The sequence below is a fragment of the Streptomyces sp. NPDC001549 genome (assembly GCF_042894025.1).
In the GTDB taxonomy this organism is placed as follows: domain Bacteria; phylum Actinomycetota; class Actinomycetes; order Streptomycetales; family Streptomycetaceae; genus Streptomyces; species Streptomyces kutzneri.
Genome location: NZ_JBIAVJ010000018.1, coordinates 115,344 through 203,737 on the forward strand (window position 1 = coordinate 115,344; position 88,394 = coordinate 203,737).

At 71.4% G+C, this 88,394-nt stretch carries 79 protein-coding genes, 7 pseudogenes and 1 riboswitch (1 of these 87 only partly in view); of the genes and pseudogenes, 47 read left to right on the forward strand and 39 right to left on the reverse strand.

The genetic code is table 11. The features are described from left to right. From ACFY04_RS26890 to ACFY04_RS26905, 4 genes are all read right to left on the reverse strand, one after another. A protein-coding gene (locus ACFY04_RS26890; protein ID WP_389120363.1) for an ATP-binding protein crosses the window boundary here: on the reverse strand, positions 1-1,555 show its 5' portion. Its footprint begins 62 nt before the window's first position; only the first 1,555 of its 1,617 coding nucleotides appear in the window; the start codon lies at positions 1,553-1,555; the stop codon falls past the left edge of the window. Positions 1,556-1,627: 72 nt separating this feature from the next. Further along, positions 1,628-2,122 carry a cupin domain-containing protein gene (locus ACFY04_RS26895; protein ID WP_389120366.1) on the reverse strand — a complete coding sequence of 165 codons (495 nt, stop codon included), beginning with the start codon at positions 2,120-2,122 and terminating at the stop codon, positions 1,628-1,630. Between the two features lie 57 nt (positions 2,123-2,179). Next, positions 2,180-2,602, reverse strand: a complete 423-nt coding sequence (locus ACFY04_RS26900) for a DUF4267 domain-containing protein (protein ID WP_389120368.1) — start codon at positions 2,600-2,602, stop codon at positions 2,180-2,182. Between the two features lie 48 nt (positions 2,603-2,650). Next, entirely contained in the window at positions 2,651-3,283 is a 633-nt protein-coding gene (locus tag ACFY04_RS26905) for a hemerythrin domain-containing protein (protein WP_389120369.1), read from the reverse strand. A gap of 193 nt (positions 3,284-3,476) precedes the next feature. Here ACFY04_RS26905 and ACFY04_RS26910 point away from each other — a divergent pair, with 193 nt between their 5' ends. Next, on the forward strand, positions 3,477-6,857 hold the full coding sequence (locus ACFY04_RS26910; RefSeq protein ID WP_389120371.1) for a BTAD domain-containing putative transcriptional regulator: 3,381 nt from the start codon (positions 3,477-3,479) through the stop codon (positions 6,855-6,857). 34 nt (positions 6,858-6,891) lie between these two features. Here ACFY04_RS26910 and ACFY04_RS26915 read toward each other — a convergent pair whose 3' ends face one another. Next, positions 6,892-8,127, reverse strand: coding sequence for a citrate/2-methylcitrate synthase (locus ACFY04_RS26915; RefSeq protein ID WP_389120374.1), 1,236 nt, complete (start codon positions 8,125-8,127; stop codon positions 6,892-6,894). An 80-nt stretch (positions 8,128-8,207) separates the two neighbouring features. Here ACFY04_RS26915 and ACFY04_RS26920 point away from each other — a divergent pair, with 80 nt between their 5' ends. Beyond that, positions 8,208-9,359 (forward strand): citrate synthase, encoded by a 1,152-nt coding sequence (locus ACFY04_RS26920; RefSeq protein ID WP_314248671.1) that lies wholly within the window; start codon positions 8,208-8,210, stop codon positions 9,357-9,359. A gap of 24 nt (positions 9,360-9,383) precedes the next feature. Further along, positions 9,384-10,481, forward strand: a complete 1,098-nt coding sequence (locus tag ACFY04_RS26925; RefSeq protein ID WP_389120375.1) for a CobW family GTP-binding protein — start codon at positions 9,384-9,386, stop codon at positions 10,479-10,481. A gap of 120 nt (positions 10,482-10,601) precedes the next feature. Here the strand turns inward: ACFY04_RS26925 and ACFY04_RS26930 are convergent, their stop codons facing one another. Beyond that, positions 10,602-12,680 carry a restriction endonuclease gene (locus tag ACFY04_RS26930; RefSeq protein WP_389120376.1) on the reverse strand — a complete coding sequence of 693 codons (2,079 nt, stop codon included), beginning with the start codon at positions 12,678-12,680 and terminating at the stop codon, positions 10,602-10,604. A 99-nt stretch (positions 12,681-12,779) separates the two neighbouring features. Next, entirely contained in the window at positions 12,780-15,236 is a 2,457-nt protein-coding gene (locus tag ACFY04_RS26935) for a DNA topoisomerase (ATP-hydrolyzing) subunit A (RefSeq protein ID WP_389120378.1), read from the reverse strand. Between the two features lie 266 nt (positions 15,237-15,502). Between ACFY04_RS26935 and ACFY04_RS26940 the strand changes: the two genes are divergently transcribed. The 4 genes from ACFY04_RS26940 (at position 15,503) to ACFY04_RS26955 (ending at position 20,309) form a co-directional block, all read left to right on the forward strand. Next, complete coding sequence (locus ACFY04_RS26940; RefSeq protein WP_389120380.1) at positions 15,503-16,864, forward strand: M16 family metallopeptidase; 1,362 nt, start codon at positions 15,503-15,505, stop codon at positions 16,862-16,864. Between the two features lie 20 nt (positions 16,865-16,884). After that, a complete protein-coding gene (locus ACFY04_RS26945; RefSeq protein ID WP_314248763.1) occupies positions 16,885-18,252 on the forward strand; it encodes a pitrilysin family protein in 1,368 nt (455 codons plus the stop codon). Between the two features lie 217 nt (positions 18,253-18,469). After that, positions 18,470-18,629: riboswitch (cyclic di-AMP (ydaO/yuaA leader) on the forward strand. 12 nt (positions 18,630-18,641) lie between these two features. Then, a complete protein-coding gene (locus ACFY04_RS26950) occupies positions 18,642-19,445 on the forward strand; it encodes a M23 family metallopeptidase (protein WP_389120382.1) in 804 nt (267 codons plus the stop codon). A gap of 186 nt (positions 19,446-19,631) precedes the next feature. Beyond that, positions 19,632-20,309 carry a GntR family transcriptional regulator gene (locus ACFY04_RS26955; protein WP_389120384.1) on the forward strand — a complete coding sequence of 226 codons (678 nt, stop codon included), beginning with the start codon at positions 19,632-19,634 and terminating at the stop codon, positions 20,307-20,309. A gap of 306 nt (positions 20,310-20,615) precedes the next feature. On the opposite strand, the gene ACFY04_RS26960 is transcribed toward ACFY04_RS26955, so the two are convergent. Next, positions 20,616-20,897, reverse strand: a complete 282-nt coding sequence (locus ACFY04_RS26960) for an HPr family phosphocarrier protein (RefSeq protein WP_030012489.1) — start codon at positions 20,895-20,897, stop codon at positions 20,616-20,618. 183 nt (positions 20,898-21,080) lie between these two features. On the opposite strand from ACFY04_RS26960, the gene ACFY04_RS26965 reads away from it, so the two are divergent. From ACFY04_RS26965 to ACFY04_RS26995, 7 genes and pseudogenes are all read left to right on the forward strand, one after another. Further along, entirely contained in the window at positions 21,081-23,870 is a 2,790-nt protein-coding gene (locus ACFY04_RS26965) for a GNAT family N-acetyltransferase (protein ID WP_389120386.1), read from the forward strand. A 50-nt stretch (positions 23,871-23,920) separates the two neighbouring features. Further along, positions 23,921-24,520 carry a DUF5998 family protein gene (locus tag ACFY04_RS26970; protein WP_030026988.1) on the forward strand — a complete coding sequence of 200 codons (600 nt, stop codon included), beginning with the start codon at positions 23,921-23,923 and terminating at the stop codon, positions 24,518-24,520. Continuing rightward, a complete protein-coding gene (locus ACFY04_RS26975) occupies positions 24,520-25,722 on the forward strand; it encodes an alkaline phosphatase family protein (RefSeq protein WP_389120388.1) in 1,203 nt (400 codons plus the stop codon). The genes ACFY04_RS26970 and ACFY04_RS26975 overlap by 1 nt, the downstream gene beginning before the upstream one ends. 69 nt (positions 25,723-25,791) lie before the next feature. Beyond that, positions 25,792-26,442 carry a thymidine kinase gene (locus tag ACFY04_RS26980; RefSeq protein WP_389120390.1) on the forward strand — a complete coding sequence of 217 codons (651 nt, stop codon included), beginning with the start codon at positions 25,792-25,794 and terminating at the stop codon, positions 26,440-26,442. Between the two features lie 164 nt (positions 26,443-26,606). After that, positions 26,607-27,437 carry a hypothetical protein gene (locus ACFY04_RS26985; protein WP_389120392.1) on the forward strand — a complete coding sequence of 277 codons (831 nt, stop codon included), beginning with the start codon at positions 26,607-26,609 and terminating at the stop codon, positions 27,435-27,437. Further along, positions 27,434-27,649, forward strand: a pseudogene (locus ACFY04_RS26990) (SixA phosphatase family protein); the annotation flags it as partial. The gene ACFY04_RS26985 and the pseudogene ACFY04_RS26990, both read left to right, overlap by 4 nt. A gap of 71 nt (positions 27,650-27,720) precedes the next feature. Continuing rightward, positions 27,721-28,623, forward strand: coding sequence for a helix-turn-helix domain-containing protein (locus ACFY04_RS26995; protein ID WP_389120395.1), 903 nt, complete (start codon positions 27,721-27,723; stop codon positions 28,621-28,623). 217 nt (positions 28,624-28,840) lie between these two features. Here the strand turns inward: ACFY04_RS26995 and ACFY04_RS27000 are convergent, their stop codons facing one another. Continuing rightward, positions 28,841-29,041 (reverse strand): hypothetical protein, encoded by a 201-nt coding sequence (locus ACFY04_RS27000; protein ID WP_389120398.1) that lies wholly within the window; start codon positions 29,039-29,041, stop codon positions 28,841-28,843. Positions 29,042-29,327: 286 nt separating this feature from the next. On the opposite strand from ACFY04_RS27000, the gene ACFY04_RS27005 reads away from it, so the two are divergent. Continuing rightward, positions 29,328-29,525 (forward strand): hypothetical protein, encoded by a 198-nt coding sequence (locus ACFY04_RS27005; RefSeq protein WP_389120400.1) that lies wholly within the window; start codon positions 29,328-29,330, stop codon positions 29,523-29,525. Positions 29,526-29,737: 212 nt separating this feature from the next. Here ACFY04_RS27005 and ACFY04_RS27010 read toward each other — a convergent pair whose 3' ends face one another. The 3 genes from ACFY04_RS27010 to ACFY04_RS27020 all read right to left on the reverse strand — a co-directional run bounded on the left by ACFY04_RS27010 (position 29,738) and on the right by ACFY04_RS27020 (position 33,147). Continuing rightward, positions 29,738-30,958, reverse strand: a complete 1,221-nt coding sequence (locus tag ACFY04_RS27010; protein WP_389120403.1) for an HTTM domain-containing protein — start codon at positions 30,956-30,958, stop codon at positions 29,738-29,740. Continuing rightward, a complete protein-coding gene (locus tag ACFY04_RS27015; protein WP_389120405.1) occupies positions 30,948-31,559 on the reverse strand; it encodes a DUF5819 family protein in 612 nt (203 codons plus the stop codon). Before ACFY04_RS27015 ends, ACFY04_RS27010 begins: the two co-directional genes overlap by 11 nt. A gap of 238 nt (positions 31,560-31,797) precedes the next feature. After that, positions 31,798-33,147 carry an ice-binding family protein gene (locus ACFY04_RS27020; RefSeq protein WP_389120408.1) on the reverse strand — a complete coding sequence of 450 codons (1,350 nt, stop codon included), beginning with the start codon at positions 33,145-33,147 and terminating at the stop codon, positions 31,798-31,800. A 637-nt stretch (positions 33,148-33,784) separates the two neighbouring features. Here ACFY04_RS27020 and ACFY04_RS27025 point away from each other — a divergent pair. The 7 genes and pseudogenes from ACFY04_RS27025 to ACFY04_RS27055 all read left to right on the forward strand — a co-directional run. After that, positions 33,785-34,141, forward strand: coding sequence for a PRC-barrel domain-containing protein (locus ACFY04_RS27025; RefSeq protein WP_389120411.1), 357 nt, complete (start codon positions 33,785-33,787; stop codon positions 34,139-34,141). Positions 34,142-34,169: 28 nt separating this feature from the next. Continuing rightward, positions 34,170-34,343: a hypothetical protein gene (locus ACFY04_RS27030; protein WP_389120414.1), complete on the forward strand. Its 174-nt coding sequence runs from the start codon at positions 34,170-34,172 to the stop codon at positions 34,341-34,343. Between the two features lie 243 nt (positions 34,344-34,586). After that, the gene (locus ACFY04_RS27035) at positions 34,587-34,895 is read left to right on the forward strand and encodes a hypothetical protein (RefSeq protein ID WP_389120417.1); all 309 of its coding nucleotides are present in this window, start codon (positions 34,587-34,589) and stop codon (positions 34,893-34,895) included. A 73-nt stretch (positions 34,896-34,968) separates the two neighbouring features. Then, positions 34,969-35,121: a hypothetical protein gene (locus tag ACFY04_RS27040; RefSeq protein ID WP_389120419.1), complete on the forward strand. Its 153-nt coding sequence runs from the start codon at positions 34,969-34,971 to the stop codon at positions 35,119-35,121. A gap of 119 nt (positions 35,122-35,240) precedes the next feature. Beyond that, positions 35,241-36,722: a UDP-N-acetylmuramoyl-L-alanyl-D-glutamate--2,6-diaminopimelate ligase gene (locus ACFY04_RS27045; RefSeq protein WP_389120422.1), complete on the forward strand. Its 1,482-nt coding sequence runs from the start codon at positions 35,241-35,243 to the stop codon at positions 36,720-36,722. Between the two features lie 141 nt (positions 36,723-36,863). Further along, positions 36,864-37,565: pseudogene (locus ACFY04_RS27050) on the forward strand (M20/M25/M40 family metallo-hydrolase); the annotation flags it as partial. An 8-nt stretch (positions 37,566-37,573) separates the two neighbouring features. Next, positions 37,574-37,936, forward strand: a pseudogene (locus ACFY04_RS27055) (M20/M25/M40 family metallo-hydrolase); the annotation flags it as partial. 9 nt (positions 37,937-37,945) lie between these two features. Here ACFY04_RS27055 and ACFY04_RS27060 read toward each other — a convergent pair. Together ACFY04_RS27060 and ACFY04_RS27065 are read right to left on the reverse strand one after the other, a co-directional pair. After that, positions 37,946-38,221: a DUF3817 domain-containing protein gene (locus tag ACFY04_RS27060; RefSeq protein ID WP_389120424.1), complete on the reverse strand. Its 276-nt coding sequence runs from the start codon at positions 38,219-38,221 to the stop codon at positions 37,946-37,948. Position 38,222: 1 nt separating this feature from the next. Further along, positions 38,223-38,702: a hypothetical protein gene (locus tag ACFY04_RS27065; RefSeq protein ID WP_389120426.1), complete on the reverse strand. Its 480-nt coding sequence runs from the start codon at positions 38,700-38,702 to the stop codon at positions 38,223-38,225. A gap of 242 nt (positions 38,703-38,944) precedes the next feature. Between ACFY04_RS27065 and ACFY04_RS27070 the strand changes: the two genes are divergently transcribed. Next, positions 38,945-39,898, forward strand: coding sequence for a GlxA family transcriptional regulator (locus ACFY04_RS27070; protein ID WP_389120428.1), 954 nt, complete (start codon positions 38,945-38,947; stop codon positions 39,896-39,898). A gap of 112 nt (positions 39,899-40,010) precedes the next feature. On the opposite strand, the gene ACFY04_RS27075 is transcribed toward ACFY04_RS27070, so the two are convergent. The 7 genes from ACFY04_RS27075 to ACFY04_RS27105 are packed head-to-tail and all read right to left on the reverse strand — an operon-like array spanning position 40,011 to position 46,073. Further along, positions 40,011-40,247 carry a hypothetical protein gene (locus ACFY04_RS27075; RefSeq protein ID WP_389120430.1) on the reverse strand — a complete coding sequence of 79 codons (237 nt, stop codon included), beginning with the start codon at positions 40,245-40,247 and terminating at the stop codon, positions 40,011-40,013. A 13-nt stretch (positions 40,248-40,260) separates the two neighbouring features. After that, positions 40,261-41,295: a pyridoxal-phosphate dependent enzyme gene (locus tag ACFY04_RS27080; protein ID WP_389120433.1), complete on the reverse strand. Its 1,035-nt coding sequence runs from the start codon at positions 41,293-41,295 to the stop codon at positions 40,261-40,263. Then, positions 41,216-42,241: a GHMP kinase gene (locus ACFY04_RS27085; protein WP_389120435.1), complete on the reverse strand. Its 1,026-nt coding sequence runs from the start codon at positions 42,239-42,241 to the stop codon at positions 41,216-41,218. Before ACFY04_RS27085 ends, ACFY04_RS27080 begins: the two co-directional genes overlap by 80 nt. After that, complete coding sequence (locus tag ACFY04_RS27090) at positions 42,238-43,095, reverse strand: Rossmann-like domain-containing protein (RefSeq protein WP_389120438.1); 858 nt, start codon at positions 43,093-43,095, stop codon at positions 42,238-42,240. Before ACFY04_RS27090 ends, ACFY04_RS27085 begins: the two co-directional genes overlap by 4 nt. Beyond that, complete coding sequence (locus ACFY04_RS27095) at positions 43,092-43,934, reverse strand: ABC transporter ATP-binding protein (RefSeq protein WP_389120440.1); 843 nt, start codon at positions 43,932-43,934, stop codon at positions 43,092-43,094. Before ACFY04_RS27095 ends, ACFY04_RS27090 begins: the two co-directional genes overlap by 4 nt. Then, on the reverse strand, positions 43,931-45,055 hold the full coding sequence (locus tag ACFY04_RS27100; RefSeq protein ID WP_389120443.1) for a FecCD family ABC transporter permease: 1,125 nt from the start codon (positions 45,053-45,055) through the stop codon (positions 43,931-43,933). Before ACFY04_RS27100 ends, ACFY04_RS27095 begins: the two co-directional genes overlap by 4 nt. After that, entirely contained in the window at positions 45,045-46,073 is a 1,029-nt protein-coding gene (locus tag ACFY04_RS27105) for an ABC transporter substrate-binding protein (protein WP_389120446.1), read from the reverse strand. Before ACFY04_RS27105 ends, ACFY04_RS27100 begins: the two co-directional genes overlap by 11 nt. Before the next feature lie 160 nt (positions 46,074-46,233). Between ACFY04_RS27105 and ACFY04_RS27110 the strand changes: the two genes are divergently transcribed. After that, positions 46,234-47,493, forward strand: a complete 1,260-nt coding sequence (locus ACFY04_RS27110) for an MFS transporter (protein ID WP_389120449.1) — start codon at positions 46,234-46,236, stop codon at positions 47,491-47,493. Between the two features lie 39 nt (positions 47,494-47,532). Here the strand turns inward: ACFY04_RS27110 and ACFY04_RS27115 are convergent. After that, positions 47,533-47,779: pseudogene (locus tag ACFY04_RS27115) on the reverse strand (transposase); the annotation flags it as partial. A gap of 74 nt (positions 47,780-47,853) precedes the next feature. Between ACFY04_RS27115 and ACFY04_RS27120 the strand changes: the two are divergent. Next, positions 47,854-48,591 (forward strand): dienelactone hydrolase family protein, encoded by a 738-nt coding sequence (locus tag ACFY04_RS27120; protein ID WP_389120452.1) that lies wholly within the window; start codon positions 47,854-47,856, stop codon positions 48,589-48,591. A gap of 867 nt (positions 48,592-49,458) precedes the next feature. Beyond that, positions 49,459-49,881: a hypothetical protein gene (locus ACFY04_RS27125; protein WP_389120455.1), complete on the forward strand. Its 423-nt coding sequence runs from the start codon at positions 49,459-49,461 to the stop codon at positions 49,879-49,881. Between the two features lie 224 nt (positions 49,882-50,105). Here the strand turns inward: ACFY04_RS27125 and ACFY04_RS27130 are convergent, their stop codons facing one another. After that, positions 50,106-50,405 (reverse strand): RRQRL motif-containing zinc-binding protein, encoded by a 300-nt coding sequence (locus ACFY04_RS27130; protein ID WP_389120458.1) that lies wholly within the window; start codon positions 50,403-50,405, stop codon positions 50,106-50,108. A 258-nt stretch (positions 50,406-50,663) separates the two neighbouring features. On the opposite strand from ACFY04_RS27130, the gene ACFY04_RS27135 reads away from it, so the two are divergent. Then, complete coding sequence (locus ACFY04_RS27135; protein WP_389120461.1) at positions 50,664-50,819, forward strand: hypothetical protein; 156 nt, start codon at positions 50,664-50,666, stop codon at positions 50,817-50,819. 398 nt (positions 50,820-51,217) lie between these two features. Here the strand turns inward: ACFY04_RS27135 and ACFY04_RS27140 are convergent, their stop codons facing one another. Beyond that, entirely contained in the window at positions 51,218-52,003 is a 786-nt protein-coding gene (locus tag ACFY04_RS27140) for a VOC family protein (RefSeq protein WP_389120464.1), read from the reverse strand. Between the two features lie 176 nt (positions 52,004-52,179). Between ACFY04_RS27140 and ACFY04_RS27145 the strand changes: the two genes are divergently transcribed. Next, a complete protein-coding gene (locus ACFY04_RS27145; RefSeq protein WP_389120467.1) occupies positions 52,180-53,025 on the forward strand; it encodes a sulfurtransferase in 846 nt (281 codons plus the stop codon). Between the two features lie 71 nt (positions 53,026-53,096). Here the strand turns inward: ACFY04_RS27145 and sepH are convergent, their stop codons facing one another. After that, a complete protein-coding gene (gene sepH / locus ACFY04_RS27150) occupies positions 53,097-54,119 on the reverse strand; it encodes a septation protein SepH (RefSeq protein ID WP_389120469.1) in 1,023 nt (340 codons plus the stop codon). A gap of 521 nt (positions 54,120-54,640) precedes the next feature. On the opposite strand from sepH, the gene ACFY04_RS27155 reads away from it, so the two are divergent. Further along, a complete protein-coding gene (locus ACFY04_RS27155; RefSeq protein ID WP_389120471.1) occupies positions 54,641-55,468 on the forward strand; it encodes a hypothetical protein in 828 nt (275 codons plus the stop codon). Positions 55,469-55,475: 7 nt separating this feature from the next. Here the strand turns inward: ACFY04_RS27155 and ACFY04_RS27160 are convergent, their stop codons facing one another. Together ACFY04_RS27160 and ACFY04_RS27165 are read right to left on the reverse strand one after the other, a co-directional pair. Continuing rightward, positions 55,476-56,807 (reverse strand): D-arabinono-1,4-lactone oxidase, encoded by a 1,332-nt coding sequence (locus ACFY04_RS27160; protein WP_389120474.1) that lies wholly within the window; start codon positions 56,805-56,807, stop codon positions 55,476-55,478. Beyond that, entirely contained in the window at positions 56,755-58,011 is a 1,257-nt protein-coding gene (locus ACFY04_RS27165; RefSeq protein ID WP_389120476.1) for an MFS transporter, read from the reverse strand. The genes ACFY04_RS27160 and ACFY04_RS27165 overlap by 53 nt, the downstream gene beginning before the upstream one ends. Positions 58,012-58,185: 174 nt before the next feature. Here ACFY04_RS27165 and ACFY04_RS27170 point away from each other — a divergent pair, with 174 nt between their 5' ends. Both ACFY04_RS27170 and ACFY04_RS27175 read left to right on the forward strand, forming a co-directional pair. Continuing rightward, complete coding sequence (locus ACFY04_RS27170) at positions 58,186-59,340, forward strand: ferrochelatase (protein WP_389120478.1); 1,155 nt, start codon at positions 58,186-58,188, stop codon at positions 59,338-59,340. 14 nt (positions 59,341-59,354) lie between these two features. Continuing rightward, on the forward strand, positions 59,355-60,155 hold the full coding sequence (locus ACFY04_RS27175) for an inositol monophosphatase family protein (RefSeq protein ID WP_389120527.1): 801 nt from the start codon (positions 59,355-59,357) through the stop codon (positions 60,153-60,155). A 129-nt stretch (positions 60,156-60,284) separates the two neighbouring features. On the opposite strand, the gene ACFY04_RS27180 is transcribed toward ACFY04_RS27175, so the two are convergent. Next, on the reverse strand, positions 60,285-60,464 hold the full coding sequence (locus tag ACFY04_RS27180; protein ID WP_389120480.1) for a hypothetical protein: 180 nt from the start codon (positions 60,462-60,464) through the stop codon (positions 60,285-60,287). Positions 60,465-60,709: 245 nt separating this feature from the next. Between ACFY04_RS27180 and ACFY04_RS27185 the strand changes: the two genes are divergently transcribed. From ACFY04_RS27185 to ACFY04_RS27200, 4 genes are all read left to right on the forward strand, one after another. After that, positions 60,710-61,363 carry a response regulator transcription factor gene (locus ACFY04_RS27185; protein ID WP_030008767.1) on the forward strand — a complete coding sequence of 218 codons (654 nt, stop codon included), beginning with the start codon at positions 60,710-60,712 and terminating at the stop codon, positions 61,361-61,363. 5 nt (positions 61,364-61,368) lie between these two features. Further along, positions 61,369-62,616, forward strand: coding sequence for a HAMP domain-containing sensor histidine kinase (locus tag ACFY04_RS27190; protein ID WP_314248759.1), 1,248 nt, complete (start codon positions 61,369-61,371; stop codon positions 62,614-62,616). A gap of 381 nt (positions 62,617-62,997) precedes the next feature. Continuing rightward, positions 62,998-63,294, forward strand: coding sequence for a DUF4193 domain-containing protein (locus tag ACFY04_RS27195; RefSeq protein WP_030008769.1), 297 nt, complete (start codon positions 62,998-63,000; stop codon positions 63,292-63,294). A 12-nt stretch (positions 63,295-63,306) separates the two neighbouring features. Continuing rightward, positions 63,307-64,239, forward strand: coding sequence for a hypothetical protein (locus ACFY04_RS27200; protein WP_389120482.1), 933 nt, complete (start codon positions 63,307-63,309; stop codon positions 64,237-64,239). A gap of 53 nt (positions 64,240-64,292) precedes the next feature. On the opposite strand, the gene ACFY04_RS27205 is transcribed toward ACFY04_RS27200, so the two are convergent. Further along, a complete protein-coding gene (locus tag ACFY04_RS27205) occupies positions 64,293-64,757 on the reverse strand; it encodes a DUF3093 domain-containing protein (protein WP_389120484.1) in 465 nt (154 codons plus the stop codon). A gap of 58 nt (positions 64,758-64,815) precedes the next feature. Here ACFY04_RS27205 and ACFY04_RS27210 point away from each other — a divergent pair, with 58 nt between their 5' ends. The 7 genes from ACFY04_RS27210 to ACFY04_RS27240 all read left to right on the forward strand — a co-directional run bounded on the left by ACFY04_RS27210 (position 64,816) and on the right by ACFY04_RS27240 (position 71,439). Further along, positions 64,816-65,400 (forward strand): PaaI family thioesterase, encoded by a 585-nt coding sequence (locus ACFY04_RS27210; RefSeq protein ID WP_030008772.1) that lies wholly within the window; start codon positions 64,816-64,818, stop codon positions 65,398-65,400. Further along, entirely contained in the window at positions 65,400-65,945 is a 546-nt protein-coding gene (dut, locus tag ACFY04_RS27215) for a dUTP diphosphatase (RefSeq protein ID WP_189972789.1), read from the forward strand. The genes ACFY04_RS27210 and dut overlap by 1 nt, the downstream gene beginning before the upstream one ends. Before the next feature lies 1 nt (position 65,946). Beyond that, a complete protein-coding gene (locus ACFY04_RS27220; RefSeq protein WP_301365783.1) occupies positions 65,947-66,723 on the forward strand; it encodes a DUF3710 domain-containing protein in 777 nt (258 codons plus the stop codon). Positions 66,724-66,919: 196 nt separating this feature from the next. After that, positions 66,920-69,568: a DUF4118 domain-containing protein gene (locus ACFY04_RS27225; protein ID WP_389120488.1), complete on the forward strand. Its 2,649-nt coding sequence runs from the start codon at positions 66,920-66,922 to the stop codon at positions 69,566-69,568. Next, positions 69,565-70,251, forward strand: a complete 687-nt coding sequence (locus ACFY04_RS27230; RefSeq protein ID WP_266605846.1) for a response regulator — start codon at positions 69,565-69,567, stop codon at positions 70,249-70,251. The genes ACFY04_RS27225 and ACFY04_RS27230 overlap by 4 nt, the downstream gene beginning before the upstream one ends. Positions 70,252-70,275: 24 nt before the next feature. After that, positions 70,276-70,695: an OB-fold nucleic acid binding domain-containing protein gene (locus ACFY04_RS27235; protein ID WP_094744607.1), complete on the forward strand. Its 420-nt coding sequence runs from the start codon at positions 70,276-70,278 to the stop codon at positions 70,693-70,695. A gap of 3 nt (positions 70,696-70,698) precedes the next feature. Beyond that, on the forward strand, positions 70,699-71,439 hold the full coding sequence (locus ACFY04_RS27240; protein ID WP_389120490.1) for a DUF3159 domain-containing protein: 741 nt from the start codon (positions 70,699-70,701) through the stop codon (positions 71,437-71,439). A gap of 560 nt (positions 71,440-71,999) precedes the next feature. On the opposite strand, the gene ACFY04_RS27245 is transcribed toward ACFY04_RS27240, so the two are convergent. Then, complete coding sequence (locus tag ACFY04_RS27245; RefSeq protein WP_189739014.1) at positions 72,000-72,662, reverse strand: TrkA family potassium uptake protein; 663 nt, start codon at positions 72,660-72,662, stop codon at positions 72,000-72,002. Continuing rightward, entirely contained in the window at positions 72,659-73,327 is a 669-nt protein-coding gene (locus ACFY04_RS27250; protein ID WP_030016272.1) for a TrkA family potassium uptake protein, read from the reverse strand. The genes ACFY04_RS27245 and ACFY04_RS27250 overlap by 4 nt, the downstream gene beginning before the upstream one ends. Before the next feature lie 219 nt (positions 73,328-73,546). Here ACFY04_RS27250 and ACFY04_RS27255 point away from each other — a divergent pair, with 219 nt between their 5' ends. Both ACFY04_RS27255 and ACFY04_RS27260 read left to right on the forward strand, forming a co-directional pair. Next, positions 73,547-75,610, forward strand: a complete 2,064-nt coding sequence (locus ACFY04_RS27255) for an APC family permease (protein WP_389120492.1) — start codon at positions 73,547-73,549, stop codon at positions 75,608-75,610. A gap of 94 nt (positions 75,611-75,704) precedes the next feature. Continuing rightward, the gene (locus tag ACFY04_RS27260; protein ID WP_389120493.1) at positions 75,705-77,042 is read left to right on the forward strand and encodes a class I SAM-dependent RNA methyltransferase; all 1,338 of its coding nucleotides are present in this window, start codon (positions 75,705-75,707) and stop codon (positions 77,040-77,042) included. 259 nt (positions 77,043-77,301) lie between these two features. Here ACFY04_RS27260 and ACFY04_RS27265 read toward each other — a convergent pair whose 3' ends face one another. Further along, positions 77,302-78,477 carry a hypothetical protein gene (locus ACFY04_RS27265; RefSeq protein WP_389120496.1) on the reverse strand — a complete coding sequence of 392 codons (1,176 nt, stop codon included), beginning with the start codon at positions 78,475-78,477 and terminating at the stop codon, positions 77,302-77,304. A gap of 745 nt (positions 78,478-79,222) precedes the next feature. On the opposite strand from ACFY04_RS27265, the gene ACFY04_RS27270 reads away from it, so the two are divergent. Further along, a complete protein-coding gene (locus ACFY04_RS27270) occupies positions 79,223-79,840 on the forward strand; it encodes a hypothetical protein (protein ID WP_389120499.1) in 618 nt (205 codons plus the stop codon). Positions 79,841-79,859: 19 nt separating this feature from the next. Here ACFY04_RS27270 and ACFY04_RS27275 read toward each other — a convergent pair whose 3' ends face one another. The 3 genes and pseudogenes from ACFY04_RS27275 to ACFY04_RS27285 form a co-directional block, all read right to left on the reverse strand. Continuing rightward, on the reverse strand, positions 79,860-81,017 hold the full coding sequence (locus ACFY04_RS27275; protein WP_389120502.1) for a hypothetical protein: 1,158 nt from the start codon (positions 81,015-81,017) through the stop codon (positions 79,860-79,862). Positions 81,018-81,020: 3 nt separating this feature from the next. Then, a complete protein-coding gene (locus tag ACFY04_RS27280; protein WP_389120504.1) occupies positions 81,021-82,133 on the reverse strand; it encodes an ImmA/IrrE family metallo-endopeptidase in 1,113 nt (370 codons plus the stop codon). 383 nt (positions 82,134-82,516) lie between these two features. Beyond that, a pseudogene (locus ACFY04_RS27285) lies at positions 82,517-82,756 on the reverse strand (thioredoxin family protein); the annotation flags it as partial. A 136-nt stretch (positions 82,757-82,892) separates the two neighbouring features. On the opposite strand from ACFY04_RS27285, the pseudogene ACFY04_RS27290 reads away from it, so the two are divergent. Continuing rightward, positions 82,893-83,237 (forward strand): annotated as a pseudogene (locus ACFY04_RS27290) (transporter); the annotation flags it as partial. 781 nt (positions 83,238-84,018) lie between these two features. On the opposite strand, the gene ACFY04_RS27295 reads toward ACFY04_RS27290, so the two are convergent. The 3 genes from ACFY04_RS27295 to ACFY04_RS27305 form a co-directional block, all read right to left on the reverse strand. Continuing rightward, a complete protein-coding gene (locus tag ACFY04_RS27295) occupies positions 84,019-84,537 on the reverse strand; it encodes a hypothetical protein (RefSeq protein ID WP_389120507.1) in 519 nt (172 codons plus the stop codon). A gap of 693 nt (positions 84,538-85,230) precedes the next feature. Beyond that, positions 85,231-85,770 carry an AAA family ATPase gene (locus tag ACFY04_RS27300; RefSeq protein ID WP_389120509.1) on the reverse strand — a complete coding sequence of 180 codons (540 nt, stop codon included), beginning with the start codon at positions 85,768-85,770 and terminating at the stop codon, positions 85,231-85,233. 343 nt (positions 85,771-86,113) lie between these two features. Continuing rightward, positions 86,114-86,623, reverse strand: a complete 510-nt coding sequence (locus ACFY04_RS27305; protein ID WP_389120511.1) for a transposase — start codon at positions 86,621-86,623, stop codon at positions 86,114-86,116. Positions 86,624-87,135: 512 nt separating this feature from the next. On the opposite strand from ACFY04_RS27305, the pseudogene ACFY04_RS27310 reads away from it, so the two are divergent. Next, a pseudogene (locus ACFY04_RS27310) lies at positions 87,136-87,627 on the forward strand (NB-ARC domain-containing protein); the annotation flags it as partial. A gap of 604 nt (positions 87,628-88,231) precedes the next feature. Here the strand turns inward: ACFY04_RS27310 and ACFY04_RS27315 are convergent. Continuing rightward, positions 88,232-88,285, reverse strand: coding sequence for a hypothetical protein (locus ACFY04_RS27315; RefSeq protein ID WP_389120529.1), 54 nt, complete (start codon positions 88,283-88,285; stop codon positions 88,232-88,234). Positions 88,286-88,394: the final 109 nt, after the last annotated feature.

An 88,394-nucleotide genomic window follows, 5' to 3' on the forward strand; every position in this document is an offset into this window, starting at 1 on the left:
CCCGGGCGCTGCCGCCCTGCCGCTCCGCGAGGCGGCGTACGAGGGCGAGGCCCAGCCCGCGCTCGCGGTGGGCCTTGGGCTGCTTGGTCGACCAGCCCTCCGTGAAGATCTCCTCACGGCGCGCGGCGGGCACCCCGGGGCCGCTGTCGCGCACCCGCAGCACGGCGGTGCGGCCCTCTGCGCGCAGCTCCACCTCGACCAGCGGCGCCGCTGAACCCGCGGCGGCGTCCAGGGCGTTGTCCACGAGGTTGCCGAGGATCGTGACGAGGCCGCCCGGGTCCACCAGGCGGTCGGGGAGGAGGGTGGAGCCGGCCAGACGCAGGGGGACGCCGCGCTCGGCGGCGACGGTCGCCTTGCCCACCAGCAGGGCGGCCAGAAGCGGGTCCTGGACCTTCTCGGTGACCTGTTCGGCCGTCGTGCGGTGCACGCCGGCGACCTCGGTCACGAACTCCACCGCCTCCTCGTGCAGGCCCAGCTCCAGCAGGCCGAGGAGGGTGTGGAGGCGGTTGGCGTGCTCGTGGTCCTGGGCGCGCAGGGCGTCGATCAGGCCCCGGGTGGAGTCGAGCTCGCGGCCCAGGTGCTCCAGCTCGGTGCGGTCGCGCAGGGTGGCGACGGCGCCGCCGTCCTCGGTGGGCATGCGGTTGGCCACCAGCACCCGGGGCCCCTGGACGGTGAGCAGGTCCCGGCCGGTGACACGGCCCGACAGGACGTCCGCGGTGCGGCCCGCACCCAGTACGTCCTCCAGCGGGCGCCCCGCGCAGCCGTCGGTGGCGTCCGGGGCGAGGCCCAGCAGGCGGGCGGCCTCGTCGTTGACCAGCCGGATCCTGCCGTCGGGGGCCAGGGCGATCACGCCCTCGCGGATGGAGTGCAGCATGGCCTCGCGCTCGGCGAGCAGGCCGGCGATGTCGGAGAAGGCCAGATCGCGGGTCTGCCGCTGGATCCGGCGGGAGAGCAGGTAGGCGGCGAGGGCACCAGCCGCCAGGGCGCCGCCCGCGTAGGCGAGCAGACCGGGGATCGCGCCGAGCAGCCGGTCACGGACGCTGTCGTAGGCGATGCCGACCGAGACGGCGCCGATGATCTCGCCGTCGGCCGCGAGGAGCGGGACCTTGCCACGGGCGGAGCGGCCCAGGGTGCCCTCGTCGATCTCCATGACCTCGCGCCCCGCAAGGGCATCGCTCGGGTCGGTGGAGACGGGCAGCCCGATCCGGTCGGCGCTAGGGTGCGAGCGGCGGATGCCGTCCAGGTCGAGCACGACCACGTACTCGGCTCCGGTGGCCCGGCGGATCCGCTCGGCCGAGGACTGCACGGGGCTGTCGGCCGAGGCCCCGGAGTCCAGGACCCCGGCGGCCAGCGCGGGGTCGGCCGCGGCGCTCTGTGCGATGGCCAGGGCGCGCCGCATGGCCTGGTCGTCGAGCTGGGCGCTCAGCGGCGCCAGGAACAGTCCGGTGGCCAGCACGGCGACCCCGGCGGCGATGGCCAGCTGGGTCAGCAGGATCTGGGAGACGGCCCGTCTGGGCAGCCCGAGGCGCCGAGCGCTCATGAGGGGGAACCGCATGGGCAGCAACGGTAGGTCGGCACCGGCACAAGCGGAATGCTTACGCCCGGCTTGTCGGGTACCCCACTCCCGTCATGCCCGGACCGTGTTCCACACCTCACTGCGGGTGAAGCAGGTGTCGTAGAGCTCCTGGACGTCCAGCAGGGACTCCGGCGGCACCTTCCCGTAGGCGATCCGTTCCAGGTGGCGGAAGTACTCGAACCGTTCGATGCCCGGCGTGATGACGATGAGGATGTCGGCGTTCTCACCGGGCGCGGCGGCGAATGCGTGATCGAGACCGGGCGGCACGATGACGAGGTCGCCGCGTTCCGCGGTCACCACCTGCTCGCCCGACAGGAGCTGCGCGGTGCCGTCGAGCAGGTAGAAGAGCTCGGCGGACCGGGAATGGTGGTGGGGCGCGGCCCCGTCGGCACCGTCCAGCAGGCTCACCCGCTGTGCCGACAGGGCGCCGCCGGTGGAACCGCTGTCGGCGAGGAGCCTGATGGTGGTCGGGGCGGCACCGATCGTCTCGGCCTCGGCCGAGCGCACGATCACCGATTCGTCGAAGGAAGGCACGATCAGGGACATGTCGTCTTCTCCTGGGGGATGGGGGATGGGAGCCGGTGAGCGCGGGCGGGCGGATGGTCAGGCCCGGGCCGGCTCGGTGGCGGCGCGGGCGGCAGCGGCCGGCCGCTCGCGCAGCAGGAGGCCCGCGGTCAGGGCGACGGCGAGGGCCGTGGCCCCGTGGACCCCGTAGGCCTGCCCCGCGGGTCCGTCGTTGGCGAGGACGATCACCATGTCGCCGGCGGGGACGAAGGTGATCGCCGCCATCGCCCAGCCGAGCGCCCGGCGCTGCCCCGTGAGCAGGAGCGCGAGGACGACCAGACCGGTCGCGACATCGCGTACGCCCTTGACGGCCAGGAAGGCGGCGCCGTCGTGCCGCGGCCAGGTCGGCAGCCCGAAGCCGGCGGCGGTGGCCTGCGGTGCGAACAGGTAGCTGAGCCCGACGTACAGGATGAACGCGCCGCCGGTGGCGGCCAGGGCGGTGGTGAGGCGCTTGAGGGACATGGGAGTCCTCCCGAAGGGGGGTGAGAGGGCAGGCGGAGGGGAGGGGGATCAGCGCGGGGCTGCGGCGCGGCGGACGGTGCGCATCCGGCGGACGTAGGCGGGACGCCCGACGGTGTGCCACAGCAGGCGCCCGGCGAGGGGCAGCGCGGCGAGCACCGCCGCGCGCTCGGCCCGGTCGGCGTCCTCCAGGACCATCCCGAGGAAGAACAGCAGCTTGGGCTTGGGCGTGCCGGCCGGGAAGTGCTCGCCCAGCCGGTCCCACTCGTGCGCGGACAGGTGGCGGGCGGCGAGCGGCAGGAGCGATTCCTCCTCGTCGTCCAGGTGCTCCAGCAGCACGGTCCGGTGCTCGGCGAGGACCGACACGAGCGTGTCGCGATCCGCCTCCCCGGCCCGGCTCTCCCAAGCGGGCAGGGCCTCCCCGGCGGCCGCGAGACTCGCAGCCACCCGCTCGTGCTGGGCCTCCATGCGCAGTACGAGATCGGCTTCGAGGTCGACCCGGGCCATCAGCGGCGGCCACAGGTACGCGTCCTCGCCGTGGTGGTGGCCTGTCAGGCCGAGCCGGTAGTCGCGGAAGTGGTCCCCGAGGACCTGTGCCCGCGCCGTGTCGCCGGGGGCCACCGCGGCGATCAGCTCGACCAGCAGGCGCGCCTCGCGGCGCAGGCCGCGGTGGATGACCACCATCTCGTGGGTGTTCGGCCGTGCCGTGCTCCGGTCCGATCGCGGAGCTCGTGCCGTCCGTGGCTGCGTCGTCTTCATGGAAAGAGACTCGACGCCGGTACATGGAGGGTTCTTGGAAGGTACTTGGAAGGTTCCGTGACGTCATTCGGCCTTGTGCGGGCCGGAGTTGACCGAGGCGGCGTAGGTTGGCGGAGTCATGGTCCACATCCGCGTACTCGGCTCCTTCGCGGCCGAGCGGGACGGCGAGGCGATCCCGCTCGGCGGCCACCGCCAGCGCTCCGTACTGGCCCTGCTCGTATCGGCGCGCGGCCGGGTCGTGTCCGTCGACCGGATGATCGAGGAACTCTGGCAGGCGGCACCGCCCGCCCGGGCCGTTGCCTCGCTCCAGGCCTACGTCTCCAACCTGCGCCGCCTCCTCGAACCGGGCCGGGCCCCGCGCACCCCCGCCCGGCTGCTGGTGAGCGCGCCGCCCGGGTACGCCCTGCGGCTTCCCGAGGACGCCGTCGACGCCTGGCGCTTCGAGCGGCTGCTCGGCCGGGCCCGCGAAGCCCTGCCCAACGAGCCGGACACCGCCGGAGCCCTGCTCCGCGAGGCGCTCGCGCTGTGGCAGGGGCCGGCGTACGCGGAGACGGCCGACGAGCCGTGGACCCACGCCGAGATCATGCGGCTCGGCGAGCTGCGGCTGGCCGCCCGCGAACTCGGCATCGCCGCCGGGCTGCGGGGCGGCGCCGACATCGCAGGGGCGGTCGCCGAGGCCGCGTCACTGACCCGGGACGAGCCGCTGCGGGAGGAGGCCTGGCGGCTGCACGCCCTCGCGCTGTGGGCGGCCGGCCGGCAGGCCGACGCGCTCTCGGCACTGCGCCGGGCCAGGACGGTACTCGCCGACGAGGTGGGACTGGATCCCGGTGCCGCCCTGGTCGAGCTGGAGAAGGCGGTCCTGGCCCAGGACGACCGGGTGCTGCGCGAGGCCACGCGGCCACCGGAGCCCGTGGTGCCCGCGCCGCCCGAGCGGCCTGCGGCGCCCGAGCCGTCCGTGGCGCCGGGCCCAGCGGCACGACTGGTGCAGCCCGCCGCGCCGGCCGCCACCGGGGCCGAGCCGTTCGTCGGGCGCGAGGAGGAACTGGAGCGGCTGACAGCGGCGGCGCACCGGGCCCGCGCGGCCGGCCCCGGCGTCGCGCTGGTCACCGGCGAGGCCGGGCTGGGCAAGACGGCGCTGCTGCACGCCCTGGGCGACCGGCTCCGCGCCGAGGGCTGGCTCGTCGCCTTCGGGCGCACCACCGACGCCGAGGGCGCCCCACCCGCCTGGGCCTGGGTCGAAGCACTGCGCGCCGTCGCGGCGGCCGCCCCGCCCGAGCCCGCGGCGGCTTCCGCGCTGGCGCCCCTCCTGGCCGAGGGCGCTCCCGCCACCGGCCGTGCGGCCGTCGGCGAGGATGTCGCCGCCGGGCGGTTCCGGCTGCACCGCGCCGTCGGCCGGTGGCTGGCGGAGGCCGCGCGCGGGCGGCCCGTCGCCGTCGTCCTGGACGACCTGCACTGGGCCGACGCCGAGACGCTGGCCCTGCTGTCGGGTGCGGCGGAACTCCCCCCGGGCACCGCGCTGCTCGTCGTGGGCGCGTACCGGCCGGAGGACACGGAGGGCCGGCTCGGCGACACCCTGGCCGGACTGGCACGGCGTTCACCGGCCCGGATCGCGCTGCGCGGCCTCACCGAGGAGGCCGTGGCCGAGGTGGTCCGTGCCGTGGGCGGCCCACAGGTCGACGCGGAGGTCATGACCGCGCTGGCCGAACGTACGGGAGGGAACCCCTTCTACGTCCGGGAGAGCGCCAGGCTGCTGGGCAGCGAGGGCTCGCTCGTGGCACTGTCCGAGGTGCCCGAGGGCGTACGGGACGTGCTGCGCCGCCGGCTCGGACGCCTCCCCGAGGCGGTGGTGGCCGTACTGCGCCTGGCCGCGGTGGCCGGACGGGAGTCCGGCGTCGAGGTCCTGATCGGGGCGGCGGACACCGGCGAGGACGGCGTACTGGGCGCGCTGGAGGCCGGTCTGCTCGCCGGGCTGCTGGTCGAACCCGAGCCCGGGCGGGTCCGGTTCGCCCACGCACTGGTACGCGACACCCTGCTGGCGGACCTCAGCCGGCTGCGCTCCTCGCGGATGCACGGCCGGATCGCGGCCTGCCTGGAGCGGCTCGCTCCGGACGACGTCTCCGCGCTGGCCCACCACCACGTACGCGCGGCTTCCTCGGCGACGGCGGCGAAGGCGGTCGGGTACTGCCTGCGGGCCGCAGCGCTCGCCGAGAGCCGTTTCGCCCACGACGCGGCCGCCGCACTGCTCGCCGAGGCGGTGGAGTGCTTCGAGCGGATTCCCGCCGCATCCGGCGGCGACCGGGACGCCGAGCGCGCCGAGCTGCTGGGCCGGCTGGTACGGGCCCAGGTGCGGGCGGGGGCGGTCATGGCGGCCCGCACGACCCGGCGTACCGCGATCGACCGTGCGGTCGGCGCCGGCCGGGACGACCTCCTGATCGCGGCGTTCACGGCATGGACCGAGCCGACCCCGTGGCAGACGCGGCCCTATGGCGTGGTCGACGGACCGGTGGTGGAGCTGCTGGAGCGCCTGCTGGCGCGGCCCGGTCACGAACCCGCCGTACGGTGCGGGCTGCTGGGCGCGTACGCCGCCGAGCTGTCCGACGCCAAGGTGGCGGGCGTACGGGCGGCGGCGCGCGAGGCGCTCGCCCTCGCGGAGGGCACCGGTGACCCCGTGCTGCGGGCGGGGGCGCTCGCAGCGCTGGTCAAGGAACTCGACGCCGACCTGGAATGGCCCGAACGCGCCGCGCTGGGCGGGGAACTCGAACGGATCGGCGCCGCGCACGAGCTGCCGGGCCACCAGTGGTACGGGATGTTCATCCGCTCCACGGCGCTGGCCGCCGAGGGCGATGTGGCCGGTGCCCGTCGGCTCGCGGAACGGTGGACACGGTTCGCGCAGACCTACCGGATGTCCGGGCCAGTCGCTGTCGGCGAGACCGTCGAGGCGACCTGGGCCCATGTCGAGGGGCGGTTCGAGGAGGCGGAGCACCTCTACCGGCAGGCGGCCGCGCGGATGGCCCGGCAGGGATCCCCCCACGCGAACGGGATCCTGGCGGTCGCGATCGCGACGCTGAGGGTGAGCCAGGGGCGGCTCGCGGAGTCGCTGCCGCGGCTGCGGCGGGTGTACGCGGCCTTCGGCCCGCCGGCCGGGGACCTGCTCGCGGTCGCGCTGGCCGCCGCGGGCGAGGAGCGGGAGGCACGCGAGGTCCTCGACCGGGCGGGGCCGCTGCGGACGGACTACTTCTTCAAGGTCTTCGCGACCTTCCGGGCGATGACCCTGGTCATGCTCGGGGAGCGGGCGGGCGCCGAGGAGCTGTACGCGGCCCTGCTGCCGTACCGCGGTGCCCCGCCGCCCTCGTCCGGGTTCACCGTGGCGGTCCGCCCGGTCGCCCGCACCCTGGGCGACCTGGCCGTGCTGCTGGGCCGCGAGGACAAGGCCGCCGGCCACTTCGCGCGCGCGACGGCCATCGCCGAGCGGTGGCACAGCCCGTGGGGGGCCGCCTGAGGTCCGGGGCCGGAGCCCGGGCGGGCCCGAGCCGTCACGGCATCGGCTGGGGCGGGCGGGGGCCGTGGTACTGCCCGCTCGGCCGCATCCGCAGCGGCCGCTCCTGGTACTCCTCCAGGGCGTGCGCGATCCAGCCCGCCGTACGGGCCACCGCGAAGACCGTCTCCCCGGCCTCAGGCGGCATCCCGCACGACACCGTCAGCACGGCCAGCGCCAGGTCGACATTGGCGTGCAGCCCGCCCTGCCGGGCCATCACCGTGGCCACCTCGCGCGCCGCGCCCAGCGCCGGACCGGCCTGCTCCAGCCCTTCCAGCCGGGCGAAGAGCGCTCGCGCGCGCGGGTCCTCGCCCCGGTACAGCCGGTGGCCGAGCCCGGGGACCCGGCGTCCCGCCCGCAGGTACTCAGCCACCACCGGCGCGGCACCGCCCTGTTCCAGCACCTCCACCAGCATCCGGTGCGCGAGGCGTCCGGCCGCGCCGTGCAGCGGGCCCTCCAGGGCGCCGAGCCCGGCGGACACCGCCGCGTACGGATGGGCGCGCGCGGAGGCGGCCACCCGTACGGCCAGGGTCGAGGCGGCCAGGTCGTGGTCGACCAGCAGGGCCAGCGCGAGGTCCAGCACGGCCAGCGCGTCCGGGTCCGGCTCCCGCGCCGTCAGCCGCGACCACAACTGCCGGGCGATCCGGCCGTCCCCGGCCCACCGGGCCGGGCCCGCCGCGGGCAGCGCGCCGACCAGCGTGGGGATCAGGGCGCGCGCGGAGCCGAGCACCGCCTCCTCGGACAGGTCGAAGCGCAGCGGATCCGCCACCGCGGCGGCGGCGACCGCCACCCGCAACCGGTCGATGGGGCCGCCGTGTTCCGGCAGCGCGGCCACCGCCCGCCGGGCCGCCTCCAGGGCTTGCGGGGGCGCGGTGAACCGGGCCCCGGGCGTGAGGGTACCCGTCCAGAGCCACTCGGCGACCTCCTCGTAGCGGTACCGGGAAGCCAGCTCCACGGCGTCCACGCCGCGGAAGCAGTACCGGTCGGGCTCGATGAGGGTGAGCGCCGTACGGACGGAGAGTTCCCCGGTGGGGGCCGCCGCCTCGCGCCGGCTCCGCCGGGCCAGCGCCTCCACCTCGGCGGCGTCGAAGCTGCTGCCCCGCCCGGCGGGATCGCGGCGGCTGGTGAGCTGGCCCCGGCTGACGTACGCGTACACCGTCGCCGGTTTCACCCCGAGTGCGCGGGCCGCCTCCTGCGTGCTGAGCCTGCGGCCGCTGTCCGTCTGGTCGCTCATGACGAACACCCTACAGATGGACAGTATTGTTGATTCAATCAATATTGACAGCGATTGAATCCATCATGGATGGTCGATCCATGAACACCACCTTGGAAGTACCCCGCGGCCTCGCGGGAGTCGTGGTCACCGAAACCGGGCTGGGCGACGTCCGGGGCCGGGAGGGCTTCTACCACTACCGCCAGTACTCGGCCGTCGAGCTCGCCGCCACCCGCAGCTTCGAAGACGTGTGGCATCTGATGTTCCGCGGCACGCTCCCGGCCGACGCCGCCGGGCGCGCCGCGTTCGCGGCCGAGATCGCACCCCTGCGCCGACTGCCCGGGGAGGTCCGGGACGCCCTGCCGGCCCTGGCCCGGGCCACCCGGCTCTCCGGCCCCCTGGCCGGGCTGCGCACCGCGCTCTCGCTGCTCGGCGCCTGTGCCGGCTTCCGCCCGGTCTACGACCTCGACCCCGGCCGCCGGGCCGCCGACGCGCTGGCCGCCTGCGCCGCCGTACCGACCCTGCTGACCGCCCTGCACCGGCTGGGGCAGGGCCTGGAGCCGGTGGAGCCGCGCGAGGACCTCCCGTACGCCGCCAACTACCTCTACATGCTGACCGGCCGGGAACCCGACCCGGTCCGGGCCCGCGCGGTCGAGCGGTACCTGATATCCACCGTCGACCACGGCTTCAACGCCTCGACGTTCACCGCCCGGGTGATCGCCTCCACCGGCGCCGATGTCGCCGCCTGCCTGACCGGGGCGATCGGTGCGCTCTCCGGCCCCCTGCACGGCGGCGCGCCCAGCCGGGCCCTGGACACCCTCGACGCCATCGGGACCGTGGACCGGATCGGGCCGTGGATCCGCGAGCGGGTCCTGGCGGGCGACCGGATCATGGGCTTCGGCCATCCCGTCTACCGCACCGAGGACCCCCGTTCCCGCATGCTGCGCGAGATCGCCCTCCAGTTCGGCGGTCCCCTCGTGGACTTCGCCGTCGAGGTCGAGCGCCAGGTCGAGGAGATCCTCGCCGAACTGAAGCCCGGCCGGGAACTGCACACCAACGTGGAGTTCTACGCGGGCGTGGTCATGGAACTCTGCGGGCTCCCGCGCGAGATGTTCACACCGACGTTCTGCGCGGCCCGTGTGGTCGGCTGGAGCGCGAACATCCTCGAACAGGCCACCGACTCGAAGATCATCCGTCCGGCCGCCCGGTACACCGGCCCCACCCCGCCCCACCCGGTGCCGACCCTGCACTGACGGAGCCTCGCTACGATCGACCGGGTGAACAGCAGGCAGCCCATCCCCGTCGTCGTCCTCGCCGGTTTCCTCGGATCCGGCAAGACCACCGTGCTGAACCACCTCCTCGCCAGTCGCGGGGGCACCCGCATCGGGGTCGTCGTCAACGACTTCGGATCGATCGAGGTCGACGCGATGTCGGTGGCCGGACAGGTCGGGGACTCCATGGTCTCCCTCGGCGGCGGCTGCCTGTGCTGCGCCGTCGACGGCAGCGAACTCGACGCGTACCTGGAGAAGCTCTCCGCCCCCGTCCACCGGATCGACGTGATCGTCATCGAGGCGAGCGGACTGGCCGAGCCCCAGGAGATGATCCGGATGCTCATGGCCAGCGAGAACCCGGCCATCCGGTACGGCGGCATGGTGGAGGTCGTGGACGCCGCCGAATTCGACGCCACCCGGACCAGACACCCGGAGACCGACCGCCACCTCGCCGTCGCGGACCTCGTGGTCCTCAACAAGACCGACCGGGTGGACGAGGCCGAGCGGGCCCGGATCGAGGAGGAGCTCGCCGTACTCTGCGCCCCGGGCACCCCGGTCATGGCCACCGACCACGGGCGGATCGACCCGGAACTGCTCTTCGACCGCAGGCCCTGGACCGAGACCCGCGGGCAGCTCTCCTTCGAGGACCTCCTCGCGGAGGCCGGCGGCCACGACCACGGCCACGACCGCTGCGGTCACGCGCACGCCGCGTACGAGAGCACGGAGTTCACCTCCGAGCAGGCCCTGTCCCCCCGCCGGTTCATCGACTTCCTCGACCGGCGTCCGGCCGGGCTCTACCGGATCAAGGGCTTCGTCCACTTCGGCGTACCCGGGCACGAGGAGCGCTACGAGGTCCACGCGGTCGGCCGCTTCCTCCGCTTCGCCCCGGGACCCTGGGGGCGGGGCGAAGCGCGCGTCAGCCGGCTCGTCCTGATCGGCTCCGGCACCGACGGGCCGGGTCTGCTGCGCGAGCTGGAGGCCTGCCGCGAACCGGCCCCGCACGAGGCGCCCCCCGAGAGCATGTGGGGCGTACTGCGGTACGTGGCCCGGCCCGCGGAGCCCGGGGCGCAGGCCGAGTCCGGGATCGAGCCGAACGAGGACTGAGGGAGCCGACTCCCTGACGTCGGGCCGGGGTGGGCCGTCGATCCGGCGGGCGTGGCTCCGCCCCCGGCCAGGTTCGGGCTGCCACCCGCGACGCCCCCCCCGTGAGGACCGGTCACAGCACTAGGCGACCTCGACCCCGAACTCGCCCAGCAGGTCCTCCAGGCCGCCTCGGTAGCCCTTGCCGCCGATCACGAAGTCCCAGTCGCCGTTGGAGCGGTGCCGGAACGAGCCGAGGACCAGGGCGGTCTCGCCGGCGCGCCCGTCGGAGACGTCCAGCCGGCCCAGTTCCTCGCCGCCCGCGGACAGCAGCCGGATGTGGGCGTCGGTGAACCCGGCGAGGTCGGCGTGGGGATCGACCTCCGGGTCGATCGCGGCCACGAGGACCAGCCGGTCGGCCTGCGACGGCAGGGCGTCGAAGGAGACCTCCAGCGCCGCCTTGTCGGGCGCCGCGTGCTCGCGGGCCCGTACCGAACCGTCCGGGGTCCGCGGGTTGTTGAAGAAGACGAAGTGCTCCTCGCTCAGCACCCGGTTGCCCGTGCAGACGAGCGCGCACACGTCGAGGGCGACCGCACCCGACCAGGACATGCCGAGCACGTTGTGGTCGGCCGGGGGAGCCGGCTCCGGCGCGGGCGTCCGCCGCGCGGGCGCCGCGGTGCTGCCGCCGCCGAGTCGGCCGCGAAGGCCGTACTGGTGGAGCAGCTCGACCAGGTCCGCCCCGGGAACCAACTCCAGCGGCTTGCCGTTGGCAAAGGTGTACGACCCCGGTCCGAAGGACGCGGTGGTGACCAGCACCCCCTTGTTCGCCCCCTTGTCCTGGACCGTGCCGTACAGATCACGTACGGCCGTCGGCGGCACCGTGTTCCGGTAGCGCTTGACCTGCACCACGATCCGCCCGCCCCGGATCGGCGCCGGGTCCACCGCTTCCACGTCCACCCCGCCGTCGCCCGACCGCTGCGTCGTCACCGCCTCCATGCCCATCGCCCGGAACAGCTCGGCGACCAGGTTCTCGAAGGCGATCGGGTCCATCACGAAGAGATCCGGCTCGTCCTCGTCCGCGTCGCCCGTGTGCCCGCCGTGGCTGACGACACCCCCGCCGACCTCGTCGGGCCGGCGCCCGGGGCGTACCGCCGTCAGCTGGTCGGGCCGGGCCGACAGCAGCCCGCCCAGCCCCGAGACCAGACAGTCCACCGCACTGACCTGCTCCAGCCGCAGCCCGGCGAAGGCGTCGCGCACCGCCGGTACCGTGGCGAGCACGAACCGCGCCTCCTGGCCCGTCACCGGATCGTGGCAGTCCACGAAGCCGTTGACCACGACAGAGTCCAGTACGCCGAACTCGTCCGCCGCGTACAGCTCGCGCACCACCAGCAGCACGCACTGGGCCAGCAGGTCCCGGTACAGCGCCCGTCGTTCCGTGACCGGGCGGGGCTTCACCTTGTCCTGGTCCGTGCTCGGCAGGTACTGCACCGCCCGGGCCTCCGGTACCACCGCGTACCCGGGCAGCTCCCAGTCCAGTACCAGCTGGCGCGCGGCCGGATCGTACGCGGCCGTCACCTGCCTCGGCAGTGCCTCGGGCCAGGCCGTCGAGGTGTAGAGAGCGGCCGAGAAGTACTCCACCGCCGCCTCGGCGTCACCCGCGCGCAGTGCGTCGGCCAGCTCGGTGAGTCCGCCGTTGTGCGCCCGCATCCCGGCGAGCTGCTCCGCCGCCCACCGGTCGTACTGCTGCCGGTACGCGGCCAGTTGCCGCTGGCGCTGCGCCTCCGCGGCGTTCGCGGCCTGCCAGGCCTGGGTGTAGCGGGCGTGCGCCTCCCGCTCCGCCTGCGCCCTGTGGTTCGAGCCGAGCGTCCAGCCGCTGCTCTGCCGCTGGAAATCCTCGATGCGGGGCATCGGCACCGGATGCGCCAGGGCCCCGGGGTCGAAGGGCTGCAGCCGGTCGGGCCGGGCCAGGGCGGATATCCGGAACGCCGGTGCCCGGCAGCCCGCGACCAACAGGCCCCTGAGGGCTTCGACCTCGGCGTCGAGCTGCGCGGTACGCCGCAGGGCCTCGGCCTCGCGGTACTGCCGGTGGCTCCGGTTCGCGTCCCGTTCGTGGGCCCGCTGCCGGCGCTCGGCCTCGCGCTGCTGGACCAGCTGCGTCTGTTGCTGCCGGCGCTGGGCCTCCGCCCAGTTCCCGATCAGTCCGCTGCCCGCTCGACGGCTCATCAGCTGCGTTCTCCCCCCACCGCGTCCACGGGGAAAACACTAGTCGGCATTCGGGTGGTACGTCCCCCCGGTCGTACCACCCGAATGCCTTCCCGCGACCTACAGCGCGGCTCCCGCAAGCGCCGCGACCGCCGACGGCAGTGCCGCCCCCGAGCCGTCCCGGCGCGGGTCCACGGCCGGCAGCTCGGCCGGAGTGCCGTTCGCCGCCGCCGCGCGGACGGGGGAACCGCCCGCCCAGGCCAGGACCAGTACGTCCTCGCCCTTCAGGAACCGCTGGCAGCGCACGCCACCGGTGGCCCGGCCCTTGCGCGGGTACTGGTCGAAGGGGGTCAGCTTCCCGGACAGCACCGAGCCGTCCAGGGTGCCGTGCGAGCCGGCCACCGTGAAGACCACGGCGTCCCGCGCCGGGTCCACGGCCGAGAAGTGGATCACCTTGGCGTTGTCGGCGAGCTTGATGCCCGCCATACCGCCCGCCGGGCGGCCCTGCGGGCGGACCGTGCCCGCCGGGTAGCGCAGCAGCTGGGCGTCGTCGGTGATGAAGACCAGGTCCTCCTCACCCGTGCGCAGCTCGACCGCGCCGACGATCCGGTCGCCCTCCTTGAGGGTGATGACCTCCAGCTCGTCCTTGTTCGCCGGGTAGTCCGGCACGACGCGCTTGACCACGCCCTGCTCGGTGCCCAGAGCGAGGCCCTGCGAGGACTCGTCCAGCGAGGTCAGGCAGATCACCTTCTCGTCCGCCTCCAGCCCGGAGAGGAACTCCGAGACCGGGGCGCCGCCCGCCAGGTTCGGCGCGGCGTGCGTGTCCGGCAGCTGCGGCAGGTCGATCACCGACAGCCGCAGCAGCCGCCCGTACGAGGTGACCGCGCCGACATCGGCCCGGGCGGTCGCCGCGACCTGCGAGACGATCAGGTCGTGTTTGGCGCGGGCGCCGCCCTCCTCCTCCGGCAGCGCCTCGCCGTTCGCCGTACGCGCCAGCAGGCCCGTCGAGGACAGCAGCACCCGGCACGGGTCGTCCGCGACCTCCAGCGGAACGGCCGCCACCGCGGTGCCGGCGGACTCCAGCAGCACCGTACGGCGCTCCGTGCCGAACTTCTTCGCGACCGCCGCCAGTTCCGCGGAGACCAGCTTGCGCAGCTCGCTGTCCGACTCCAGGATCCCGGTCAGCTCGTCGATCTCGCCCGTCAGCCGGTCGCGCTCGGACTCCAGCTCGATCCGGTCGAACCGGGTGAGCCGGCGCAGCGGGGTGTCCAGGATGTACTGGGTCTGGATCTCGCTCAGCGAGAACCGCTCCATCAGCCGGGACTTGGCCTGCGCGGAGTTGTCGCTGTCCCGGATGAGCCGGATGACCTCGTCGATGTCGAGGAGCGCCACCAGCAGGCCCTCGACCAGGTGCAGCCGGTCGCGGCGCTTGGTGCGGCGGAACTCGCTGCGCCGCCGGACGACCTCGAAGCGGTGGTCGAGATAGACCTCCAGCAGCTCCTTGAGGCCCAGCGTCAGGGGCTGCCCGTCCACCAGCGCCACATTGTTGATGCCGAAGGACTCCTCCATCGGCGTCAGCTTGTAGAGCTGCTCCAGCACGGCCTCCGGGTGGAAGCCGTTCTTGATCTCGATGACCAGGCGCAGGCCGTGCGAGCGGTCGGTGAGGTCCTTGACGTCGGCGATGCCCTGGAGCTTCTTCGAGCCGACCAGGTCCTTGATCTTCGCGATGACCTTCTCGGGGCCGACCGTGAAGGGAAGTTCGGTGACGACCAGGCCCTTGCGGCGCGCCGTCACGTCCTCCACGGCCACCGTCGCGCGGATCTTGAAGGTGCCGCGGCCGTTCTCGTAGGCGTCCTTGATGCCCGAGAGCCCCACGATCCGGCCGCCCGTGGGCAGGTCGGGACCCGGTACGAAGCGCATCAGCGCCTCCAGGTCCGCCTGGGGGTACCGGATCAGGTGGCGGGCGGCGGCGATGACCTCGCCGAGGTTGTGCGGGGGCATGTTGGTGGCCATGCCGACCGCGATCCCGGACGCACCGTTGACCAGCAGGTTCGGGTAGGCGGCGGGCAGGGCGACCGGCTCCCGCTCCTGGCCGTCGTAGTTGGCGGTGAAGTCGACGGTGTCCTCGTCGATCGACTCCGTCATCAGCGACGTGGCGTCGGCCATCTTGCATTCGGTGTAACGCATCGCGGCCGGCGGGTCGTCGTTGCCGAGCGAGCCGAAGTTGCCGTGGCCGTCGACCAGCGGCAGCCGCATGGAGAAGGGCTGGGCCATGCGCACGAGGGCGTCGTAGATCGACGCGTCACCGTGCGGGTGGAGCTTGCCCATGACCTCGCCGACGACACGGGCGCACTTCACGTAGCCGCGGTCGGGGCGCAGGCCCATCTCGTTCATCTGGTACACGATGCGCCGGTGCACCGGCTTCATGCCGTCCCGGGCGTCGGGCAGGGCACGGGAGTAGATCACCGAGTACGCGTACTCGAGGAAGGAGCCCTGCATTTCGTCGACGACGTCGATGTCGAGGATCTTCTCCTCGAAATCCTCCGGCGGCGGGGTCTTCGTGCTGCGGCGGGCCATCGCTGCGCGGCTCCTTAACCAAAATGGGGTGTGCTGGGTGTCTGGCGGGGTGTCTGGCTGGGTCTGGCGGTCTTGTGGTGTCCGGCGAGGGTACGACGCGGACCATTGTGGCCCGGCGCACCGACAACGCCGACTCCGACCCCGGGGGTCCCCCCGGACGGAGTGCGGGGGAGTGACCCGGGAACTTATCCGGCGGTCGGCGCGCTTGCATACAGTGGCAGGTCGATAAGAAATCTCTGCATCGCGATCGAAGGGACCACATGCCCATGGGTCACACGGCCACAGCCCAGGCCGGCTCCGGCGGCCTGACAGCGACCGAGCACCGGCTGGCCAACGGCCTGCGCGTGGTGCTCTCCGAGGACCACCTGACCCCGGTCGCCGCGGTCTGCCTCTGGTACGACGTAGGCTCGCGCCACGAAGTCAAGGGACGCACCGGCCTGGCTCACCTCTTCGAGCACCTGATGTTCCAGGGGTCGGCGAGCGTTCCCGGCAACGGGCACTTCGAACTGGTCCAGGGCGCCGGCGGTTCCCTCAACGGGACCACCAGCTTCGAGCGCACCAACTACTTCGAGACGATGCCGACCCACCAGCTGGAGCTCGCGCTCTGGCTGGAAGCGGACCGGATGGGGTCTCTGCTGGCCGCCCTGGATGACGAGTCCATGGAGAACCAGCGCGACGTCGTCAAGAACGAGCGCCGCCAGCGGTACGACAACGTTCCGTACGGTACGGCCTTCGAGCGGCTCACCGCCCTGGCCTACCCCGAGGGCCACCCGTACCACCACACCCCGATCGGCTCCATGGCCGACCTGGACGCCGCCTCCCTGGAGGACGCGCGCACCTTCTTCCGTACGTACTACGCGCCCAACAACGCGGTGCTCTCGGTCGTCGGGGACATCGACCCCGAGCGGACGCTCGCCTGGGTCGAGAAGTACTTCGGCACCATCCCCGCGCACGACGGCAAGCAGCCGCCCCGCGACGGCTCGCTGCCCGACATCATCGGGGAGCAGCTGCGCGAGGAGATCGTCGAGGAGGTCCCGGCGCGTGCGCTGATGGCCGCCTACCGGCTGCCGCACGACGGCACCCGTGAGTGCGACGCCGCCGACGTGGCGCTGACCATCCTGGGCGGCGGCGAGTCCTCGCTGCTGCACAACCGGCTGGTACGCCGCGACCAGACCGCCGTCGCGGCCGGCTTCGGCATGCTGCGCCTGGCCGGGGCGCCCTCCCTGGGCTGGCTGGACGTCAAGACCTCCAGCGGGGTCGAGATCCCCGCCATCGAGGCGGCCGTGGACGAGGAGCTCGCGCGGTTCGCCGCCGAGGGCCCGACGGCCGAGGAGATGGAGCGCGCCCAGGCGCAGCTGGAGCGCGAGTGGCTGGACCGGCTGAGCACGGTGGCCGGCCGCGCCGACGAACTGTGCCGCTTCGCGGTGCTGTTCGGCGACCCGCAGCTGGCGCTGACCGCCGTCCAGCGCGTCCTCGACGTCACCGCCGAGGAGGTGCAGGCCGTGGCCGCGGCCAGGCTGCGCCCGGACAACCGCGCGGTGCTCGTCTACGAGCCGCTCGCGGCCGACGAGTCCGACCAGCACGCCGAGTCCGACGACTCCGACGAGAACGAGGGGGCGGAGCAGTGAGCGACACGGCAGCCGTCACGATGACCTTCCACCCGCGCCCGCAGGCCGGCGAGCCGCAGCCGTGGGCCTTCCCGGCCCCCGACCGCGGGCAGCTGTCCAACGGGCTGACCCTGCTGCGCTGCCACCGGCCGGGCCAGCAGGTCGTCGCGGTCGAGGTCAACCTCGCCGCCCCGCTCGACGCTGAGCCCGAGGGCCTGGACGGCGTGGCGACCATCATGGCGCGGGCGTTCTCCGAGGGCACCGACAAGCACTCCGCCGAGGAGTTCGCGGCCGAGCTGGAGCGCTGCGGCGCCACCCTGGACGCGCACGCCGACCACCCGGGCCTGCGGGTCTCGCTGGAGGTCCCGGCCTCCCGGCTGCCCAAGGCGCTGGGCCTGCTCGCCGAGGCGCTGCGCGCCCCCGCCTTCGCCGACGCCGAGGTCGACCGGCTGGTGCGCAACCGGCTCGACGAGATCCCGCACGAGCTGGCCAACCCGCAGCGCCGCGCCGCCAAGCAGCTCTCCAAGGAGCTCTTCCCGGCCACCCTGCGGATGTCCCGGCCGCGCCAGGGCACCGAGGAGACGGTCGCCCGGATCGACTCCGCCGCCGTACGCGCCTTCTACGAGGCCCACGTACGCCCCGCCACCGCCACCGCGGTGGTCGTCGGCGACCTGACCGGCATCGACCTGGACGCCGTGCTCGCGGACACCCTGGGCACCTGGACGGGCAACACCGCCGCCGCGCTCCCGGTGCCGCCGGTGACCGCCGACGACACCGGCCGCGTGGTCATCGTGGACCGGCCCGGCGCGGTCCAGACGCAGCTGCTGATCGGCCGGATCGGGGCGGACCGCCACGACCGGGTGTGGGCGGCCCAGGTGCTGGGCACGTACTGCCTGGGCGGCACCCTCACCTCGCGCCTGGACAAGGTGCTGCGCGAGGAGAAGGGGTACACCTACGGCGTGCGCGCCTTCGGCCAGGTGCTGCGCTCCACCGCGGACGGCAAGGGCGCCTCGATGCTCGCCATCAGCGGCTCGGTGGACACCCCGAACACCGGACCGGCGCTGGAGGACCTCTGGAAGGTGCTGCGCACCCTCGCGGAGGGCGGTCTGACCGACGCCGAACGCGATGTCGCCGTGCAGAACCTGGTGGGCGTGGCCCCGCTGAAGTTCGAGACGGCGGCCTCGGTCGCGGGCACCCTCGCCGACCAGGTCGAGCAGGAGCTGCCGGACGACTACCAGGCGCAGTTGTACGCGCAGCTCGCCGAAACGGGCACGGTGGAGGCGACCACGGCGGTCGTCAAGGCCTTCCCCGCGGACCGGCTGGTCACCGTCCTGGTGGGCGACGCGGCGCTGATCGAGGAGCCCGTGCGGGCTCTTGGGATCGGAGAGGTCACGGTCGTCTCCAACTGACCGGCGGATGACGGCTCATTGAGGGCCGGCTGAAGGTTTCAGCAAGGGGTTCTGGTGACTTGGTCACCGGAACCCCTTTTGTCCGTTTAATGGTGAGGTTGCTTTTATGTGGTGTGGCGTACGCAACAAAAAGCCGTGTCTGTTTGGCGATTGACTGATGATCCGCCTAGCGTCGGCCGTGCTGTCCGTCAGTTGTGCCCGCCGCACCCGCGGCACCGGACAGTGATCGCCGAGTCCCCGTCAGGCGCGAGCCTGGGGAGCCGGGGACCCACATGAGTCCCTGGGGTGAATCGGACCCCCTCGCAAGAGGAGATCCGTAGGAGACCTTCCTGCTCCGAACCCGTCAGCTAACCCGGTAGGCGAGAAGGAAGGAAAGGATCAAACCCTTCATGGCGTTTGGCAGTCGTCCCGCTGGTACCGGTAAGCACCGTGGCTCCAGCCGTCTGAGCAAGAAGACCGCCGGTTACGCCGGTATCGCCGCGATCGCCACCACGGGTGTGGTCGGCTCGCTCGCCGCCCCGGCCTTCGCCGCGGACAACCACAGCAGCAACATCGGCCAGGACAGCGGCCTGGGCGCCGTGGTCGTCGCCGAGGACCTCGCGGGCGACATCGCCGACCAGGCCGAGTCCCAGCACCGCGGCGCCGAGCAGGACGCCGTCAAGGCGCAGGCCGAGGCCGACGCGAAGCAGCGGGCCGCGGAGGCCAAGCGCCTCGCCGAGGCCAAGGCGAAGGCCGAGCGCGATGCCGCCGAGCGCGCCGCCCGCGAGGAGGAGCGCAAGCGCCTCAACACCTTCGTCGCCCCGGTGGACGGCTCGTACGTCAGCACGCAGTACCACGCGGGCGGCGGCATGTGGTCCTCCGGCAGCCACACGGGCATCGACTTCCACGCCGCCTCCGGCACCTCGGTCCACGCGGTGGGCGTCGGCACCGTCGTCGAGGCCGGCTGGGGCGGCGCGTACGGCAACAACGTCGTCATCAAGCACAACGACGGCACCTACACCCAGTACGGGCACATGACCTCGCTGAGCGTCTCCGTCGGCCAGCAGGTCATCCCGGGCCAGCAGATCGGCCTGTCGGGCTCCACCGGCAACTCCAGCGGCCCGCACCTGCACTTCGAGGCCCGCACAGGCTCGCAGTACGGCTCGGACATCGACCCGATCGCGTACCTGCGCTCGCACGGCGTCAGCCTCTGACCCCGCCTGGCGCACCGCTTCACCGAAGACCCCGGCTCCCCGAGCCGGGGTCTTTGTGTGTTGCGTCTTTGTGCAAATGTTTCGTATTTCTGGCCGCTCTCGGAAATTATCGTGTGTTGCAATAGAGTCGCAGCGCACGCATGTGCGTGCAATGACTGGTAGTCGGAAATAGGCGGAGGTTCGGTCTTGCGTATTCCTGCGCACGCGGTATGCACAGCAATCCGCGACGACATCGTCTCCGGGGTGTTCGAGCCGGGCGGCCGGCTGACCGAGGAGGTGCTGGCCCGCCGGTACGGGGTCTCGCGCGTCCCGGTGCGCGAGGCCCTGCGGACCCTGGAGTCCGAGGGGTTCGTGACCACGCGGCGCCACGCGGGGGCCTGCGTGGCCGAGCCGACCGAGCAGGAGGCCACGGACCTGCTCGAGCTGCGGATGCTCCTGGAGCCGCTGGCTGCCGCGAGAGCCGCCCGGCGGCGCACCGACGCGCACCTCAAGGTGCTGCGCGGGCTGGTCAGGCTGGGGCAGGAGCGGGCCAGGCGGGGCCAGGGCGAGGACCTGCGGTCCCTGGGCGGCTGGTTCCACGAGACGCTCGCCCAGTCCTCCGGCAGCCCCGGGCTGATCGCGCTGCTCACACAGATGCGGCACAAGATCGCGTGGATGTACGTGGTGGAGGCGCCGGCCCGGCCCGTGGAGTCCTGGGCGGAGCACGGGGCGATCGTGGACGCGGTGGCGCGCGGCGACGCCGAACGGGCACGGGCGCTGACCGCGGTCCACGTCGACCGGGCGGCGGGGGCGCACCGGCTGCGGCTCCGCCCGGCGGTGAGCACTTCGCAACCTGCCGTAAACATGTCGAGCGGCCGGCATTAACAGGAGCCGTATACAAAGGGCGGGATCGCATGAATTCGCTGTCCGGCGGCCGGTCCGTTCCGTGTCGGATCAATTCGCCGTGCGGAATTCCCGCGGAGCTGAATTCGGCGTGCGCGCCGGATTCCGGCGAGCCTTTTCCCTGCCGAACGGGATTTCTTCGGAGTCCGCCACCCGCGAGGGCTGCGGTTCCGCGGCGTGCCCGCATCGGGCGGGCCCGCCGCGCGGCAGGGCCCCGTACGCGAACGACGAAGCCGCGGCCCCCCGGACGGGGGCCGCGGCTTCGCGCGTGAGGTCGAACCCGAAGGGTCAGACGGTCTCGGGGAGCTCCTCGAGACCCTCGGCCACCAGCTTCGCGAGGCGGTCGAGCGCGGCGTCCGCACCCTCGGCCTCGGAGGCGAGGACGATCTCCTCGCCGCCCTGGGCGCCGAGGCCCAGGACCGCCAGCATGGAGGCGGCGTTGACGGGGTCGCCGCCGGACTTCGCGATGGTCACCGGGACGCCGGAAGCGGTCGTCGCACGGACGAAGATCGAGGCGGGACGAGCGTGCAGGCCCTCGGCCCAGCCGACGTTGACGCGGCGCTCTGCCATGGTGATGCCCTTCAGGTTCTTACGGTTGTCTAGACCAGTCTCTCATGACGTCCGGAATGCTCGGACCTGCCTCCGGCCTGAATTTTCCGCCGTTCGGCCTTCCCCAGCTTGCACTGATTCGTCCCGTACTGCCTCAGCGCCGCGCGAGCGCTCCACGGCCTGATCCGGCCGTAAGGTAGGCCCATGACCATCGAGTCGGACCCCTCGTACCCGGCCCACTGGGAAGCCGATGTCGTCCTGCGCGACGGCGGCACCGCCCGGATCAGGCCCATCACCACCGAGGACGCGGGCCGGCTCGTCAGCTTCTACGAGCAGGTCTCGGACGAGTCGAAGTACTACCGGTTCTTCGCCCCCTACCCCCGGCTCTCCGACCGCGACGTGCACCGCTTCACGCACCACGACTACGTGGACCGGGTCGGGCTCGCCGCGACCATCGGCGGGGAGTTCATCGGCACAGTCCGCTACGACCGCATCGGCGCCGACGGCCGGCCCGCCTCCGGGCCCGCCGACGAGGCCGAGGTCGCCTTCCTCGTCCAGGACGCCCACCAGGGCCGCGGGGTCGCCTCCGCCCTCCTCGAACACATCGGCGCGGTCGCCCGGGAGCGCGGCATCCGGCGGTTCGCCGCCGAGGTGCTGCCCGCCAACACCAAGATGATCAAAGTCTTCACGGACGCCGGCTACCAGCAGAAGCGCAGCTTCGAGGACGGCTCCGTCCACCTCACCCTCGACCTCGAACCCACCGCCGAATCCCTCGCCGTGCAGCGCGCCCGCGAGCAGCGTGCCGAGGCCCACTCGGTGCAGCGGCTGCTGGCCCCCGGCTCGGTGGCCGTCGTCGGAGTCAGCCGCTCCGGTGCGGGCGTGGGCGCGGCCGCACTGCGCAACCTGCGCGACAGCGGCTTCCACGGCCACCTCTACGCCGTCAACGAGGCCGTCACCCGCGACCTGCTCGACGGCGTGCGGGCCTACCGCACCATCGAGGCCATCGGCGCCCCGGTCGACCTCGCGGTGATCGCGGTCCCGGCCGACCGGGTCCCCGACGCGGTGGCCGCCTGCGGCGAGCACGGGGTGCAGGGGCTCGTCGTCCTGTCCGCCGGATACGGGGAGAGCGGCCCGGCCGGACTCGCCCGCCAGCGCGAACTGGTGCGGCAGGTGCGCTCGTACGGGATGCGGCTGATCGGGCCGAACGCCTACGGGGTGATCAACACCGCGCCGGAGGTGGAACTCAACGCCTCCCTGACCCCCGCGCCGATGCCCACCCGCGGCCGGATCGGCCTGTTCACACAGTCCGGGGCGATCGGGATCGCCCTGCTCTCGGCCCTGCTCCGGCGCGGCGAGGGCCTGTCGTCCTTCGTCTCCGCGGGCAACCGCGCCGACGTGTCCGGGAACGACATCCTCCAGTACTGGTACGACGACGAGGCGACCGACGTCGCCCTGCTCTACCTCGAAACCCTCGGCAACCCGCGGAAGTTCACCCGGCTCGCCCGCCGGACGGCGGCCGTCAAGCCGGTGGTCGTCGCCAAGGGCGGCCGGCACAGCCCGGCCGGGCACGTCGTCCCCGACACCCGGCTGCCGGAGGCCACCGTCTCCGCCCTGCTGCGCCAGGCCGGCGTCATCCGCGTCGACACGGTCACCGAGCTGGTGGACGTCGGCCTCCTGCTGGCGGCGCAGCCGCTGCCCGCCGGGCCCCGGATCGCGATCCTCGGCAACTCCGAATCCCTCGGGATCCTCACCTACGACGCCTGCCTCACCCAGGGCCTGCGGCCGCTGGCGCCGCTGGACCTGACGACGGCGGCCGCGCCGGCGGACTTCCGCGCCGCCCTGACCGACGCGCTCCGCTCCGATGACTGTGACGCGGTGGTGGTCACGGCCATCCCGTGGGTGAGCGAGGAGGCTCCCGCGGACGACCTGGCCGGTGCCCTGCGCGAGGCCGTGGCCGAGTACCCCGGCAAGCCCGTCGCGGTGGTGCACGTCGAGCTCGGCGAGCTCGTCGAGGCCCTGTCCGCCGTGGGCGGTGTCCCGCATCCCGCCCCGTCCCGGAGCTGGGGCCCCGTGGCGGACCCGGCACACCGAGGACCGGCCGGGCCGCTGTCCGCCGCCGGCGACAGCATCCCCAGCTACCCCGCCGCCGAACGCGCGGTCAAGGCCGTCGCCGAAGCCGTCCGGTACGGGCAGTGGCGCCGGGCCCTCGCCGACGACGACGGGCGGGTCCCCGAGTACGAGGACATCGACGAGGCCGGGGCGGCGGACCGGCTGGCCGGGCTGCTGGCGGACGTCGACCCCGGCGCCGTGCTGGCCCTGACCGACTGGGACGCCCGCGAGCTGCTCGCGGGCTACGGGATCCGCGTCCTGCCCACCCTGCCCGCGCCGAGCGCCGACGCGGCGGTCCGCGCCGCCGGCGTGCTGGGCTACCCGGTGGCGCTCAAGACCACCGCGCCGCACCTGCGCCACCGCGCGGACCTGGGCGGCGTACGCCTCGACCTCACGAACGAGGCCGAGCTGAGGCGCTCGTACGAGGAGCTCACCGACGCGCTGGGCAAGCCGGCCGAGCTCCAGCCCGTGGTGCAGGCCATGGTGGCGCGCGGGGTCGACACCGTCGTCCGCTCCGTCATCGACCCCGCGGCGGGCGCCGTCCTCTCCTTCGGGCTCGCCGGCGTCGCCTCCGAGCTGCTGGGCGACACCGCGCACCGGCTCGTCCCGGCCACCGACCGGGACGCCGCCGGACTGATCCGGTCCATCCGGACCGCACCCCTCCTGTTCGGCTGGCGCGGCAGCGACCCCGTGGACACCCCCGCCCTGGAGGAACTGCTCCTGCGGCTGTCCCGCCTCGTGGACGACCACCCCGAGGTGATCGGCGTCTCACTGGAGCCCGTCGTGGTCGCCGCCGAAGGCGTCTCCGTGCTCAGCGCCACCGTCCGCGTCGCCCACCCGCCGGCCCGCGGCGATCTCGGCCCGCGGACCCTCCCCAGTTACTGACCGGGTACGGCGCGGCCTGAGGGCCCCGCACGGGCCTTAGGATGGACCTCATGGCGAAATCCGGTACGACGACCCAGGGGCTGCGCACGGCGATCGAGCGCAGCGGCTACTACCCGGCCCTCGTGGCCGAGGCCGTGGAGGCCGCGGTGGGCGGCGAGCCGATTTCGTCGTACCTGGTCCACCAGGAGACGACCTTCGACTCCAACGAGGTGCGCCGTCACGTCACCGTGCTGGTCCTGACCGGCAACCGCTTCATCGTCAGCCACACCGACGAGCAGGCCGCCGACGCCGGGTCCCCCTCCCCGTACGCGACCACCTCCACCGAGTCGGTCAAGCTGTCCAGCATCTCCTCCGTGGTGCTCAGCCGTGTCGTCGCCAACCCGGAGTCCTACACCCCCGGCACCCTGCCCCGCGAGGTCGTCCTGACCATCGGCTGGGGCGCGGTCTCCCGGATCGACCTGGAGCCGGCCGCCTGCGGCGACCCGAACTGCGACTCCGACCACGGCTACACCGGCAACTCCACCGCCGACGACCTCAGCCTGCGGGTCAGCGAGGCCGGCGACGGCCCGGAGGCGGTGCGCCAGACCCTGGTCTTCGCGCAGGCGCTCAGCGAGGCGACAGCGGCGACGTCTTCCACCTCCGCCCGCTGATGGCGTACTCCGCGGCACAGGAGTGGCCCGAGCCGGAGCTGCTGGACCTGGCCGGCGCCCCCGTCCCGGAGTACGGCGCCGGGTCGCTCGCCGACCTGCTGCCCACGCTCGTGGCGGGCCAGGGCGTCCCCGGGTTCACCGCCGCCATCACCGAGCTGACCCCGGCCGACCGGAACTGCGTGTTCCTGGTCGACGGCATGGGCTGGGAGCAGATCAAGGCCCACCCGGACGAGGCCCCGTACCTCACCTCCCTGCTCGGCAGCTCGCGCGGCGGCACCGGCCGCCCGATCACCGCGGGCTTCCCGGCGACCACCGCCACCTCGCTCGCCTCCGTGGGCACCGGCCTGCCGCCGGCCCGCCACGGCCTGCCCGGCTACGCCGTCCGCAACCCCGCCACCGGCGAACTCATGAACCAGCTCCGCTGGCACCCGTGGACCGCGCCGAAGCCCTGGCAGCCGTACCCGACCGTCTTCCAGCAGGCCGACAAGGCCGGGGTGGCGACCGCCCAGGTGTCCTCGCCCGCCTTCCAGACCACCCCGCTCACCAAGATCGCGCTGAGCGGCGGCACCTTCCTCGGCCGGATGACCGGCGAGGAGCGGATGGACCTGGCGGCCGAGCGTCTCGCGGCCGGTGACCGCTCGCTCGTCTACACGTACTACAGCGAGCTCGACGGGGCCGGCCACCGGCACGGCGTGGACTCCGACGCGTGGCGCGGCCAGCTGATGTACGTGGACCGGCTCGTCCAGCGGCTCGCCGAGCAGCTGCCGCCGCGCACCGCCCTGTACGTGACCGCGGACCACGGCATGGTCGACGTCCCCTTCGACGAGGACTCCCGGTTCGACTTCGACGAGGACTGGGAGCTGAGCGCCGGCGTCGCCCTGCTGGGCGGCGAGGGCCGGGCCCGGCACGTGTACGTGGTGCCGGGCGCCGAGGCCGACGTACTGACCGTGTGGCGCGAGGTGCTCGGCGACCGGTTCTGGGTCGCGAGCCGCGAAGAGGCCCTGGAACTGGGCTGGTTCGGCACGCCGGGGGAGTGCGACCAGCGCGTGCTCGGGCGCATCGGTGACGTGGTGGCGGCCGCCCAGGCCGATGTCGCGATCACTGCCTCGCGCAACGAGCCGAACGAATCCGCCCTGGCCGGAATGCACGGCTCCATGACCGCGGCGGAGCAGCTCGTCCCGCTGCTCGAAATCCGCACCTGACTCTCGTCGGCCCAGCGCCCGACCCGCCGCCCACCCCCTGCCCACGACCCGAAAGGTCTCGTACTTCCCATGCCCGAGCTGGTGTTCTTCTCCGGAACGATGGACTGCGGAAAGAGCACTCTGGCGCTCCAGATCGCGCACAACCGTGACGCGCGGGGGCTCCAGGGCGTGATCTTCACCCGTGACGACCGGGCGGGTGAGGGCAAGCTGTCCTCGCGGCTGGGTCTGGTGACGGAGGCGGTCGAGGCGCCGGAGGGCATGGACCTGTACGCCTACCTGGTCGCGCAGATCTCCAAGGGCGGCAGGGCGGACTACGTGATCGTGGACGAGGCCCAGTTCCTGGCCCCCGTCCAGATCGATCAACTGGCGCGCATCGTGGACGACTTGGATATGGACGTCTTCGCGTTCGGCATCACGACGGACTTCCGGACGAAGCTCTTCCCGGGTTCGCAGCGCCTGATCGAGCTGGCGGACCGGCTGGAGCAGCTCCAGGTGGAGGCCCTGTGCTGGTGCGGTGCCCGTGCCACGCACAACGCCCGTACGGTGGGCGGGGAGATGGTGGTCGAGGGCGCCCAAGTGGTGGTCGGCGACGTGAACCGTCCGGCGGAGGAGATCGGTTACGAGGTCCTCTGCCGCCGTCACCACCGCAAGCGGATGACCTCGGCCGCGGCCCACGCGGGCGCCCTCTCCCCGGACGTCCTCCCGGTCAACCACGCCTGACCGCCCATCTCGGTCCTAGTGCCCTGGGCTCCTGCCTGCCGACCGGCTTCCTGGGCTGAACTGGCGCGGGTCCCGCGATCGTGCGACGCGCGGTATGCCACAACGTCGGCGTCGTGGTCAGGTCCTCCCCGGTGCCGGAGGTTTCCAGGACTAGCCTCCACATCATGCTGCGTATCGCCGACACCCGCACCGGCCGCTCCGTGGAGATTCCCTCCGCGCACCGCCACCTGCTGCGCATCTGCGTCCACCTGCCGGTCATCGACACCGAGATCGGGGTGGTGCACGTACGGACGCCCCTGGTCGGCGACGTGCTGGCGCGCACCGCAGAGCTGCATGGCCTGGAGTCCCAGACGGTCCTCATCACACCGGAACTGCCGGACGAGCAAGCCCAGGCGCTCGATCGCGTCATGTCCGATCTTGGCATCCACCCGCCCGCCACCGTCGGTGGACATGATCTGACCGAGGCGCTTTGCGCCGCTGCCGATGTGCACGTGCTCGCTCACGGCACCCCCGGACAGGACGCCGTCGGCGGGGTCTGGATCGATGTGGGCCAGGTCAGCCCAGCACCACCGGACGGGGGCGTCCCGGACCGTGGCCACCTCACCGCCCCGGGTCTCCTGGACGCATTCGCCCCAGCGGGGACCGATCCGCTGGCTGTGCGGCTGCTGTTGCTCGGCCACGCCCACAGCACGCCGGTCACGGTCACCAGCGCCGCGCTCGAAGAGGCCCGGCGGACGCTGGGGTGCTGGCGGCAGCAGGTGGCCGACTGGGCGCAGGAGCCGTCCAGGCCGATCCCTGCCGACGTGCTGCGGCAGGCTCATGCCGCGCTCGCCGATGACCTCGGCGTCCCCGCTGTCCTGGACACGCTGATCGGCGTGGCGACGCGCGCCGACGTGCCGGCCGGCGCCAAGTTCGAGACGTTCGCCTTCCTCGACCGCGTCCTCGGGCTGGACCTCGCGCGCGAGGTCGGCCACCAGCACCAGGCGACGCCATGACGTCGGATGAGTCCCGGCGCCTGGTCGTCCTGCGGCACGCCAAGTCCGCCTGGCCGGAGATGCCCGACTCCGAGCGGCCGCTCGCCCCGCGCGGCCGCCGCGAAGCACCGGAAGCCGGCCGCTGGCTGCGCGAGGCCGACTGCGTTCCCGACCTCGTCGTGTGCTCCTCCGCCCGCCGCACCCGCCAGACGTGGGACCGACGTGGGGCCAAGGCGGATCCAGCAGCCCTGGCCGTGGCAGTCTTCTCGCCAGCGCAAGGTTCTTGGAGTGGAGGTATGCCCCCGTGGGTGTCACTGTCAATCCCACCATCAGCAGGCGCCGACTGGGGTCGGAGCTACGTCGGCTCCGGGAGATCAGCGGTATGACGACGCAGCAGGTGGCGGCACGCCTGTTGATTTCCCAGCCCAAGATCAGTCTGCTGGAGAACGGCCGCCGCATCGTCAAGCCACGCGATGTGCGGGATCTCTGCGGACTGTACGGAGTCCGGGATCAGCGGCGTGTTGACCAACTGATGCAGATGGCCAGTGAATCGGGTCGGCAGGCCTGGTGGGACGCCTACGACGACATTCCGTACGGCGCCTACATCGGCCTGGAGACCGAGGCGGCCGCGGTCCGGTGCTACGAGCCCCAGGTGATCCCCGGCCTGCTGCAGACCTCTGCCTATGCACGGGCGGTCATCGCAGGAACGATCCCTCGCGCCACTGCCGGACAGGCAGCCACACGCCTAGAGGTGCGGATGCGGCGCCAGGACCGGCTGCGCGCCCCGGGCAACCCGCTGCGCTTATGGGTCGTGCTGGACGCCTCGGCGCTGTGGCGCGTCGTGGGCAGCCGCGAGGTCATGCGCGAACAGCTGGAGCATCTGACCCACTTCAGCGCCCAGCCACACATCACCGTGCAGGTTCTCCCTCACGAGGTGGGTGCGCACCCGGGTGTCTCGGGACAGTTCACGCTGCTTGAGTTCGCCGAGGCCGCCGATGGCAGCGTGGTGTATGTGGAGAGGTTCACCAGCGACCTCTATCTGGAGAAACGATCCGACGTGCGACGCTACAGCGACATGTACGCGCACTTGCAGGCCCAGGCTCTGAGCCCGGACGGTACCCGGAGTTTCATCGAGGAAGCCATCAAGGCGTACGCCGGCCCAGAATCGTCGCCAGATGCCCATGCGCTGACCCTGCCGAACCCGTGAGCATCGTTGCGGTACGGGCCGTTCGGCGGCTGAGCCCCCGGACGATGTGTCCTGGGGCTCAGCCGCCGAACGGCGGCCCGGACGGCCTGTGTGGTTGATCGAGCTTCAGCCCCTGTCTGTCAAGGGCAGGCCTTAGCCGGGCGGTACGTGACAGGACCCGTCCGGGGTGACTGCGGGCCGGCGGCCGGGCCCTGGGCGTGTGCGAGTGGTGTTCTGGTCAGAGGTTCTCGTCGTGCAGGTCCTCTTCGCGCAGCAGGTCGTCCTCGCGGCGGCGCGAGGTCTCCTTCTGGCCCTGCTTCTGGCCCTGCTCGCGGGACGACTTGCCCGGCTGGGGGCGAGCGGGGTCTCCGGAGCGATGGTGCTCCTGCGCCTCGCTGCCCTTGCCCGGCTGCTTGGGCTTGTCCTGCGTACCGCCCATGACGGCGACTCCTCTTGATGCGTGGGGTACGGATTCCTCTCGTACGACGCTGACACGCGCCGCGACGGTCTGCATCATTTCGACTGCGAAGCGAGGCGCGCGGGTGACTCCCCTCCCCGATGTGGCGGCGTCGGAAGGCGGGCCGGCCGCTCAGTGCCGAGGATGGGCGCGATTCCCGCCCGCCCTCTGCTGTCAGGAGCCCGTCTCATGCTGGAGCGCACGCTGCACAAGGACCGCACGGAAGTCACCTTCGTCCTGCCCGCCGACACCCCGCCCGGCGCGGTCAGTGTGGTGGGCGACTTCAAACGACTGGCAGCCCGGTGCCCACACCCTGCGGCCGCGCAAGGACGGGAAGCGGGCCGTAACGGTCGAGCTGCCGAGCGAGAGCACGCATTCGTTCCGGTACCTGGCCGCCGGTGATTACTGGTTCAGCGACGAGAGCGTCGGCGATCAGGACGGCCCCAACAGCCGTCTGCACACCTGATGGACCCAGACGCGGGATCTGGCAACGCCCGCGCCGTTGACCGCCAACACCTGTCCCGGCCCCACACCCCCAAGGCGGTAGGTGTGTGACGGCCCCTGATTCCGGCCCCTGATTCCGGCCCCTGATTCCGGCCCTGGCGTCAGGGGCCGCCGTCGCCCGCGCAGGCCAGATGCTGCCTGGCATACCGATTCTTTTGCGGTCCGCGCGGCTGCTCAGCTCTGCTCGGACGCGAGCCCGGTGGCCATCGTGGTGTCCTTCGGTGCAGGAGCGGCTCGATGCTTGGTGCCGGGTACGCAGGCCCTGCCCTGTGGAGGTACGGTTCCGGATCCCGCTGCTCGGCCGGGTGCCGGTCGCCGCATTCCTGTGCGCTGTGCTGCGCGTCGCCACAGGTGAGGCAGGAAGGCGTAGAAGCGGTCCGGAAGGAACACGGCGTCCGCAACGATCATCGCGCCGGAGAAGAGGGGCAGTCCCAAGAGCACTGCGATGCCGATGTGCATGCCCAGCAGCACGGTCAGAACGGGGTACTTGAGCCGGCCGAAGAGCACGAACGGGAAGGCCACCTGCAAGAGCACCGTCACGTAGCCGGCGATCGCGATCACCAGCGGGTACTCGTCCACGAGGTGGGAGAGTGCCGGCCAGGGCTGGAAGAGTTCGAGGTTCAGCGCGTAGTGGAGAGCGGTGCCGCCGCCCCAGGTAGGGCCCTGGATCTTGTACAGGCCGGCTGATCCGTAGAGGAAGCAGACCTGTGCCGCGATGACGAGGACGCCGCAGTTGTGCACCACCGTGGTCAAGGTGATGCGAGCGTCTCGGAGTTGCTGTGCGTACAAGCTCCTCACGGGCTCCGGCGCGTTGCCCGCACGGGCTGTCCTGAGCCGCTCTCGGCGTGCGTCCAGGGACCAGTGCCGACCGCACGCGGTGAGGACGAGGTAGAGGGCCATCAGCAGGATCAGGTTGTCGCCCCCGTCCGTCATGAAGATCGACCTGGCATGGAACGAGGTCACCACGAGGGCGAAGAGGATGGACATGGCGCGGGTCCGCCAGCCCAGCATGAACAGCGCGGACGTGACGAGGGCCGTCACGTAGCAGAGCTCGAAGTAGGCATGGCTGTCGGACAGGATCAGGATGCTGTTCCAGCCCGTCTGCGCGAAGAGCTGCTGTGCCAGCGCGGGTGTCCAGGGGGAGCCGGGGCCCCAGATCTCCTCACGGTGCGGGAACTCGCGAAGCAGGAAGACCAGGTAGAGCAGCCCGTAGCCGATGCGCAGAACCGACGCGGCGTACAGGGAGATCGGACGGTCGGTGAGAAGCCCCCACAGATCGCCGATCCGGTTGAGGAGCCACCGGTGGGCCGTGCCGGCGATCGAAGTCTCCTGGGCCGCAGGCCGGGGCGGCGTGGCTGCTGTGGAGGGGGGCTGGGGGATCTGGTCATTTCCCATGGGAGGTCACCTTCCACCAGGGCAGGAGCCGGTCCTCGGTGGGTGCCGGCGGGCGGTTTCCGGCCGGTGTGCCGGGCGCGGCGACGGGCAGTGTGACGACCCGGAGCTGAATGAAGTCGAAAGCGCCGCCGTCGTTGTGGGCGGCGACGCGGTCCGCGGCGATGTTGCGCAGGTACGTCTGCAACATCACGGCCCGTTCCGAGCGTGCCGTGTCGCTTCCTCCGTGTGTCTCGACGTAGGAGGTCCAGGCGCGGCGCAGAAGGTTCTGGGACGTGTGGCTCGGAAATGCATTGTGGTCGACTGCGGAATGGTCCACGGCAGCCAGGTCGAACCAGGGGGTTACCTGCACCGATCCTTTGGAGTCGGTGTGTGCGGTTCTCGCCAGGATCTTTCGGTTGAAGGAGTCGGGGTCCGGGGCGAAGAGCCGCCAATTCTGCTCGAAGAGCGGGAACACCCATCCGTTGACCTGCGAGCTGTACCGCTTCGATACGGGGTTGGAGGGGGCCACATGAAGGAACACCAGGACGACGTGGACCAGAGCCGTCACCAGGCAGAGGACTACGGCGGTGCGCAGCCCTGCTTTCGCCGTACGAACGCCCATGGGCGGCTTATCCGGTCTGACCGCTTCGTCATGGTGCTGCTGGGGGACCGGACCGGAATCGGACTGATGGAGTTCCTTCACGTCCGCAGATTCAATTCTGCTCGACACCGCCCACCCGGTCTTTCTCATGTCTGCTGATCGCCTGAGGTCTCTGCGACTCTGACCGACGGCGCGCGGCGGATTCGATGAGGATTCCGCCGCGCGCCGTTCGATGAACGGGCTTCGTGCAGCCTGCTGCCTAGCCCTCGTGGCCCGCGGGCTTGTTGCCGTAGCCGTAGTGGTCGCCGGGCTTCCCGTCGTGGTCGTGGTCGTGGTCGTGGCCCGGCTTACCGGGTCCCTCGTCGTGCCCGTTGCCCGGGCCGCCGTGCTCCGGCCCGTGGTGCTCCAGGCCGCCGTGGTCCGGCCCGCCGTGGCCCGGGCCGCCATTGTCCGGCCCGCCATTGTCCGGCCCGCCGTGGTCCGGACCGCCGGGCTGACCGCCGTGCCCGCCGGTGACGTTGCCCCCGGTGATGGTCCCGCCAGTCGTGTTGCCGCCGGTCGTGTTGCCGCCGGTCGTGTTCCCGGCCGTGTTGCCCGCGGTGTTTCCGGAGGTGTTGCCGGCGATGTTCCCCGAGGTGCCGCCCGACACGAGGTCGACGATCGGCCCGCCCAGGAGGCCGCCACCGATCAGACCCACGGTCGTACCGGTCGTCGATCCGGGGGTCGGCGTTCCGGCGGTCGTGCCGGTCGTCGTGCCGGTGGTCGTGCCGGTCGTCGTGCCGGTGGTCGTGCCGGTCGTCGTGCCGGTGGTCGTGCCGGTGGTCGTGCCGGTCGTCGTGCCGGTGGTCGTTCCGCCAGTGGCGCAGCCGCCGAGGAAGATCCTGTTGCTGTCCATCGTCACCTCGCCGTTACGCGCCAGTGCCCGGCCCTCGATGTTCGTTCCAGTTCGCAGGAAGATCGAGGTCAGCGCCATGATGGTGCCCACGAAGGTGGTGTTGGTGTTGAGCGTCGCCGAACTCCCGATCTGCCAGAACACGTTGCACGGCGAAGCGCCGTTCGTGAGGAGGATCCGGCTGGAGGTTGCCGTCGTCAGGGCTGTAGGAATCTGGAAGACCCAGACCGCGTTGGGGTTTCCCCCGGCGTTCAGGACCAGGTCGCCGATCAGTCCCACACTGCCGGCGGGGTCCCTCGTGTAGACGCCCGGAATCAGCTCTGAGGGGCCGGACGATCCCGTGCCGATGGCTGCCGGAAGGTCGAAGTCCTCGGCCTGGCCGGCCGCGTTGTTGTACGCCACGATCAGATCGCTCTTGGCCTGGAGGGCATGAGCGTCCGCAGGGTGCACGGCACCGAGCACCAGCGGGTTTCCGGTGATGGCCGGGTTCGGGTGCGTCCCCAGGTCGTGGTCGATCACCGTGGGGCCGGTGTTCGTGACTCCCTGACCTGCCAGGACGGAGTAGCTGGCGGTGGTGCCCAGCGGTACGGGTGTCGCGATGGCCATTGCCTGCGTCGGCAATCCGGCGACCATTACAGCGGCAACCGTGACGGCGACGGCCGAGGACAGCCAGCCGGACAGAGTGCGGCGCCGAGCCGCCTGGATTTTCAGCTTCATCAAGAGGCCATTTCCTGTGGGGAGCCGTGGCGTACCGGGCCCTACCGTTTGCCCGGGAAACCCTGGTGTGTCGCTGCCGCATATTACGCAGGAAATTTCGCGCACCAATAATGGGCAAGGCGCGGAGGGGGGGTTAATATAAACGCATTCCACAGCTGAAATCGCGCTGAAAATAATCAGACTCACATTGTCGATCATCCGACATTACCCCCGAATGGACAGAGCTAGATTAACTCGCACGAGGCAGCGCCGCACACCTGCCCAAATAAATCCAACCGCCGCTCACGGAGATGTACCGCCAGTGAGGTGATCTCGCGAACCCGCAGCAGGCGGGCGTGGCGTCCGGTTCGTCGCCAATTCGCTTGGCTCTGGCAGAGCTGTCGGGTGCCCTCGCTTCGGACTGGCCAAGACAACAGGAAGGCGTCACCCCTTACCCGCTTGGGTGAGGGTCACGCTTCCGGTGGTTCATGGGGGGCTCCGCGCGTGATGAGCCGCCGAGCAGGGAAACCGGTCATGACGTCGTGGCCGGCCGCCCGGGATGGAGCGGCGGGCGGCCAGGCTGGTGTGGGCGGGTTTTGCGGGGCAGGCTGGGAAGTGCACCGGATCGGGTGCGCCGCCGTGCGAAGGGAAGCCGGGGATGATCCAGAGCGCGGATGTCCGTGAGTGGCGGACCCACGACGTCGTCGACGCCGGCGGCCATAAGATCGGCACGCTGGAGGCCGTCTACGTGGACACCAGCACCGACGAGCCGGCCATGGCCACCGTCCAGGTAGGGCTGCCCACCCGCCGCCACCTGGTCTTCGTCCCGCTGAACGGCGCGATCGTCGGGCCGGGCTACGTCAAGGTCGACTATGACCGGTCTCTCGTGAAGAAGTGCCCGGCGATCGGGACGGACGATGTCCTGCCCGTTGAGGACGAGGCCGCGGTGTTCGCGCATTATGGCCTGCCCTACCAGCCGGGCGCGAACGGTGAGCGGCAGCTCGCCCGCCGCTGACCGGCCTATCGAGGAGGTGCCTTACGGCATGGTGCTCTTCCTGATCCTCGTCATCGTGGCGATCGTGCTGGGCATCATCGGCGCTGTCGCCGAAGGGCTGCTCTACCTGCTGATCATCGGCATCGTGGTGTTCGTCGCCGCCCTGGTGTACCTGGTCTTGCACATCCGACGCTCCGGCCGACATCACCACACACTGCGCTGAGACCTCTCCTGGGGGAGCGGGCGGTCAGGCCGGCTGCGGGCGGCCGAAGATCAGGTCGTAGCCGCGCTGAAACGGCCCCTACTGCGGGCGGGATGACGGCCGGGGCGGCATTCGGGACGTAGGGTGCGCCCGACCCCGGCGCCGTCGAGGGGGTCGGGCGCACCCCCAGCGTCTTGACCATCGGGCGTCGCCGAAGGGCTGCCCTCGTACGCGCGGGCCTTCAAGGCCGTCGTCAACGTCGAGGTGGCCCCGCGGGCCACCGTGGCGCGCACGGCTCCGGAGGTGCTGGAGGAGGCCGACCGCCTGTGGCTGGAGCACGCGCGGACCGCTGCCGTCATCGATGACGAGGGCTGCTTCCTGGTCCGGGGGGCCGATCGCGACTGGGTCCGGGTGCGCCGCACCGCGCACACCGCGCTCTCCGCCGCCCTCGTACCCGGGGCCGGCTCCATGGTCATCGCGATGTCCTCGGACGGGCGACGGCTGTGCGCCCTCACCGAGGAGGACGACGACTACTGGATCGTCGTGCACCATTTCGGCGACCGTCCCATGTGACCCGGGGCGGGACGGCACGGTACCGGCGGCCGAGGCGGATCCCGGGCCGCCGGGCGGGCCGTACACTCGGCCCATGGGTCGCACACGTTCCTCGAGGCAGTGCCTGCAGCAGGCCGCCTCCGGGATGCGCCCGGCCGCCGGGGTTCCGACCGTCGTCGACCCGGCCGGCACGGACCAGGCCGTACCGCCCAAGACGCGCCGTACGGCCCTGCACGGCCACGGCTAGCGCTTCGCGCCTCCGGCTTCTCCGCTCCACATCACCACAGCAGCTTCCCGGCATGCCGCCGGCGCTGCCGCCTGGCTACGGCCGCACGCCCGGGCCCGAGCCCCCTCGAAGGGACCATTGTGAAGCTGAGCGATTTGCTGGCCGGGCAGGAGCACCACGTCCTCCAGGGTGATCCGGACACGACGATGATCACCGCGGGAACCACCTTCGACGCCGACCGGGTGACGCCGGGCTCGCTCTTCATCGCCGTACCCGGACACCGGGAGGGCGGCCCCGCCTCCGTCCCGCCCGCCCTGGCCCGGGGCGCCGCCGCCGTACTCGTCGACGGCAGCGAGCCCGCCCTGCAGGCCGCGGTATGGCCCCCGGGCACCTGCGCCGTCCGGGTCCCCGACACGCGGACGGCCGCCGCGGTGGTGACCTCCCGCTACTTCGGCGAGCCCGGGAGGCAGATGGACATGGTGGCGATCACCGGCACCAACGGGAAGACCTCCGTCTCGTACATGGTCGAGTCCGTCCTGCGGATCGCCGAGGGCTCCCGGGTGGGAGTGATCGGAACCGCCGGAAGCAGGATCGGCGATGAGCCGATCCCCATGCCTCCGTCGGTGCTGACCACGCCGGAATCTCCCGACCTGCAGTACCTGTTGGGGTACATGCGCGACCGCGGGGCCGCCGGCGTGGTGCTGGAGGCCACCTCGATGGCGCTGCTGACGCACCGCGTGGACCGTACGTTCATCGACGTCGGGGTCTTCACCAACCTCACGCAGGACCATCTGGACGACCACGGGACGATGGCTCACTACCGGGACGCCAAACTGCGTCTCTTCCAGGGCCTGTGCCGGCGTGCGGTGGTCAACGCCGACGATCCGGTGGGCGCGTCCATCGTGTCGATGATGCCGGGTGCGGTGACCACGTACGCCCTGGACCGCCCGGCCGACTACCGGGCCACCGACCTCGTGGTGACTGCCTCGGGTACGCGGTTCACCCTCCGGCACGACGGACGCGCCTACCCGGCTTCGATCCCCGTCCCCGGCCGGTTCTCGGTGGCCAACGCGCTGGCCACGGTGGCAGCCTGCCACGTGCTGGGGCACGAGCTGGGCCCCCTGGTCGACGCGCTCGACCGGATGCCGCCAGTCCCGGGCCGACTGGAACGCTTCCGGACCCCGCTGGGCACGTCGGTGATCGTGGACTACGCCCACTCGCCGGACTCCCTGGAGAAGGTCCTGACCACCATCCGGGGCTTCGCCCGCGGCCGGGTGATCACGGTCTTCGGCTGCGGCGGGGACCGCGACACCACCAAACGGGCCGAGATGGGCCAGATCGCCGGGACCCACTCCGACCTCTGTGTCCTGACCTCGGACAACCCCCGCAACGAGGACCCCGAGGCCATCCTGGACCAGGTCTCCCCCGGCCTCACGGCGACCGGCACCCCCTTCCGGCGCTACGCCGACCGCCGCCAGGCGATCGCCTTCGCCCTGTCCGCGGCAGGCCCCGACGACACGGTCCTGATCGCCGGCAAGGGCAGCGAACCGCACCAGATCGTCGGCGAGGAGCTGCTCCCCTTCAGCGATATGGCCACGGTGCGCGAACTGGCCCAGACCTAGGGGGTGTCGTGCCGGTCAGGCCGTTGCCGCGGTGTCGGGGCGCCCAAGTGCGTTCAGTAGTCGGGTCCAGGGCCCGCCGGGCGTGCCTTGTATTTTGAGGGCATGAAGATGTACCGGAGCGCTGCTGTGAGTGTTGACGCGATGCTTGAGGACTTGCGTACGCTCGTTCAGGCCGAGTCCCCGTCGCGTGACCTCGATGCCCTGAACGCTTCGGCCCGCGCTGTGGCGGCGGTCATCGAGAGCCGGCTGGGTGGGCGGGCCGTCCTGGTGGAGAGCCAGGCCGGGCCGCACGTGCACTGGTCGGGCGGAGGTGATCCCCGGGTCCTGATCCTCGGTCACCATGACACGGTCTTCCCGCTGGGCACGCTGCAGCGCCGCCCCTTCCGGGTGGAGGGCGGGCATGCGACGGGCCCTGGGGTCTTCGACATGCTCGGTGGTCTGGTTCAGGCCGTACACGGCCTGGCGGCGCTGGACGACCTGTCGGGCGTGGAGGTTCTGGTGACCGCCGATGAGGAGGTCGGTTCCGGTTCCTCCCGGGCTCTGATCGAGGAGCGGGCCCGCGCCTGCGGCGCGGTGCTCGTGTTCGAGGGTGCGGCCGACGGCGGGGGCCTGAAGACGGGCCGCAAGGGGTGCGGCACGTTCGAGGTGCTCATCAAGGGGCGGGCGGCGCATGCGGGGCTGGAGCCGGAGGCCGGGGTGAACGCGCTGGTCGAGGCGGCGTACCAGGTGCTGGACATCGCGGCGCTGAGCCGGCCGGAGATCGGGACGACGGTGACGCCGACCGTGGCGTCGGCGGGAACCTCGGACAACGTCGTTCCGGCGGAGGCGACGGTGCTGGTCGATGTCCGGGTCGAGTCGGCCCGGGAGAAGGAGCGGTCGAGTCGGCGATGGCGGCACTGGCTCCGCATCTGGACGAGGCGGAGATCGTGGTCCGGGGGGCCGTGGGCCGGCCCCCGATGCCGGAGTCCGCGTCGGCGGAGTTGTTCGGGATGGCGCGGCGACTGCTGCCGGGCATCGAGGGCGAGGCGGTCGGTGGCGGCAGCGACGGCAACTTCACGGGCGCGTTGGGGGTGCCTACGCTCGACGGCCTGGGAGCGGTCGGCGGCGGTGCTCATGCCGACCACGAGTACCTGGTGGTCGACGCGATGGCGGAGCGGGCGCATCTCGTCACCGGACTGGTGAACGCGATCCGCGACGGCGGAACCGGCCGGTGAGCCGTCCCGTCACGGGCGGCTGACCGTCGGGCGGGGCGCGGTCAGGCGGCGTAGGGCGAGAAGGCCTCCGATGCCGGGGACGGCCGACAGCGCGACGGTCGATCGGCCCGAATGCGGCTCGCGGGCGGTGGCGATGATGACGATCAGGTAGGCGCAGCCGTGCAGGGGGCCTACGGCCGAGGAGACGGCTTGCAGGTGGAGCGCGCCGAGGTTGCTCAACAGGACGGCCAGGCTGCCGAGTTCCAGGAGTGCGGCGGCCCGCAGGAGCCGGCTGGGGCGGTGCATGTCAGGCTCCTGTGGTGGATCCGGGGCGGACGATCATCAGGACGGTCACCGTGGCCCACAGCAGGTTGAACAGTCCGGTGTGCATGCTCAGCCGACCCACCGCCTGCAGGGCGGCCGCGGCCTTCCGCGGGTCGGCGGTGCCGTCGAGGACGGTCAGTGCCGCGGACTGGCGCGGGAGCACCAGAAAGCCGAGGACGGCAGCGGCCGCAGCGGTCAGCGCGATCGACGTCAGGAGCCAGGGGCTGCCCAGTGCGTGGAGGCTGTGGGCTGTCGCCAGGCCGAACACCGGCACCACGACGGCGATCACGGCGTAGACCCGGCAGATGCGGTGCAGCGTACGGGCCTCGGCGAGGGTCGCCGCGTTGCCGGGTCCGGCCAGGGCGCGGCGGGCCGTCGGGGGGAACATGCTGGCGGCGACGGTGACCGGGCCGATGGTGATGACCGCCGCCAGGACGTGGACGGCGAGCAGGAATTTCGTCACGTGGGTGATCCATGTGGTCAGGAGTGGGCGGGTGTCAGAAGGCCGCGGGAACCGGGCCGGTGGTGCGCGCACACCGACGCTAGTTGCGGTGTGCAGCCGCCGGAAGCGGCTGGAATGCCATCTACCAACGGATTGTGGCCAACCAGGATCTGAGCCCACCGGATGGCTGTGACCTGCGAGAACCACCCTCTGTGACGACATCCAGGGGAGAGGCTGATGCCGCGCCCGGCTATCGTCGGGCCATGCATACCGTGGTCGTGCTCGCCCTGGACGGCGTGATTCCGTTCGACCTGTCCACCCCGATCGAGGTGTTCGCGCGGACTCGGCGTCCCGACGGCCGTCCGGCCTACCGGGTCCGTGTCTGCGCGCCCGCCGAGGAGGTTGATGCCGGGGCGTTCGTGCTGCGCGCGCCGTGGCCGCTGGCGGAGCTGGCCGAGGCGGACACGATCATCGTGCCTGGTGTGGCCGACCCCGCGGCGCCCGTACCCGAGGAGGTTCTCGACGCGCTGCGGCAGGCCGCCGCACGGGGAACCAGGCTCGCCTCCATCTGTGTGGGCGCCTTCGTCCTGGCCGCCTCCGGACTCCTGGACGGCCTGCGCGCCACCACCCACTGGTCGGCCGCCGGGCTGCTCGCCGCGCTCCACCCCGCCGTCGAGGTGGACCCGGGGGTGCTGTACGTGGACAACGGACAGCTGCTCACCTCGGCCGGCGCCGCCGCCGGGCTGGACCTGTGCCTGCACATGATCCGGCGCGACCTCGGCTCGGCGGTGGCCGCGGACGCCGCCCGGCTGTCCGTCATGCCACTGGAACGCGACGGCGGGCAGGCCCAGTTCATCGTCCACGACCAGCCGCCGGCCCCGCGCGGATCGGTGCTGGAGCCGCTCCTGCGCTGGATGGAGGACAACGCCCGGCGCGACCTCACCCTTGACGACGTCGCCGCACAGGGCGGCATGAGCGTCCGGACCCTCAACCGGCGCTTTCGCGAACAGACCGGCACCTCGCCGCTGCAGTGGCTGCACCGGGCCCGGATCCGCCAGGCGCAGTATCTGCTGGAGACCACCGCGCACCCCGTCGAACGGATCGCCGCGCAGGTCGGCTTCGGTTCTCCCACCGCGTTCCGGGAACGCTTCAAACGCCTCACCGGAACCAGCCCGCACGCCTACCGGCGCACCTTTCAGGCGCAGGGCCGGACCTGACCGAATTCGGCGCGCCGGCGGGCGCGGATAATCCTCGGCGGGTGCTCGGGGCCGATCCTGCCGCTGCAGCCGGTGAGGAGTAGCGCGGCGGGGTTCGCCGCGGGGCCGCCGGTCAGCCGTCCTTTCCGACCAGTTGCAGGGAGTCCGGCGCGGTGCCGGTGCCGGTGCCGGTGTCACGGGTGGCGGTGGAGCCCGGCCGTCCCGGCCACCAGAAGCGGTCGCCGAGGTCGAGCGCGAGAGCCGGCACGAGCAGGGACCGGACGAGAAAGTGCCGGCCCTCGTACCGGGTGGGCTCCCCGCGGTAGGGCGACAGGAGCGGCAGGGCGTGGTCGGTGCCCGCGCCGAACACCAGGACGGGTGGCTCACGAGCTGTCAGTCATTCCTGTGCGTGGCGTGGCGGGCCGTATGTCCGGGGCCCGGTTCCAGTGCATCCGGGACCAGGGGAGCGCGAGTTCGGCCCGGGTCGTGACCTGGCGCGGGGCCAGGGAGTCGACGGCGGCGGCCTCGCGGTGGCGGGCGTACACGCTGTCCACGTACCGGTGGCCGGTGTCGGCGGCGATGAAGAGGACCGTACGTTCCGGGGCCCGGGACCGTTCCCAGCGGGCGGCCAGGTAGCCGGCCCCGGTGGACAGGCCGGCGAAGACCGCGTGCCGCCGCAACAGGTCGACGCTGCCGGCCAGCGCGGCGTCGAAGGAGATCCAGTGGAGCGTGTCGTAGGACGCGTGGCTGACGTTCCCGAAGGGGATGGAACTGCCGATCCCGGCGATGATGATCTCGGGGTCGGCGACGTGCTCGGCGCCGAAGGTGACACTGCCGAAGGGCTGCACGCCGACGAGTTCGACGCCGGGGGAGTCCTCCCGGAGGTAGCGGGCGAGGGCCCCGGTGGAGGCGCCCGAGCCGACCCCGCCGACCAGGGTCAGGGCGCACCCGCCCGTCGACCGCCGGATCCGCTCGGCCACCGCCCGGTAGCCCAGGTAGTGGATGTCGTCGTGGTACTGCCGCATCCAGTGGTACTCGGGGTGCTCCGCGAGGATCTCGTGGATGCGCTCGACCCGCCGCTTCTGGTCCAGCTTCAGGTCGTCGCAGGGCTCCATCCGCTCCAGCGTCGCCCCGAGCACGGCCAGCTGGGCGCACAGCGTGCGATCGACGGTCGTCGAGCCGACGATGTGACAGCGCATGCCGTGACGGTGGCAGGCGAGCGCGAGGGCGTGCGCGTAGATCCCGCTGGAGCTGTCCAGCAGCGTGTCCCCGCGCCGCACCACCCCCGTGTCGAGCAGGTGGCGGACCGCGGCGAGGGCGGAGACGACCTTCATGGTCTCAAAGCGCAGGCAGACGAGCCGGTCGTCGAGGCGTACGAGGTCGGGCCGGCCGATGGCCTCCGCGATGTGCTGGTCCACTCGGGAACTCCTTGGTCGTCGGGAGGGGCGGGAAGGTCGTGAAGACGCGGGTCACGGCGATGCCGTTGCTCTCCAGGGCCCGTACGCAGCCACGGACCCGGTGGCGCAGGCCCGGGGCCGCCGGGTCGAGGAGCAGACCGGCCACCGCACCGCTGTGCGCGATCTGGACCCCCAGGGCCCCGAGCCGTCGGCCGATGCCGGCCAGGGTGTCGAACTCCGGGTGGCACAGGAGCTGTTGGCCCCGCCGCGCGCTGGCGCTCGCGACCTGGCCCAGCAGGGCCGCGTCGCCCGTGGCCACGGCCCGCCGCAGCAGGGCGCGCAGCCGCTCGAAGGCGCGTACGTCGTCCTCGTCGTACGTACGGACCGGCAGGTCGAGGGTGTCCACGGGCGCGCCCCCGCCCAGGGCGCAGCCCACGACGACGAGGGGCGGCAGGCAGGGGCCGAGGACCTCCAGCACCCGCCCCTCGCGCTGGGCGAAGAGCACCGGGCGGGCGTCGAGCATCAGCGGGTCGCAGGCCAGTTCGGCGCGCACCGCCAGCTTGGCGACGGTGCCGGGCGCCAGCCGCACCCCGTAGGAGTCCGCGACCGCGCGCACGACGGCGATGACATCACTGGTGGAGCTGCCCATGCCGAGGCCCACCGGGATGTCGCCGGTGATCCGCAACTCCCCTCCGCAGGGCGGCTCCCGGCGCCGTGGCGCGCATTCCCCGACGGTGAGGGCCGCCGCGCGGGCGGCCTTCGTACGGTCGCCCGGCAGGACGGTGAGCTGCTCCGGCGGGGTACCGGGACGCCGGGTGAACTCGGCCCGGCTGCCCATCCCGGTCATCGGCAGGGTGACCAGGCCGGCGCACCGGCGCCCGGTGGCGTCGAGGAAGACGCCCTGGAGGATCTCGCCGTGGTGACAGGCGGCGTGCCCCGCGCCGCGGCGAGCGGTGGGCGCGATCACGGCCGCCCCGCCGTCCGGTAGCGGTACAGGGTCGTCGGGTCGGCGCTGAACTGGGAGAAGGGGAAGGGCTCCGCGGACAGGGCGGTCACCCCGGAGCCGAGGAAGGCCCGGGCCACCGCGCTGCCGCTCTGCGCGTAGACGACCAGCGGGACGCCCCGGGCGCGGCAGCGGTCGAGGACGGTGTCGAAGGAGCCGTTGCTGAGGGTCATGCCGGTGGCGACGACGGCGTCGGCCCGCTCCAGCACCTCGTGCATGTCGGTGGTGACGGGATCGCCCCACTGGGTGGACCTGAGGTTGAAGTCGCACGGCAGCGGTACGCCGCCCCGCTCGCGGATCGCCGCGACCAGCGGGTTCACCACGCCGATGAGGCCGACCCGGGCGCCCGCGCCGATGTCCAGCAGCCCCGCGATGGCCGCGTCGCGGGCCCGGGCGCGCACCTCGGGGGTGCCCGCGGGGAGGGTGAGCGGCTCCGCTCCGGCGTCGCGGTGCGGAAGCCGCCCGGCCAGGTACGCGTCGAGGGCGGCGATCCGCAGCGGGCGCGGAGCCTCGCGCAGCAGGACGTCGAGCGGGGCGCCCGAGGCGTCGCGGCAGATCGCCGGGTCGATCTCGCCGGCCTCGAAGGCGCAGCCGCCGAAGGAGCCGCCGAGGCGCACCAGGACGTACTGGTTGAGGTAGGTGGTGTCGCCGCCGGCCAGCCGGGTGCCGTGGTGGATCCAGAACACGCTGGTCGCCACGAGTTCGCAGGGCAGCGGACCGTGTTCACCGGCCAGCACGGCCGCGACGAGGGCGTCGACGGTCGGTGCGGGTGCGGGTGCGGGTGCGGGCGTGGGCGTGATGGTCGGGTGGCTCGTCATGACGTTCCTTGTCGCAGTACGGGCAGAGGTGCGGGCACGGGTGGGGGTACGGGCACGGGTGCGGGTGCGGTGGCCCGCAGGGGGCCGCGGTAGGACACCGAGAGCCGCCCCAGGGCGTCGGTGGCCAGTTCGGCGTCGACCTCGAAGATCTGGGCGAGGCGCTCGGCGGTGAGGACGGCGGCGGGGCTGCCGGAGGCGATCAGGCGGCCCTGGTGCATGAGCAGCAGCCGGTCGCAGTGACGGGCGGCCAGGGTGAGGTCGTGCAGCGCGACCAGCACCGTCTGCCCGGTGCCGGCGAGCAGTTCCATCAGCTCCCACTGGTGCTTGACGTCCAGGTGGTTGGTGGGTTCGTCGAGGAGCAGACCGTACGGTTGCTGGGCGAGCGCGCGGGCGATGTGGACACGCTGCCGCTCGCCGCCCGACAGGCCCTTCCAGGAGCGCCCGGCGAGCGCGGTCAGGCCGACGCGGTCCAGCGCGGCGGCGACCACCGCCCGGTCGGTGGCGTCCGGTCCGCGCAGGCGGTCCCGGAAGGGGGTCCGCCCCAGTCCCACGACGTCGGCGACGTGCAGGTCGGTGTCGAATCCGGAGTCCTGCTCCACGAAGGCGATCCGGCGGGCGATCCGGCGGGCGCTCCACTTCCGTATCGACCTGCCGTCGTAGCGCACCGTGCCCGCGTCGGGCACGCGCAGCCCGGCCAGGCAGCGCAGCAGCGAGGACTTGCCGGAGCCGTTGGGGCCGAGCAGTCCGACCGTCTCGCCCGGCGCGATGTCCAGGCCGACCCCGCGGACGACGGGCGTGCCCGAGGCCGACCAGCTCAGCCCTTCGGCGGTGATCCTCACAGCTCACCCCTCCTGCGCAGGACGAGGAGGAACAGCGGCACCCCGAGCAGCGCGGTGATCACACCGACCGGGATCTCGCGCGGCGCGAAGGCGACCCGCGCCAGGGCGTCCGTCCACACCAGGAACACCGCGCCCGCGAGCGCCGCGTGGGGGAGCAGCACCCGGTGCAGCGGACCCGCCAGCAGGCGCACCCCGTGCGGGACGATCAGCCCGACGAACCCGATGGCGCCGACGGTGGCCACCGCCACCGCGGTCAGCACGGCCGTCACCACCAGCAGCAGCATCCGGGTGCGCCGTACGCCGATCCCCAGCGAGGCGGCGGTGTCCGCGCCGAACGCGAGGCCGTCGAGGGCGTTCGCGCACAGCCAGGCGGCCGCCAGCCCCAGCGGGGTGACGACCGCGCAGACCACGACCGCGTCCCAGCGGGCCGGGGCCATCGACCCCAGCAGCCAGTGGGTGAGGGCGCGCGTGGTGTCGGCGTCGGCCGAGGCCATCAGGACGAGCGAGGTCAGGGCGGTGAAGAGCTGTCCGACGACCACTCCGGTGAGCACGATGCGGACCGAGTCCAGGCCCGTCCGGTGCAGCAGCGCCAGCAGCAGGCCGAAGGAGAGCAGGGCGCCGACGAGGGCGCCGCCGGTGATTCCGAGGGTTCCGGCGACCGGTCCGGACAGGGGCAGGACGGCCACGGTGACGGCCCCGGCCGAGGCCCCCGAGGACACGCCGAGCAGGTACGGGTCGGCCAGCGCGTTGCGGGTGACGGCCTGCAGCACGGTGCCGCAGACCGCCAGCGAGGCGCCGACCAGGGCCGCCATCAGGACCCGCGGCAGCCGCAGGTCCCAGACGAGCGAGTCCAGCAGCGGCGGCAGCGGTTCGGTGGCCAGCCCCAGCCGGGTCCCGAGCACCCGGCCGAGGTCGGTCCATCCCACGTCGGCGCTGCCGATACGGGTGCCCGCCGCCACCGAGGCGACCAGGACGAGCACCCCGGCGAGGAACAGCCCCGCCCGGGCCGGTGCGCCGGACCGCCGGGACCGTCCGGCCCGCGGCGGCGCGGACGGTACGCTCACCCGGACCTCGCGGGAGGCCGGCAGCAGCAGGTCCACCACCCCCGGGTCAGCGGACATACCCGAGGTCCTTCATCCCCGCCGCCAGCAGCCCCAGAGCGTGCACGGAGCGTACGGAGGGGTCCAGTTCGATGCCCGGCACCTCGATGATCCTGTTCTCACGGACCGCCGCCAGCTTGGAGACCACCGGGTCCTTGGCCATCGTGTCGCGCTTCTCGGCGGCGCTGTCGCCGGGCCGGCCGCGCTCGCTCAGATCGCCGATCACGATGAAGTCCGGGTCGCGCCGGGCGACTTCCTCCCAGGAGACCTCAGGCCAGTCCTCGGCCACGTCGTCGAAGGCGTTCTTCGCGCCGACGATCCGGCTCATCTCACTGGGCAGGCCGGTCCGGCCGGCGACGTAGGGCATGCCGTTGAAGACCGAGTAGAGGTAGACGACGGTGGGCTGCTTTCCGCCCCGGGCGGTGGCCCCGGCGGCCCTCTCACCGGCCCGGGCGACGGCGGCGCGCTGCTCCTGGGCGAGCCGGCCGGCCCGTTCCTCGCCGCCGAAGACCTTGCCGAGCTGCTCGTAGTCGGAGAAGAGCAGTTCGAAGGGTGTCTTTCCGGCCTCGTTCTGCTGCGGGCAGTCCACCGCGCTGACGAACGTGGGAACCCCCAGGGCGGCCAGTTCCTCGCGGGTGCCGGCGCGGTCCTTCGTGTAGAGGTCGGTGGAGCCGGCCACCACGAAGTCGGGGGTGGCCGAGCGCAGTTGCTCGCTGGTGGCGATCTTGGGGGCGATGACCGGGACCTTGGCGTAGGCGTCCTGGTACTGCGCCGGGATCTTCGTCTTGAGGTTGGCCGTCCCGGCCATCCGGTCCTGGAGCCCCAGTTCCAGCAGGGTTTCGGTCGAGGTCTGGTCCAGGGCGACGGCGCGCTGCGGGGGCCGGTCGAAGGAGAACTGCCGCCCGCAACTGCCGAGTGCCGCCGTCCGGGCGGCGGGTTCGCCCTTCGGTGCGTGGTCGCCGGCGGTGGTCGAGCAGCCCGTGGTGGCGAGGGCCAGGGCGAGTGCGAGGGGGATGCCGATCCGGGTGCGGTGGCGCATGGGTTCTCCGGTCTGGGAAGAGCGTGGGCGTGGTCGTGCACCGGGCAGGAGTGCCGCGTTCGAAGGGTACTGTAATGGTTATCGTTTTCATTAACACTCCCGGGTCGGGGTTCGCCGAACCGCGATCCGCGCCCTGCCGACGAACGAGGAGCACCACACCGTGTCGACCACACCCGCGCCCGCGACGCCCAAGACCGGCCCGCCGCCCGTGCGTTCCGTCCTGCGCGACACCGCCTTCCTGCGCCTGTGGGCGGGCACCACCGCCTCCGGACTCGCGACCTGGGCGCTGCCCTTCGTCCTGGGTCTCGCCGTCCTGCACCGGGAACTCGGCGCGGCCGGCCTGGGCCTGGTCCTCGCGGCCCGCACCGCCGGATTCCTCGTCGCCGTCGCCGTCGGCGGGGTGCTGGCCGACCGTCATGCGCGCCGGGCCGTCGTGCTCTGGTCCGCCCTCGCGGCCGCGTCCGCCGCCCCGCTCCTCGCCCTCGGCCTCGGCCGGTCGCTGCTGGTGATGACCCTGGCCGCCGCCCTCGCGGGCGCGGGCCAGGGGGCCTGCCGCCCCGCCTTCCAGGCGCTCACCGCCGAGGTCGTCGCCGCCGACCGCAGGCAGCAGGCCAATGCCGCCATGACGATGGCGATACGGACCTCCACGCTCGCGGGCCCCGCCCTGACGGCGCTGCTGGCGGCGTTCGCCGACGTGGGGACGCTGCTGCTGGGGATCGGTCTGCTCTGGCTGGTCGCCGCCCTCCTGCCGGGCCGCGGCGCCCCGGCCGCCGGACCGGCGGCCCCCGCCCCGCGCGCATCGCTGCGTGCCGAGTTCGTCGACGGCATACGCGAGGCCCGCCGCCACCCCTGGTTCCTCGCCGGACTCGGTGCCCTGACCGCCGTGATCGCGCTGGGCTACTCCGCCACCAGCGTCGCCCTGCCCCTCATCAGCCGCGACCGCTACGGCACCGGGTGGGTCATGGCCGCGGCCATGACCGCCTACACGGTGGGCGCGCTCGGCGGCGCCCTGGTCACCGCCCGCCGGCGGCCCCGCTCCCCGGGCTGGAGCGCCTTCGCCGGCCTGGCCTGCTACGGCTTCGCGCCGCTGAGCCTGATGCTGCCGGTCCACCCGGCCGTGGTGATCGCGGCCTACGTCGTGGCCGGAATCGGGATCGAGCTGTTCAACGTGCCCTGGTTCACGGCCACCCAGCGCGAGGTCGCCCCGGACAAGCTCGCCCGCGTCTCCTCGCTGGACTTCCTCCTGTCCTACGGCCTCGCCCCGGTGGGCCTCGCCCTCCTCGCCCCGGCCATCGGCACCTTCGGCGTCACCCCGGTCCTCGCCGTGTGCGCCGCGGTCTGCTTCCTCGTACCCGCCGCGGCCGCCCTCGTGCCCACCGCCCGGCACTTCGGGCGGACTCCGGAGCCGGGGGCGAACTAGGTCGTTTCCTTTGGATCACGAGCTGAGTGGCACCGTTGATCAGCGACTGAACCACATATAGATGCCGGCGATGTGGAGTGCGGCCAGGAAGATCGTGGCGGTCTTGTCGTATCGAGTGGCCAGGGCGCGACACTGCTTAAGACGGTTGATGCACCGCTCGACGGTATTGCGCTGCTTGTAGGCGTCTCGGTCGAAGGCGGGGGGCTCCAGCACGTCCACGGCGCTTGCGGTTGGCGATCTGGTCAGACGGCTGGGGAATCACAGCGCGGACACCGCGGCGCCGCAGGGGGGACCCGCGCTGTTCTGCCAGCGGCAGAACAGCGGCCGATCCGGGCTCGACGATCGCTACGGTCCAGTCTCATGACGACGATTACGACGCGTACGGTCGAGTACCCGGCCGACGGCCTGACGATGATCGGGCACCTCGCGCTCCCGGCTGGTGTCGACCGCCGGCCCGCGGTGCTGCTCGGACCAGAGGGCACGGGGCTCAGCGACGTCGAGCGCCGCCGGGCCGATGCTCTCGCCGAACTGGGATACATAGCGCTGGCCTTCGACCTTCACGGCGGGCGCTATTTGAGCGACCCCGAGGAGATGCTGGCCCGTTGCATACCGCTGCTCGCCGACCCCGACCGGATGCGGGGCATCGGCCATGCGGCGCTCGACGTGTTGCGCACCGAACCGCGGACCGACCCCGCCCGGATCGCCGTCGTCGGCTACGGCACCGGGGGCGCTGTCGGGCTGGAACTCGGGCGCGGTGGCGTGAGCCTGCGCGCGATCGGGACGGTCAACGCACTGACCACGGGCCGGCCGGGCGAGGCGGCGCGCATTCGCTGCCCGGTGTGGGCCGGGGTCGGGTCGGAAGACCCGATCATGCCGCCCGCGCAACGGAACGCGTTCACCGCTGAGATGCAGGCCGCGGGCGTCGACTGGCGCCTCACGGTCTACGGCGGCGCCTTGCACGCCTTCCACCACCCGCCGGTCGACCACCCCACGGTCCCCGGCGTCGGCTACCACCCACAGCACGCGCAGCGAGCCTGGCGCGACGTCGTCGACCTGCTCGCCGAGTGCCTGCCCGTGACGGAGAATCTGGGGGAATGATCTCAGAGCCGGACCCAAGACGTCGCCAGGCGATGTAGACGATGCGCAATGGGGAGCCGTCGCGGGCGGATACGTCGTACTCGTGCACCAGGTGCTTCCTGAGGGCGGAGCAGACGGTAGGGGCCACGGACCGGACGGGCATCCGGGACCGGGAAGGCAGGAAGCGGGCGCCGTTGACGGTCGTGTACTGCAGGGCCTGGCGCGGCCAGAGCCGGGCGGCGTTCATGGCGCCGTACTCGCGCAGGGCCTGGGTGTGGGCGGCGTAGTACGCCTCGGCGTCGGAGGGCACGGGCATGAGCAGGTCTCCTTCGGCGTGCCGGTCAGGTCAGAAGTCGAGGTCGAGCCGGATCGTGCTGGGGGTACGGCGGTCGCCGTGATCACGACCGGGGTCGTGGACGGTGCCACGGTGCGCGGCAGGGCCGGCCGCACCGACTGGGGAAGGGGCAGTGATTGACCCCTGCGCAATTCGGCAGCCGTCGCCAGGATGAGGGAGGCAGGGCCTGCATCAGAGCAAGCCTCTCGGGCAGGACGCGGCTGCCGATCGCGGTGGCTCTCGGCCAATCCGTGTCCGCCGGCGTGCCCCACGCCGGACATCGGAAGGGGCCCGGTCTCTCTGTCCCCTGTGGTTGGCATGGAGTGTTCACCGCGTCCGGGGAGCGACCGAAACGAGACGCGGCCCCCGTCGAGGTGGAACGGGGCCGGCATCTGAGCGGATACGGTCGGGCCCGCCAACGCCGACAGTACTCAGCACGGAGGCTGTCCAGCGGCATGCGCCGAAGCGAGGGCGCCTCCAAACCCAGTCACGCAAGCCGCCCCTTCTGCAACCTCCACGGACCACGGACCGACGAACAAGGAATGAGCGCGCAGATGAAGACGACGATCCAGTCAGCATTGGGCACCGCACTGCTGCTCCTGGCCGCCATGACGGCCACCAGTGGCTCGGCCGCCGCCCAAGTGGCGGGGGCAGACGCCCCGGCCGCAGGCCAGGCCCGGCTGACAGGGCAGTGGACCGAGTCCGTCGACAAGAACCGCCCGGGAATCACGTTCTACGTCCAGAAGCTCACCTTCACCGCGGACGGCCGTTTCGAGCAGATCAACAACGTGATCTGCAACCTGGACAACTGCCCCGCGTTCAAGATCGGCGTCAACACGGGCACCTACCGCACGGAGGGAAGGACCATTCACCTCGACGGCAACCTCTCGGACCTCCACGGCGCCGTCCTCCGCAGCAACACCATCGTCCTCGACAAGCACGTTCTTCACCGCACGGCCGCCGGCGCCTCGGAATAGCTACCCGGGGCTTTGCCAGAGGCACCGCCGTCGGCCTCTGTTGCCATGCTTCGGTGGTCATTGCAGCACTGTGGCGAGAACCGGGCCGGAGCGAGATGCGTTCACGCGGCCAGCCGGTGTGCGGCCGGGGGAGCGAGGTAGCCGGCGGGGTCTGCAGGCGTGCCGTCGTGGCACTCCAGGCAGCTGTTCAGGGAGGTCGGGAGCACGAAGAAGTAGCGTCGGCCTCAGGTGCCATAGGTGTGTCTGGCAGCCATCGCCTTGTCGAGGGCGTACTCCTTGGCGAGAGTCCTCGGCCGCACCGGCCTTGCCCTCGCAATCTCGTACAGCAGCCCGTTCTTCGGGCCGCAGGTCTCGACCTCGGCGACCGGCTCCTGGCCGCCGAGGCGCAGCCCCATCACCCTGAGACGGCGTTTGGTCGCGTACCCCGAGAGCGCGCACAGTCGCTTGAACACCGGGATCGTCATCTCGGATTCGGCGGGGGCGCAAGGGTCGATGTCGACCAGGTCCTCGTCCTGGTCGGCCATCACCCGCTCCAGGTACCGGGGAAGCGGAGCTGGGGGAGCGGGTAGCGGGGCCCGGGACGGTGTGCCGCGGGCGGCAGATCCTGCGGCGCGGCCGGGGGACGAGCACGATGAACCCCCCCCAAGTCGAAGAAGCGGCTGGGTACGTACGGGCGTCCGCCACCCCCGGGTCGGGGCGGCGGGCGCGCTGGTTGAGCTGAGGCCCGGTCGGCCGGCCCGGGTCACCGGAACCGGGCCGGCCGAGTGCGGGTGGTGGTGCCGATGGCCAGGCGGGCCATACAGGTGTTTCTGCGCTCCGAGGAGCTGGGTGACGGGTACGCGATGGAATACCGGGCGCAGATCCTGGACGGCTGGGGCCGACGCGAGGAGGCCGGCGCGCTTCGAGCACGGGCGGCGGCGGCCGAGCGGATGCTCTGAGGTGTAGAGCGCAGCGCGCGGGATCCGGCGTCCACCCTGAGCTGGCGTTGGTCGCGTATCCGAGGGCGCGCACAGGCGCTTGAACACCTAGATCGTTGTCTCGGGAACGTCCGGGGCGTAGAGCCTGTCTCCCTCGAATTGCCCGTCGTCAGAGACCCGTAGAACGTCTCCAGCTGCACAGCCCAGGACAAGCCCCGGGCTGCCAGCGAGCTCGAAGAGGCCAGAATCGAGACTACGAGCGGGCAACACTTCGAAGACAGGGTTCCCGCTGCCGGCATGGCCAGCCAGGAGCCTCACGTGGGTGTCATCGAGCGGGATGGACGCAGACGTGATGAGCGCGATCGTGCCACACCGCCCACACCGACTCTCAGGCAGGATCCGGAAGAGACGGCCTGCGCTCAGCGCCGCGAGTGCACGAGGGCGAAGACCGCGCCCTCCGGATCCGCGACCGTGGCCTGCCGCCCGCGCGGGCCCTCACGGGGCGGGTCGACGACGTGCCCGCCGAGCTCGACGACCCGCGCGGCCGCCAGGTCGGTGTCCTCCACCTCGAAGTACGCCATCCAGTGCGGCCCCCGGTCGTGCGGCAGCGAGCGGCCGACGCCGTGCACGGCGGCCACCGGATGCCCCTCCAGGTGCAGGGTCAGGTAGTCGAAGTCGTCGGAGGCCGTGGCGTGCGTCTGCGCCTCGTGGCCGAAGACGTGCTCGTAGAACTTCCCGACCGTCGAGGTGTCCTGGGTGACCAGCTCGTTCCACACGGGGGTGCCCGGCCCGCGGTACGGCCGGGTACCCATGCGGCTCTGCGCCTGCCACAGCCCGAAGATGGCGCCCAGCGGGTCGGAGCAGATCGCCACCCGCCCCGCGATCCCGGCGTCCAGCGGACCCACCGCGACCGTGCCGCCGCAGGCACGGACCGACTCGGCGGTCGCGTCCGCGTCGTCCGTGGCGAGGTACGTCGTCCAGGCCACCGGAAGATGCCGGTCCGGCGGCATCTCGCCGATCCCGGCCACCTCGTGGCCGTCCAGCACCGCGCGGACGTACGGGCCGAGCTGCTCGGGTCCCGGTTCGTACTCCCAGCCGAACAGGTCGGCGTAGAAGTCCTCGGTGGTCCCGAGCCCGTGCACCATGAGGCTCACCCAGCACGGGGTACCGGGCGTGCGCCGGGTTGCTTCCGCTGCCTCGGTCATGTCAGCCGTCTCCTCCGTCGTGGCGCTTACCGGTGCTGATGCTTCCACTCCCGGCGACTCGGCGCGCCCCGACCGGGCCGCATAAATGCGGCCCGGCGCGGAGTTGACCGGATCGGTTCGGCCCACCGATGACGGGCTTGTTACGCCGGTGACGGGCGGGGAGGAAGATGGCCGGCATGACTGCAAAATCTGTGATCCTCGCCGCCGCCGAACTGAGGAACGAGCTGGCGGGCCCCCGCCCGCCGGTGCTGCTGGACATCCGCTGGCAGCTCGGCGGCCCCGACCAGCGGCCCGCCTACGAGGCAGGACACCTGCCCGGAGCGGTCTACGTCGACCTCGACCGCGAACTGGCAGGTCCGCCCGGGCCGGGCGGCCGCCACCCGCTGCCGGACCCGGAGGCCTTCGGGGAGGCGATGCGGCGGGCGGGCGTCCCGGCGGACGGGCCCGTCGTTGTGTACGACGGCGGACTGGGCTGGGCGGCGGCCCGGGCGTGGTGGTTGCTGCGCTGGACGGGTCACCCGAACGTGCGGGTCCTGGACGGCGGCTTGGCCGCCTGGACGGCTGCCGGGGGTACCGTGACGGCCGACCGGGTGACTCCCGCGGAGGGCGATTTCAAGCCAGTTCCGGGTGCGGTCGGGCTGCTGGACGCCGACGCGGCGGCCCTGCGCGCGCGTGCGGGGGTCCTCCTGGACGCCCGTGCGGGGGAGCGCTACCGGGGCGAGGTCGAACCGATCGACCCGGTCGGCGGCCACATCCCGGGCGCACTCTCGGCCCCGACCACGGAGAACGTGGGCCCGGACGGGCGGTTCCTGCCGGCGGACGCCCTGCGCGCCCGGTTCGAGGGGCTCGGCGCCTCCGAGGGGACGGCCGTGGGCGTGTACTGCGGCTCGGGGGTCTCCGGAGCGCACGAGGTACTGGCGCTGGAGGTGGCCGGCATCGCGTCCGACCTCTACGCGGGCAGTTGGTCCGAATGGTCCGGCGACCCGGCCCGCCCGGTGGCCACCGGCCCGGACCCCCAGTAGGCCGACAGGCGCAGTCGCCGCCGGGTCCGGCCCGGCGGCGGCTACGCCTGCTCCTGCTGCTCCTGCTGCCCCTACTCCTGCTTCTTGCGGCGGGTGCCGAAGACGATCTCGTCCCAGCTCGGTACCGCCGCACGGCGCCCGGGGCGGACCCCGTCGGCCTCGGCCTGGCGGTCGGTGGTGCCCGTAAGGCGGTCCCGGTGGCCCGCCACCGTGCGCGGCATCAGGACATCGGCGTACGCGGCGCCCGCGCCCGCCGAGGCGGCGGGGGCCGGCGGCTCCTCCGCCTCCGGTTCGGTGTCTTCCGGGGTCTCGGTGCGGTCCGGGACCACCATGTCGCCGCGGAAGCTCGGGACGGCCTCCAGCAGGCTGGTGAGGGTGTCCCGTTCCTCCTCCGGTTCCGGTGCGGGCCTGCTGTCGGCACGCTCCAGCTGCCGGTCCAGGGCGCGGTCCAGCGGCCGGTCGCGCGGCAGCCGCGCGATCCTCGGTACGAAGGGGAAGCTCGGCTCCGGGGCGGCCGGCAGGTCCTCCGACTCGCCGATCAGGGAACGGGCCTCGTCGTCCACGGCCACGACCAGCCGGCGCGGCGGGTCGTAGGTCCAGCTCGCCGAGTGCGGCTCGCCCGCGACCCGGTAGACGAGCAGGACCTCCCAGGTGCCGTCGTCGCGGCGCCAGGAGTCCCACTGGACGGATTCCTTCTCGGCCCCGCGCAGGGTCAGCCGCTCCTGCACGGCCTCGCCGAGCTGCGGACCGGTGTTCTCGCCGGGACGGCGTACGGGGGTCTTGCGGGCACGCTCGGCCATGAACGCACGCTCGGCGAGCACCGGGCCCTCGAAGCGGCGTACGCGGTCGACGGGGATGCCGGCGAGTTGAGCGACCTCCTCCGCGGAGGCACCGGCCCGTATGCGGGCCTGGATGTCGCGGGGGCGGAGGTGGCTCTCCACCTCGATCTCGATCTGGTTCAGGCGCGCGCGATCGTTGCGGACGGCGGCCCGGAGCCGCTCGTCGATCGGAAGCGTGTACTCCGTGCTGTCCGCAGCCTTGAGCACCAGTCGTGTGCCGTCATTTGAGACGGCCACGACACGCAGTTCGGGCATGGGGACCTCCCGGGTGGTGCCTGCCGACGTCACGTGCGTCGCTGCTTCCGCTAGTCGAGTGTGGCCTGCCCGGGTGCAGCCTGCCACAACCTTGCCGAGTTAAACCGGCGTGTCGGGCATGCGCCCTTGATCGCCGTTATGGCACGGTTACCTGTTGGGCACGCACAGTGACCGAACGATTACTGTGCGCAGCAGGAGCCCGTGCAATACCGCGGCATCACCGGTCTTTGAGTGCCGTGTTCCATCCGTCGGCCCCTCTCCCGAGTCCGGACATCCGAAAGGAAGGACGGCCCCAGGGCTCGCCACAGTACTCCATTCGGGCCACCTGGGTGGACCGCCGCGCCGCCGAACTTTCCCCGGACGGCGGGAGTTGGCGTGCCTTCGATCGGGTCCGACCTGCACCTGTGGTCCGTTTTCGGGTGTCTTGCTTCACATAATCACCAGAAACGGAACTATCCGCTTCGCTCAGCGGTCGGTAACTCCTGGAAGAGGAGAAGCGCGAGAGGCAGGACACACCGGGGATGGCGATGGGTCAGAAGGCGACGCGGGACGTCGAGGACGGACCGGAGAGGAAGAAGCTCGACCTGAGCGCGGCCCAGGTCGCCGGTTCCTCCCTCGCCACCGTCGCGGCCGCCCTGCTCGCCTCGAAGATGGGCGTCTACGGGACCATCCTCGGAGCCGGTGTGGTCAGCGTGGTCGCCACCGCGGGCGGGCCCGTCATCCAGCACCTCTTCCGGCGCACCGGCGACCAGCTGCGCGAGAGCGCCCGGCCCAGGGCCTGTCAGGTGCCCCCGCCCCGCGCGGGGTCGACGGACGCGGACGGCGCGGCCACGGGAGCCGCCACGGAGGAGTTCGGCGCGGCCACCGTGCACGGCACCCGGGTGCGGGGCTGGAAGCGCACCGCGGTCGCCTCCGGCGCGGCCTTCGCCATCGCCGTCGGCGGCCTCGGCACCTACGAGGCGATGGCCGGCACCTCCGTCAGCAGCGGCGGCGGCACCCTTTTCTCCGGCGGCACCCGCAAGGCGGGCCAGGACCGCCCCGCCCCGCCCCGGGAAGAGCCGGGCGGCGAGGGGAAGGGCGGGCGGAGCCCCGGGTCCGGGACCTCCCCGAGCCCCTCGCCATCGCCCGGCGGCCGGAGCCCGGGCCCCGCACCCAGCCCCTCCGGCTCCGGGACCCCCGGGGCCTCCGCGGACCCGGCGCCCGGCACCTCCCCGTCGAAGGAGGCCCCGAGCTCGTCCCCGGCCCCCACTCCGCCGGCCCCGACGCGCACCCCGGACCCGACGCGCACCCCGGACCCGGCGCTTACCCCGGACGCGTCGCCGCCGCCGGCGCGGCAGAGCGCGCCCTGACCCGGAACTAGTCCCCCAGGACGCGCCGCAGGTAGTCGTTGCCGAAGACCCGGTCCGGGTCGAGACGGTCGCGCAGCGCGGTGAACTCACCGAACCGCGGGTAGGCCTCCGCGAAGTACGCCGCGTCCCGCGTGTGCACCTTGCCCCAGTGCGGACGCCCGCCGTGCGCGGTGAAGATGCGCTCGGCCGCGGTGAAGTAGGCCTGGTACGGGGTGCTCTTGTACATGTGCACCGCGATGTACGCCGTTTCCCGCCCCGAGGCCGTCGACAGCGTGATGTCGTCCGCCGGAGCCGTCCGCACCTCCACGGGGAAGCTGATCCGCAGCCCGGAATGGTCGACCATCGCCCGCAGCTCCCGCAGCGCCTCGACCACCTGCTCGCGCGGGAGGGCGTACTCCATCTCCACGAAGCGCACCCGGCGCGGACTGGTGAACACCTTGTACGGGATGTCCGTGTACGTGCGCGCCGACAGGGCGCGGCTGGCCACGCGGGCGATGGAGGGGATGGTGGCCGGGACCGCGCGGCCCAGCGAGTTGACGGCCTGGAAGAGGCCGTTGGAGAGCAACTCGTCCTCGATCCAGGCGCTCACCGGTCCGGGCGGGGCGGCGGGGCCCTGGCTGCGGTTGTTCCGCTTGGTGTTGCAGTTGCCGGTGTGCGGGAACCAGTAGAACTCGAAGTGCTCGTTCTCCGCGAAGTGCTCCTCGAACTCCGCCGTCACCCGGTCGAAGCCCATCGGCTCCTCCCGGGCGGTCAGGAAGAAGATCGGCTCCACGGCGAAGGTGATCGCGGTGACGATGCCGAGCGCGCCGATGCCGAGCCGGGCCGCCGCGAAGACCTCGGGATTCTCCTTCTCGGAGCAGGTCAGCAGCCGGCCGTCGGCGGTGACCAGTTCCAGGCCGCGGATCTGGGCGGCTATGGAGGCCGAGTCGCGGCCGGTGCCGTGGGTGCCGGTGCTGGTGGCGCCGGAGACCGTCTGCTCCATGATGTCGCCCATATTGGTGAGCGACAGGCCCTCCCGGGCCAGGGCCACGTTGAGGTCCTTGAGGACCGTGCCCGCCGCCACCGTGACGGTCCCGGCGGCCCGGTCGATCGACCGGATCCCGGCCAGGGCCTGCGGGCGGACGAGCACCCCGTCGGTCGCCGCGGCCGCGGTGAAGGAGTGGCCGGTGCCGACCGCCTTCACCCGCAGTCCGTCCTCGGCGGCCCGGCGGACCGTCTCCTGGAGCTCCCCGACCGAAGCCGGTGTCACCGTGCGGGCCGGTGTGGCGGTGATGTTGCCCGCCCAGTTATGCCACGCGGTCCGTTCCGTGCTGCGCTGCCGTGCTGTCGCCGTCCCCATCGGTTGCTGGCTCCTCCCCTTGCGCCGGCCTCTGCAGCCGGCGATAACCCGCGAACCCGACCGCGGCCGCCGCGATCCCCGCCGTGATGGAGACGACGTACCCGGTCTGCGCCCCGGCTGCGTCGACGACCAAGCCGGTCACGAAGGACCCCAGTGCGATACCGACCGCGAGGCCGGTGCTGATCCAGGTCATGCCCTCGGTCAGCTTCGCGTGTGGTACGTGCGCCTCGATCAGGGCCATCGTGGTGATCATCGTGGGAGCGATGGCGAGGCCCGAGACGAAGAGCGCCGCGGCCAGAAACGGAAGGTTCCCGGCCAGTAGGAGGGGGATCATACTCACGGCCATCGCACTGATGCCCAGGATCCAGCGAGGTTCGGCCCTGCCCTTGAAGTGCAACAGGCCGAAGACGATGCCCGCGAGGCAGGATCCGAACGCCCAGACCGCCAGGAACACCCCACCGAGGGACTTGCTGCCCTGCTCCTCGGCGAAGGCGAGGGTCGACACGTCGACGGAGCCGAAGATCGCGCCGGTCGCCACGAAGGTGGCCACCAGGACCTGCAGGCCGGGGGAGCGCAGCGCCGAGGACCGGTCCGTGTGCTCGTGGTGGGGGTGTGGCTCGGGCTCGGTGGCGGTCAGGGCCGTCAGCCACCACACGCCCGTCACCAGGCAGAGGAGGGCGACCACCGGGCCGGCCTCGGGGAACCAGCCGGCCGAGAGGGTCGCGGCCAGCGGCGGGCCGATGATGAAGCAGAGCTCGTCGACGATGGACTCGAACGAGTAGGCGGTGTGCAGCTGGGGGGTGTCGCGGAACAGGGCCGTCCAGCGGGCCCGGACCATGGATCCGACGCTCGGCACGCACCCGGAGACGACGGCGAAGGGGAAGAGGGTCCAGCTCGGCCAGCCGTTCGCCGCCGCGACCAGCAGGCCGGTCACCGCGGCGGCCGTGATCAGGGTGACGGGGCGCAGCACCCGCCGCTGTCCGTACTGGTCCACGAGCCGCGATATCTGGGGGCCCACGGCGGCGGCCGACAGGGCGATGGTGCCGGTGAGCGCGCCGGCGAGCCCGTAGCTGCCGCCGAGCTCCGTGATCATCGTGAGGACGCCGATGCCCACCATGGCCAGCGGTAGCCGGCCGAGAATGCCGGCGCCCGTGAACCCCTTGGTGCCGGGGGTGGCGAATATGGCGCGGTAGGGACTGGGCAAGGTGGTGCCCTCCGTAAGGGACGTGAATGGCAAACACAGGTTACGTCTGCCGACAAGGCGCCCGCATGGGGAAAATACCGACAGGAAGTTAGGGTGACCTTACCTCGCGTCCGGGGTGTGGGACGGGCCGGGTCCGTTGCCCGGGCGAGGGCGCCGGGTGGCAGGATTCGAGGCATGTCAGACCAGCTCCGTGCCCCCGACGGCGGCTCCGCCGCCCCTTACGACGCCCTCCTGCTGCTGTCCTTCGGCGGCCCGGAGGGACCCGACGACGTCGTGCCCTTCCTGGAGAACGTCACGCGCGGGCGCGGTATCCCGCGCGAGCGGCTCAAGGAGGTCGGGCAGCACTACTTCGGGTTCGGCGGGGTCAGCCCGATCAACGGGCAGAACCGCGAGCTGCTGGACGCGCTGCGCAAGGACTTCGCGGGCCACGGGCTGGACCTGCCGGTCTACTGGGGCAACCGCAACTGGGCCCCGTACCTGACCGACGTGATGCGGGAGATGGCCGCCGACGGGCGCCGCCGCATCGCGGTGCTCGCGACCAGCGCGTACGCCTCGTACTCGGGCTGCCGCCAGTACCGCGAGAACCTCGCCGACGCGCTGGCCGCGCTCGCCGAGGAGGGCGCGGAGCTGCCGCGGGTCGACAAGCTGCGCCACTACTTCAACCACCCCGGCTTCGTGGAGCCCATGATCGACGGGGTGGTGGCCTCGCTCGCCGAGCTCCCTGAGGAGGTGCGCTCCGGCGCCCACCTCGCCTTCACCACCCACTCCATCCCGACCGCCGCCGCGGACACCTCCGGTCCGTTCGAGGACCACACCGAGGACGGCGGGGGCGGGGCGTACGTCAAGCAGCACCTCGACGTCGCCCGGGTGATCGCGGACGAGGTCGCCGCCCGGACCGGGGTCGCGCACACCTGGGAGCTCGTCTACCAGTCCCGCAGCGGCGCCCCGCACATCCCGTGGCTGGAGCCGGACATCTGCGACCACCTGGAGGCCCTGCACGCCGCCGGTGCGCCCGCCGTGGTCATGGTGCCCATCGGCTTCGTCTCCGACCACATGGAAGTCCTCTACGACCTGGACACCGAGGCCACCGCGAAGGCGGCCGAGCTGGGCCTGCCCGTGCGGCGGTCCGCGACCGTCGGCGCCGATCCGCGCTTCGCCGGGGCCGTACGGGAGCTGGTGCTGGAGCGGGCCGCCAAGGAGCGCGGGGAGCCGGCCGCGGAGTGCTGGGTCGGCACGCTGGGCCAGAGTCATGACCTGTGCGCGGTGGGCTGCTGCCCGGCGCGGGGCCCCCGGCCGGCGGCCGCGGGCGTGGACAGTCCGTACGCGTAGGAAGTGGGACCGTGATCTCTGACGAGCTGAAGGCAGAACTGCTGGACGTGGGCCTGGAGGCCGCCCGGCAGGCCGGGGCTCTGCTGCGCGACGGCCGCCCGGCCGATCTGGCGGTGGCGGCGACCAAGACCAGCCCGATCGACGTGGTGACCGAGATGGACATCGCGGCGGAGAAGCTGATCACCGGCATCCTCGCCGAGCGGCGGCCCGAGGACGGGCTGCTGGGCGAGGAGGGCGCGGACACCCCGGGGACGAGCGGGGTGCGCTGGGTCGTCGACCCGCTGGACGGCACCGTGAACTACCTCTACGGGCTCCCGAGCTGGGGGGTGTCCATCGCGGCCGAGTACGGCGGCGAGACCGTGGTGGGCGTCGTGGCGGCCCCCATGCGCGGGGAGACCTGCCACGCGGTCCTCGGCGGCGGGGCGTGGCTGGGTACGACGCGGCTCGCCTGCCGCCCGGCGGCGCCGCTGGACCAGGCACTGCTCGGGACCGGCTTCGCGTACGTGCAGACCCGGCGGGCCCACCAGGCGGAGGTCGCGGCGCGGATCATCCCGCTGGTGCGGGACATCCGGCGGGGCGGGTCGGCGGCGCTGGACCTGTGCGACGTGGCCGCCGGGCGGCTGGACGGGTACTACGAGCGGGGACTGAACCCGTGGGACCTGGCCGCCGGTGACCTGATCGCCCGGGAGGCCGGGGCCGTGACCGGGGGCCGTCCGGGTGCGCGTGCCTCGGGCGAGCTGACCCTGGCCGCCACACCGGCCGTGTTCGCCTCGCTGCAGCCGCTGCTGGAGGAATCCGGAGCCTGGCACGACTGAAAGCACGCGGACCCCGGACGCCCGCTCGGGCGTCCGGGGTCCACGTCGTGCAGAGGCCGTGCAGGAGCAGGGGTCGTGCGGGAGTCGTGCAGGGGTCGTGCGGGAACGGCAGGCCGGCCGATCGGGGGATCAGCAGGCGGGCACGGGGGCCGAGACCGGGACACCGTGTTCGGCGGCGAGGCGCTGGAGATCCTCCAGCTCCGCCAGTTCCACTTCCGCGAGGAAGTCGTCGCCCGTCTCGCGGGCGTGCCTGAGGTCCGACTGCGTTGTCCTGATGCGCTGCAGGAGACCCGCGGTGAATGCGTCCATGATGGGTTCGCCCCCTCTTCGTGGGTCGGCGGCGGAACGTGGCTCTCCGCCGTCAGGGAGTGGATGGGGTGTGATCTCGTCCTCCCCTGCACCCTGGGCCCAGAAACCTCGTGAGGCCAGGGAATCCTCACTTCCGCCCCGTCAGCCCCTCCACGAGCCGCCTTACAGCCGGTTTATGGCCGAAACGGGCAGGATGGGCGACGCAATACACGTGTGCCCTTCTGGGCTCGGAGGAAGGAAACGACGTGCGCGTACTCGTCGTCGAGGACGAGCAGCTGCTCGCCGATGCGGTGGCCACCGGACTACGCCGGGAGGCCATGGCCGTGGACGTCGTGTACGACGGCGCCGCCGCCCTGGAGCGGGTCGGCGTGAACGACTACGACGTGGTCGTGCTCGACCGGGACCTCCCGCTCGTGCACGGTGACGACGTGTGCCGGAAGATCGTCGAGCTCGGCATGCCCACCCGCGTGCTGATGCTGACCGCCTCCGGCGACGTCAGCGACCGGGTGGAGGGGCTGGAGCTCGGCGCGGACGACTACCTGCCCAAGCCCTTCGCCTTCACCGAGCTGACCGCCCGCGTACGGGCGCTCGGGCGGCGCACCACGGTCGCGCTGCCGCCCGTGCTGGAGCGGGCCGGCATCAAGCTGGACCCGAACCGGCGGGAGGTGTTCCGCGAGGGCAAGGAGGTCCAGCTGGCGCCCAAGGAGTTCGCGGTGCTGGAGGTGCTCATGCGCAGCGAGGGGACCGTCGTCTCCGCCGAGCAGCTGCTGGAGAAGGCCTGGGACGAGAACACCGACCCCTTCACCAACGTCGTACGGGTGACCGTGATGACCCTGCGCCGCAAGCTGGGTGAGCCGCCCGTCATCGTGACCGTGCCCGGTTCCGGATACCGGATCTGATGCGCGTGGCAACCACCCCGGCGCCACCGGCGGCGCCACCGAAACCGACATGGGACCCCGGCCAGCCCGAGGGTCCCTTCCCGTGGCTGAGGCCGACCATCCGGATACGCCTCACGCTGCTGTACGGCGGGATGTTCCTGATCGCCGGGATCCTGCTGCTGTCGATCATCTACCTGCTGGCGGCGCAGGCCCTGCGGCAGGGCAACGCGATCCCGTTCACGATCGTCCGCGGCCAGAACATCGAGGTCACCAGCACCACCTGCTCCGGTGTGAGCGGCACCAACCAGCCGTTCGAGCAGTTCACCGCGGCGATCAACCAGTGCGTCCTCGAACAGCGCCGGCACGCGCTGGACGACCTGCTGAGCCGGTCGCTGATGGCCCTGCTCGGGCTGAGCATCATCGCCTTCGCCTTCGGCTACGCCATGGCCGGACGGGTGCTCTCGCCGCTCGGCAAGATCACCCGGACCGCCCGCCGGGTCGTGGGCTCCGACCTGACCCGGCGGATCGAGCTGGACGGGCCGGACGACGAGCTCAAGGAGCTCGCCGACACCTTCGACGACATGCTCGACCGGCTGGAGCGGGCCTTCACGGCCCAGCAGCGGTTCGTCGCGAACGCCTCGCACGAGCTGCGGACCCCGCTCGCGATCAACCGGACCCTGCTGGAGGTGCACCTCTCCGATCCAGGGGCGCCGATCGAGCTCCAGCAGCTCGGGAAGACCCTGCTCGCCACCAACGAGCGCAGTGAGCAGCTGGTCGAGGGCCTGCTGCTGCTGGCCCGCAGCGAGAACCAGATCGTCGAGCGCAAACCCGTGGACCTGGCGGAGGTCGCCTCGCGCGCCGTCGACCAGGTGCGCGGCGAGGCGGAGGCGAAGGGCGTGGAGATCCGCGGCGAGCGCGCCCCTGCCGTCGTCCAGGGCAACGGGGTGCTGCTGGAGCGGATCGCCCTCAACCTGGTGCAGAACGCCGTCCGGTACAACGTGCCGGAGGACGGCTGGGTGGAGGTCGTCACCGAGGCCCAGCACGATCAGGCGGTCCTCCTGGTATCGAACACGGGTCCCGTTGTTCCCGCGTACGAGGTGGACAACCTGTTCGAGCCCTTCAGGCGGCTGCGTACGGAGCGCACGGGCAGCGACAAGGGTGTCGGGCTGGGTCTGTCGATCGCGCGCTCCGTGGCGCGCGCACACGGCGGCAGGATCCAGGCGATGCCCCGGGAAGGCGGTGGCCTCGTGATGCGTGTCACTCTTCCCTTGTGAGACCTCGGCCCCGTGTTCGCTTTTGGCTGAATGCTTGCCCTGTGAAAACAATCGGTCCTGTGTGATCGATCACAGTGGCCGGTGTCGGCCCATGTGTGTTCAGTGACCCAGCCGCGGCCGGAACGCCCGGGAAGTCCGGGTTTCCGGCCCCTCGGATGGCGGGAAATACACGGGGTGGCGTTTGTGCATGACGGCCCTCGGACCGTGTACGGTCCCGCTCGTCATCCCAGCCAATCGTCCTTCGGGCGGGCGGCTGGGTGTCGATTGAGTAACAGACCTTGATGTGAGGCAAAATCTCCGCCTCAGGTCGGGCACAAGTCCGGCCTCTCGTGCGTTACGTGCGCTGAGACACCGCTAACACCCAGAGGGGGAGAGCGAACAATGGCAACGGACTACGACACCCCGCGCAAGACCGACGATGACGTCGACAACGACAGCATCGAAGAGCTGAAGGCCCGGCGTAACGAGAAGTCGACCTCGTCCGCAGACATGGACGAATTCGACTCTGTCGAGAGCATGGAGCTTCCCGGCGCGGACCTCTCCAATGAGGAGCTGGCCGTCCGGGTCCTGCCCAAGCAGGCCGATGAGTTCACCTGCATGAGCTGCTTCCTGGTGCACCACCGCAGCCAGCTGGCACGTGAGAAGAACGGTCAGCCGATCTGTCGCGACTGCGACTGATAGGCGTCGGCCGTGGCTGGCTCCACACCCTTTCGGAAGCGCCGCTTCCGGAAATCTGGTGATCCGGCGGAGACGCAGGTGGCATCCATGGATCCGGAAACGGCTCCTGGGGCTTCCGGCGGCTCCGCCAGTGCGGCGATCGCCATACCTTCCGGCACCGCCCCGGCGGTGCCGTCGGAAACCGATCCCGACGAGGGGTCCCGGTACCGCTCCGGGGCTCGTCGGATGCAAGCCGTCAAGAACGGCGTGCGCAAGGGCGGCGAAAGTGTCAGGGACGCCGCCCAGTACGTCACCGACAGGATCATCGAGAACGCACCGCGCGTTCCGGTTCGGGACCTCGCGACGCTGCGCGCGCAGTTCCCGGGCCTCGGCCCCGAGCAGCTCGCCGAAAAGCTGGTCTCGGGCGCCTGCGCCGCCACCTCGACCGTGGGCGCGGGAATCGGCGCCGCGGCCATGCTGCCCGTGCCGCCCGCGATGCCGGCGGAACTGGCGGCCGAGATCACCGCGGTCGCGGCCATCGAGCTCAAGCTCATCGCCGAACTCCACGAGGTCTACGGCCGGCGCCCGCACGGCGGCCTCAAGGAGCGCAGCCTCGCCTACCTGACCGCCTGGACGGAGGAGCGCGGGGTCGACCTGACCAAGCCGACCACGCTGAACGCGGCGCTCGGCGGGCAGATGAAGCGCGAACTGCGCCAGCAGATCATGAAGCGGATGTTCCGCAGTCTGCCGAACCTCATGCCGTTCATGGTGGGTGCCGCCGTCGGCGCGGTCATGAACCGGCGGGACACCCGCAAACTCGCCGAGAAGGTCCGTGGTGACCTGCGGAGGCGGGCCGTGGACTGGGAGGCCCTGAGCGCGCTGCCGCCCCTGGAACGGCCCGTGCAGCCCCTTCCCGAGGCCACCAGGATCGCGCTGGAGGCCGCGGATCCCTCCGCGCACGGCTGAGGTCCTCCGCCGGGGCGGTCCGCCCCGGCCGGGCCACCGGTCCCGCGGGCCGGTCAGGCCGCCTGGGTACGGGCGGCGAGCAGGGCCGACACCAGGGCCTGCGGCTCGCGGGTGGAGACGTAGACGTACGGGGTCGGGTCGGCCGGATCGGTCACCTCGACGCGGACCGCGGTCGGCACGTAGCTGCGCATCAGCATGAAGGCGCGGGTGTCCGCCTTGTACGTGCGCCAGGCGCGCGACTCCTCGGCGTCCAGGATCTCGGGCTCGCCCAGGGCCGTCACCGGGATCCGCGCGTCACCGGCCGCCAGCGCACCGCCCACCACGCGCACGCGCGCGGAACCGTACGAACTCACCACCAGCCCGGACAGCGCGGTGCCCCCGACCAGACCGGCCAGCAGCGCCGTCGTGCCCAGCGGCAGCAGCATCAGCGCGCACGCGAGGCCGACCAGGACGGCGATGCCCCACCAGGAGCGGGGGGCGGTCAGACGTTCGTCGTGGTGCACGGTGGAGAGCTGCATACGGACAAGCCTGCCACGAGGCGACCGGTGGGTAGCCGCGCGGGTAAGGTCTGCGGCTGTGAGTGGACGAAACACAGCGTTGACGCCCCCTGCCGATGCCGCCGCGCCGGTCAGGCACCCCGACGCGCCCGCACCCGGCGAGCTCCTCGGTGCGCACTACGAGCACTGTTTCGGCTGCGGCGAGGGCCAGCCCCACGGACTCCACCTGGAGGCCCGGGCGGGCGAGGGCGTGCGCGTCACCGCCGAGTTCACCGTCAAGCCCGCACACCAGGGCGCACCCGGTCTCGCCCACGGCGGGGTGCTCGCCACCGCGCTCGACGAGACGCTGGGTTCCCTGAACTGGCTGCTGCGCGTCATCGCGGTGACGGGGCGGCTGGAGACCGACTTCGTGCGGCCCGTGCCGGTGGACACCGTGCTGTACCTGGAGGCCGAGGTCACCGCCGTCGCCGGCCGGAAGATCTACTGCACGGCCGTCGGCCGGATAGGCGGACCGCAGGGCCCGGTCGCCGTACGTGCCGACGCCCTCTTCATCGAGGTGAAGGTCGACCACTTCATCGACAACGGACGGCCCGAGGAGATCCAGGCGGCGATGGCCGACCCGGACCAGGTCAGGCGCGCACGCGCCTTTGAGGTGAACCCCTGATGTCCCAGACCAACCACGATTCCCGCCGGCCGGTCGACGTGCTGATCCGCCGAGTCGACCCGGAGGTGCCGATTCCGGCCTACGGGCACCCCGGCGACGCCGGCTGCGACCTCGTCACCACCGAGGCCGCCGAGCTGGAGCCCGGCGAGCGCGCCGTCCTGCCCACCGGTGTCTCGATCGCCCTGCCCGACGGGTACGCGGCGTTCGTGCACCCGCGGTCCGGCCTGGCCGCACGCTGCGGGCTCGCGCTCGTGAATGCCCCGGGGACGGTGGATGCCGGGTACCGTGGGGAGATCAAGGTGATCGTGGTCAATCTCGACCCTCGCGAGAGCGTCCGGTTCGAGCGTTTCGACCGCATCGCCCAGCTGGTTGTCCAGCGGGTCGAGAAGGTGCGCTTCCACGAGGTGGCGGAACTTCCCGGCTCGGCCCGGGCCGAGGGGGGCTTCGGCTCCACCGGCGGGCATGCGGCCGTGGCCGGATCCGGGGCTGGTCAGCAGGGTGGGAATGGCTACGCTTCGGTCGTAACCGACCGGGAAGGACAGTGACGTGTTCGGACGTCGCAAGAAGAACGACTCCGCCCATGACGGCGGCGCGGCCGAGCAGGTCGTAGACGGCGTCGCCGAGCAGGACGACGCGGGTGAGCAGGAGAGTGCTGCCCCGCGCCGGGTGAACCTGCCGCCGGCCCCGCGGCCCGACGGCCCCTGGGACGTCTCCGAGGTGCTCGGGAACCCGGCCGACGGCCGGGTCGACCTGGGCGGCATCCTCGTACCCGGCGTCGAGGGCATGGAGCTGCGCGTCGAGGTCGCCGGTGACGCGATCGTGGCCGCGACCGTGGTCCTGGGCGACAGTGCCGTGCAGCTGCAGGCCTTCGCCGCGCCCAAGAAGGAGGGCATCTGGGGCGAGGTCCGCGAGGAGATCGCCGCGGGTATCACCCAGCAGGGCGGCATCATCGACGAGGCCCAGGGCTCCCTGGGCTGGGAGCTGCGTGCCCAGGTGCCCGTACCGCTTCCGGACGGGCAGACCGGCGCCCAGCTGGTCCGCTTCGTCGGCGTCGACGGCCCGCGCTGGTTCCTGCGCGGCGTCATCTCCGGCCAGGGCGCGGTGCGCCCCGAGTCGGCGGGTGTGCTGGAGCAGATCTTCCGGGACACCGTCGTCGTCCGCGGTGACGGCCCGATGGCTCCCCGCGACCCGATCGTCCTGAAGCTGCCGAACGACGCCCAGATGGTGCCGGACGGCGTGCAGACGGACGACCAGGAAGGCTCCCGCTTCGGCGGCGGCATGGGCCAGCTCGAACGAGGCCCGGAGATCACCGAGGTCCGCTGACCTCGGACGGCCCCCGTACACAGGGGGGCTCGTCATGTATTTCGGCCGGTGGGCCCTACTCCTTCGGGGTGGGGCCCACCGGCATGTGCCCGCCGGCGTGTGCCCCCCCGCAATCCCGCGTCAGGGATCCGTCAGGGATCGGTGCCGGGGCGCGGATCGGTGCGTGCGCGGCGCGGACGTCCCCGAGAATGGGCGCATGGGACGCGGCAAGCTCAGGATCTACCTCGGCGCGGCACCCGGTGTGGGCAAGACCTACGCGATGCTCTCCGAGGGCCATCGCCGGGTGGAGCGCGGTGCGGACTGCGTCGTCGGCTTCGTCGAGCACCACGGCCGGCCGCGGACGGAGGTCATGCTCCACGGCCTCGAACAGGTCGAGCGCAAGCCCCTGGTGTACCGGGGCGCCGCCTTCACCGAGATGGACGTGGACGCGCTGCTCGCCCGCAGGCCCGCCGTAGCGCTGGTGGACGAGCTCGCGCACACCAATGTGCCCGGCTCGCGCAACGCCAAGCGCTGGCAGGACGTGGAGGAGCTGCTGCGGGCCGGCATCGACGTCGTGTCCACCGTGAACATCCAGCACCTCGAGTCGCTCGGGGACGTTGTCGAATCGATCACCGGGGTGCGGCAGCGGGAGACCGTGCCGGACGAGGTGGTCCGCCGGGCGGACCAGGTCGAGCTGGTCGACATGTCGCCGCAGGCGCTGCGCCGGCGGATGGCCCACGGGAACATATACAAGCCCGAGAAGGTCGACGCGGCCCTGTCGAACTACTTCCGGCCGGGCAACCTCACCGCCCTGCGCGAGCTGGCGCTGCTGTGGGTGGCCGACCGGGCGGACGAGTACCTCCAGCAGTACCGGGGCGAGCACGACATCCGCTCCACCTGGCAGGCGCGTGAGCGGATCGTCGTCGGGCTCACCGGCGGGCCGGAGGGGCGCACGCTCATCCGGCGGGCCTCGCGGATGGCGGCCAAGGGCTCGGGCAGCGAGATCCTGGCCGTCTACATCGCCCGCAGCGACGGGCTGACCGCCGCCTCGCCGAAGGAGCTCGCGGTCCAGCGGACCCTGGTCGAGGACCTGGGCGGAACGTTTCATCATGTGATCGGCGACAACATCCCCGACGCCCTGCTCGCCTTCGCACGCGGGGTCAACGCCACCCAGATCGTGCTCGGCTCCAGCCGCCGCCGCTCGTGGCAGTACGTCTTCGGCCCCGGGGTCGGCGCGAGCGTCGCCCGCGACTCGGGACCCGACCTCGACGTGCACATCGTCACGCACGAGCACGTCGCCAAGGGGCGCGGCCTGCCCGTGGTGCGCTCGGCGGCCCGGCTCGGGCGGACCCGGATCATCGCCGGCTGGGTGGTGGGGACGGTCTTCCCCCTCCTGCTGTGCCTGCTGCTCACGCACGTCGACGCGGACCTCGGCCTCGCCAACGACATGCTGCTCTTCCTGTCGCTGACGGTGGCGGCCGCGCTGCTCGGCGGGCTCTGGCCGGCCCTGGCCTCCGCCGCCCTCGGCTCGCTGCTGCTGAACTACTTCTTCGCGCCGCCGCTGCACCGCCTCACGGTGTCCGACCCCAAGAACATCGTCGCCATCACCGTCTTCTTCGGGGTCGCCGTCTCCGTGGCCTCGGTCGTGGACCTGGCCGCCCGCCGCACCCACCAGGCGGCCCGGCTGCGCGCCGAGTCCGAGATCCTCTCCTTCCTGGCCGGCAGCGTGCTGCGCGGAGAGACGACACTGGACGCGCTGCTGGAGCGGGTACGCGAGACCTTCGCCATGGAGTCCGTGGCCCTGCTGGAGCGGGCGAACGACGTGGAGCCCTGGAAGCCGGCCGGCAGCGTCGGCCCCGGCCCCGTCACCCGGCCCGAGGACGCCGACGTGGACATGCCCATCGGGGACCACATGGCACTGGCCCTCTCCGGCCGGGTGCTGCCCGCGGAGGACCGCCGGGTGCTCGGTGCCTTCGCTGCGCAGGCGGCCGTGGTCCTGGACCGCCAGCGGCTGGTCGGCGAGGCCGAGGAGGCCCGGCGGATGGCCGAGGGCAACCGGATCCGCACCGCGCTGCTGGCCGCCGTCAGCCATGACCTCCGTACGCCGCTGGCCTCCATCAAGGCGTCCGTGAGCTCCCTGCGCTCCGCCGACGTGGAGTGGAGCGAGGAGGACCGGGCCGAGCTCCTCGAAGGCATCGAGGACGGCGCCGACCGCCTCGACCACCTGGTGGGCAACCTGCTTGACATGTCCCGTCTGCAGACCGGCACCGTCACCCCGCTGATCCGGGAGATCGACCTCGACGAGGTGGTCCCGATGGCGCTGGGCGGCGTACCGGAGGACAGCGTGCTGCTGGACGTGCCCGAGGCGCTGCCGATGGTGGCGGTGGACCCGGGGCTGCTGGAACGGACCGTGGCCAACGTCGTGGAGAACGCCGTCAAGTACAGCCCGGCGGGGGAGCCCGTCCTGGTGGCGGCCAGCTGCCTCGGCGACCGGGTCGAGGTCCGGGTCGTCGACCGCGGGCGGGGCGTGCCCGACGAGGCCAAGGACCGGATCTTCGCCCCCTTCCAGCGGTACGGGGACGCCCCGCGCGGGGCCGGCGTGGGCCTCGGGCTCGCCGTCGCCCGCGGGTTCGCCGAGGCCATGGACGGCACCCTGACGGCCGAGGACACCCCCGGGGGCGGGCTGACCATGGTGCTCACCCTGCGCGCGGTGCGCGGCGGCCGGGCACCGGAGCGTGCCACGGCGGGCGCGGGCGCGGGCGACGGGACCGGGGCGGGAGCGGGCGCGACGGCGGAACCGATGGAACCGATGGAACTTGATCACGACCGTGATCGGATGACGCGACAGAAGGCAGGACCTCAATGACCCGGGTGCTCGTGGTGGAAGACGAGCCGCAGATCGTCCGAGCGCTTGTGATCAACCTGAAGGCACGCAGATACGAGGTCGACGCCGCGGCCGACGGGGCGAGCGCACTGGAGCTCGCGGCCGCCCGCCACCCCGACGTGGTCGTGCTCGACCTCGGACTGCCCGACATGGACGGGGTCGAGGTGATCAAGGGCCTGCGCGGCTGGACCCGGGTGCCGATCCTGGTCCTCTCCGCCCGGCACAGCTCCGACGAGAAGGTCGAGGCCCTGGACGCGGGCGCCGACGACTACGTCACCAAGCCCTTCGGCATGGACGAACTGCTGGCGCGGCTGCGCGCCGCCGTCCGCCGGGCCGAGCCGGCCGCGGGCTCCGGCGAGGACGAGGTGATCGTGGAGACGGACGGCTTCACGGTGGACCTGGCCGCCAAGAAGGCCGTGCGCGAGGGACGCGACGTACGGCTGACGCCCACCGAGTGGCACCTGCTGGAGGTCCTGGTCCGCAACAGCGGCAAGCTGGTCAGCCAGAAGCAGCTGCTCCAGGAGGTCTGGGGGCCCTCGTACGGCACCGAGACGAACTACCTGCGGGTCTACATGGCCCAATTGAGGCGGAAACTGGAGGCGGACCCCTCACATCCGCGGCACTTCATCACCGAGCCGGGCATGGGATACCGCTTCGAGCGGTAGTGGGCACGCCGGTACGCTTCCTTTATGAGTGCTGAACCGCGTCCCGAGAAGTCCGCGAAGCCGGCCAGGCCTGCGGGCCGGTTCCGCCGGATGATTGAGCGGCTGTCCACCTCCCAGGAGGAGCTGCATTCGGCGGAGCTGCAGGAGGACGCAGAAGCCGCGGGGTGTACGCGGATCTGCGACTGCCACGACCGTCAGATAGTCAAGGTGACCGGGACCCTGCGTACGGTCACCCTGCGGCCGCGTGCGGGCGTTCCCGCCCTGGAGGCCGAGCTCTTCGACGGCTCGGCCGCGCTGGACGTGGTCTGGCTCGGGCGTCGCTCGATCGTGGGAATCGAGCCCGGCCGACGCATGATTGCCTCGGGGCGCATCTCCATGACCCACGGCCGTCGGGTGCTCTTCAACCCGAAGTACGAACTCCGCCCGCTCGGACAGGAGCACTGACCGGTGACGTCACTCGACAAACCGACCACCCCGGAACCGACCGGGCCGCGACATGCGGCCACGCCGTCCGAGGACCAGAAGGCCGTGACCCAGGCGGCGCTCTTCGATGCCTTCGGCGGCATCCGGGGCACCGTGGAGACGATGCTGCCCGGGCTGCTCTTCGTCATGATCTACACGATCAACAAGGACGTGAAGTGGTCCGCCATCGCGGCCGGCGCGGTCGCGGTCCTGCTGGTGATCGTGCGGCTGCTGCGCAAGGACACGGTCAAGCACGCCTTCAGCGGGGTCTTCGGAGTGGGCGTGGGCGTGGCCTTCGCCCTGTTCACGGGCAGCGCGAAGGGCTTCTACCTGCCCGGCATGATCTACGGCGTCGGCTTGGGCGTGGCCTTCACGGTCTCGGCGCTGGTGGGCTTCCCGCTGCTCGGCGTGATCCTGGGGCCGGTGTTCAAGGAGAACCTCTCCTGGCGCACCCGCAACCCCGGGCGCAAGAAGGCGTACGTCAAGGCCAGCCTGGCCTGGGGCCTGATCTTCCTCGCCAAGTACGCGATCCTCTTCCCGATCTACTGGTGGGGTGACGCGACGCAGCTGGGCTGGGTGCTGATCGCGCTGAAGCTCCCGCCGATGGTGCTCGCCGTGTACTTCACCTGGGTCTTCCTGGCGAAGGCGCCGCCGCCGATCGACGTGATCGCGGAGTGGGAGGCCAAGGAGGCCGCCGAGGCCGCCGCCAAGGGGCCGAAGGCCTGACGGCGCACAGCCGACGAAAGGGGCGGGACCGGCCAGGGGGCCGGTCCCGCCCCTTTGCGCTGCCGCGCCGGAACGCGCCTGCGGGCGCGGGCCGAGGCCGCACCGCACGCCTCACCCCCGCACGGCCGCAGGAGCACGTCCCGGCGCCCGCAGGCCACTGCGCGGAGGTGGGGCCCACGGCGGGTGTGCCTTGGCGGGCCGCTCCCGGCCTCCGGGCCTCCCGGGCCGGAACGGCCGCGTGGGGGAGAGCCCGCTCCCCCGGGTCAGGCCGCCGCGCGGGGCTGAGCGCCGGGGAGCGGAGGGCCGCAGGAGCTAGTCCCGGCGCCCGCGGGGCCGGCCGCCGCGCGGGGGTGAGCCCGTAGGGTCGGCGGCCCGGGGCGGGCCAGTGCTGCCGGGCCCGGCACCGGCTCCGACGGGGCGGGAACGCGCGTCCGTGGCCGCGGGGCGGGGTGCCGGGTCGTACCCGTGCGGCACCCACCCGAGGCGGCCCGGGCGGGAAGCCCGAAGGGGGCGTGCCCGGTACGGGCACGCCCCCTTCGACGTCGAGCAGGCCCGCAGGGCTAGCGGCGGGCCTGGAGGAGGTCCTCCAGCTGTTCCTCACGGGCCTGGGCGGCCACGAAGAGCAGCTCGTCGCCCGGCTCCAGGGTCTCCTCCCCGTGCGGGGTGAGGACCCGGTTGCCCCGGATGATCGTGACCAGCGAGGTGTCCTCGGGCCAGGTGATGTCGCCGATCTGGGTGCCCGCGACCGAGGAGTCGGCCGGCAGGGTCAGCTCGACGAGGTTGGCGTCGCCGTGGCTGAAGCGCAGCAGCCGGACGAGGTCGCCGACGCTCACGGCCTCCTCGACCAGGGCCGACATCAGGCGCGGCGTCGAGACGGCGACGTCGACGCCCCAGGACTCGTTGAAGAGCCACTCGTTCTTCGGGTTGTTGACGCGGGCCACCACGCGCGGCACCCCGTACTCGGTCTTGGCGAGCAGCGAGACGACGAGGTTGACCTTGTCGTCACCGGTGGCCGCGATGACCACGTTGCAGCGCTGCAGCGCCGCCTCGTCCAGCGAGGTGATCTCGCAGGCGTCGGCCAGCAGCCACTCGGCCTGCGGCACCCGCTCGACCGAGATGGCGGTCGGGGCCTTGTCGACCAGGAGCACCTCGTGGCCGTTCTCCAGCAGTTCGCCCGCGATGGAGCGGCCCACCGCGCCTGCACCGGCGATCGCGACCCTCATGCGTGTGCCTCCTCAGGCCCCTCGGCGAACGCCGCCTCGACCTTGTCGATCTCGTCCGTGCGCATCATCACGTGGACGAGGTCGCCCTCCTGCAGGACCGTCGCCGACGTGGGCAGCATCGCCTCGCCCAGGCGGGTGAGGAACGCCACGCGGACGCCCGTCTCGTCCTGGAGCTTGCTGACCTTGTGGCCGATCCAGGCGGCGGAGGTGTGCACCTCGGCGAGCTGCACCCCGCCGCTCGGGTCGCGCCACAGCGGCTCGGCGCCCGAGGGCAGCAGCCGGCGCAGCATCTGGTCGGCCGTCCAGCGCACGGTGGCGACGGTGGGGATGCCGAGGCGCTGGTAGACCTCGGCGCGCTTGGGGTCGTAGATGCGGGCGGCGACGTTCTCGACGCCGAACATCTCCCGGGCCACGCGGGCGGCGATGATGTTGGAATTGTCACCACTGCTGACGGCGGCGAAGGCGCCCGCGTCCTCGATTCCCGCCTCCCGCAGGGTGTCCTGGTCGAAGCCGACACCGGTGACGCGGCGGCCGCCGAATCCGGCGCCGAGCCGGCGGAATGCGGTGGGGTCCTGGTCGACGACGGCGACCGTATGCCCCTGCTGTTCCAGGGTTTGCGCGAGGGCGGAGCCCACCCTTCCGCAACCCATGATGACGATGTGCACGGCCGTCCTTCCGGCTGTCAGCGACTCGCTGGTTCCCAGCCTCATTGCATGCTCTGGTTTAACAGGGTCTCAGACCATGGCCCAAGCTACACACGGGCGGTCACCGATGGGGCCTCTTGCGTCGCAGTCGTGCTGCGGGTGGGGAGGAATTGCGGCGGGATTGCGGTATGAGGGGGTGGGGGTTCGTCAGTCTGATTTCGAACGCTTACGATCCTCTGCGTGTCCAAACTGACCGACGTGCCCAAACGGATCCTGATCGGCCGGGCGCTACGCAGCGACCGCCTCGGAGAAACACTCCTTCCCAAGCGGATCGCCCTTCCCGTCTTCGCCTCCGACCCGCTGTCCTCCGTGGCATATGCCCCCGGCGAGGTCCTGCTGGTCCTGTCGATCGCGGGCGTGTCGGCGTACCAGTACAGCCCCTGGATCGCGCTCGCGGTCGTCGTGCTGATGTTCACCGTCGTGGCGTCCTACCGCCAGAACGTCCACGCCTACCCGAGCGGTGGCGGCGACTACGAGGTCGCCAACACGAACCTCGGACCCCGGGCCGGCCTCACCGTGGCGAGCGCCCTGCTCGTCGATTACGTCCTGACCGTCGCCGTGTCGATCTCCTCCGGGGTCGAGAATCTCGGCTCCGCGGTGCATTTCGTCATCGAGCACAAGGTGCTCTCGGCGACCGTCATGATCCTTCTCCTCACACTGATGAACCTGCGCGGTGTGAAGGAATCCGGGAAGCTCTTCGCGATCCCGACCTATGTCTTCGTCGCCGCCGTATTCGTCATGATCGGGTGGGGTGCCTGGAAGGGCATCGTCCTCGGCGAGACCCTGACGGCGCCGACCGCCGACCTCGAGATCAAACCCGAGCAACAGGGGCTGGCCGGCTTCGCGATGGTCTTCCTGCTGCTGAGGGCCTTCTCCTCCGGCTGTGCCGCCCTGACCGGCGTCGAGGCCATCAGCAACGGCGTACCCGCCTTCCGCAAGCCGAAGAGCAAGAACGCCGCGTCCACCCTCGCCTACATGGGCGGCCTGGCCGTCACCATGTTCTGCGGGATCATCGGCCTGGCCATGGCCAGCGACGTGAGGATGGCCGAGAACCCCGCCGAGGACCTGCTCGCGAACGGCGTCCCGGTCGGCCCCGAGTACATCCAGAACCCGGTGATCTCGCAGGTGGCCGAGGCCGTCTTCGGTGACGGCAGCTTCCTCTTCATCCTGCTGGCCGCGGCCACCGCGCTGGTGCTCTTCCTGGCCGCGAACACCGCGTACAACGGCTTCCCGCTGCTCGGCTCGATCCTCGCGCAGGACCGCTACCTGCCGCGCCAGCTGCACACCCGGGGCGACCGGCTCGCCTTCTCCAACGGCATCGTGCTCCTCGCCGGCGCGGCCATCCTGCTCGTCTGGGTCTACGACGCGGACTCGACCAAGCTGATCCAGCTCTACATCGTCGGCGTGTTCGTCTCCTTCACGCTGAGCCAGATCGGCATGGTCCGGCACTGGAACCGCCACCTGAAATCGGAGCGCGACGTCGCCGCCCGCCGCCGGATGCACCGCTCCCGGGCGATCAACGCCTTCGGAGCCTTCTTCACCGGCATGGTGCTGGTCGTCGTCCTCGCCACGAAGTTCACCCACGGCGCCTGGGTGGCCCTGCTCGGCATGCTGATCTTCTACGGCACGATGAGCGCGATCCGGAAGCACTACGACCGCGTCTCCGCCGAGATCGCCGCCGCCGAGGGCCCCAGCGACGACAGCGTGCGGCCCTCCCGGGTCCACTCGATCGTCCTGGTCTCCAAGGTCCACAAGCCCACGCTGCGCGCCCTGGCGTTCGCCAAGCTGACCCGCTCGGACACCCTGGAAGCGCTCAGCATCAGCGTCGATCCGGCCGAGACCAAGGCCCTGCGCGAGGAATGGGACCGGCGCGGGATCAACGTCCCGCTCAAGATCCTCGACTCGCCGTACCGCGAGATCACCCGCCCGGTGGTCGAGTACGTCAAGGGCCTGCGCAGCGAGAACCCGCGCGACGCGGTCAGCGTCTACATCCCCGAGTACGTCGTCGGCCGCTGGTACGAACACCTGCTGCACAACCAGAGCGCGCTGCGCCTCAAGGGCCGGCTGCTCTTCACCCCCGGTGTGATGGTCACCTCGGTGCCCTACCAGCTGGAGTCCTCGGAGCTCGCCAAGCGGCGGGCGAAGAAGCGTCAGGACTGGAACGCCCCGGGTGCGGTGCGCCGCGGACCGGTGGACACTCCGCGGCCCCCGCGGCCGCCGAAGGAGCCCACCCCGAAGGGCTGAGCAGGTTGGTGAACGGCCGGACGAGATCCACGTAAACTGGTGGGTCGGTCGTCCGGCCGTTTTCCGTTGTTTCAGTTTTTGGAGTCTCCCCACCATGACGAGCGTCGAGCAGAACGAGAAGCAGTCACTGGTCGGGGAGGAGTACGAGGTCGAGGTCGGCCCCGTCGCGCACGGCGGACACTGCATCGCCCGGACCGAGGACGGCCGCGTCCTCTTCGTCCGCCACACCCTGCCCGGCGAGAAGGTCGTCGCCAAGGTCACCGAGGGCGACGTCGACTCCCGCTACCTGCGCGCCGACGCGATCACCGTGCTCGACGCCTCCAAGGACCGCGTCGAGGCCCCCTGCCCGTACGCCGGCCCCGGCAAGTGCGGCGGCTGCGACTGGCAGCACGCCAAGCCCGGCGCCCAGCGCCGGCTCAAGGGCGAGGTCGTCGCCGAGCAGCTGAAGCGGCTCGCGGGGCTCACCCCGGAGGAAGCCGGCTGGGACGGCACCGTGATGCCGGCCGAGGGCGACAAGCTGCCGGCCGGGCAGGTGCCGCAGTGGCGCACCCGCGTGCAGTTCGCCATCGACGAGGACGGCACCGTCGGCCTGCGCCGCCACCGCTCGCACGAGATCGAGGCGATCGAGCACTGCATGATCGCGGCGCCGGGCGTCAGCGAACTGGGCATCGAGAAGCAGGACTGGCCGCAGATGGCCACGGTCGAGGCGATCGCGGCGACCGGCTCCCAGGACCGCCAGGTCGTCCTGACCCCCCGCCCCGGCGGCCGTCTCCCCCTCGTGGAGCTGGACAAGCCGGTCTCGGTCCTCCGCGTGGAGGAGAAGGACGGCGGCGTCCACCGCGTCCACGGCCGACCCTTCGTACGGGAGCGCGCGGACGGCCGTACGTACCGCGTGGGCATGGGCGGCTTCTGGCAGGTCCACCCGCAGGCCGCGGACACCCTGATCAAGGCCGTCATGCAGGGCCTGATGCCGCGCAAGGGCGAGATGGCCCTCGACCTCTACTGCGGCGTCGGCATCTTCGCGGGAGCCCTCGCGGAACGCCTCGGCGAGACCGGGGCCGTCCTCGGCATCGAGTCGACGAAGCGCGCGGTGGAGGACGCCCGGCACAACCTGGCGGACTTCCCGCGGGTCCGCATCGAGCAGGGCAAGGTCGAGCAGATCCTCCCGAAGACCGGGATCACGGAATGCGACCTGGTCGTCCTGGACCCCCCGCGCGCGGGCGCGGGCAAGCAGACGGTCCGCCACATCACGGGCCTCTCGGCGCGCCGCATCGCGTACGTGGCATGCGACCCGGCGGCCCTGGCCCGCGACCTCGGCTACTTCAAGGAGAACGGCTACAAGGTTCGCACCCTCCGCGTCTTCGACCTCTTCCCGATGACCCACCACGTGGAGTGCGTCGCGATCCTTGAACCCATCGCGAAGGCCGCCTGACCTGCAGGTTTCCCGGTGTGCGTTATGTGCATTGTGGGCGTTACGGGCGATATCTTGACGCTGAGATGACGCTCGTGACGCTCGTTCTGACGAGGCGTCAGTACTGTGATAGTGCAGGTCGTGCTGGGTGCTGAGCTCGGTTTGTGCGGTCTGACTTTGCGGAGACTTGAAGAAAATCGGTCCGTTCCGCCGTCGCTGGCTGCGGCGGCGGGCGCGCTGCCAGGTGTGGCATCGAGGCCGGCAGCCACAGAGTGGGTGCTCAGTAGCTGGGTCCGTAGGGACTCAAGCCGTGCATGAACGGCTTGAGGTCCTCGGCCCGGGGTTCGGGAATCTCCGGCATCAACGGTGCACCGTTGAGCGGATTCAGGCGTTGCACGTGGCTCTCGGCCCAGGCGATCCACGCCTCCGCTTCGTCCTTGGCCGGTCCGAGCGGCAGGCTCTCTGCGTGGAGTCGGAGTGCGCCGACGTACTCGACAAGACCCACTGCCCGCCTCCACGCCGCGTTCTGTGCTTCAAGGTGGCGGGCGCGGTATGCCTCTGCGTATTCGGCCGTGGCCTGACGTTTCACGGCTTCCCATCGCAGGCGCTTCTGCTGGGCCTCCTCAAGGTCCGCCAGACGCTTGCGTTCGGCTGCCTGCCCGCGGAGGCCGACCTCCTGCACGATTTCGGCGAGCTGGTCCTCCAGGGGGCGTGCGGCCGTGTCGGCCCATTCGCCGGCCCTGTGTCGCAGGCCGCCGCTGACGCAGATCCTCAGGCGTTCAGAGGGGGAGTGGTCGTACCGCGGAATCCTGACCCAGGAGTGCTTCTCTGCGTCAGCGAGTTCCTTCGTCGTGGGGAGGTGTTCGGTCCGGTCCTGTTCCTGCAGGATGAGGAAATCGCATCTCTGCCCCTGGGCTGTGACGGTGAAGTGGGGAGGGCCGTCTCGCCGGCGATGTGCTGCCGGTGCGCTCTCGGCTGTGCCGAACGCGCTGGCGTATCCCAGTCTCTGCGTTGCGGTGAGCAATGCGTGGATGAGACGGAAGGATCGACCCTGCACAGACTTGGTCAGCCTCATGGGCTGGGGGTGCCCCTGTAGAGCTTTGACCACCGGGTGCGGAGCGGTGAGCCGTACCGGTACGGGAATGGGTGGCAGCACGGCCAACCGCCAGGCGGGGGTGTCGACCAGGCGGATTTCGTATCCATCGCGGCACCAGCCCGCGTGCAGTTCCTTCGTCTCGGGGATCTTTCCCGACCGGCGCGCCGCGGCGACACGGATCGGCCATTTCTCGGTCTCCCGACCACTGGCTTCACGTTTGACGATTCGACCGCCGGCTTCGACGAGCTCTTCCAGGAGCTGCTCCGTGACGGTCTTGGCCTTCTTCCGTGGAAGGGGCCTGGTTCGTTGCGGTGGCACGGGCGCAACCGACCTGGCGCTGGATTTCTCGCTCTTGGCCACGTCGGGTGACTGGCTTCCAGCCCGTGGCGCTGGTGCGGTGTCTTTGCTGCAAGGTTGTTCGGGCGGATGGGATCCGTGGTCCAGGTATTGCTGGCCGGCCTTGGTGAGGGCGACGGACCATTGCCCCTGTCGCTTGGAGACTTTGACTAGTCCGCGGCTGTGCAGGGCTTGGCAGCTGAGTTTGTGCCCGGTTCCTTCCCACACGCCGTCAGGGCAGCCTCGGGCGACCCATTGCAGCACCTGTTGCTGCCGTTCGTTGAGCTGTCGTGGCACCTGAACTCCCCACCGTGCGAATGCCTGCACGGGCATGCTCGCAGCCGCACTCCGCCTGGCGTGGGTGGAAGGGCAATGGGGTTGGCAGGCGGCATGAAGATTCGGACAGATGTAGGCATGGCCGCGTGTGGTGGCTAGGCTCGCAGTCGTTCGTTGGTGGCCGCCGTGGACGCTTGCTGGTCGGCCTGCGACGGGTGCTGGCCATTTCGCGATCATCCGACGGGGTGGCCGCCGGGCGTACGAGCGCCCGTACTAGCCTGGCCATCCGTGCTGAGGCGTTCCCGTGTCTCGTGCAGGGGAAGGCTGGTTAGGGGTGTCGGCCCCGCTCGGCTGCGGCCAGGAGGGGACTGGCGAGTGGATCGTGTGAACGTGAGCCGCTCGTGCTTCCGGTGATGGGTGCCTGAGGGTAGGCAGGGGCGTGCAGGCGCACCGCGGACGAGGGCGTCAGTTCGAGACGAGAGCGGGTTGGTTCATGTCGGTCGTGGAGCGAGAGCAGATGGATGTCGTCGCAGGTGCGCTGGCTCCCTGCGACCTCGTGCCCCGCGAGGCGAAGCTCGCGCTCGTCGAAGCCTTCGGGACGGAAGCTGTTGTGGCCTATCGGTATGACGCGCTCGAGCGGGAGCGGCGGGCAGCTGAAGGGATGCCGCCGCTGACGCGACCTGACGTGCTGGATCTCCTCATGGCGCTGCCCCTGGGCGAGGCGGTTCCTGCCGGCTCCTTGAGCGAGAGGGAGCGGCGGGTGCTGAAGTCCCTTCCGAAGGGCGCGGCGGTCCGCAGGGATGGGTCGATCACCCGTCGCGCGGCGCAGCCTGTCCATATCGACATGGCGTTCGTGCCCGGCCGTAGCTGGGAGTCGGCGATGGAGAAGGCCGAGCGATTTACTCCGTTCTGTTCTCGCGCGGTGGTGGTGGACGGCGTATTGCGGCGCAAGGATGATGCTGTGCTGCGTGCGGACTTTTACGGCATCGGCCTGCTCACGCTTCAGGGGGACTCGGTGGAAGTGGTGGTGCCGCCGCGTCCCTTCGTGCGCAGACGTCATACCGTCGCCGGCTGGAAGTTCCTGGAAGACGTCCACCGCCAGCTCCCCTGAGCGTCCAGCCCGCGGCTCGCTACGGGGCGACGGGGAGTGTCGCCCATGCTTTGAGCGGCGAGGGCGCCTGGAATCCGGACCTGGGGCTGGCGCCCAGGCCGATGCGCTGGTTCTCCAACGCGTAGCGGTCGATCGCGGCCGCACATTTGTCGCGCCACCACGACTTGCGCGGAGTGCCTGGCTGGTAGCAGGCCATCTCGGTGACCCAGTCGCTCCACGTGAGGACGGTGTGATTGTCGGCCTCGCGCCGGGTTTGGCCGTCCGGCAGGAGGAAGCGATCGAGACCGCGTCCGTCGCACTCCTCACAGGAGCAGGTTGCGGGATCCACGTTGCTGTACAGCCTGGCGAGGGACTCGGCGCCCTTGAAGCACATGAGCTCCGGCATCAGCACGTTCGGGTAGGTGGGGCCGGCCTTGTTGGTCTGGGCCTTCTCGCCGGGCGGGATCGCGTGGCGGAGTGAACTCTGAACGCCGATGCCGGCGCAGAGGGCGCCGTGCGCGATCGCATCAAGCGCAGCGAGGTCGGTCCGCAGGAGCGCCACGTGCTCGACCCCGGCCAGCAGGCGGCGCAGATTGGCGGGGATGTCCTTCGTCTGCTCCAGCGGATCGAACTGGCGGAAGAGGACGAGGGCCTTCGGGTGCCGGATCTTCGTGCAGACCGCGATGAGTTGACCGATGTTCTCGCGGTTCAGCCACGTGACGTCGATCGGGAGCGTCACGATGGTGTCGGCGCGTTCGATCTTGTTGGCCTCGCGTATTACTGCCTTGAGCGTCTTGGAGTCCGCGGGCGGAATGTAGCCGGTCGGGGTCAGTGCTGCGCTCGCTCCGCGTGCCTTCTGGAAGGCCAGCGAGGTGTCCACTGAGGCGAACAGCTCGTCGGTGGGCACCATGAACGGCTCGTCCGCGGTCGCGACGTAGGTGGTGTAGGGGGCGCTGTCGATCAGCAGGGTGCCTTCGTAGCCCGCCGTGCTGCGAAGGTGGAAGGCCCGCTCGTCGGCTTTGGCTCCGGTCATCACGACGCCGCTGAAGTCGTCATCGAGCGCGTGCCGCGGGCGCGGAAGATTGACGGCGTTTTCGTGGAGCAGTACCCGCCCCTGGAGAAGCGGCACGGCGGCAACGGTGTGGTCGAGCGTCTTCAGGGCGGGCGGTCGCCGCCTCGGGGAGGGGGTGTTGCTCATGAATCACCTCACAGAAGAGTCCGGCACGTCCTTGTGTCCGGACGGAGAAGAAGCGCACAAGTAGATCTCGTGGAACTCCTCGCGACCCAGGCCCGCCAGGTGGGCGGTCTCGGTCGGACTGAGGTGGAGCTGCTGCTCAAGCCGGGTGACGGCTTGAGCGAGGTGGCGCGGGGTTTCGCGCCGGATGGTGGTCGGCTCGGCGGTGCGGTAGCCGAGGGCGGACAACTCGACCATGAGCGTGCGGTAGTGCCATTCGCTGATGACTCCCAAGTCCATGGCTCGCCTGATGAGAGCCGCCATGGACACCCCCCACCGGGCCTTGAGGTCCAGCAGGCGGGACACGTCGATGCCTGGCTTCAGCTCGGGCAGGACCGCGTCATGGGGCATGAGGAACTCGGCGGCGAACCGGTTGGCCTGGTCCTCCTGCACGCGCCCCTCACCAGGCTCGCCGTGCATCACCAGGTGACCCAGCTCATGGGCCAGGCTGAAGCGTGAACGATCCCCGGGCGCATGCGAGTTGAGCAGGATCAGCGGATACCCGCCGGGGGGCCACTGGCTCACGGCGTCGAGCTCGGTGGTACAGAGATCCCGGACTACGACCAGAGCGCCAGCATCTTCGAGCAGGGCGACCATGTCCTCGATCGGTCCCGCGGGGACGTCCCACTCCTCACGCATCGTCTCCGCCGCGTCCGCGGGAGTGTCGAAGTCGTTGACCTCCACACGCCGAAAGCGATCGTTGCGATGGAGGTCTGCTGCCCGGGCCAAGGAGTCGACCTGGAGCCGGGTGAGCGCCAACGTTGCATGGATCCGACGCAGAGCGGGCGCCCCCATGGAGGCGCGCTTGCGGTGGTGTACCAGTCCGACACCTGTCCCGGCCGTGTCAGTGGTGCGGCACAGCGTGTCGGCGGTGTAGCGAAGGGCGTCGGCGAACAGTTGCACGCGCCCGTCCCTGACGGGGATGCGGCCGGCTTCAGCCCGGCTGACGTACCCCTGGGTGATGCGGCTGCCGTCAAGATGCGACATCTCGTCAGCAAGATCGGACTGTGTCCAGCCGCGCGAGTCACGGGCCAGCGTGAGCATCCCGGGATCCGCAACCAAGCTCCTCTGGTTGCGCACGTGCCCACCTCCAGCCCTGGCGAGTCCAACTCCCCAGAGAGTACACGGTTATATGCCTCAGAATATTCCGCACCTGATCCGAGGCCCGTCACAGCTCCATGCGTACCAGACTCCACTGACAGCCCAACTCCACTGCTCCATCGCGCCTTTCGACGCCGACATTGTGGTGCGGCGCCGCTGATAAGTGACCGCACCCCCGTGCCGGTGCCACCCCGCGCTGGGCGAGCCGGCGGTGTTCGCAGGGGCTGAGCCGCAGATCACGTCGCCGTGTCCGTACTCGCCTCCGGGCCCGCACGGGCGACGAGGCCTCCCTCGCCCCCAAACGCACAAGCGGTGACCAGCACATGCTGGTCACCGCTTGTGGTCAGGCCAACGGCCTCGGATCAGACGTTGAGCAGGTCTCTCAGTTCGCGCTCGATGGCCGCCTTGGGCTTGGCACCGACGATGGTCTTGGCGACCCTTCCGCCGACGAAGACGTTCATCGTCGGGATGAGCATGACGCCGTACGCGTCGGCCGTTTCCGGGTTCTCGTCGATGTTCAGCTTGACGATCTTGATCCGGTTGCCGTGCTCGGCGGCGATGGCTTCCAGAGAGGGGGTCAGTTGGCGGCAGGGGCAGTAGGCGTCACGGGTGCGGCCGGGGTGGTATCCAACTGGTGGGTGCGCGCCACTCTTACAGGACCTTCACGACACCGATGGCTTCGCCGGAAACAATCCGGGCTCCCTCACCGTTGAGGCCTGCGAAGCACGAGCTATGGGGGTGTCGGGGCTGAGGCTGTTCGATGTGGCCGGGGGAAGCGCGGCAGAGATAGCCGCACGCCCTGCAGAGGTGGAGCGTCACCTGCAGGACGTGGTCGAGGCGAACATGGAGGCCATGCTGGGGGTCCGGTTCCTGGCCAGCGAGTACAGCACCGGACCAGTTCATCGCGGCCGGATCGACTCGCTAGGCCTGGACGAGAACGGCTCGCCGGTCGTGGTCGAGTACAAGCGAGGCCGCGACGCCGGCGTCATCACCCAGGGGTTGTTCTACCTGGCGTGGCTGACCGACCATCGGGCCGAGTTCCAGCAGTTGGTCCGCGAGCGTCTCGGGGCAGACGTCGCTTCCCACCGCTCCCCAGAGGATGGCGACACGGGCCACTGTGTGGACCAGCCCCATCCACATCGAGGCCCCCATCAAGCCCAGCCCAACACGCATGCTGGTGTTCTCGGCCTGGCGTGCCGCCCTTGTCCATTGGTAGCCGCAAACCGCAGTCGTGATGAATGGGAAGAAGTAGAAAACGGTCATGTAGGCCGCGGCACCCCATTCCCCAGCATGATCGATTAGAAAACTGTGGCTCGGTGTGGTGCGGTCCAGCACGGTGAAGAATAGGACCGTGAGCAGAATCACGCCTATTGCGCCTGCCTTATAGGATGCGCGGGCGATCCAGCGCGAGACCGCGACGTGCCGGGGCACGACGGTCTCCGAGCTCTTCCCATAGCTGGTTGCGACGTAAGTCAAGGCTGCGAGGATGGCGGCAGTGCTGGCAAAGTGTCTGAGCGGGGCGCTCAGGTCGACTACGGGGATTCGATCCACCGCACGCATCGCTGCTGGCGTGTAGAGCCATAGAGCTACGGCGAATCCGGCGTACCCACCCCAGAGGGCCCGGCGGTGAGCATCGGCGTACCGAACTGCCGGGAATCGCCATACGGCGATGACGGTCATCACTGCCGCAGTCAGGTATTTGATGAAATCGAACACGTAACCAGTGCATATCTACGGGCTGGCTGGATGCTCACCAACCCGGAAGGCCGGCTGACCACAGCCGCGATTTTACGGGAGGTGGACTGCGTGGTGGCTAAATCACAAATCCGGAAACTCCGTCCTGGTGATCGCCGGTAACTCGCGGTTAGACTCGGCGCCGCGGTGGAGCAACGGGGTGAGAAAGTGAGGATTCAAGGAGGCTAACCATGTCGTCTCCCCCGATCGGCTGACGGCGCGCCAACCGCTTTATCAGCGATGCCGAAAGCTCGGCCCGTTTTTCCTCGGGGCTATCGAAATTCACGCGTCCTTGGACCAGAGTTGTTGGGAAACGCCGAAGAACTTCCTCGCGGATGTGTTCAGGTACGTATCGCTCAATCTCGGCAGCCGTCAGGGTGGTTCCGTGGTCCAGCCACTCATGCGCGAGCTCATGGAGGATAATGTGCTCGGTCTGGCAGCGACTTGAACGGCGGCGGTAGAGGATAATCGTGAACTCCAGCGCTTTGACCCGAAGGCCACATGCTGTGCCCAGGCCCCCATCAGGATCATCCATTGGCACCAGCCGAATCTGGCGACTCAGCGCATGTTCCATATTTCGCACCAGCGCCTCGACGCTGAAGGGAACGGGAATAGGGAGATCGGCGAGTAGCCTCTCGCATTCCTTCACGAGAGCGCGCCGTGAAGGGTCCCGACGCCAACGCATAGTCACTTCCTTGAAGTACCACTGGGGTGTCCGCTGGCGGTCCCCCGATCCCGATATCCGCATGTGGGACGCTAGTGGCCAGGGGCTCGCACTTGAAGTGTGCGGTGGCCGGGCGGTGCATCCAGTCGACGGGCTGATCTTACTAGGCGGAAAGCGCGGGCCGCACAGACCTAGCGTGTTATGAAGGTCACCCAAGTGCAATAAGCACATCATCCCGGTGTCAAGATCGAAAATTCGGACCGGGCTTGATCCAATTTGGAAGACATCGGAGATCGCGGGCTCTGACCCCGAAAGGATGATCTCCATCATGGAGAGCGCGGGGAAGGAGAAGCCGCACCCACGTTCTTTGTTTACGCTGGCGTTCAAGGCCGAGAACATCGAGCTATGCAGGGGTAGTGACCGCTCGGCCGGTCAGATCGCCAAGAGCGTCGCCCGCACCGAAACCCGGTGCGGGACCGCGTGTAGTAGGCCGAGGTCGACGCAGGTGAGCGGGATGTCACCCCTCGATGCGGCCAAGGTCCTGATGGCGGCCGTCGCACGTGCGGGGCATGAGCCCTCTCGGCGGCAATGCGACCGAGGCCGTGTGGGGGACGCCCACCCCGCCGATCTAGGGAGGGACGGGCACTGAACGAGCTGCGTGTTCGGCTGAGCGGGAAGTCATTGAGTTCGGATGAAGGCGGTGATCTCTGGGTTCCCCGGTTGGTAGCCGTCGGACGTGTCAACCAGCAGCGTGGGCACGTCGAGGGAGATGTCGGCGAACTGTTCCGGCGCATAGGTGCCAGCGGCGCTGTCGGTGAGGAGCTGCCGGTCGCCGTGCGCTGCCCGGTGCCGTTCAGAGTTGGCGCGTTCGGCCATCCGCTCGACGATGGCTGAGGTGGAAGTGGTGCAGCGGATGATCCGAAGGCTGGCGATGTCCGCGAGGGGTTCGAGTCCGGGGCGCCAGAGTCGGTCCTGGTAGGCGGCCTCGGCGACGACGGCCTGGAGGAGCACGCTGAGGGTGTCGAAGGCATGCACGGCAGGAATGTTGAGGTCGTCGGCTCCGGGCTGGTCGATCCCGGTGCTCATGACCATGCCCTGCTTGATCTCGTCGCGGATGATCGCGGGGCAGCCGAGCTCGTCGGCAAGGCTGTGCGCGAGGGTGGTCTTGCCGCTGCCGGGTGGACCGCTGACCACCACGAGGGTCGGCTGTGCTGGCATTCGCTGAGCTCCCGAGGGGCGAGCGGGTACGTCTCGCCTGATCAGGCGAGGGACCGTGCCGGGGTCTGGATGAGCTGGAAGGCGATTAATCCGGCTGTCGGCTTAGTTTCTCGTACGCGGCCGGGTGCTGGTGGGGCATTGAGGCGGCGGGTCGGCGTTCGACAAGTCGGTCAACAACATCAATACGCGGAAGTCAAGCGTTAGCCTCGCTGTTTCGCTTGGGGTGACGAGGTGACGCTGTGGGGTTGATCGAGGCGGTATCGGGTGGTGGGCATGGTGGGGACCCGGCGCGTTGGTTGGGTTCTCCAAGGTCTTTCGTGTCGTAGGTGGCCGGGGCGGCTGGTCAGTTGGCGGGGCGGGGTAGGGCGGCCAGACGGTGGAAGGCGGCGGCGAGTTGGTGCCGCCAGGGCCAGGTTGCTGCGATCCGCAGGTGGAGGCAACGGCCGCCGCGGGTGAGACGGGCAGCGGCGTACAGGATTCGGTAGCGGAGTTTCTTGGGTTCGGCGGTAGCCAGCTCGCCGTCCAGCAGCAGGACGCGGGTCCAGGCCAGAAGGTCGATGGCCGCGAGGCTGAGCTCGAGCCAGGCGGCGTTGACGGAGAACAGGCGGGATGGGAAGCGTCCGAAGCCGGTGGTCTTGCCGCACCGGATGTGGTCCTCGACGGTGGCATGTCCGCGGTGGCGGACCTCCAGGAACTGCGCGGAACCGCCGCCGGCGAAGGGGGTGTCGGTGAGGAAAACCTGGTGCCGCAGGCCCTCGTCGCAGTCGAACAGGGACAGCTGGGCGCCGGGGTGCGGGCGCTCGCGGCGCACGATGATGCGGGTGCCGGCCGGGTAGCCGTTCAGGTCGACCATGCCGGTCAGCTCGGCGACCTCGGCAGACTCACGCAGGGTCCCGTCGGGGTCCAGGGCCGGGTGCCAGACCTGTTCGGGCAGACGAGCTCTTACCCTGGGGAACCGACGAAATGTGACACGCGGGGTGACGGAATACGGATTGGGTGTCTGCGGTCGGTGTTTGGCTCCCACAGGGCTGCGCAACTACTGAGTGCCCCATAAGAATTCCTCACGCACTGTGCGGCTAGTACACACGGGGCAGATATGTACTGCTCTACCGTGTTTCGCTGATAATGCGGTCGGCTTGTTGCTTATGATCCGCGCAGGAGACCGTTGCCGGGGGTGCACAGGTGCGGATCGTGGTGCTGGTGCTTGCCGGCGCAAGTGCGGTGCTGGCGGTCTTGCTCGCGCTGGCGGCGAACGCCGCCACGTCCAAACAGCGTTGGCCCGGCCTGTTGGATGAGCTTCGGCAGCACCCGTGGCTATGGGTCGGCGTGCTGGGCTTGCTGGCGGTCGTAACGGCAGTTGCCGCGATGTGGAAGCAGGAGCACCCCCCGGCGGTCCGCGACGATCCGCCGCCTCCGCTGCCTCCGGCCGTTCCTAGCTGGTTCGTAGACCGGGCCCAGACCCACGCCACGGTGGAGGCGGTGTGCCGCGACGGCCACGCGGTCGGCATCACCACCTCCCTGTGGGGAGCTGGAGGGTTCGGTAAGACCACTCTGGCAAAAGCCGTGTGTGCCCACAGACGCGTGCGGCGAAGGTTCCGTTCGCGGATCTATCCCGTCACCATCGGCCGGGATGTCCGCGGACGTGCAGCCGTGGCCGCCAAGGTCTCGGAAGTCACCCGGTTCATCACCGGCGACCCCACCGAGTTCGACGATCCCGACCTGGCAGGCGCCCATCTGGGCCGGCTCCTCGACCAGCGCCCCCGGACTCTGCTAGTTCTCGACGACGTTTGGGAAGACGAGCAGCTCGCTCCCTTTCTCCAGGGCGGCCGCCGCTGTGTACGGCTGGTCACCACCCGTAATCCGTCTCTGCTGCCAACTGGCGCGCGCCGCATCCGGGTCGACGAAATGTCCCACGACCAAGCCAAGGCCGTGCTGACCTGGGACCTGCCGACCCTGCCCGACGCCCTAGTCGAGGGCCTGCTCCAGGCTACCGGTCGTTGGGCCTTGCTGCTGCGCCTGACGAACCGCCTGATTGCCGAACAGTGCGCCGCAGGCGCCGATCCCGCCGCCGCCGAGCGGAGTCTTCACAGGCTGCGCGCGCACGGGCCTGCTGCCCTGGACGAGTCTGCCGCCACCTGGAACCTTGAGGACGCCCACCTGCGCCGCCAGGCGGTTCAGGCCTCGATCGAGGCCGCAACCAGCCTGCTGCCGCCCAGGGGCCCGGACCGCTTTACCGAGCTCGGCATCTTCGCCGAGGACGAGTTCATGCCCATCCTTGTCGTCGCTCTGCTGTGGCAGGCCACCAGCGGTCTGACCGAGGACCAGACACGCACTCTGTGCCGGGACCTGGAACGCCTGTCTCTGATCACCCTCGACCCGCAGGGCGGCGGCAGGGTCAGCCTGCACGACGTCATCCGGGACTACCTCCGCAGAAATATCGGCACGGCAGGTCTGGCCCGCCTCAACGGCCTCCTGATCGACGCCGCCACCCTCCCCCCAGCCCAGCCCAGCCCAGCCCAGCCCAGCCGCTAGCTTGACCTTTAACGTCCGAGGTCGAACGGTGCCTCGTACTTGATCACTCGGTTCGGTAACCGCCGTACGCGGAAACGGCCTTCGTCTGGATC

What these genes read in the sequence shown, in the direction of transcription:
- ACFY04_RS26945 (WP_314248763.1), top strand. Translation starts at nt 16,885, where the DNA reads ATGACCTTCCACCCGCGCCCGCAGGCCGGCGAGCCGCAGCCGTGGGCC.
- ACFY04_RS27230 (WP_266605846.1), top strand. Translation starts at nt 69,565, where the DNA reads ATGACCCGGGTGCTCGTGGTGGAAGACGAGCCGCAGATCGTCCGAGCG.
- dut (WP_189972789.1), top strand. Translation starts at nt 65,400, where the DNA reads ATGTCCCAGACCAACCACGATTCCCGCCGGCCGGTCGACGTGCTGATC.
- ACFY04_RS27020 (WP_389120408.1), bottom strand. Translation starts at nt 33,147, where the DNA reads ATGAAGCTGAAAATCCAGGCGGCTCGGCGCCGCACTCTGTCCGGCTGG.
- ACFY04_RS27140 (WP_389120464.1), bottom strand. Translation starts at nt 52,003, where the DNA reads ATGACCGAGGCAGCGGAAGCAACCCGGCGCACGCCCGGTACCCCGTGC.
- ACFY04_RS27225 (WP_389120488.1), top strand. Translation starts at nt 66,920, where the DNA reads ATGGGACGCGGCAAGCTCAGGATCTACCTCGGCGCGGCACCCGGTGTG.
- ACFY04_RS26960 (WP_030012489.1), bottom strand. Translation starts at nt 20,897, where the DNA reads ATGGCAGAGCGCCGCGTCAACGTCGGCTGGGCCGAGGGCCTGCACGCT.
- ACFY04_RS27155 (WP_389120471.1), top strand. Translation starts at nt 54,641, where the DNA reads ATGGCGATGGGTCAGAAGGCGACGCGGGACGTCGAGGACGGACCGGAG.
- ACFY04_RS26915 (WP_389120374.1), bottom strand. Translation starts at nt 8,127, where the DNA reads ATGAGCGACCAGACGGACAGCGGCCGCAGGCTCAGCACGCAGGAGGCG.
- ACFY04_RS27100 (WP_389120443.1), bottom strand. Translation starts at nt 45,055, where the DNA reads ATGTCCGCTGACCCGGGGGTGGTGGACCTGCTGCTGCCGGCCTCCCGC.
- ACFY04_RS26980 (WP_389120390.1), top strand. Translation starts at nt 25,792, where the DNA reads ATGCCCGAGCTGGTGTTCTTCTCCGGAACGATGGACTGCGGAAAGAGC.
- ACFY04_RS27235 (WP_094744607.1), top strand. Translation starts at nt 70,276, where the DNA reads ATGAGTGCTGAACCGCGTCCCGAGAAGTCCGCGAAGCCGGCCAGGCCT.
- ACFY04_RS26920 (WP_314248671.1), top strand. Translation starts at nt 8,208, where the DNA reads ATGAACACCACCTTGGAAGTACCCCGCGGCCTCGCGGGAGTCGTGGTC.
- ACFY04_RS26895 (WP_389120366.1), bottom strand. Translation starts at nt 2,122, where the DNA reads ATGTCCCTGATCGTGCCTTCCTTCGACGAATCGGTGATCGTGCGCTCG.
- ACFY04_RS26950 (WP_389120382.1), top strand. Translation starts at nt 18,642, where the DNA reads ATGGCGTTTGGCAGTCGTCCCGCTGGTACCGGTAAGCACCGTGGCTCC.
- ACFY04_RS27070 (WP_389120428.1), top strand. Translation starts at nt 38,945, where the DNA reads ATGCATACCGTGGTCGTGCTCGCCCTGGACGGCGTGATTCCGTTCGAC.
- ACFY04_RS27245 (WP_189739014.1), bottom strand. Translation starts at nt 72,662, where the DNA reads ATGAGGGTCGCGATCGCCGGTGCAGGCGCGGTGGGCCGCTCCATCGCG.
- ACFY04_RS26900 (WP_389120368.1), bottom strand. Translation starts at nt 2,602, where the DNA reads ATGTCCCTCAAGCGCCTCACCACCGCCCTGGCCGCCACCGGCGGCGCG.
- ACFY04_RS27300 (WP_389120509.1), bottom strand. Translation starts at nt 85,770, where the DNA reads ATGCCAGCACAGCCGACCCTCGTGGTGGTCAGCGGTCCACCCGGCAGC.
- ACFY04_RS27170 (WP_389120478.1), top strand. Translation starts at nt 58,186, where the DNA reads ATGTCAGACCAGCTCCGTGCCCCCGACGGCGGCTCCGCCGCCCCTTAC.
- ACFY04_RS27030 (WP_389120414.1), top strand. Translation starts at nt 34,170, where the DNA reads ATGGTGCTCTTCCTGATCCTCGTCATCGTGGCGATCGTGCTGGGCATC.
- ACFY04_RS26970 (WP_030026988.1), top strand. Translation starts at nt 23,921, where the DNA reads ATGGCGAAATCCGGTACGACGACCCAGGGGCTGCGCACGGCGATCGAG.
- sepH (WP_389120469.1), bottom strand. Translation starts at nt 54,119, where the DNA reads ATGCCCGAACTGCGTGTCGTGGCCGTCTCAAATGACGGCACACGACTG.
- ACFY04_RS27090 (WP_389120438.1), bottom strand. Translation starts at nt 43,095, where the DNA reads ATGACGAGCCACCCGACCATCACGCCCACGCCCGCACCCGCACCCGCA.
- ACFY04_RS27040 (WP_389120419.1), top strand. Translation starts at nt 34,969, where the DNA reads ATGGGTCGCACACGTTCCTCGAGGCAGTGCCTGCAGCAGGCCGCCTCC.
- ACFY04_RS27000 (WP_389120398.1), bottom strand. Translation starts at nt 29,041, where the DNA reads ATGGGCGGTACGCAGGACAAGCCCAAGCAGCCGGGCAAGGGCAGCGAG.
- ACFY04_RS27125 (WP_389120455.1), top strand. Translation starts at nt 49,459, where the DNA reads ATGAAGACGACGATCCAGTCAGCATTGGGCACCGCACTGCTGCTCCTG.
- ACFY04_RS27135 (WP_389120461.1), top strand. Translation starts at nt 50,664, where the DNA reads ATGGCCAGGCGGGCCATACAGGTGTTTCTGCGCTCCGAGGAGCTGGGT.
- ACFY04_RS27015 (WP_389120405.1), bottom strand. Translation starts at nt 31,559, where the DNA reads ATGGGCGTTCGTACGGCGAAAGCAGGGCTGCGCACCGCCGTAGTCCTC.
- ACFY04_RS27145 (WP_389120467.1), top strand. Translation starts at nt 52,180, where the DNA reads ATGACTGCAAAATCTGTGATCCTCGCCGCCGCCGAACTGAGGAACGAG.
- ACFY04_RS27060 (WP_389120424.1), bottom strand. Translation starts at nt 38,221, where the DNA reads ATGCACCGCCCCAGCCGGCTCCTGCGGGCCGCCGCACTCCTGGAACTC.
- ACFY04_RS26985 (WP_389120392.1), top strand. Translation starts at nt 26,607, where the DNA reads ATGCTGCGTATCGCCGACACCCGCACCGGCCGCTCCGTGGAGATTCCC.
- ACFY04_RS27130 (WP_389120458.1), bottom strand. Translation starts at nt 50,405, where the DNA reads ATGGCCGACCAGGACGAGGACCTGGTCGACATCGACCCTTGCGCCCCC.
- ACFY04_RS27270 (WP_389120499.1), top strand. Translation starts at nt 79,223, where the DNA reads ATGTCGGTCGTGGAGCGAGAGCAGATGGATGTCGTCGCAGGTGCGCTG.
- ACFY04_RS27180 (WP_389120480.1), bottom strand. Translation starts at nt 60,464, where the DNA reads ATGGACGCATTCACCGCGGGTCTCCTGCAGCGCATCAGGACAACGCAG.
- ACFY04_RS26935 (WP_389120378.1), bottom strand. Translation starts at nt 15,236, where the DNA reads ATGGCCCGCCGCAGCACGAAGACCCCGCCGCCGGAGGATTTCGAGGAG.
- ACFY04_RS27010 (WP_389120403.1), bottom strand. Translation starts at nt 30,958, where the DNA reads ATGGGAAATGACCAGATCCCCCAGCCCCCCTCCACAGCAGCCACGCCG.
- ACFY04_RS27160 (WP_389120474.1), bottom strand. Translation starts at nt 56,807, where the DNA reads ATGGGGACGGCGACAGCACGGCAGCGCAGCACGGAACGGACCGCGTGG.
- ACFY04_RS27105 (WP_389120446.1), bottom strand. Translation starts at nt 46,073, where the DNA reads ATGCGCCACCGCACCCGGATCGGCATCCCCCTCGCACTCGCCCTGGCC.
- ACFY04_RS27305 (WP_389120511.1), bottom strand. Translation starts at nt 86,623, where the DNA reads ATGGTCGACCTGAACGGCTACCCGGCCGGCACCCGCATCATCGTGCGC.
- ACFY04_RS27120 (WP_389120452.1), top strand. Translation starts at nt 47,854, where the DNA reads ATGACGACGATTACGACGCGTACGGTCGAGTACCCGGCCGACGGCCTG.
- ACFY04_RS26940 (WP_389120380.1), top strand. Translation starts at nt 15,503, where the DNA reads ATGGGTCACACGGCCACAGCCCAGGCCGGCTCCGGCGGCCTGACAGCG.
- ACFY04_RS26905 (WP_389120369.1), bottom strand. Translation starts at nt 3,283, where the DNA reads ATGGTGGTCATCCACCGCGGCCTGCGCCGCGAGGCGCGCCTGCTGGTC.
- ACFY04_RS27205 (WP_389120484.1), bottom strand. Translation starts at nt 64,757, where the DNA reads ATGCAGCTCTCCACCGTGCACCACGACGAACGTCTGACCGCCCCCCGC.
- ACFY04_RS26930 (WP_389120376.1), bottom strand. Translation starts at nt 12,680, where the DNA reads ATGAGCCGTCGAGCGGGCAGCGGACTGATCGGGAACTGGGCGGAGGCC.
- ACFY04_RS27195 (WP_030008769.1), top strand. Translation starts at nt 62,998, where the DNA reads ATGGCAACGGACTACGACACCCCGCGCAAGACCGACGATGACGTCGAC.
- ACFY04_RS26975 (WP_389120388.1), top strand. Translation starts at nt 24,520, where the DNA reads ATGGCGTACTCCGCGGCACAGGAGTGGCCCGAGCCGGAGCTGCTGGAC.
- ACFY04_RS27275 (WP_389120502.1), bottom strand. Translation starts at nt 81,017, where the DNA reads ATGAGCAACACCCCCTCCCCGAGGCGGCGACCGCCCGCCCTGAAGACG.
- ACFY04_RS27025 (WP_389120411.1), top strand. Translation starts at nt 33,785, where the DNA reads ATGATCCAGAGCGCGGATGTCCGTGAGTGGCGGACCCACGACGTCGTC.
- ACFY04_RS27260 (WP_389120493.1), top strand. Translation starts at nt 75,705, where the DNA reads ATGACGAGCGTCGAGCAGAACGAGAAGCAGTCACTGGTCGGGGAGGAG.
- ACFY04_RS26965 (WP_389120386.1), top strand. Translation starts at nt 21,081, where the DNA reads ATGACCATCGAGTCGGACCCCTCGTACCCGGCCCACTGGGAAGCCGAT.
- ACFY04_RS26910 (WP_389120371.1), top strand. Translation starts at nt 3,477, where the DNA reads ATGGTCCACATCCGCGTACTCGGCTCCTTCGCGGCCGAGCGGGACGGC.